Annotated in this window: 108 protein-coding genes and 2 pseudogenes (2 of these 110 only partly in view); 52 read left to right on the forward strand and 58 right to left on the reverse strand. The window is 65.7% G+C overall.

Annotated elements, in window-relative coordinates; all coding sequences use genetic code 11:
• On the forward strand, positions 1 to 168 hold the 3' end of the coding sequence (locus PQ455_RS04035; RefSeq protein ID WP_273689417.1) for an IclR family transcriptional regulator domain-containing protein. Its footprint begins 621 nt before the window's first position; the window shows 168 of its 789 coding nt (coding positions 622-789); its start codon lies off the left edge, out of view; it ends in the stop codon at positions 166 to 168.
• A 32-nt stretch (positions 169 to 200) separates the two neighbouring features.
• Here PQ455_RS04035 and PQ455_RS04040 read toward each other — a convergent pair whose 3' ends face one another.
• The gene (locus PQ455_RS04040) at positions 201 to 1,001 is read right to left on the reverse strand and encodes an alpha/beta fold hydrolase (protein ID WP_273689419.1); all 801 of its coding nucleotides are present in this window, start codon (positions 999 to 1,001) and stop codon (positions 201 to 203) included.
• A gap of 90 nt (positions 1,002 to 1,091) precedes the next feature.
• Between PQ455_RS04040 and PQ455_RS04045 the strand changes: the two genes are divergently transcribed.
• On the forward strand, positions 1,092 to 2,000 hold the full coding sequence (locus PQ455_RS04045) for a LysR family transcriptional regulator (protein WP_273689421.1): 909 nt from the start codon (positions 1,092 to 1,094) through the stop codon (positions 1,998 to 2,000).
• 6 nt (positions 2,001 to 2,006) lie between these two features.
• Here PQ455_RS04045 and PQ455_RS04050 read toward each other — a convergent pair whose 3' ends face one another.
• The 4 genes from PQ455_RS04050 to PQ455_RS04065 are packed head-to-tail and all read right to left on the reverse strand — an operon-like array spanning position 2,007 to position 6,443.
• Positions 2,007 to 3,509, reverse strand: a complete 1,503-nt coding sequence (locus tag PQ455_RS04050; protein ID WP_273689423.1) for a CRTAC1 family protein — start codon at positions 3,507 to 3,509, stop codon at positions 2,007 to 2,009.
• Between the two features lie 36 nt (positions 3,510 to 3,545).
• Positions 3,546 to 4,883 carry an MFS transporter gene (locus PQ455_RS04055; protein ID WP_273689426.1) on the reverse strand — a complete coding sequence of 446 codons (1,338 nt, stop codon included), beginning with the start codon at positions 4,881 to 4,883 and terminating at the stop codon, positions 3,546 to 3,548.
• Positions 4,884 to 4,915: 32 nt separating this feature from the next.
• Positions 4,916 to 5,923 carry a FecR family protein gene (locus PQ455_RS04060; RefSeq protein ID WP_273689428.1) on the reverse strand — a complete coding sequence of 336 codons (1,008 nt, stop codon included), beginning with the start codon at positions 5,921 to 5,923 and terminating at the stop codon, positions 4,916 to 4,918.
• Entirely contained in the window at positions 5,853 to 6,443 is a 591-nt protein-coding gene (locus PQ455_RS04065) for an RNA polymerase sigma factor (RefSeq protein WP_273689430.1), read from the reverse strand. The genes PQ455_RS04060 and PQ455_RS04065 overlap by 71 nt, the downstream gene beginning before the upstream one ends.
• Before the next feature lie 219 nt (positions 6,444 to 6,662).
• On the opposite strand from PQ455_RS04065, the gene PQ455_RS04070 reads away from it, so the two are divergent.
• A complete protein-coding gene (locus PQ455_RS04070; RefSeq protein WP_273689432.1) occupies positions 6,663 to 9,539 on the forward strand; it encodes a TonB-dependent receptor in 2,877 nt (958 codons plus the stop codon).
• 86 nt (positions 9,540 to 9,625) lie between these two features.
• Positions 9,626 to 11,701 carry a penicillin acylase family protein gene (locus PQ455_RS04075; protein WP_273689433.1) on the forward strand — a complete coding sequence of 692 codons (2,076 nt, stop codon included), beginning with the start codon at positions 9,626 to 9,628 and terminating at the stop codon, positions 11,699 to 11,701.
• A 58-nt stretch (positions 11,702 to 11,759) separates the two neighbouring features.
• Here the strand turns inward: PQ455_RS04075 and PQ455_RS04080 are convergent, their stop codons facing one another.
• On the reverse strand, positions 11,760 to 12,458 hold the full coding sequence (locus PQ455_RS04080; RefSeq protein WP_273689436.1) for a pirin family protein: 699 nt from the start codon (positions 12,456 to 12,458) through the stop codon (positions 11,760 to 11,762).
• Between the two features lie 124 nt (positions 12,459 to 12,582).
• On the opposite strand from PQ455_RS04080, the gene PQ455_RS04085 reads away from it, so the two are divergent.
• Together PQ455_RS04085 and PQ455_RS04090 are read left to right on the forward strand one after the other, a co-directional pair.
• Positions 12,583 to 13,512, forward strand: coding sequence for a LysR family transcriptional regulator (locus tag PQ455_RS04085; protein ID WP_273689437.1), 930 nt, complete (start codon positions 12,583 to 12,585; stop codon positions 13,510 to 13,512).
• Positions 13,513 to 13,842: 330 nt separating this feature from the next.
• Positions 13,843 to 14,791 (forward strand): IS630 family transposase gene (locus tag PQ455_RS04090; RefSeq protein WP_273685921.1). Its coding sequence is split into 2 segments (ribosomal slippage): positions 13,843 to 14,184 and positions 14,186 to 14,791, totalling 948 coding nucleotides; the frame shifts between segments, so codons are not numbered across the junction.
• A gap of 12 nt (positions 14,792 to 14,803) precedes the next feature.
• Here the strand turns inward: PQ455_RS04090 and PQ455_RS04095 are convergent.
• The 7 genes from PQ455_RS04095 to PQ455_RS04125 all read right to left on the reverse strand — a co-directional run bounded on the left by PQ455_RS04095 (position 14,804) and on the right by PQ455_RS04125 (position 21,036).
• Positions 14,804 to 15,496 carry a YoaK family protein gene (locus PQ455_RS04095; protein ID WP_273689438.1) on the reverse strand — a complete coding sequence of 231 codons (693 nt, stop codon included), beginning with the start codon at positions 15,494 to 15,496 and terminating at the stop codon, positions 14,804 to 14,806.
• Between the two features lie 12 nt (positions 15,497 to 15,508).
• Positions 15,509 to 16,852, reverse strand: coding sequence for an alginate export family protein (locus PQ455_RS04100; RefSeq protein ID WP_273689439.1), 1,344 nt, complete (start codon positions 16,850 to 16,852; stop codon positions 15,509 to 15,511).
• Positions 16,845 to 17,267 (reverse strand): DoxX family protein, encoded by a 423-nt coding sequence (locus PQ455_RS04105; protein ID WP_273689441.1) that lies wholly within the window; start codon positions 17,265 to 17,267, stop codon positions 16,845 to 16,847. The genes PQ455_RS04100 and PQ455_RS04105 overlap by 8 nt, the downstream gene beginning before the upstream one ends.
• Positions 17,268 to 17,290: 23 nt before the next feature.
• Positions 17,291 to 19,132, reverse strand: coding sequence for an amidohydrolase (locus PQ455_RS04110; protein ID WP_273691226.1), 1,842 nt, complete (start codon positions 19,130 to 19,132; stop codon positions 17,291 to 17,293).
• A gap of 83 nt (positions 19,133 to 19,215) precedes the next feature.
• Entirely contained in the window at positions 19,216 to 19,458 is a 243-nt protein-coding gene (locus PQ455_RS04115; RefSeq protein WP_273689442.1) for a DUF1427 family protein, read from the reverse strand.
• Between the two features lie 27 nt (positions 19,459 to 19,485).
• Positions 19,486 to 20,304: an alpha/beta fold hydrolase gene (locus tag PQ455_RS04120; RefSeq protein WP_273689443.1), complete on the reverse strand. Its 819-nt coding sequence runs from the start codon at positions 20,302 to 20,304 to the stop codon at positions 19,486 to 19,488.
• Between the two features lie 72 nt (positions 20,305 to 20,376).
• Entirely contained in the window at positions 20,377 to 21,036 is a 660-nt protein-coding gene (locus tag PQ455_RS04125) for a hydrolase (RefSeq protein ID WP_273689444.1), read from the reverse strand.
• A 311-nt stretch (positions 21,037 to 21,347) separates the two neighbouring features.
• Here PQ455_RS04125 and PQ455_RS04130 point away from each other — a divergent pair, with 311 nt between their 5' ends.
• Complete coding sequence (locus PQ455_RS04130) at positions 21,348 to 22,217, forward strand: TauD/TfdA dioxygenase family protein (RefSeq protein WP_273689446.1); 870 nt, start codon at positions 21,348 to 21,350, stop codon at positions 22,215 to 22,217.
• 59 nt (positions 22,218 to 22,276) lie between these two features.
• Here PQ455_RS04130 and PQ455_RS04135 read toward each other — a convergent pair whose 3' ends face one another.
• From PQ455_RS04135 to PQ455_RS04165, 7 genes are all read right to left on the reverse strand, one after another.
• Positions 22,277 to 22,825 carry a nuclear transport factor 2 family protein gene (locus tag PQ455_RS04135; RefSeq protein WP_273689448.1) on the reverse strand — a complete coding sequence of 183 codons (549 nt, stop codon included), beginning with the start codon at positions 22,823 to 22,825 and terminating at the stop codon, positions 22,277 to 22,279.
• 32 nt (positions 22,826 to 22,857) lie between these two features.
• Entirely contained in the window at positions 22,858 to 24,972 is a 2,115-nt protein-coding gene (locus PQ455_RS04140) for a PQQ-dependent dehydrogenase, methanol/ethanol family (RefSeq protein ID WP_273689450.1), read from the reverse strand.
• Positions 24,973 to 25,027: 55 nt separating this feature from the next.
• Positions 25,028 to 25,630 carry a TetR/AcrR family transcriptional regulator gene (locus PQ455_RS04145; protein WP_273689453.1) on the reverse strand — a complete coding sequence of 201 codons (603 nt, stop codon included), beginning with the start codon at positions 25,628 to 25,630 and terminating at the stop codon, positions 25,028 to 25,030.
• A gap of 95 nt (positions 25,631 to 25,725) precedes the next feature.
• A complete protein-coding gene (locus PQ455_RS04150) occupies positions 25,726 to 26,370 on the reverse strand; it encodes a carboxymuconolactone decarboxylase family protein (protein ID WP_273689454.1) in 645 nt (214 codons plus the stop codon).
• 29 nt (positions 26,371 to 26,399) lie between these two features.
• Entirely contained in the window at positions 26,400 to 28,844 is a 2,445-nt protein-coding gene (locus PQ455_RS04155) for a TonB-dependent receptor (protein WP_273689455.1), read from the reverse strand.
• 73 nt (positions 28,845 to 28,917) lie between these two features.
• Positions 28,918 to 29,481 carry a nuclear transport factor 2 family protein gene (locus PQ455_RS04160; protein WP_273689457.1) on the reverse strand — a complete coding sequence of 188 codons (564 nt, stop codon included), beginning with the start codon at positions 29,479 to 29,481 and terminating at the stop codon, positions 28,918 to 28,920.
• Positions 29,482 to 29,504: 23 nt separating this feature from the next.
• The gene (locus PQ455_RS04165; protein ID WP_273689459.1) at positions 29,505 to 30,368 is read right to left on the reverse strand and encodes an SDR family NAD(P)-dependent oxidoreductase; all 864 of its coding nucleotides are present in this window, start codon (positions 30,366 to 30,368) and stop codon (positions 29,505 to 29,507) included.
• Positions 30,369 to 30,918: 550 nt separating this feature from the next.
• Between PQ455_RS04165 and PQ455_RS04170 the strand changes: the two genes are divergently transcribed.
• Together PQ455_RS04170 and PQ455_RS04175 are read left to right on the forward strand one after the other, a co-directional pair.
• Positions 30,919 to 33,222: a TonB-dependent receptor gene (locus PQ455_RS04170; protein ID WP_273689460.1), complete on the forward strand. Its 2,304-nt coding sequence runs from the start codon at positions 30,919 to 30,921 to the stop codon at positions 33,220 to 33,222.
• Between the two features lie 88 nt (positions 33,223 to 33,310).
• On the forward strand, positions 33,311 to 33,931 hold the full coding sequence (locus PQ455_RS04175; RefSeq protein WP_273689461.1) for a TetR/AcrR family transcriptional regulator: 621 nt from the start codon (positions 33,311 to 33,313) through the stop codon (positions 33,929 to 33,931).
• Positions 33,932 to 33,973: 42 nt separating this feature from the next.
• Here PQ455_RS04175 and PQ455_RS04180 read toward each other — a convergent pair whose 3' ends face one another.
• On the reverse strand, positions 33,974 to 34,714 hold the full coding sequence (locus tag PQ455_RS04180) for an SDR family NAD(P)-dependent oxidoreductase (protein WP_273689462.1): 741 nt from the start codon (positions 34,712 to 34,714) through the stop codon (positions 33,974 to 33,976).
• 262 nt (positions 34,715 to 34,976) lie between these two features.
• Here PQ455_RS04180 and PQ455_RS04185 point away from each other — a divergent pair, with 262 nt between their 5' ends.
• Positions 34,977 to 35,663: a GntR family transcriptional regulator gene (locus PQ455_RS04185; protein WP_273689463.1), complete on the forward strand. Its 687-nt coding sequence runs from the start codon at positions 34,977 to 34,979 to the stop codon at positions 35,661 to 35,663.
• 22 nt (positions 35,664 to 35,685) lie between these two features.
• Here PQ455_RS04185 and PQ455_RS04190 read toward each other — a convergent pair whose 3' ends face one another.
• From PQ455_RS04190 to PQ455_RS04200, 3 genes are read right to left on the reverse strand one after another with little or no spacing between them, the layout of a single operon-like run.
• Positions 35,686 to 36,039 carry a c-type cytochrome gene (locus PQ455_RS04190; protein ID WP_273689465.1) on the reverse strand — a complete coding sequence of 118 codons (354 nt, stop codon included), beginning with the start codon at positions 36,037 to 36,039 and terminating at the stop codon, positions 35,686 to 35,688.
• 17 nt (positions 36,040 to 36,056) lie between these two features.
• Positions 36,057 to 38,324 (reverse strand): xanthine dehydrogenase family protein molybdopterin-binding subunit, encoded by a 2,268-nt coding sequence (locus PQ455_RS04195; RefSeq protein WP_273689466.1) that lies wholly within the window; start codon positions 38,322 to 38,324, stop codon positions 36,057 to 36,059.
• Between the two features lie 12 nt (positions 38,325 to 38,336).
• On the reverse strand, positions 38,337 to 38,795 hold the full coding sequence (locus PQ455_RS04200) for a (2Fe-2S)-binding protein (RefSeq protein ID WP_273689468.1): 459 nt from the start codon (positions 38,793 to 38,795) through the stop codon (positions 38,337 to 38,339).
• Between the two features lie 304 nt (positions 38,796 to 39,099).
• Between PQ455_RS04200 and PQ455_RS04205 the strand changes: the two genes are divergently transcribed.
• Positions 39,100 to 39,516: an MFS transporter gene (locus PQ455_RS04205; RefSeq protein WP_273689469.1), complete on the forward strand. Its 417-nt coding sequence runs from the start codon at positions 39,100 to 39,102 to the stop codon at positions 39,514 to 39,516.
• 13 nt (positions 39,517 to 39,529) lie between these two features.
• Here the strand turns inward: PQ455_RS04205 and PQ455_RS04210 are convergent, their stop codons facing one another.
• Both PQ455_RS04210 and PQ455_RS04215 read right to left on the reverse strand, forming a co-directional pair.
• Positions 39,530 to 39,832 (reverse strand): nuclear transport factor 2 family protein, encoded by a 303-nt coding sequence (locus PQ455_RS04210; RefSeq protein ID WP_273689470.1) that lies wholly within the window; start codon positions 39,830 to 39,832, stop codon positions 39,530 to 39,532.
• Positions 39,829 to 40,950 (reverse strand): alkene reductase, encoded by a 1,122-nt coding sequence (locus PQ455_RS04215; RefSeq protein ID WP_273689472.1) that lies wholly within the window; start codon positions 40,948 to 40,950, stop codon positions 39,829 to 39,831. Before PQ455_RS04215 ends, PQ455_RS04210 begins: the two co-directional genes overlap by 4 nt.
• Positions 40,951 to 41,060: 110 nt before the next feature.
• Here PQ455_RS04215 and PQ455_RS04220 point away from each other — a divergent pair, with 110 nt between their 5' ends.
• Together PQ455_RS04220 and PQ455_RS04225 are read left to right on the forward strand one after the other, a co-directional pair.
• Entirely contained in the window at positions 41,061 to 41,981 is a 921-nt protein-coding gene (locus PQ455_RS04220) for a LysR family transcriptional regulator (RefSeq protein WP_273689474.1), read from the forward strand.
• Positions 41,982 to 42,082: 101 nt separating this feature from the next.
• Positions 42,083 to 42,508: a hypothetical protein gene (locus PQ455_RS04225; RefSeq protein ID WP_273689476.1), complete on the forward strand. Its 426-nt coding sequence runs from the start codon at positions 42,083 to 42,085 to the stop codon at positions 42,506 to 42,508.
• An 88-nt stretch (positions 42,509 to 42,596) separates the two neighbouring features.
• Here the strand turns inward: PQ455_RS04225 and PQ455_RS04230 are convergent, their stop codons facing one another.
• The gene (locus PQ455_RS04230; protein WP_273689478.1) at positions 42,597 to 43,082 is read right to left on the reverse strand and encodes a hypothetical protein; all 486 of its coding nucleotides are present in this window, start codon (positions 43,080 to 43,082) and stop codon (positions 42,597 to 42,599) included.
• Positions 43,079 to 43,687, reverse strand: coding sequence for a HupE/UreJ family protein (locus PQ455_RS04235; RefSeq protein WP_273689480.1), 609 nt, complete (start codon positions 43,685 to 43,687; stop codon positions 43,079 to 43,081). The genes PQ455_RS04230 and PQ455_RS04235 overlap by 4 nt, the downstream gene beginning before the upstream one ends.
• Before the next feature lie 140 nt (positions 43,688 to 43,827).
• On the opposite strand from PQ455_RS04235, the gene PQ455_RS04240 reads away from it, so the two are divergent.
• The gene (locus PQ455_RS04240) at positions 43,828 to 44,658 is read left to right on the forward strand and encodes a DUF4198 domain-containing protein (protein ID WP_273689481.1); all 831 of its coding nucleotides are present in this window, start codon (positions 43,828 to 43,830) and stop codon (positions 44,656 to 44,658) included.
• 71 nt (positions 44,659 to 44,729) lie between these two features.
• Here the strand turns inward: PQ455_RS04240 and PQ455_RS04245 are convergent, their stop codons facing one another.
• The 4 genes from PQ455_RS04245 to PQ455_RS04260 form a co-directional block, all read right to left on the reverse strand.
• Entirely contained in the window at positions 44,730 to 44,987 is a 258-nt protein-coding gene (locus PQ455_RS04245; RefSeq protein WP_273689482.1) for a hypothetical protein, read from the reverse strand.
• Positions 44,988 to 44,998: 11 nt separating this feature from the next.
• Positions 44,999 to 46,615, reverse strand: a complete 1,617-nt coding sequence (locus tag PQ455_RS04250) for a DUF4331 domain-containing protein (RefSeq protein ID WP_273689483.1) — start codon at positions 46,613 to 46,615, stop codon at positions 44,999 to 45,001.
• An 83-nt stretch (positions 46,616 to 46,698) separates the two neighbouring features.
• Complete coding sequence (locus PQ455_RS04255) at positions 46,699 to 47,397, reverse strand: hypothetical protein (protein ID WP_273689485.1); 699 nt, start codon at positions 47,395 to 47,397, stop codon at positions 46,699 to 46,701.
• Positions 47,398 to 47,419: 22 nt separating this feature from the next.
• Complete coding sequence (locus tag PQ455_RS04260; RefSeq protein WP_273689486.1) at positions 47,420 to 49,384, reverse strand: DUF4394 domain-containing protein; 1,965 nt, start codon at positions 49,382 to 49,384, stop codon at positions 47,420 to 47,422.
• Between the two features lie 269 nt (positions 49,385 to 49,653).
• Between PQ455_RS04260 and PQ455_RS04265 the strand changes: the two genes are divergently transcribed.
• Positions 49,654 to 51,705: a TonB-dependent receptor gene (locus PQ455_RS04265; protein WP_273689487.1), complete on the forward strand. Its 2,052-nt coding sequence runs from the start codon at positions 49,654 to 49,656 to the stop codon at positions 51,703 to 51,705.
• A gap of 42 nt (positions 51,706 to 51,747) precedes the next feature.
• Positions 51,748 to 53,298 (forward strand): cryptochrome/photolyase family protein, encoded by a 1,551-nt coding sequence (locus tag PQ455_RS04270; RefSeq protein WP_273689488.1) that lies wholly within the window; start codon positions 51,748 to 51,750, stop codon positions 53,296 to 53,298.
• An 18-nt stretch (positions 53,299 to 53,316) separates the two neighbouring features.
• Here PQ455_RS04270 and PQ455_RS04275 read toward each other — a convergent pair whose 3' ends face one another.
• The 3 genes from PQ455_RS04275 to PQ455_RS04285 all read right to left on the reverse strand — a co-directional run bounded on the left by PQ455_RS04275 (position 53,317) and on the right by PQ455_RS04285 (position 56,949).
• On the reverse strand, positions 53,317 to 53,595 hold the full coding sequence (locus tag PQ455_RS04275) for a UvrB/UvrC motif-containing protein (RefSeq protein ID WP_273689490.1): 279 nt from the start codon (positions 53,593 to 53,595) through the stop codon (positions 53,317 to 53,319).
• Positions 53,595 to 55,679 carry a catalase gene (locus tag PQ455_RS04280; RefSeq protein WP_273689491.1) on the reverse strand — a complete coding sequence of 695 codons (2,085 nt, stop codon included), beginning with the start codon at positions 55,677 to 55,679 and terminating at the stop codon, positions 53,595 to 53,597. Before PQ455_RS04280 ends, PQ455_RS04275 begins: the two co-directional genes overlap by 1 nt.
• A gap of 184 nt (positions 55,680 to 55,863) precedes the next feature.
• Positions 55,864 to 56,949, reverse strand: coding sequence for a catalase family protein (locus PQ455_RS04285; RefSeq protein WP_273689492.1), 1,086 nt, complete (start codon positions 56,947 to 56,949; stop codon positions 55,864 to 55,866).
• A gap of 117 nt (positions 56,950 to 57,066) precedes the next feature.
• Here PQ455_RS04285 and PQ455_RS04290 point away from each other — a divergent pair, with 117 nt between their 5' ends.
• Genes PQ455_RS04290 through mobA form a run of 3 tightly spaced genes read left to right on the forward strand, consistent with a single transcriptional unit; the run spans position 57,067 to position 60,663 of the window.
• Positions 57,067 to 59,355: an FdhF/YdeP family oxidoreductase gene (locus PQ455_RS04290; RefSeq protein ID WP_273689494.1), complete on the forward strand. Its 2,289-nt coding sequence runs from the start codon at positions 57,067 to 57,069 to the stop codon at positions 59,353 to 59,355.
• A 10-nt stretch (positions 59,356 to 59,365) separates the two neighbouring features.
• Positions 59,366 to 60,145, forward strand: coding sequence for a formate dehydrogenase accessory sulfurtransferase FdhD (gene fdhD / locus PQ455_RS04295; protein ID WP_273689496.1), 780 nt, complete (start codon positions 59,366 to 59,368; stop codon positions 60,143 to 60,145).
• On the forward strand, positions 60,142 to 60,663 hold the full coding sequence (mobA, locus tag PQ455_RS04300; RefSeq protein ID WP_273689498.1) for a molybdenum cofactor guanylyltransferase: 522 nt from the start codon (positions 60,142 to 60,144) through the stop codon (positions 60,661 to 60,663). The genes fdhD and mobA overlap by 4 nt, the downstream gene beginning before the upstream one ends.
• A 144-nt stretch (positions 60,664 to 60,807) precedes the next feature.
• On the opposite strand, the gene PQ455_RS04305 is transcribed toward mobA, so the two are convergent.
• Entirely contained in the window at positions 60,808 to 61,491 is a 684-nt protein-coding gene (locus PQ455_RS04305; protein ID WP_420542857.1) for an IS6 family transposase, read from the reverse strand.
• Positions 61,492 to 61,874: 383 nt separating this feature from the next.
• Here PQ455_RS04305 and PQ455_RS04310 point away from each other — a divergent pair, with 383 nt between their 5' ends.
• The 11 genes from PQ455_RS04310 to PQ455_RS04360 all read left to right on the forward strand — a co-directional run bounded on the left by PQ455_RS04310 (position 61,875) and on the right by PQ455_RS04360 (position 74,320).
• On the forward strand, positions 61,875 to 64,094 hold the full coding sequence (locus tag PQ455_RS04310) for a TonB-dependent receptor (RefSeq protein ID WP_273689500.1): 2,220 nt from the start codon (positions 61,875 to 61,877) through the stop codon (positions 64,092 to 64,094).
• Between the two features lie 14 nt (positions 64,095 to 64,108).
• Positions 64,109 to 65,494: an MFS transporter gene (locus PQ455_RS04315; RefSeq protein WP_273689501.1), complete on the forward strand. Its 1,386-nt coding sequence runs from the start codon at positions 64,109 to 64,111 to the stop codon at positions 65,492 to 65,494.
• A gap of 5 nt (positions 65,495 to 65,499) precedes the next feature.
• Positions 65,500 to 66,285, forward strand: coding sequence for an SDR family NAD(P)-dependent oxidoreductase (locus tag PQ455_RS04320; RefSeq protein ID WP_273691230.1), 786 nt, complete (start codon positions 65,500 to 65,502; stop codon positions 66,283 to 66,285).
• 37 nt (positions 66,286 to 66,322) lie between these two features.
• Positions 66,323 to 67,747, forward strand: a complete 1,425-nt coding sequence (locus PQ455_RS04325) for a 3-isopropylmalate dehydratase large subunit (protein WP_273689503.1) — start codon at positions 66,323 to 66,325, stop codon at positions 67,745 to 67,747.
• Complete coding sequence (gene leuD, locus PQ455_RS04330; RefSeq protein WP_273689505.1) at positions 67,747 to 68,379, forward strand: 3-isopropylmalate dehydratase small subunit; 633 nt, start codon at positions 67,747 to 67,749, stop codon at positions 68,377 to 68,379. The genes PQ455_RS04325 and leuD overlap by 1 nt, the downstream gene beginning before the upstream one ends.
• Complete coding sequence (locus PQ455_RS04335) at positions 68,376 to 69,233, forward strand: isocitrate lyase/PEP mutase family protein (protein WP_273689506.1); 858 nt, start codon at positions 68,376 to 68,378, stop codon at positions 69,231 to 69,233. Before leuD ends, PQ455_RS04335 begins: the two co-directional genes overlap by 4 nt.
• Complete coding sequence (locus tag PQ455_RS04340; protein WP_273689507.1) at positions 69,226 to 69,978, forward strand: SDR family NAD(P)-dependent oxidoreductase; 753 nt, start codon at positions 69,226 to 69,228, stop codon at positions 69,976 to 69,978. Before PQ455_RS04335 ends, PQ455_RS04340 begins: the two co-directional genes overlap by 8 nt.
• Positions 69,975 to 70,907, forward strand: coding sequence for a 2-hydroxyacid dehydrogenase (locus tag PQ455_RS04345; protein WP_273689509.1), 933 nt, complete (start codon positions 69,975 to 69,977; stop codon positions 70,905 to 70,907). Before PQ455_RS04340 ends, PQ455_RS04345 begins: the two co-directional genes overlap by 4 nt.
• An 18-nt stretch (positions 70,908 to 70,925) precedes the next feature.
• Complete coding sequence (gene ilvD, locus PQ455_RS04350) at positions 70,926 to 72,632, forward strand: dihydroxy-acid dehydratase (RefSeq protein ID WP_273689510.1); 1,707 nt, start codon at positions 70,926 to 70,928, stop codon at positions 72,630 to 72,632.
• The gene (locus PQ455_RS04355; RefSeq protein WP_273689512.1) at positions 72,629 to 73,516 is read left to right on the forward strand and encodes an NAD(P)-dependent oxidoreductase; all 888 of its coding nucleotides are present in this window, start codon (positions 72,629 to 72,631) and stop codon (positions 73,514 to 73,516) included. The genes ilvD and PQ455_RS04355 overlap by 4 nt, the downstream gene beginning before the upstream one ends.
• A 75-nt stretch (positions 73,517 to 73,591) precedes the next feature.
• Complete coding sequence (locus PQ455_RS04360; RefSeq protein WP_273689514.1) at positions 73,592 to 74,320, forward strand: GntR family transcriptional regulator; 729 nt, start codon at positions 73,592 to 73,594, stop codon at positions 74,318 to 74,320.
• A 36-nt stretch (positions 74,321 to 74,356) separates the two neighbouring features.
• Here the strand turns inward: PQ455_RS04360 and PQ455_RS20990 are convergent.
• From PQ455_RS20990 to PQ455_RS04390, 7 genes and pseudogenes are all read right to left on the reverse strand, one after another.
• Positions 74,357 to 74,632: pseudogene (locus PQ455_RS20990) on the reverse strand (DDE-type integrase/transposase/recombinase); the annotation flags it as partial.
• Positions 74,633 to 74,710: 78 nt separating this feature from the next.
• Complete coding sequence (locus tag PQ455_RS04365) at positions 74,711 to 75,856, reverse strand: alpha-hydroxy acid oxidase (RefSeq protein ID WP_273689515.1); 1,146 nt, start codon at positions 75,854 to 75,856, stop codon at positions 74,711 to 74,713.
• Complete coding sequence (locus PQ455_RS04370) at positions 75,853 to 76,737, reverse strand: IclR family transcriptional regulator (RefSeq protein WP_273689517.1); 885 nt, start codon at positions 76,735 to 76,737, stop codon at positions 75,853 to 75,855. Before PQ455_RS04370 ends, PQ455_RS04365 begins: the two co-directional genes overlap by 4 nt.
• Positions 76,730 to 77,779, reverse strand: a complete 1,050-nt coding sequence (locus PQ455_RS04375) for an isopenicillin N synthase family dioxygenase (protein ID WP_273689519.1) — start codon at positions 77,777 to 77,779, stop codon at positions 76,730 to 76,732. Before PQ455_RS04375 ends, PQ455_RS04370 begins: the two co-directional genes overlap by 8 nt.
• A 124-nt stretch (positions 77,780 to 77,903) precedes the next feature.
• Positions 77,904 to 78,689 carry an alpha/beta fold hydrolase gene (locus tag PQ455_RS04380; protein WP_273689521.1) on the reverse strand — a complete coding sequence of 262 codons (786 nt, stop codon included), beginning with the start codon at positions 78,687 to 78,689 and terminating at the stop codon, positions 77,904 to 77,906.
• A complete protein-coding gene (locus tag PQ455_RS04385; protein ID WP_273689523.1) occupies positions 78,686 to 79,018 on the reverse strand; it encodes a DUF1330 domain-containing protein in 333 nt (110 codons plus the stop codon). The genes PQ455_RS04380 and PQ455_RS04385 overlap by 4 nt, the downstream gene beginning before the upstream one ends.
• 2 nt (positions 79,019 to 79,020) lie before the next feature.
• Positions 79,021 to 79,791 carry an alpha/beta fold hydrolase gene (locus PQ455_RS04390; RefSeq protein ID WP_273689525.1) on the reverse strand — a complete coding sequence of 257 codons (771 nt, stop codon included), beginning with the start codon at positions 79,789 to 79,791 and terminating at the stop codon, positions 79,021 to 79,023.
• Positions 79,792 to 79,977: 186 nt separating this feature from the next.
• Between PQ455_RS04390 and PQ455_RS04395 the strand changes: the two genes are divergently transcribed.
• A complete protein-coding gene (locus tag PQ455_RS04395; protein ID WP_273689526.1) occupies positions 79,978 to 80,442 on the forward strand; it encodes a flavin reductase family protein in 465 nt (154 codons plus the stop codon).
• 25 nt (positions 80,443 to 80,467) lie between these two features.
• Positions 80,468 to 81,256, forward strand: a complete 789-nt coding sequence (locus PQ455_RS04400) for a cupin domain-containing protein (RefSeq protein WP_273689527.1) — start codon at positions 80,468 to 80,470, stop codon at positions 81,254 to 81,256.
• A 46-nt stretch (positions 81,257 to 81,302) separates the two neighbouring features.
• On the opposite strand, the gene PQ455_RS04405 is transcribed toward PQ455_RS04400, so the two are convergent.
• Positions 81,303 to 82,337, reverse strand: coding sequence for an LLM class flavin-dependent oxidoreductase (locus tag PQ455_RS04405; protein WP_273689528.1), 1,035 nt, complete (start codon positions 82,335 to 82,337; stop codon positions 81,303 to 81,305).
• 102 nt (positions 82,338 to 82,439) lie between these two features.
• The gene (locus tag PQ455_RS04410) at positions 82,440 to 83,333 is read right to left on the reverse strand and encodes a helix-turn-helix transcriptional regulator (RefSeq protein ID WP_273689529.1); all 894 of its coding nucleotides are present in this window, start codon (positions 83,331 to 83,333) and stop codon (positions 82,440 to 82,442) included.
• Between the two features lie 290 nt (positions 83,334 to 83,623).
• On the opposite strand from PQ455_RS04410, the gene PQ455_RS04415 reads away from it, so the two are divergent.
• The 10 genes from PQ455_RS04415 (at position 83,624) to PQ455_RS04460 (ending at position 94,905) form a co-directional block, all read left to right on the forward strand.
• Positions 83,624 to 84,670 (forward strand): LLM class flavin-dependent oxidoreductase, encoded by a 1,047-nt coding sequence (locus PQ455_RS04415; RefSeq protein ID WP_273689531.1) that lies wholly within the window; start codon positions 83,624 to 83,626, stop codon positions 84,668 to 84,670.
• Positions 84,667 to 85,425 (forward strand): SDR family oxidoreductase, encoded by a 759-nt coding sequence (locus PQ455_RS04420; RefSeq protein ID WP_273689532.1) that lies wholly within the window; start codon positions 84,667 to 84,669, stop codon positions 85,423 to 85,425. The genes PQ455_RS04415 and PQ455_RS04420 overlap by 4 nt, the downstream gene beginning before the upstream one ends.
• Positions 85,422 to 87,110 (forward strand): GMC family oxidoreductase, encoded by a 1,689-nt coding sequence (locus tag PQ455_RS04425; protein WP_273689534.1) that lies wholly within the window; start codon positions 85,422 to 85,424, stop codon positions 87,108 to 87,110. The genes PQ455_RS04420 and PQ455_RS04425 overlap by 4 nt, the downstream gene beginning before the upstream one ends.
• Positions 87,107 to 88,111: a bile acid:sodium symporter family protein gene (locus tag PQ455_RS04430; protein WP_273689535.1), complete on the forward strand. Its 1,005-nt coding sequence runs from the start codon at positions 87,107 to 87,109 to the stop codon at positions 88,109 to 88,111. The genes PQ455_RS04425 and PQ455_RS04430 overlap by 4 nt, the downstream gene beginning before the upstream one ends.
• Before the next feature lie 73 nt (positions 88,112 to 88,184).
• Positions 88,185 to 89,552, forward strand: coding sequence for an MFS transporter (locus tag PQ455_RS04435; protein WP_273689537.1), 1,368 nt, complete (start codon positions 88,185 to 88,187; stop codon positions 89,550 to 89,552).
• Positions 89,536 to 90,291: an SDR family oxidoreductase gene (locus PQ455_RS04440; RefSeq protein WP_273689539.1), complete on the forward strand. Its 756-nt coding sequence runs from the start codon at positions 89,536 to 89,538 to the stop codon at positions 90,289 to 90,291. Before PQ455_RS04435 ends, PQ455_RS04440 begins: the two co-directional genes overlap by 17 nt.
• Before the next feature lie 17 nt (positions 90,292 to 90,308).
• Positions 90,309 to 91,082, forward strand: a complete 774-nt coding sequence (locus PQ455_RS04445) for an alpha/beta hydrolase family protein (protein WP_273689541.1) — start codon at positions 90,309 to 90,311, stop codon at positions 91,080 to 91,082.
• A 78-nt stretch (positions 91,083 to 91,160) separates the two neighbouring features.
• Positions 91,161 to 93,284 (forward strand): TonB-dependent receptor, encoded by a 2,124-nt coding sequence (locus PQ455_RS04450; RefSeq protein WP_273689543.1) that lies wholly within the window; start codon positions 91,161 to 91,163, stop codon positions 93,282 to 93,284.
• A gap of 6 nt (positions 93,285 to 93,290) precedes the next feature.
• A complete protein-coding gene (locus PQ455_RS04455) occupies positions 93,291 to 94,136 on the forward strand; it encodes an SDR family NAD(P)-dependent oxidoreductase (protein ID WP_273689544.1) in 846 nt (281 codons plus the stop codon).
• 10 nt (positions 94,137 to 94,146) lie between these two features.
• Positions 94,147 to 94,905: a class II aldolase/adducin family protein gene (locus PQ455_RS04460; protein WP_273689546.1), complete on the forward strand. Its 759-nt coding sequence runs from the start codon at positions 94,147 to 94,149 to the stop codon at positions 94,903 to 94,905.
• A gap of 23 nt (positions 94,906 to 94,928) precedes the next feature.
• On the opposite strand, the gene PQ455_RS04465 is transcribed toward PQ455_RS04460, so the two are convergent.
• Entirely contained in the window at positions 94,929 to 95,660 is a 732-nt protein-coding gene (locus PQ455_RS04465) for a GntR family transcriptional regulator (RefSeq protein ID WP_273689548.1), read from the reverse strand.
• A gap of 94 nt (positions 95,661 to 95,754) precedes the next feature.
• Here PQ455_RS04465 and PQ455_RS04470 point away from each other — a divergent pair, with 94 nt between their 5' ends.
• Entirely contained in the window at positions 95,755 to 96,651 is an 897-nt protein-coding gene (locus PQ455_RS04470; RefSeq protein ID WP_273689550.1) for a fumarylacetoacetate hydrolase family protein, read from the forward strand.
• Here the strand turns inward: PQ455_RS04470 and PQ455_RS04475 are convergent.
• From PQ455_RS04475 to PQ455_RS04520, 9 genes and pseudogenes are all read right to left on the reverse strand, one after another.
• Entirely contained in the window at positions 96,642 to 97,586 is a 945-nt protein-coding gene (locus PQ455_RS04475; protein ID WP_273689552.1) for a shikimate kinase, read from the reverse strand. The genes PQ455_RS04470 and PQ455_RS04475 overlap by 10 nt on opposite strands.
• A gap of 142 nt (positions 97,587 to 97,728) precedes the next feature.
• Complete coding sequence (locus tag PQ455_RS04480; protein ID WP_273689553.1) at positions 97,729 to 98,907, reverse strand: dihydrolipoamide acetyltransferase family protein; 1,179 nt, start codon at positions 98,905 to 98,907, stop codon at positions 97,729 to 97,731.
• Between the two features lie 91 nt (positions 98,908 to 98,998).
• A complete protein-coding gene (locus tag PQ455_RS04485) occupies positions 98,999 to 99,124 on the reverse strand; it encodes a hypothetical protein (protein WP_273691480.1) in 126 nt (41 codons plus the stop codon).
• Between the two features lie 6 nt (positions 99,125 to 99,130).
• A pseudogene (locus tag PQ455_RS21050) lies at positions 99,131 to 99,432 on the reverse strand (DDE-type integrase/transposase/recombinase); the annotation flags it as partial.
• Positions 99,423 to 99,995 carry an ATP-binding cassette domain-containing protein gene (locus tag PQ455_RS04500; protein WP_273689557.1) on the reverse strand — a complete coding sequence of 191 codons (573 nt, stop codon included), beginning with the start codon at positions 99,993 to 99,995 and terminating at the stop codon, positions 99,423 to 99,425. The pseudogene PQ455_RS21050 and the gene PQ455_RS04500, both read right to left, overlap by 10 nt.
• Entirely contained in the window at positions 99,988 to 100,938 is a 951-nt protein-coding gene (locus PQ455_RS04505; RefSeq protein WP_273689558.1) for a 3-oxoacyl-ACP synthase III family protein, read from the reverse strand. Before PQ455_RS04505 ends, PQ455_RS04500 begins: the two co-directional genes overlap by 8 nt.
• 92 nt (positions 100,939 to 101,030) lie before the next feature.
• Complete coding sequence (locus tag PQ455_RS04510; protein WP_273689559.1) at positions 101,031 to 101,513, reverse strand: 3-oxoacyl-ACP synthase; 483 nt, start codon at positions 101,511 to 101,513, stop codon at positions 101,031 to 101,033.
• Positions 101,514 to 101,690: 177 nt separating this feature from the next.
• Positions 101,691 to 102,146, reverse strand: a complete 456-nt coding sequence (locus PQ455_RS04515; RefSeq protein ID WP_273689561.1) for a DoxX family protein — start codon at positions 102,144 to 102,146, stop codon at positions 101,691 to 101,693.
• A 59-nt stretch (positions 102,147 to 102,205) separates the two neighbouring features.
• Entirely contained in the window at positions 102,206 to 102,484 is a 279-nt protein-coding gene (locus PQ455_RS04520) for a BufA1 family periplasmic bufferin-type metallophore (protein ID WP_273689562.1), read from the reverse strand.
• Positions 102,485 to 102,738: 254 nt separating this feature from the next.
• Here PQ455_RS04520 and PQ455_RS04525 point away from each other — a divergent pair, with 254 nt between their 5' ends.
• From PQ455_RS04525 to PQ455_RS04565, 9 genes are all read left to right on the forward strand, one after another.
• Positions 102,739 to 103,239: a sigma-70 family RNA polymerase sigma factor gene (locus PQ455_RS04525; RefSeq protein ID WP_420542829.1), complete on the forward strand. Its 501-nt coding sequence runs from the start codon at positions 102,739 to 102,741 to the stop codon at positions 103,237 to 103,239.
• Positions 103,236 to 103,877, forward strand: coding sequence for a DUF1109 domain-containing protein (locus tag PQ455_RS04530; RefSeq protein ID WP_273689565.1), 642 nt, complete (start codon positions 103,236 to 103,238; stop codon positions 103,875 to 103,877). The genes PQ455_RS04525 and PQ455_RS04530 overlap by 4 nt, the downstream gene beginning before the upstream one ends.
• Positions 103,878 to 103,960: 83 nt before the next feature.
• Entirely contained in the window at positions 103,961 to 104,218 is a 258-nt protein-coding gene (gene bufA2 / locus PQ455_RS04535) for a BufA2 family periplasmic bufferin-type metallophore (RefSeq protein ID WP_273689567.1), read from the forward strand.
• 99 nt (positions 104,219 to 104,317) lie between these two features.
• The gene (gene bufB, locus PQ455_RS04540) at positions 104,318 to 105,148 is read left to right on the forward strand and encodes an MNIO family bufferin maturase (RefSeq protein WP_273689568.1); all 831 of its coding nucleotides are present in this window, start codon (positions 104,318 to 104,320) and stop codon (positions 105,146 to 105,148) included.
• On the forward strand, positions 105,145 to 105,891 hold the full coding sequence (locus tag PQ455_RS04545) for an HvfC/BufC N-terminal domain-containing protein (RefSeq protein WP_273689569.1): 747 nt from the start codon (positions 105,145 to 105,147) through the stop codon (positions 105,889 to 105,891). The genes bufB and PQ455_RS04545 overlap by 4 nt, the downstream gene beginning before the upstream one ends.
• A gap of 10 nt (positions 105,892 to 105,901) precedes the next feature.
• Positions 105,902 to 106,330 (forward strand): cytochrome P460 family protein, encoded by a 429-nt coding sequence (locus tag PQ455_RS04550; RefSeq protein ID WP_273689570.1) that lies wholly within the window; start codon positions 105,902 to 105,904, stop codon positions 106,328 to 106,330.
• 34 nt (positions 106,331 to 106,364) lie between these two features.
• A protein-coding gene (locus PQ455_RS04555; protein ID WP_273685921.1) for an IS630 family transposase occupies positions 106,365 to 107,313 on the forward strand; the annotation gives its coding sequence in 2 pieces (ribosomal slippage) (positions 106,365 to 106,706 and positions 106,708 to 107,313; 948 coding nt in all).
• Between the two features lie 24 nt (positions 107,314 to 107,337).
• Positions 107,338 to 107,556 carry a hypothetical protein gene (locus PQ455_RS04560; protein WP_273689572.1) on the forward strand — a complete coding sequence of 73 codons (219 nt, stop codon included), beginning with the start codon at positions 107,338 to 107,340 and terminating at the stop codon, positions 107,554 to 107,556.
• Positions 107,557 to 107,709: 153 nt separating this feature from the next.
• Positions 107,710 to 108,830 (forward strand): IS3 family transposase gene (locus tag PQ455_RS04565; RefSeq protein WP_273686543.1). Its coding sequence is split into 2 segments (ribosomal slippage): positions 107,710 to 107,959 and positions 107,959 to 108,830, totalling 1,122 coding nucleotides; the frame shifts between segments, so codons are not numbered across the junction.
• Positions 108,831 to 108,851: 21 nt separating this feature from the next.
• On the opposite strand, the gene PQ455_RS04570 is transcribed toward PQ455_RS04565, so the two are convergent.
• The 3 genes in view from PQ455_RS04570 to PQ455_RS04580 are tightly spaced (each overlapping or abutting the next) and all read right to left on the reverse strand, a layout consistent with a single transcriptional unit that may run on beyond the window.
• The gene (locus PQ455_RS04570; RefSeq protein ID WP_273689575.1) at positions 108,852 to 110,258 is read right to left on the reverse strand and encodes a DUF2254 domain-containing protein; all 1,407 of its coding nucleotides are present in this window, start codon (positions 110,256 to 110,258) and stop codon (positions 108,852 to 108,854) included.
• The gene (locus PQ455_RS04575; RefSeq protein ID WP_273689576.1) at positions 110,255 to 111,526 is read right to left on the reverse strand and encodes a cation:proton antiporter; all 1,272 of its coding nucleotides are present in this window, start codon (positions 111,524 to 111,526) and stop codon (positions 110,255 to 110,257) included. Before PQ455_RS04575 ends, PQ455_RS04570 begins: the two co-directional genes overlap by 4 nt.
• Positions 111,523 to 112,858, reverse strand: the 3' portion of a protein-coding gene (locus PQ455_RS04580; protein ID WP_273689578.1) for a DUF389 domain-containing protein. Its footprint extends 227 nt past the window's final position; the window shows 1,336 of its 1,563 coding nt (coding positions 228-1,563); its start codon lies beyond the right edge, outside the window; the stop codon is at positions 111,523 to 111,525. Before PQ455_RS04580 ends, PQ455_RS04575 begins: the two co-directional genes overlap by 4 nt.

A 112,858-nucleotide genomic window follows, 5' to 3' on the forward strand; every position in this document is an offset into this window, starting at 1 on the left:
CTGCGATCGATTGCCGTGCCTGTTTTGGGGCGGGATGGCGTCATGGCGGCGGTGAATGTCGGCACGCAATCCGCCAGCGTCAGCCTGGCCGAGCTGCGATCGCGGTTCCTGCCGCCCCTTCGCCGGGTAGCACGCGAGCTGGCCGCAGGAGGATTGCACAACCCCTGATCAAAGCGCAGGCGTCTGTCAGGGCGCCTTCGTCATTCGGCGAGCCAGGACAGCAAAAGGGCGGCGGTCTCCTCCGGCAGTTCGACGGCCGGCATATGGCCGCAATCCCGGAAGATGTGCAGGCGGGCGTTGGGGATCGAAGCGGCCATTTCCTCGGCGTCGGCCGGGGGCGTAACGCGATCGCCGTCACCCACCGCCACCAGCGTCGGCACGCGGATCGCGCGGAGGTGGGGGCGGGAATCGATGCGGTTGAGGATGGCGGTCTGCTGGCGGACATAGGCGCGCTTGCCGACCCGCGCCGCCATCGCCCGCAGCGTGTCGGCGACGGGGCCGGTGGTCCGGTCGGGATGGACCAGCGTCTCGAGCAGCGCGCGGGTGATGCCGACGAACCGGCCGCGGGCGAGGGACGCGAGCCCCTGCCGCCGGGTGGCCGCGCGGGCCGCCGTATCGGGTCGCGCGCTCGTGTCGATCAGGGCCAGTCGCGTGACCCGCCCGGGTGCCTGCCGCATGATCTCCAGGGCGACATAGCCGCCCATCGAGAGCGCGACGAGCGCGAAGCGCGGCGGCGCCGAGGCGAGAACCCGCCGCGCCATGGCGGCGATGCTGTCGTCGAGCGTGAGATCGGCGACGAAGGGGGCGACATGATCGGCCAGCGCGTCGATCTGGTGCCGCCAGAGGGCACCGTCGCACAGCAGGCCGGGCAGGAACACCGTCGGCAGGAGGTCGGTGCGCTCGTCCGAGCCGGTCAACCCGCTATCGTAAGCGGTAAAACCGGCCTCGTCGGTCGGCTCCCCGATCTCCGGCCAACCAAAAGCATCAAGATCATCGAACATGGCAACGCCTCCGCCGTCCGTAGATGGTGGACGAAGCGGCATCTGTCTAATATCTGGAAAAGGCGATCTTGATAGCTTTTGGAGATATCTATGGAGTTGCGCCACATCCGCTATTTCCTCGCGGTGGCCGAGGCGCGCAACTTCACCCGCGCGGCGCAGCGGCTGGGGATCGGCCAGCCACCGCTCAGCCAGCAGATCCGCGATCTGGAGGATGAGATCGGCGTCCGGCTGTTCCACCGTATCCCGCAGGGCGCCGAACTGACCGAGGCGGGGCATGCCTTCCTGGCCGGCGTCCGCACGCTGCCCGATCAGGTGCAGGCGGCGGTGCATGGCGCGCAGCGGGCAGGGCGGGGGGAGACCGGGGCGTTGCGGGTCGGCTTCACCGGATCGGCGGCCTTCAATCCGGTCGTGCCCGGCATCATCCGGGCCTATCGCCGGGCCTATCCCGATGTCGAACTCTCGTTGCAGGAGGGCAATTCGCTCGATCTCGTCACGGCCCTGCGGGACGATCTGCTCGACGCGGCCTTCCTCCGCCCGGAATCGGTCGAGATCGAAGGGCTGCAACTGCGCGAGCTGGACGACGAAGCGATGGTCGTGGCGCTGCCCTCCGCGCATCGGCTGGCGGGCGCTGCTTCGGTGCGGCTGGCCGACCTCGCGACCGAGGCCTTCGTGCTCACCCCGCGAAACCTGGGGCCGACCTTGTTCGACGCCGCCGTCACCGCCTGTCGCGAAGTGGGGTTCGAGCCGCAGTTGGGGCAATCCGCCCCGCAGATTGCATCGGTCCTCGCGCTCGTCGCGGCCGAACTGGGCGTGTCTCTGGTGCCGGCCTCGATGCGGAAGGCGGCGATCCAGGGGGTGACCTATTGCGATCTGGCCGATGTCCGGCGGAGCGTGCGCATCGCGATCGCCTGCCGCCGGACCGACCTGTCGCCGGCCGTCCGCCATTTCTATGCCGAGGCGAGGGCGCAGGCACCCTCACCGGCAGTGCGGGCCGGCTGAGCCCTCTCATTTCTCCTTTACGGTCAGCACCTTGCCCCGGTAAGCCTTCGGATCGACCTTAGCGATCGTCTGCACCTTGCGGCCTTTCGCGCTCATGAAGGTCACCTCCACCTTGACCGGCGCCATGCTGGTCAGGCCGAAGACCAGCGGGCCGGTGCTCTGGCTGTTGTATCCCCCGCCCGTCGATACCTGCCGGGTGGCGACGATCTTGCCGGCCGTGTCGAACAGGCGGACTTCCGCGCCGAACCTGTTGATGATGCCCTTGGCGTCGGTCACCTGAATGGCGAGGCTGCGCTTGCCGGCGGCGGGCAGGGTGTTGCGGAACAGCGGGTGGCCGCCGGTCGGGCCGTAATTGTCGGTAACGGACAGGTCGAGCCCGCCATCCTTGTCGTAATCGACCCACTGGACGCCATGGTCGGCGACGTCGATCAGGGTTCCGGCGGCGACGTTCACGAAGCCCCTGGCCCCCTCATTGTGGAACAGGGCATCCTTCGGCACCTGCTGGTCGCGCGGGCCGACATAGGAGGTGACGAACAGGTCGAGCAGCCCGTCATTGTCATAATCGCCCCAGGCGGCGCCGACGGCGTGGTTTTCGGTATCGACGCCCAACTGTTTGGCGACATCGGTGAAGGTGCCGTCGCCATTGTTGTGCCACAGCTTGTTGCGGCCGTAATTGGGCTCGAAGATGTCGAGATTGCCGTCGTTGTCGTAATCGCCGACCGCGCAGCCGACGCCGCCCTCGTCCTTGGCGCGGCCGGGGCTGTCCATGCCGAGGGCGGGCGCCACATCGACGAAGGTGGCGCCGTCGTTGCGGAAGAAGGAATCGGTGGCGCCGGACTGGTTGGCGAGGAAGAGATCGAGGTCGCCATCCTTGTCATAATCCAGCCAGCAGGCGCCGACGGTGGATTTGAACACGTTGAGCGGGCTGCCCGCCATCACCTCGACGAAGCTGCCGCCGTCGTTGCGGAACAGGCGGTTCTTGCCGATACGGTCGGTGACGAACAGGTCGAGATCGCCGTCATTGTCGTAATCGAGCCAGCTCGACTGGCGCGACGAACGGCCCGAGAAGCTGAGGCCGATCTTCGCGGCGACTTCGGTGAAGCCCTTGCCCTTGTCGTTGTGATAGACGCGGGTCGGGTTCTTGGGGTCGTTCGGCCCGGCGAGCAGGTCCACCCAGCCGTCGCCGTCATAATCGCCCCAGCTCAGGCCGCGCACCTCGAAACCGCCCTTTTGCGGCAGGCCCATCGCCGTCCCGACACTGACGAACTTGCCCTTGTCGTTGCGATAGAGGCGGACCTCGCCGGTCTTGAGCGAGACGGCGAGGTCGAGATCGCCGTCGTTATCGAAATCGGCCCAGGCGTTCGATATGGAATTGCCGCCGGGAACCACGGCGAAATCGGCGGGCTGGATCGCCTCGAACGGCAGCGGCGCGGGCGTCTGGGCGAGGCCCGGCGTCGCCATGCAGGCGGACAGCAGCAGCGAAGCGAGAAGGCGACGGGTCGAATGCATGTCAGTCTCTCCTGAAGGCGAGGGGATCGAGGGCCGTCACGCGTCCGGCATCCGGTTGTGCGTGCGTGTGTCGGGCAGGCGCAGATAGACGATCAGCGAGAGGCCGATCATCGCGGTGACATACCAGTAGAAGCCGCGCTCCATGTCGGCCTGCTTCAGCCACAGCGCGCCATATTCGGCGGTGCCGCCGAACAGCGTGTTGGCGAGCGCGTACGGCAAAGCGACGCCGAGGGTGCGGATATGCGCCGGAAACAGCTCCGCCTTCACCACGGCGTTGATCGATGTGTAGCCAGTGACGATCACCAGCCCGCCCAGCACGAGCAGGAAGGCGGTGAAGGAGGAGGTGACCGTCTCCAGCCGGGTGAAGATCAGGGTTGTGAACAGCACGCCGCCGACGCCGAAAGCCACCAGCAGCGGCTTGCGGCCGATCCGATCGGACAAGGCCCCCGCGACCGGCTGGAGCAGCATGTAGATGAACAGCGCCGAGGCCATGATCGCGGTCGCGGTCTGGCGGCCGAAGCCCGCGCTGTTGACCAGGAATTTCTGCATGTAGGTGCTGTAGGCGTAGAAGGCGAGCGTGCCGCCAGCGGTGAGCGCCATCACGATCAGCACCTCGCGCGGATGATCGCGGAAGAGCGTCCAGCCGGCCGACTTGGGCTTGTCGCCCTCGGCCTGCACGTCCTGAAAGGCGTCGGTCTCGCGCAGGCCGCGCCGCAGGTAGAAAACGGTGATGGCCATCACGCCGCCGACCGCGAAGGGGATGCGCCAGCCCCATTGCTCCAGCTGCGGCTCGCTCAGGAAGCGTTGCAGGATCAGGAGGACGCACAGCGCCAGAAGCTGCCCGGCGATCAGCGTGACATATTGGAAGCTGGAGAAGAAACCCCGGCGCTTGTGATGCGCCATTTCCGACAGATAGGTGGCGCTGGCGCCATATTCGCCGCCGACGCTGAGCCCTTGCAGCAGGCGCGCGAACAGCAGCAGCAGCGGCGCCGCCACCCCGATCGTGGCATAGCCGGGGATGACCGCGACCATCATCGATCCGCCGCCCATCAGCATCACCGAAAGCGTGAGCCCCGCCTTGCGGCCCTTGCGATCGGCGTACATCCCCATCAGCCACGCGCCGAGCGGGCGCATGAGGAAGCCGACCGCGAAGATCGCGGCGGCGTTCAGCAGCTGCGCGGTGCTGTCGTCGCTGGGGAAGAAGACCGGCGCGAAATAGAGGGTGAAGGCCGAATAGACGTACCAGTCATACCATTCGACCAGGTTGCCGAGCGACCCGCCGAAGATCGACCATAATTTGCTCTTCTGGTGCGATGACGCCGGCTCCGCATGCTGATCGGGCAGGATGGATGCGGCGGCGAAAGGGCGGTTCATGGCTGTCAAAACGGACAGCGCGCCCCGCTCTGCTACTCGCGCGCGGTGGCCGGCACCAATATGATCGAATTATCATGGCCTTCGATCGCGCGGATGCCGAAGCCCACCTCCAGCGCATTGACGAAATCGGCGGATTTCTGCGCGCGGAAGGTGCCGCCGATGCGCAGCGACGCCAGTTGCGGATCGCCGATGACGAGCGGGCTCGCACGGTAGCGGTTGAACTCCTCGACCGCCTGGGCGAGCGTGTCGCCGTCGAATTCGATCAGCCCGTTCTGCCACGCCATGCGCTGCTTGACCGAGGCCGGCGCCAGAGGCGTGACCGCGACGGTGCCGCTGCGGATCGCCGCGCCCGTGCCCGCGCCGACGCGGCTGGAGCGCGAGGCGCCGTCCTGCACCGCGACCATGCCCTCGATCACGGTCAGTTCGGTCAGGTCGGATCGGAGACGCACGTTGAAGGCGGTGCCGACCGCGCGGACCGTGGCGCTGCCGGCGGTGACGAGGAAGGGGCGGGCCGTGTCATGCGCGACATCGAAGCGCGCCTCGCCCTTGAGCAGCTGGATGCGCCGCGCATCGTCGCGCAGCGCCACTTCGACCGACGTGTCGGTGTTGAGGTGGAGGATCGAGCCGTCGGCGAGCCGGACCTCGCGCTCCTCGCCCAGTGCGGTGCGATAGCGATCGACCGAGCCCTGCAACTGGATTGTCACGGTGGCGATCACGCCCACCATCGTGGCGGCGATCAGCCCGATCACGCCACGCCGGCCGATCCGCCCGCTGATCCAGCCGGCGGCGGTGCCGGTTTCAACCAGCGGAACCGCCATGGCCGGGCGTAGATCGGGATGGCCTTCGCGCAGCCGCTCGGTCAGTTCCCAGCTGGCCTCGGCCTTGGCGAAGGCGAAGCCGTGCGCGGGATCCTCGCCGGCCCAGGCCAGCGCTTCGTCCCAATCCTGCTCGCTGTCCGTCGAGCGCGCCTTAAGAAAGCGTCGAGCGGCCTCCAGCTCGAGCGCTTCCCGTTCCTCCGCGCTTCGGTAGCGACCAACCAAACCCGAAATCCTCATATTGGCCGATGGCCTGCATGATCTTTGCAGCAGCGCGCGTCAGATGCTTGTCGACCGTAGAAACGGACAAGCCCATCTCCTCTGCTATCTCGCCGATCGATCTATCGTACACGCGACGCAAAATGAAGGCGCGGCGGCATTGTTGCGGCAGCGTATCGACGATCGCCTGAAGGTGACGAAGCTCGTCGCGGGCCTGGAGCGTCGCCTCGGCCGAATGATCGGCGTGGAGAAGATCGAGATCGGACAGCACCTCGAAGGAGACGATCTTGTTGCGGCGGGCTTCGTCGATCAGCAGGTTGCGGGCGATCTGGAACAGATAGGCGCGGCCGGTGGTGGTCTTTCCGATCTCGCCGTTGGCGAAGGCCCGCGTCATCGTCTCGGCGACGACATCGTCGACATCGGCGCCTTGTGGAAGGATTCGGCGCAGGCGCGCCCGGAGCGCGCCCTCGTGGGGCAATATCGCCGCCTTGAACCAATCAAGCCGTTCTCTGACAGACTCTACCACAACGCCCCCGCTGATCGTCCCCGCCTCTCCCTCGATCCGATTATGACAGGGAGGTGACCACGAACGACGGCGTTGTGCAACGCAAAATAACGCAAAATGATGGGCTGGCCGTGAATCCCGCCATTATGAAACAAAATCGTCACGCCTGTTAGCAGATTGCGAAGCGCCCTCCGTTTCAGGTCAGCGAACGGGGATCAGGTCTCTCGGGGGGTTTTAGATATGATCAGGGCGACATCTCGCGCCATGCTGCGCGCCACCACCACCTTGGCGCTGGCCGCGCCGCTTGCGGCGATGGTCCATGCCGCGCCGGCCTTGGCGGCGGACGACAGCAGCGTCGATTTCCGTATTCCCGCGCAGTCGGTGCAGAGCGCGCTGTCGCTGTTCGCCAAGCAGTCGGGCATCCAGATACTGTTCCCCTACGAGCAGGTGGCGGGGCTGCGCACGCAGTCGGTCAACGGCCGGATGGCGCCGGAAGTCGCGCTGTCGCGGCTGATCGAGGGAACGGGGCTCCGCATCAACCGCACGGGCGGCGACGTGATCGCGCTCTCGCTGGCGGGGCGGGCGCCGAACGGTGCCAAGCCCATCCAGATGGCCAGCCTTTCGGTGAGCGTGCCGGCCGCGATGCAGATGGCGATGCAGTCCACCGCCGCGCTGGCGGCAACCGCCGATCAGCCGGTCGCCACCACCGATTCGGACGACGGCGACGCGATCGTCGTCACCGGATCGCGCGGCGTGCAGCGCACAGTCACCGACAGCCCCACGCCGATCGACGTGATCTCCGGCGCCGATCTGGAGCGCACCGGCAAGGCGGGCGTGTTCCAGGCGCTCAACACCCTGGTGCCGTCGTTCAATCTGCCGGTACGCGCCGGCGGCGCCACCTCGACGGTGATCGCCACGGGTGGCCTGCGCGGCCTCAACCCCGATCAGGCGCTGATCCTGGTCAACGGCAAGCGTCGCCACAAGACGTCGCTCATCAACGCCGTCTCGACGCTCTACAACGGCTCGGTGCCGTCCGATCTGGACATGATCCCCACCTCGGCGGTGGATCATATCGAGGTGCTGCGCGACGGCGCCGCCGCGCAATATGGCTCCGACGCGATCGCGGGCGTCATCAACATCATCCTGAAGAGCGCGTCGCACGGCGGCTCGATGAACTTCACCGCCGGCCAGAATTTCGATCGGTCGGATGGCGAACTGTACCAGGCCGACGCCAATTTCGGCACGAAGATCGGCGAGAGCGGCTTCGCGAACGTCTCGGTCAATCTCAAGAAGCAGGAGATGTCGAACCGCGCTCTGCCGCTGGCGCCCTGCACGATCACCGCGACGACGACGTGCCTCTATAATCTCGTCAACGGCGCGCTCGACCCGCGCGACGCGGCGCAGGTCGGCACCGATCGCATCGTCACGATCAGCTATGGCGTGATGCCGTCGCGCAGCATCAACACCGCGCTCAACGCCGGCTACGATCTGGGCAATGTCCAGCTCTACGCCTTCGGCACCTTCAGCCAGCGCCGGTCGGACCTTTGGTACAGCTACCGCTATCCCAAGGACATCAACAACGTCATCGGCATCTATCCGAACGGCTATCGCCCGCACGTGATGATCGACGAGCAGGATTTCGAGTTCGCCGGCGGCGCCAAGGGCGAGATCGTGGGCTGGAACTGGGATCTGTCGACCACCTACGGCAGCAACCGCGCCCGCCAGTCCTCCACCGGCACCGTCAACCCGACGCTCGGCATCACCAGCCCGACCGATTTCTACATCGGCACGCTCAAATCGACCGAGCTGATCACCTCGCTCGACATCACGCGCGGTTACGAGCTGGGCGGCGGCAACCTTCAGATATCGGCCGGCGCGCAGCATCGCCGCGAAACCTATCAGACGTTCGCGGGCGATCCTTCGAGCTATGCGGTCGGCAGCTTCATCGTCACCGGCCAGACCCCCGGCGCGCAAAGCTCGGCCGGCTTCCAGCCCAGCGACGCCAAGTTCATGGCCCGCCACAATTATTCGGTCTATGCCGATGTCGCTTGGGATCCGAGCAAGGATCTGACGATCGGCGGCGCGGCGCGGTTCGAACATTATGACGACGGCAGCGGCAACACGCTGATCGGCAAGCTCAACGCCCGCTATGCGCCCACCTCTTGGGTCGCGGTGCGCGGCGCGGTGAATACCGGCTTCCGCGCCCCGGCCGTCGCCCAGCAGATCTATACGCAGACGACCAACCAGTTCCGTACGGTCAACGGCGTGCCGAACGTGCTGCTCCAGATCAAGACCCTGGCGGTCAACGATCCGGCGGCGGTCGCTCTGGGTGCCACCCCGCTCAAGCCGGAAAAGTCGTTCAACATCTCGGGCGGCGTGGTGCTGACCCCGCTCCACAATTTCAACCTGACGATCGACGCCTATCAGATCAACGTGGATGATCGCATCACGATCACCAGCACGCTGACCGGCACGGTGATTTCCAACATCCTGATCGCAAACGGAATCCCGGCGGCGCAGGCGAACACGCTGACCGCGCAATATTACACCAACGCGATCGACACCCGCACGCGCGGCATCGACATTGTCGCCTCCTACAAGCATCGCCTGTTCGACACGGTCGCGATGCAGTGGAACCTGGGCTACAATTACAACAAGACCAAGATCACCAGCATCATCCCCAATCCGTCGCAGCTGTCGGCGATCAATTTCGAGCTGTTCGATCGCTCGCGCCGCAGCAACATGACGGACAATCTGCCCAAGACGAAGCTGTCGATCAGCAACTTCGCGACCCTGGGCGATTTCAGCCTGTCCTCGCGCGTCACGCGGTTCGGCACCTTCAAGTCGCTCGGCAACGGCGTCGTCGCCAACGGCGTGACGACCTACCCGAACGACCGCAGCTACGGCCCGAAGTGGATCACGGACCTGGAAGTCAGCTGGCAGATCTCGAAGATGATCAACATCGCGGTGGGCTCCAACAACATCTTCAACGTCTATCCCGCCAAGAACCGGCCGACCGACGTGAGCGCCACGCTGGGGCAGGGCCTGTACGCGGGCACCTCGCCGACGGGCTTCACCGGCGGCTTCTATTACGCGCGCGTCGGACTGGATTTCTAAGGCAGCTCGGAATGGGCGCGGCGCCGGGCGGCGCCGCGCCATCGTGGCATTAACAGGAGGCGAGTATGCGCCGGACGATGACAGCAATGGCGGCCCTGGTCGCATCGGGCGCGATGGCGATCGCGATCGCGGCCCCCGCCGCAAAATCGGGCGGCGGCGAGATTTTGTGGGACAGCTTCGGCGTGCCGCACATCTACGCCAAGACCGAGGACGGCGCCTTCCATGGCTTCGGCTACGCCCAGGCGCAAAGCCACGGCAACCTCCTGCTGCATCTCTATGGGGAATCGCGCGCGAAGGCGGCCGAATATTGGGGCGAGAAATTCGCCGATCAGGACAAGTGGCTGATCGCCAACGACGTGCCCGAGCGATCGAAGCTCTGGTTCCAGCAGCAGACGCCGCAGATGCGCAAGGATCTCGACGCCTTCGCCGCCGGCATCAACGCCTACGCCGCCGCGCATCGCGACACGCTCGATCCTTCCGTGTTGCAGGTGCTGCCGATCACCGGGCTCGACGTGATGGCCCACGCCCACCGGCTGATGAACTATGTCTACATCGCCTCCGACCGCAAGGTTCTGGCCGATCCCGCCGCCAACGAGGCCGGCGGATCGAACGCCTGGGCGGTGGCGCCGTCGCGCTCGGCCAGCGGCAAGGCAATGCTGCTCGCCAATCCGCACCTTCCCTGGGCGCCGAGCCAGCTGACCTATTACGAGGCGCAGGTCACGGCCCCCGGCATGAGCATCTATGGCGCGACGCAGGTCGGACTGCCGGTGCTACGCTTCGGCTTCAACAATGATCTGGGCTTCACCAACACGGTCAACACGATCGCGGGCTCGACGAGCTATGCGCTCACCCTGGTCGATGGCGGCTATCGCTACGACGGCAAGACGCTGCCGTTCAAGGTGACGACCAAGAGCTACAAGGTGAAGCAGGCCGACGGCTCGCTCAAGACCGTGACCTTCCAGCAGCGCTATGCGGTGCAGGGCCCGGTGTTCGACCTGCCGGGCGGCAAGACGACGATCGCGCTGAAGGTGGCCGGGCTCGATCGGCCGGGCGTGCTCCAGCAATATCTCGATATGGGCAAGGCCCATGACTGGAAAGGCTTCGAGGCGGCGCTGCGCAAGTTGCAGGTGCCGATGTTCAACATCGTCTACGCCGATCGCGCGGGCCACATCCTCTATCTCGACAACGGCATCCTGCCCAAGCACGCCGACGGCGATTTCGCGAGCTGGTCGAAGCCGGTCGCGGGCGATACGTCCGCCACGCTGTGGAAGGATGTCCACAGCTATGACGAGATGCCCAAGGTGTTCGATCCGGCCAGCGGCTTCGTCCAGAACGCCAACGATCCGCCGTGGGTCGCCGCCTGGCCGCGCGTGCTCGATCCCAAGGCCTATCCCGCCTATGTCGCGCCCGTCGGGCCGATGAGCCAGCGCGCGCAGATGTCGGTCAGGCTGCTCGATCGGACACCGAAGATCGGCTTCGACGACTTCGTCGCCCGCAAACTCACTACCAGCTCGCTGATGGCCGATCGGCTGCTGCCCGATCTGATCGCGGCGGCGAAGGACAATGCCGATCCGGAAATCCAGTCGGCGGTGGCGCTGCTGGAGGGCTGGAACCACGATTTCGAGGCGGACAGCCGCGGTGCCCTATTGTTCGAGACATGGGCGCTGCTGTTCGCACCCAACAATTTCCAGAGCCAGGCCAATTACGCCGTCAAATGGACCCTGGACGATCCGCTCCAGACGCCGCGTGGCCTGAAGGATCCGGCCGCCGCCGTCGCGATGCTCAAGGCCGCCGTCGCCAAGACCAAGGCGCTGTATGGCGCGGTCGATCGTCCGTTCGGCGACGTGTCGCGCTTCCACATCGGTGACGTGAACGTCCCCGGCAACGGCGGCTTCGGCAACACCGGCGTGTTCCGCACGATCACCTGGAGCCCCATGAAGAACGGCGAGCGCACGCCGGCGCATGGCGAAACCTGGGTGTCGATGGTGGAATTCGGCACGCCGATGAAGGCCGTCGGCATGATGAGCTACGGCAATTCCAGCCAGCCCGGATCGAAGCACAATTCCGACCAGCTCCGCTTCCTGACGAGCAAGACCTTTCGGACGCTGTGGATCACGCGCGGCGAGGTGGAGAAGAATCTGGAGGAGACCACGAAGTTCTAGCGCTGATCGGGCGGGCGTGTGCGCTTTATCGAAGCGCGCGCCCGCCCTTCGTGCAATATCAGGCCGCGTCGACGAGGACGATTTCGCTGTCCTCGATCGCGGTCACACGGATCACCTCCTGGTCGGAGATTGCCGCACCGTCGCGCGCGTTGATGCGGACGCCGTCGATCTCGACCGCGCCGGCGGCGGGAACGAGATAGGCGTGACGATCCCTGCCGATCGCATATTCCACCGTCTCGCCGGCTTTCAGCGAAGCGCCGACGACACGGGCATCGGTGCGGATCGGCAGGGCATCGTTATCGTTGGCGAACCCGCTCGCCAGCACCACGAAGCGGCCGCCGCGGTCGCCTTTGGGAAAGGGGCGTGCGCCCCAGCTCGGCGCTTCGCCGGTGCGGGTGGGCTGGATCCAGATCTGGAAGATCCGGGTCGTCACGTCCTCCCGATTATATTCCGAATGAGCGATACCCGTGCCGGCGCTCATCACCTGCACATCGCCGGCTTCGGTACGGCCACGATTGCCCAGATTGTCCTCGTGCGTGATGGCGCCTTCGCGCACATAGGTGATGATCTCCATGTCGCGATGCGGATGCGGCGGAAAGCCCGTCTGCGGTGCGATCGTATCGTCGTTCCACACGCGCAGATTGCCCCAATGGGTGCGCTTCGGATCATGATAGCCGCCGAACGAGAAATGGTGCTTGGCATCGAGCCAGCCATGGTTGGCACCGCCGAGTGACGTGTAAGGGCGAAGTTCGATCATCGGATATCTCCTGGCTTGGCGAGGGGCAGGGCCGCTGCCCGTTCACTCGATGATGACCAGATACGCCGGCTCGACATGACTGATGAGCCGGATAAGATGCAACGAAACATTCGAGAAAATTGAAATGGCAAATCCGGGCGTTCCGACCTTCGATCAGTTGCGCACGTTCCTCGCCGTGGTCGATTGCGGCAGTTTCGCCGCCGCCGGGCGACATCTCAATCGGGCGGTGTCGGTCATAAGTTACGGGATCGCCAATCTGGAAGCGCAACTGGGCGTTGTGCTGTTTGATCGCGCGGGAACCCGCAAGCCCAAGCTGACCGAAGCCGGGCGCGCCGTGCTGGCCGAAGCCCGCGGCGTGGCGCAAGGCATGGATGGCCTGCGCGCCAAGGTGAAGGGCCTGCTGGAAGGGTTGGAGGCGGAGGTCAATCTGGCGGTCGATGTCATGCTTCCGACACGGCGGCTGGGCAGCGTCCTGCGCGCCTTCGCATTCGAATTCCCGACCGTCACGTTGCGCCTGCATGTCGAGGCGCTGGGTGCCGTGGCCTCGCTGGTGCTGGAGGGCAAGGCGGTGCTGGGTATCTCCGGGCCGCTGGCGGCCGGCGTCGAGGGCATCGAGAATATCGCCGCTGGCGCGGTGCCCATGGTGCCGGTGGCGGCACCGGATCATCCGCTCGCACGAATGGCGCCGATCACGGCTGGCGCCGGTCGCGATCATGTCCAGCTGGTGCTGACCGATCGCTCGCCCTTGAGCGAAGGGCGTGACTATTCCGTACTCAGTCCGCGCACCTGGCGGCTGGCCGATCTCGGCGCGAAACATGCTCTGCTGCGGGAGGGGATCGGCTGGGGCAATATGCCGCTGCCGCTGATCGAGCCGGATCTCGCCGCGGGGACGCTGCAGCGGCTAGCCATGCCGGACGATCCGGGCGGCATGTACCGCTTCGGCGCGATCTGGCGGCGCGACAGGCCGCCCGGCCCGGCTGGCGCCTGGCTCCGCGACCAGTTCGTGGCGCGTGGCACCGAGGATCGCGCCATCCCGGGAATGACCGACGTATAGGGATCGACCGATGAAGCCCGCCGGATGGAAGCCTTCGCCGATGGCGTGATCGCCATCATCGTCGGGATCATGACGCTCGACTGAAGGTGCCGCGTGATCGCCGTTTCGCCGCGCTGTCGGCCAGCGGCCGATCCCGCTGGCCCCCGGGCCCATGCATGGCCCTGTATGTCGCCGTCATCCTGCTGTGATCAGTCCCGACCGTCGCGCCGCACCTCTTCGGCCCGCGCGCCTGTGATCTAGAGCGTGCTGCGGATAGATTGAATCGATTGGGGATTCCCGACGGTCGCTGGATGTGATTCAAGCTGCTGGCTGGCGAGGAGGTCAGTCAGAATGGCACGAGCCTATTCGCAAGATTTGAGGGACCGGGTGATCGATGCGGTGCTGCGTGGCGGAGAGAGCCGGCGGTCTGCGTCGCGGCGCTTCGGGGTAAGCGAGGCCTCGGCGATCAAATGGGTGCAGCGGGTCGAGCGGCTGGGTGACCGGCGGTGCGCCGGCACTGGCGGGCACCGTCCCTCGAAGGTGAAGCCGGAGCGCGACTGGTTGCTGGCGACGATCGCGGAGGAGCCCGACATCACACTGGCGGCCCTGTCGGCCCGGCTACTGGCCGAGCGCGGCGTACGGGCGGACACCGGCATGCTGTCGCGCTTCTTCACCGGCGAAGGCATCAGCTTCAAAAAAAACCGTGCTGCCCAGCGAGCAGGACCGGCGTGACGTTGCCCGCCGGCGGGCGAGCTGGAAACGGTATCAGGGCAAGCTCGATCCCCGGCGGCTGGTCTTTATCGACGAGACCTGGGCCAAGACCAACATGACGCGCACCCATGGGCGTTGTCGGCGCGGGGAGCGTCTCCATGCCAAGGTGCCGCATGGCCACTGGAAGACGCTGACTTTCCTGGCGGCGCTCCGCCACGACCGGATCGATGCACCTGCGGTGATCGATGGCCCGATCAACGGCAAAAGCTTCCTCGCCTACGTCGAGCAAATCCTCATCCCGACGCTTGGCCCCGGCGACATCGTCATCCTCGACAATCTCGGCAGCCACAAAGGTGAGGCTGTGCGCAGCGCCATCCGGGCCGCAGGTGCAAGGCTACTGTTCCTTCCGCCCTACAGCCCAGACCTCAACCCGATCGAGCAGGTCTTCGCCAAGCTCAAGACGCTCCTCCGCAAGGCCGCAGAGCGCACTGTCGAAACCACATGGCGACGCATCGGATCGCTCCTCGACGCCTTCTACCCGTCCGAATGCGCCAATTACCTCGTCAACTCCGGCTATGCTTCAATCTAATAACAGAATGCTCTAGCGCGGCAGAGGCATGGCGGCGCTCGGGTGGCGAGCGAAGACCAGCGTGCCGATCATCACCAGCGCGCCCGCCAGACATAAGGGCGCCACAAGGCCACCGTGCGAGACCAGCACCGCGCCGATGGCCGCCCCGGCGAAGATTGCCGCGACGCTGGCGATCCGCCGGCCCCGGTTCGGATTTGCACCGCCCGAAAGCGTGGAATCCGCGGCCAGCCCCGTTACCGTCAGGGTCAGGACGGTGGTCGTCAGGTCGGGTATCTTCAACTGGCGGATCGTGGCGTTGCGATAGCCCATCGCCAGAGCGGTGAGGGCTATGATCGCGTAAACATGGCTCTCCGGTGCCTGGGTCGGCACGTCGAAATCGATCGCCACGATCGCGGCGAGCCACAACAGCCCCGTTTCGATAAGCGCTGATACGGTCAGCCAGCGCCGCAGCGGGCGATCGACATGCAGGCGGCCCGTTCGGCCGGCCACGACAGCACCGACGAAGAAAGCGCCGATCGCGACAAGATAGGGCGCGATACGAAAGCCCGGCGTGCTGGCGGCGGCAAAGCCCAGGAACACGACATTGCCCGTCATATTGGCGGTGAACACTTTGCCCAGGCCCAATACGCTGATCGCATCGACCAGCCCGGTCACGACCGACAGCACAAGCAGGAGTTTGGGAAGCGGAGAGGGGGTATCGGGCATCAGCCAGACCTTTCAGAAACGGAAGTTGCTTTCGAGACAGAGCATCCCGATCGTGCGGGCGGCGCCGGTATCGCGCAGAAAGCGCCCCGCCGCGAAGGCGGAGAGCGAGGCGGAAAGTTCCAGTTCAGGCGTGGCCTGCCAGGCAACCGTCGCCTCCATCTCCTTCCCGATGAATCGCGCGCTCGATCCGCCGGCCGGGCGGATCAGATTGCCCGGAATGGCGTAGACGCCATCGGCCGCAGCGTACCGCCAGTAGACCATGGCGGAGAAGCCGGCGGAGAGCCCGTTGCCGAGCGAAAGGCCGACATGGGGATTGGCGCTCACGATATTGCTCGGGCCGATCGGTGACAGTTCACCGAAATATTTTCCCTTGGGAAACAAGGCGTTGAAGGCGCCGAGCGTGCGGTCGCCTGCGGTGCGGTCCCCGCTCACGACGTTCAAGCGCAGCGTCGCCTCGGGCGCCAATGGTGCGGCAGGCCAGCTCTTGCCGCCCTCGACGGCAATGGTCCACGCGCGGCTATGTTGGCCCCCGAAGCGACCGAATTGCGCAACCGCCTCGATATTCCAGCGCCAGTCGTGGCGGCTGCCGTGGAGGCGCGCGCCGAGGCTGTGGCGCCGCTCGCGCCCAATCTGCCCGGCATAGCGCGCGGCGTGATTGCGATAGTCGAGATGATAAAGGTCGATGCCGGGAAATGCGGCATAGATGCCCGTCAACGATCGGGTCTTGGCACGGCGGTCGTCGAAACTTGCGGGCCCCGGCGTCACCGGGCGCACGGCGATCAGGCTTACGCGCGCCGGGCCGATCGTCGCCAGCGCGCGAAAACCATCGAACGCCAGCGGCACGTTCGGTCCATACCGGGTGCCGATCAGCCGCTCGCTGCCGAGCGACAGCATCTGGCGGCCGGCGCGCAGGGTCACAGGCCCAAGCCGGACGTCCGCGAACGCCTGCATCATGTCGATCCGTGTCTGGTCGATCGGGCCGGCCGCGGGGGCGACCCCGATCGCATAAGCGGCGATCGGCTGGACGAAAGCGCGCATCGGTCCGGCGTGCAAATCGGCATAGGGCATGGTCCGCAGCCACAGATACCCGTCGTCCCGCTCCGCCCCCCAGGACGGCGATCGATAGCTTTCGCTGCGCGCCCGGATTTCGATACCGGTGGTCAAATAGACATTCGCATCAAGCGGGATATATTTGAACGGCTCGGTCCAGCGCGTCTCCCCGCCAGGTGCATTGGCGAGGTTCGACCAATCCTCGTCGTAGCGGGTCGTCGTCAGGGTCGGCGGCTGCCAGGCCTCGCGTGTCTGCGCCGCCGCCGGGGCAGCGATCACGGCGGCGGCGAGGATCAGCCTACGCACGGTCGCGGCGGGTGATCATGGCGACCAGCACGAAGCCGCCGATCAGGCCGGTGTGCTCGAAGAAGGCGTTGGTCGCCATGAAGCGCGCCACCCCACCCGGCATCGACCAGAAAGCGTTGGCGGTGATCGCGGCAAGCAGCGTGAACACGCCGAGCATACCCGCCCCGAGCCATACCAGCCGCCCCGACAGGATCAGGAGCGGGCCGATCAGTTCGATCGCGATCGTCAACGCCGCCCACATCGCAGGCGGGCTCATGCCGAAATGGGCCTGCTCCGCCACCGCCGCCGGCCAGTCGGACAGCTTGACGATGCCGCCGAGCAGATAGGCGCCGACCAGCGCCAGCCGGGCGACAAACCCCACCGGCGGCCAATCGAGGATGCGGCCCACGAAGCGGGGCGTTTGCGGATATGTCATCATGGTTTCTCCCATCCTCATCGTCAGACCGCCCAGCAGCCGCAACCGAACGCCCCCCAGAAGGTCTGCACGTCCGCCGCCGGCACGGTTCCGCCGAGGGCGGCGGCATGGTCGTGGCCGTGAACCTGGCAGGCGCTGGCGCAGCCGCAGGCCGATGCCATCTTTGTCGCCTCCGGCGAGCGGTGATATCCGCCGAAGATCGCGACGGGTGACCAGTCCGGCATCGGGCGCGGCAGCGCCGGGGCAAGCGGCGCATAATCGCCTTCGCCATGGACGACCTTGCCGCCAAGCATCGTCAGGATCGAGCGCAGGTGCGGAATGTCGCGTTCGGGCACCGTGAAATAATCACCCGAGAGGATGGCGAGATCGGCGAACTGGCCCGCCCTGATCTGCCCCTTCTTGCCGACTTCGCTCGAGAACCAGGTATTTTCGTGCGTCCACATGCGGAGCGCCTTTTCGCGGCTCACGCGGTTGGCGCTCGGATACAGCCCAAGCCCGCCCACCGTCTTGCCGGTAACCAGCCAGTTGAGCGACACCCACGGATTGTAGCTCGCCACGCGCGTAGCATCGGTGCCCGCTCCGACGGGAATGCCGGCGGCGATCATCTTCGCGATCGGCGGGGTCCGCTCGGCGGCTTTCGCGCCATAACGTTCGACGAAATATTCGCCCTGATAGGCCATCCGATGCTGCACGGCGATGCCGCCGCCCAGCGCCGCGATACGATCGATGTTGCGATCGCTGATCGTCTCGGCGTGATCGAAGAACCAGTTGATCCCGGTGAACGGGATGTCGCGCGCGACCTTCTCATACACGTCGAGCGCGCGGCCGATCGTCTGGTCGTAGGTGGCGTGCAGCCGCCACGGCCATTTATGTTCGGCGAGAAGCCGGATGACCGGTTCCAGATCGCCTTCCATGCTGGGCGGCATATCGGGTCGCTCGACCCGGAAATCCTCGAAATCGGCGGCGGAATAGACCAGCATCTCGCCGGCGCCATTATGACGGTAGCTGTCGTCGCCCTGTCCCGGCGAAACCTGGCCGACCCAGCCGCGAAAGTCCGCCAGTTCGTCCTTGGGCTTCTGCGTGAACAGATTGTAGCTGATGCGGAGCGTCAGCTGACCGTCACGATGCAGCTTTTCGATAATCCCGTAATCGTCAGGGTAGTTCTGGAAACCACCGCCCGCATCGATCACGCCGGTAACCCCCAGCGCGTTCATCTCGCGCATGAAATGCCGCGTCGAGTTCAACTGATATTCGGGCGGCAGCTTCGGTCCCTTGGCGAGGGTCGAGTATAGGATGGTCGCATTGGGCTGCGCCAGCAACAACCCGGTCGGGTTGCCCGCCGCGTCGCGCACGATCTCGCCGCCGGGCGGATTGGGCGTATCCTTCGTATACCCTACCACGCGCAGGGCAGCGGCATTCAGCAGGGCACGATCATAGAGATGGAGGATGAACACCGGCGTATCGGGTGCGGCGGCGTTCAGTTCGGCGATGGTCGGCAGCCGCTTCTCGGCGAATTGATGCTCGGTGAAACCGCCGACCACCCGCACCCATTGCGGGGCCGGTGTATTGTCGACCTGACGCTTCAGCATTGCCATCGCATCGGCCAGGGTGGGAACGCCATCCCAGCGCAGCTCCATATTGTAGTTCAGGCCGCCGCGAATGATGTGCATGTGGCTGTCGATCAGGCCGGGGATGATCCGGCGGCCCCCGGCATCGATCACGTCGGCCAGCGGCGCGGCGGCGCGCACGTCGGCTTCGGTGCCGACGGCGAGGAATTTGCCGTCGCGGATGGCGATGGCCTGCGCGTCGGGATTCTCGCGATCGAGCGTGGTCACCCTGGCGTTGACGATGATGCGATCGGACATGACGGGTTTCCTGGTGACGGCGGACAGGGGGGCGGCGATCGCGGCGGCAGCGGCCCCGATCAGCGTCTGGCGGCGGGTCGGAGTCATGCCCGTCGACCCCCCGTCAGCGTACCGAGCACAGGGCCGGCACCTTGGGTGCGGAGGTAGGCGATTGCGTCTGATCGACAGCCGAGCCGCTTCGCCAGCGGCACCAGTTGCTCGCCCAGCAGGATGCCGAGCAGGCCGATCAGCGCGATCGTCGGCGGCGCGGGCGATCGGACGCCGAGAAAGCTGTAGATGATCCCGACCAGCAGGCCGGACCCGAGCGAGAGAAAATAGGGTTTCATCGGATGATCCTTCCCGGCGTCGGCAGATCAGCTGCGGGCGAAGGCGAGCAGGTCGGCGTTGAGCCGATCCTGATGCGTGGCAGGAAAGCCGTGCGGCGCGCCTTCGTAGACGATGAGCGAGGCGTCGGGCACCAGCGTCGCGGCGACCTTGCCGGTGGTGGCGAAGGGCACGACCTGATCGGCATCGCCATGAATGACGAGCGTAGGTACGTCGATCGCCTTCAAGTCGGCCGTGAAGTCGCTTTCCGAGAACTGCCGCACGCACGCATACTGGCCGAACGCACCGCCCGACATGCCCTGCTGCCAGAAAGCCTGGCGGAGCCCTTCGCTGGCCGGCACGCCCCGGTTGAAGCCGAAGAAGGTCTCCGGGAAATCGAGATAGAATTGCGAGCGGTTGTCGGCCACCGCCTTGCGGACGCCATCGAACACCTCGATCGGCACGCCATCCGGGTTATCCGCGGTCTTCACCATGATGGGCGTGACGGCGCCCAGCAGCACCATCTTGGCGACCCGCGCCGTGCCGTGGCGGCCGACGTAGCGGGAAATCTCTCCGCCGCCGGTAGAATGGCCCACAAGGATGGCATCGGTGAGATCCAGCGCATCGATCACGGTCGCCAGATCATCGGCATAGGTGTCCATCTCGTTGCCGGTCGCCGGCTGGTCCGAACGGCCATGGCCGCGCCGGTCGTGGGCGATCACGCGAAAGCCGTTCTGGCTGAGGAACAACATCTGCCCGTCCCAGGCATCGGCGTTCAGCGGCCAGCCGTGCGAAAAGACGATCGGCTGGCCTTGGCCGAAATCACGGTAGAAGATGCGGGTGCCGTCGGCGGTGGTGACGTAGCTCATGGGGATTCTCCTGGGGTATGGGATCGCGGGGCAAGGAACACCCGGGCGGCACATCGCCCGGGTGTCGGCGGATCAGGCGTGGCCGCCTTCGGACGCACCGAACATCGTCTTGGCGTAGGTGACGCCCAGCCCGTAGGCGCCGCCCCACTTCTTCGCGATACCGGTAGTGGAATCGTAGGTTTCCGTGCGCGCCCAATCGCGTTGCAGCTCAAGCAGATACTGGAGCGAGGTCATCGGCTTCGCGCCGAGCTGGATCATCCGCTGCACAGCGCGCTCATGGGCTTCGGTGGAGATGTCGCCACAGGCATCGGCGATGAAATAGGCGTCGAACCCCTGATCGATGGCTGAAGCCACCGGCCCGACGATGCAGACGCTGGTCCACAGGCCGGCAAAGACGATGCGCGGCTTGCCGATGCGATTGATCTCATCGATCACCGCCGCATCCTCCCAGGTGTTCATCGAGGTGCGGTCGAGCATCGGCTGGCCGCCGAAGGCGTCCACGATCTCTTCGAACATCGGTCCGGAAAAGCTCTTCTCGGCGACGGTCGTCAGGATCGTCGGCACGCTGAACGACTTGGCCGCGCGGCTGATGAGCGCAGCGTTGTTGCGCAGCAGTTCGGCCGAGATCGATTTGGTCGCAAAGGCCATCTGCGACTGGAAATCGATCAGCACCAGCATGTGGTCGGTCGGCGAGATCAGCGACTTGCCGGGGTTGGCGGTGGCGGTGGGCATCGGCGTTTCCTTCGTGCGAGAGCAGTATGTCTTGGTCGGTAGACATTCACTACAGCCCGCTGGCTTCCAGGTTCAGCCGCATAAGTTTGGCGATTTTGTTCGATGAAATAGAAAGGTCGGATTGGGTCGGATCAGCCTGGTTTGCGCGCCGATCGTCTGCTTCAGGCATCGTTGGCGAGCGGCGGCGCCTTGTTCGAAGGGCACCGTGTCACGACCCGATCACCACTATTGATCTTTAGATTAATAATGGAATAGGTAGAGCGACTGCGCGCGGATGGTTGTCGGCAATCGTCGCGCCGAGGAGGCCAACGATGATGACGCAAACCTTGTCCCCGGTGATCCCGCTGACGATCGAACCGATCACGCCGGCGGTCGGCGCCTATGTCCGGCTCGATGCTCGCGATATTCTCGGTGACGGCGTACCGGACCGGATCATGGCGGCGCTGAACCGCTACAACGTGCTCGTCTTTCCCCGGCTTCATCTGCCGGACGAGGACTTTCTCGCGCTGACCGCCGTGCTCGGCGACATGCAGCAATCGAGCGTCACCGATGACGGATCGACCGCCGCCGAGAAGGGCATCTTCCGCATCGCGCTGGACAAGGATGACAAGACCCAGCTCGATTTCATCCGGGGCAACGATCATTGGCATATGGACGGCACCTCCTATTCGGTGCCCGGCAAGGCGACGCTCCTGAAGTGCGAGGTGGCGCCGGCCGAGGGGGGCGATACCGGTTTCGCCAATCTCTTCGCGGCCTATGCGGCGCTGCCGGAGGAACGGCGGGCGGCGCTGGAGGGGCTGCGGGTGGTCCATTGCCTCGCGGCGGTCGGCAAGAAGCTGTACGCCGATCCCACCGAGGACGATTTCCGGCGCTGGGAGGCGGTGTTCCCGCCGCGCGAACATCCCCTGGTGTGGAAGCAGAAGGACGGCCGGTCGTCGATGGTGATCGGATCGACCGCCGACGACATCGTCGGAATGGAGCATGAGGCCGGCATGGCGATCCTGCGCGACCTGATGGATTGGGCGACCGGGCCGGCCTTCACCTATCGCCACGCGTGGCAGGCGGGCGATCTGGTGATCTTCAACAATCCGGGGCTGCTCCACCGCTCCTACCCCTATGAGGCGAGTGCCGGCCGGGTGATGCACCGCACGACATTGAAGGGCGTTGAAGCCACCGCCTGACCGCGCGAGGGCGGGCGGACCGCGAGCCGCTCGCCCGCCCGCCCGCCCGCCGTATCGCCTTACCAGCGCACCCCTTCGCGGCTGGCGACGAACGGGCGCTGATAGGACGGGTCGTCCTTGCTCCACAGCGCCTTCAGGAAGCCCTTCACATTCTTGGAATGGACCCAGGTGCCGTCGGTGTCGGCGGACATCTCGATCGTGCAGCGGCGGACCAGCATCCGCCATTCGCCGTTCCGCCGCTCCATCTGGTCGAGATAGCGGCCGAAGGCGATCGTGGTCGTCTTGCCGTCCAGCCAGAACAGCCCGCCGACGACATAGGATTCGCAATAGGCCGTATCGCCGTCGATCTCGCAGATGTGGTTGGTGATGTTGTGGCTGGTCATGTGGAAGTTGGTGTAATGGCCCCTGTTGGCCCGCTCGGGATAATCCGGGGCGGTGGTGATGCTTGGGCCATGTTCGTCGACGCCCTCGCCCCACCAGCAGCCGGCGATCTGATCGATATCCTGCCGATCGCGGGCGCGACATTCGCGCTGGATGCAATCCAATATGTCCTGCCGATCCTTCAGCTCGCGGACGGTGGCGCGTAAGTCTTCGAGTTCGCTGGTCATGGGGCCTCGCGCTTGGGGTTCTCTGGGGCGGGTCAGTAGGTGACCGGCCCCTTCATCTTCTGCATGTCGGGCGCCTCGCCGGCCGCCGGGGCGGCGGGCTTGCGGCGCCCCAGCACCTCGCGCGATCGGGCGCGCAGATAGGCGTAGAGCTGGCGGGTCTGATCGGGCGAGAGCCAGTCGAAGCGCGGCATCCCGTTTTCCATCCGCCCTTCCTTCAGCACATGGCTGAAGGCGGCGAAGTCGAGCGCGAACGCGGATTCGCGCAGGTCCGGGCCGGGGGAGCCCGGCGAGGCGAAGCCGACGCCGTGGCACGAGGCGCAGGCGATCGAGAGCCCGCGCCCCGCCGCGACATCCGCCTCGTTCAGCACGATTGCCGGATCATCGACGGCATGGACGACCTTGTCGGCCGGGACGAGCGCGGGGAGGCGGGCGGCGCCGCCGATCCTGAAGGTGAGCAGGCGGCGCATCTGCGCGCCATATTTCCAGCCGACGTTCATGACGTCGCCCAGCGCGGCGGTCGTGCCGCCATAGCCGACCAGCACCGAGACATATTGCTCGCCCTTGAGGCTGAAGCTCATCGGCGCGGCGATGATGCCGAGGCCCGCGTTGAAGCGCCACAGCCGTTCGCCCGTCTTCGCCTGATAGGCGTTGAACCAGCCGCTGGCGTCGCCCTGGAAGACGAGGCCGCCGGCGGTCGCCAGCGCGCCGCCGTTCCACAGCGTGTCATATTGCACGCTCCACGCGGGGCGCTGCGCCACGGGATCCCAGGCGACCAGCTTGCCTTTGCCGTCGCCCGGCCGCTTGACCACCGGCTCGACCATCAGGCCCATGATGTTGAACGCGACGTCGCTCTGCGCCTTGGTGCGGTGGAAGCGCGCGCCGATCTGCTGGATCGGGATATAGACCAGCCCGGCGCGCGGGCTGTAGGCCATCGCCTGCCAGTTATGGCCGCCGATGGTGCCGGGCCAGATTTCGGTCGGGCCCTTTTCGTAGCGGATGTTCGGCGCCTCGATCGGCCGGCCGGTCTTCAGGTCGATGCCCCTGGCCCAGCTGATCTCGGTGGTCTTGCCGGCCGAGATCACCTTCCCGGTGGCGCGATCGAGAACGTAGAAGAAACCGTTGGTGGGCGCGTGGAGCAGCACCTTGCGGGGCTGGCCGTCCAGGGTGATCGTGGCCATCACGATGTTCGGCGTGGCCTTGTAATCCCAGCTGTCGCGCGGATTTTCCTGATAATGCCAGACATATTTGCCGGTATCGGCATCCAGCGCCACGATCGACGAATTGTAGAGATTGTCGCCGCCGCCGGGGCTGCGCTTCTCAGGGTCGTAGGGTCCGGCGTTGCCCACGCCGATATAGACCCGGTTGGCCTCCGCATCGAAGGTCATGCCGTTCCAGACGGTGCCGCCGCCCGCGCCGGTCTTCCACCATTCGCCGCGCCACGTCCTGGCGGCGGCCTCCATGGCGGGGTCGCCACGATTTTGCTCGGGCGATCCGGGGACGGTGTAGAACCGCCACAGGAACTTGCCGGTGGCGGAATCGAAGGCGGTGACGAAGCCACGCGCGCCCAGATCGGCGCCGCCATTGCCGATGATGACCTTGCCGTTCATCGTGCGCGGCGCGCCGGTGCTGTTGTTGCGGACGCCATCGGGGATGGAATCGGCGGTCCACAGCACCTTGCCGGTCCGCGCGTCGAGCGCGTCGATGCGGCCGTCCATCTCGACGGTGAAGATGCGGCCCTTCTCGTATGCGATGCCGCGATTGGCGCCGAAGTGGAATTTGTCCGGCCGGCGCTCCCATGTCCGGGGATCGAACTTCCACAGCTGCCGCCCGGTCGCGGCATCGACCGCATAGACCTCCGCATAACCGCCCGAGAAATAGAGGATCCCGTTCACGGCAAGCGGGGTGGATTCGAGCGTGACCTCGTCGGGCAGGTCCATCGACCAGGCGAGGCCGAGCTTGCCGATATTGTCTGGCGTGATGCCGGTGAGGCGGCTGTAGCCCGCCTCGTCGGCGCCGCCGCCCGGCGCCTCCCAATTGGTATCGGCGCCGATACCCGCTTCGGGTTGGGCCGGGCCCTTGGCGCAGCCGGCGGCCATCAGCGCGAGTGCCGTGAGGAGCGAGGGCCGCAGCAGGGTCGATCGGGTCATCCTGCGCGCCTCATGCGTGTCGGGCCCGCCGAAGGCCGGTGTCGTCCGGCGGCGATCAGTCCGTCGGTGGCGGCGGGGGCAGGTGGGCCATCGCCCATTCGACCATCGCGCGCACCTCGGCATGGCCGCTGGTGATGCCGATCGCTTCCTCGTTGGCCAGCGTGCGCGATATGGCCACCAGCAAGGTCGCCATGCCGAGCGGGGGGCAGGGGATCGGCCCGTCCCTCGCCAGGCTGCGGGCGAGGGCCTCGGCCTGCACCGCGCGCGCCTGTTCGGTGCGCTCGGCGATCTCGGCCCGGATGGCCTTGCGATGATTGGCCAGCGCGATGAATTCCACGCCGAGCGTGGTCTGCGCCCAATGGGTCTGAAACTGCCACAGGGCCCGCAGCGGATCCTCCGCCGTGGCCAGATCCGCCAGCTTCGCCGAATGGCGCTCGGTCATGCGCCGATGGAGCGCGATGAACAGATCGTCGGCCGTGGGGAAGTAATAATGGACCAGCGCCGAATTGATGCCGACCGCCTTGGCCACCCGCCGGCTGCTGACGGCGGCATAGCCCTCGTCGACCATCAACTGCTCGGTCGCGTCCAGGATGAGCTGCCGCGCGGTCTCGGGATCGCGGCGTACCCGCTTGCGGGGCGGTTCGATGTGCTTGGTCACGCGCGCGCTCCGGCCCCCCGTCGATGGACGGGCGGGAATAGCAGAGCGGCGTCGCGTGGACGACGGTGAAAGGACGGAGCGGGGGCTGGTTCATTTCAGCGTGCCTTCAGGCCGATGTTGCCGGCCGCGAGCGGCAGGCGGAGCGCGTTCTGGAAATAGGCGACCATGGTGAACTGGCCGATCAGCACAGGCAGCTCGAACAGCTGGTTGCCATCGAGATGGTCGGCCAGGACGGCCCAGGTCTCGTCGCCGATGCGGGATTGGCCGTGCAATTCCTCGACGGCGCTCAGCAGCGCGCGATCATAGGCGCTCCATCCGGGTTCGGCGGAGCCGCCGCGCGCCACCCACTCGATCTGTTCGGCCGTCACCCCGGCGGCCTTGGCCTGCCGGACATGCTCCCCCCAGGCAAAGGAGCCGCGACAGAGCCAGGTCGTGCGGAGGATGACCAGCTCGGTATCCCGCCGCGCCAGCGCGCCCGAACCGAGCAGGTGCATCGAGGTATCCGAGATCAGGTTCCACAGCGCCGGATAGCGAAGCAGGGTGAAGATGATCTCCGGGATATCCTCCAGCGGGATCGGCTGGGCGTCCGGGCCGAGCGCGCCCCGCCTGAGCCGCATCGACATCTCCTGCGCCGCCTCCGCCACCTCGTGGCGGGGCGGGACGGGCAGGCGGGGCGGCTGGCCCAGCACGGCCGCTTCATGGGCTTCGATCGCGGCGATGTCGGGGGCGGCTTGCGTCATGTCGTCTCCAGCGGGGTCGGCGCCACGGATCAGCGATTGGCGAGGGGGCGAAGGGTCAACCGGAGCCAGACCGAGCGGCCGCGATCGGTGAAGCAGCCTTTCTCGGACCGTCCCGCCGGCCCCGGACCGGTGCTGCCGGTGATCTGCCCGTTGAGATTGGTGCTGCCGCCGGCATAATCGGAGATGGAGCAATTGCCGGCGGTGATCCGGTCGGTCACGTTCTTGCCGACCAGCGCCACCTCCCATCGATCGTCCGCGCCGCCCAGCGCCAGGCTGAGGTCCGATTTGACGAAGCGGCCCTGATATTTGCCCTGCGCGGGGTCGCCGAAGGCCAGCAGGGTGGCGAAGCGCGACGAATATTGGTTGCTGTTGGCGAAGGTCAGGCGGAGGTTGCCGCCCACCGCCATCTCGTAATCGAAGCCGAAGGTCGCCTGCCAGCGCGGCGCCCGGATCAGCGGCGTGCCCGACAGATCCTGCGCGGTGAAGCGGCCGGTCGCCGGGTTGCGGAACTGGTTGCAGCCCTCCGCCACGGTCTGGCCGCCGTAGCAGGGCACGTTGTTGAGCGTCTTGTAGCGGCCGCGATTGAAGTTCACCGCGCCGTTCAGGCCGAGGCCGGGCACGTTGCGCGGCCGATAGGAGGCGTCGAAATCCACGCCATAGGCGCGGGCGGAACCGGCGTTGACGGTGCGGATGATCGGCAGGCCGCCCACCGCCGGCTGGGTCGTGCCGACCTGAAGGCCGGTATAGCGATAATCATAGGCCGCGACGTTGAGCAGCAGGCTGCGATCGAGCAGCCGCGCCTTCAGCCCGACCTCGCCCCCCTCGACCTTTTCGTCCCCGAAGGCATTGTCGGCGCCCGGCAGGGGCACGGTGGCGATGGTGAAGGAGCCCGACTTGAAGCCGCGCTTGTACGCGCCGAAGATCGTCAGATCGTCGGTCGGGGTGTAGGTCAGCGTCGCTTCGGGGGCGATGTTGTTCGCCTTGATGCGGGGATTGGCCACGGTGACGGGCAGGTTCGTCAGATAGTTGAACACATCCTCGCTGCGCGTCTCGTCCGTCCAGCGCGCGCCGCCGGCCAGTTCCAGCCGGGGCAGGATCTTCCAGCGCAGCTGCCCGAACAGCGAATAGGTCTTGATGTCGACGGCGGTCGAGCCCTGCGCGTTGATGAAGGGGATCGGCGCGGGGAGGGCGCGGTTGCCGCGAATGTTGACCCGGTCGAAGATGCTGGCGTCCTGATAGAAACCGCCGAGCGTGAAGTTCAGCGCGCCATCGAAATCGCTGTTGAGGCGCAGTTCCTCGGTGAAGTCGCGGCGCTTGAAGCGATTGTCGATGCCGAGCGTCGTGCTGGCGACCGCGCCGTGGCTGGCGCTGACCATGCTGCGCGAACTGAGATCATAATAAGCCGTCACCGACGTCAGCGCGAGTTGCGGCGACAGATCGTAGTTCAGCTCCAGCGTGCCGAACCGCTGGTCGTTCTTCAGGAAGGGCGTGCCGTTGTTGGGCACGCCGGGAAAGGCCGCCGGATCGAGATAGGTGACGCGGACATTGCGATCGAGTTTGCAATTGTCCCCGACGATGAAGGGGATGTTGTTGGGCGCCACCGTGCGGTTGAGCCCATCGGGGCACGACGACAGCTGAAACGCCTCGGCGTTGGTCGCGCGATCGTGGGCGACATTCACCTTCAGCCGGGCGGTGAAGGCGCTGGCCGGCTGCCACAGGACCGTGCCGCGCACGACATAGTTGCGCGGCCGCGTCTCGCGCCGATGATCCGGGTTGCGCGCGCCGAGGCCGGTGCCGGCGATCGCCTCGTTGCGGAAATAGCCGCGCCCGGTCGCGAACTGGCCGGCCACGCGGGCCTTCAGCGTGTCGCCGAGCGGGCCGGACAGGACCAGCTCGCCGCGCCCCTCGTCCCCCTCGAACTCATAGGCCGCACGACCGATCACCTCGACCTTGTCGGTCGGGTCGGCGGTGCGCAGCGAGATCACCCCGCCGGGGCTGCTCTTGCCAAAGAACAGCGCCTGCGGCCCTTTCAGCACCTCGATCTGTTGCAGGTCGAACAGGCCGCTCCAGAAGGCGAGGCCGTTGCCGAGCGCCAGACCGTCGATGTTGAGCGAAACCGACTGGTCGATACCGGGATCGTTGGAGCTGGTGCCGATGCCCCGGATCGTCGCGAGCGTGCCGATCGACAGCAGCGAATTGCCGAGCTGGAGGCCGGGGACGAGCTTGGGCAGATCGGCGATCTCGGTGGTCTGCAACCGCCCCAGCTGCGCCTCGCCGATCGCGGTGAGGACGACCGGCACCTCCAGGATCGATTCCTGCCGCTTGCGCGCGGTGACGAGGATCTCGCCATTCTCCGGCGGCGCCGGGCGTGCTTCCGCCGGGGCGGCGGCCTGCTGGGCGAAGGCCGGCGCGGTCCAGCCGGCGGCGGCGGCGATCGCGCATGTCGTGAGGAACAGATTTCTGTAGCAAGTCATCCCGTGTCTCCCTTGTCGCCCCCGTCATGCGCGGTGGTGCGATGTGCCTTGATGGTCTTGTGGCGGCCCCGGCCTACCAGCGGTCGCCGGGGGTTTCCTCCAGGGTCAGGGGGCGCTGATAGGATGCGTCGGTCTTGTCGCGCATGCCCTTCAGATAGCCCATGTCCTTGAAGAATTGTTCGTTGACGACCGAGGCGTCGCCCACCAGCAGCACGTCCACGGTCGAGCGCCGCAGCGCGATCTTCCACGCGCCGTCGCGCCGCTCCAGCCGATCGACATAGCGGCCCGCGATCAGTCGCCCGGTCAGGCCGTCGGGCGCGAGAAACAGGCCGATCACATAGCTTTCGGCATGCGCCTCATCCCCGTCGATCTCGCAGGAATGGGTGGTGATGTTGTGCAGATTCTGCTGGCAGCTCGCCGCGTGCACCATGTTGGCATAATCGGAATAGGTGTCGCCCGCACTGATGACCACGCCATGCTCGTCGGTGCCGTCGGCATGGTAGGAGCTGTTCAGCACGTCGCTGTCGTGGCGATCGCAGCCGCGCGCGTTGCGCGCGATGCAGTCGAGAATGTCGCTGCGGTCCATCAGATATTGCAGCTTGCGCTCCAGCTGCGCGAGACGGTCGGTATCGGCCATGGTCGGCTCCTGCTGCTGTCGGCTCAGCGGATGATCGCGGGATATTGGACGAGTGGCGCCACCTTGTGGGTCTCGCGGTAGGAGACCGGCTGGCGCCCGTCCTCGTCGGTCAGGCCATATTCGCGGGCGACGTCGGCGATGATGAGCGTCTGGCCGTTGCGATCATGGAGGGCGGGATCGGCGTAGAGCGCGCCCAGCACGCGGCCGGTGAATTCCGGCGTTTCGGCCATCTTGGCCACGTAATCGAACTTCACCGGATCGGATTCGATCACCATCTTCAGCCGCTCGGTGAGCAGCGCGCCCATCCAGACCGACAGAGCGGTGATCCCGAAGTCGCGGAATTCGACCCCCATGTCGTGGGCGAACTTGTCCATGCTCGCCTTGTGCGCGCCATAGGCCGGGCCGAAGACGTAATGCGCCGCGCCGGACCCCGAGGTGAAGACGACGAGGCCCTTCTTCCGCGCGGCCATCATCGGCGCGGCATAATAACTGGAGACATAGCTGCTGCGGACGCCGACCTCGATCATGTCGACCAGCCACAGGGGCTTCTCCCAGAAATTGCCGGGGGCGGTCAGCTCGTCGTGGACGGCGGCGGCATTGTTGACGAGGATGTCGATCCGGCCCTGCTCGGCCTCGACCTGGTCGAACAGCGCCTTCACCTGCGCGTCGTCCGCATGATCGACGCGCACCGGGATACCCTTGCCGCCCGCCGCCGTGACGGCCTCGGCGGTTTCGTAGATCGTGCCGGGCAGGCTGGCGTCGCCCTTCTTTTCGGAACGGCCGGTGACGTAGACCGTGTGCCCGTAACTGCCGAGGCCGATGGCGATGCCGCGCCCCGCGCCACGGCTGGCGCCGGTAACGACCGCGATTGGTATATTATCGGACACTCTCGCTCTCTCCCGTGATGGTTTTGCATTATGATTGGGCCGCAGGGCCGGTGTCGGTGACTTCGACGATGCCTGTTCCGGCTTCCGGCCAAGGCGAACGGATGATCGGCGGCGCAGCTGACAGACCGACAAGATATCCAATATCGATGCGAATTGGGCCGTGTCGGACAGAGTTTTGTCGATCTCCTTCGTGATCTGCTCTTCGATGCGCCAATTCGTATATATTGCTGATCCGCCCCGATGGAGGAGTCAATTCATATTGAGCGCATGATGAAAGATCGCGATTTGATCGTTCGGGCGATATGCAGCGGAGGCGGGCAAGCCGATTAACGCGATTTTCTGGGGGTTTGGCTAGGGTTTGGTGCGGTGTGCGTTTCCGGGCCGAGTTGACGGCTATTAGTTATTGGATACTTTACGCTGAGCAATCGCAAAATGGGTCGATGGATTTCGTTGGCCGGTGCGATGGCCGCAGTCGCCGTGTAGGGCGGCTCGCCAGCGTCATCACGAGAAGAGAATGGCCGGGATCCACCGGGCATCAGGGGAGAGGTCGATGAAGATAATGGCGTTCGCCGGGGGCATGCGCCCCGCATCCGTGAAATTGTCGCTGCTGGGGGCCGTGGTGATCGGCGCCGGCCTGTCGTCGCCGGTCATGGCGCAGACCGCCGCCAAGCCAGCCGCCGCGCCCACGCCGGAGCCGGGTGAGATCATCGTCACCGCGCAGCGCCGGGCGGAAAAGCTCGAGAACGTTCCGATGGCGATCTCGGTGGTGCAGGGCGACGCGCTGGCCAAAGCCGGCGTCACCTCCTTCCAGGATCTCGGCGCGGTCGTCGCCGGCGCGCAGGTGAACTTCGCGGGCGCCTTCACCCAGCCGACCGTGCGCGGCGTGACGACGCTTACCAACGGCAACAATATCGAGAACAACGTCGCGGTCTATGTCGACGGTTTCTACGAACCGAGCCCGCTGGTCATCAACGCCGACCTGCCCAACCTTTCCAGCATCGAGGTGCTGAAGGGGCCGCAGGGTACGCTCTACGGCCGCAACGCCACGGGTGGCGCGATCCTGATGAACACCCTGGCGCCCGCCAGCACCTGGACCGGTCGATCGGAGATCACCTACGCCCGCTTCCAGGACAAGCGCGCCAGCGCCTATGTGTCAGGCCCGCTCTCGGATAATATTCGTATCGGCGTCGCCGGCTATTATCGCCATACCGAAAGCTACATCCGTCTGGCGAGCGCGACGCAGATCGGCGAAAGCACCGGCGGCGCGACACCGATCCGGCAGGCGGCGGTGCGGGTGAAGCTCGAGGCGGACCTTTCGGCCGACATCAAGGCGACCGTCGGCTACAATTACGTCCATGTCGATGATCCGCGCAGCAACATCTTCACGCCGCGCGCGCATATCGCGTCGACCGTCGCGCCGCCGCCACTGCGCGCGATCGATGAGCGCGCCGCCTCCTTCAACGGCGACACCTATGCCAAGGCATCGAACGATCAGGGCACGCTGAAGCTCGAATGGAATGTCGGCATCGGCAAGCTGACGACCTATACCGGCTATTCCGAAAGCAGGCAGCGCCTGCGTTTCGACAATGACGGCACCTTCCGCGATCTCAGCGCGACGGCGATCCGCTTCCGCCAGAAGACCTTCCAGCACGCCGCCGACTTCACGATCGACGCGATCGACAATCTCGATCTGATCGTCGGCGGACTCTATTATCACGACAAGATCACCGACGATCCGTTCACCCAGTCGCTGGGGATCAACGGCACGGTCAATTTCAACATCAAGGGCCACCAGACCACCAGGGCCTGGGCCGTCTATGCAGACGCGACCTATCATCTGGGCGATTCGATCAGCATCAACGTGGGCGGGCGCTACAGCGACGATCGCAAGGATGTCGACAGCCTGACGGCGACCCCGGCGGGCGTCGCCGTCGTCGGCCCGCTCTCGCGCGGCGACGGCTGGTCGAAATTCACCCCGCGCGCCACGGTGCGCTACGAATTCGCGCCGCGCACCAACGTCTATGCCTCCTGGTCGCGCGGCTTCCGTAGCGGCGCCTTCAACTTCACGCCGCCGGCGGTGGCGTCGGCCTGGGCGGCCGTGCGGCCCGAAACGATCGAGGCCTATGAGCTGGGGCTCAAGACGGCCGGCCGGGGCTTCCGCTTCGACGTCGCGGGCTTCGTCTACAATTACAAGGATCTGCATGTGAACGTGGCGTCGCGCAACGCCGCCTGCGGGCCGGTGCCGGCGCCGCCGGCGGTCGATACCTGCCAATCCTTCTTCAGCCAGTTCCAGAATGCGCCGAAGGCCGAAATCTACGGCATGGACACGCAGATCACCGTGACCCCCGTGGCGAACCTCAACCTGCGGGCCGGCGGCGCCTATCTCCACGCCCGCTACAAGAATTTCATCAACGCGATCGGCACGGGGCTCAACCCGGTGACGGATACCAACGTCATCAACCAGCCGCAGAACTGGTCCGGCCAGCAGATGGCCCGCGCGCCGCGCTTCGCGGGCAACGCCGGCTTCGATTACAATATCCCGATGGGCGACGGCGGCGTGATGTTCACCGGCAACGTCAATTATACCGACAGCTATGTGGTCAACAACGCCTCGCTGTTCGGGCCGCTGGCCGGCGCGCTCGCCAACCAGCAGCGCTATCGCCAGAAGCATTACGCGCTGGTCAACGGCACGATCACCTGGACCGATCCGACCGGCACCTACCACATCGGCATCTTCGGGCGGAACCTGACCAACCGCCGCTATCGCATCACCTCGACCGGCAATTCCAACGGTGACTATGGCAGCCTCGCCGAGCCGATCACCTATGGCGTGCGGGCCGGGTTCAACTTCTAAAAGGGGGCGTCGGTCGCCTTTCGGGGCGGCCGGCGTTATATTCGTCCGGTGCGGCGATGGTCGGCGTACGGGATGAGAGGACAGGCCTATGGCCGCGACGCGGCGGGTTGGCGACGAAGGCTCGGCCACGCGGACGGCGCTGCTCGACGCGGCCCAGCAGCTGATGTGCGACAAGGGCTATGCCGCCGTCACCTCGCGGCAGCTGGCGGCCGTCGCCGGGCTGAAGCCGCAACTCGTCCATTATTATTTCCGCACGATGGACGATCTGTTCCTGGCGCTGTTCCATCGCGTGGCGGAGGATTTGGCCGACAGGCAGATGGCGGTGCTCGACGCGGACGATCCGCTGGAAGCGCTGTGGGAGATGAGCCGTACGGCCACCAGTTCGGCGCTCAGCATCGAATTCGTGGCCATGGCCAATCATCGCAAGGTGCTGAAGGCCGCCATCGCCGATTTCGGCGAAGCCTATCGCAAGCGGCAGAGCGTCTTGTTGTCGGGCATGCTGAAGGCGCGCGGCATCGACACGGCCCAATGGCCCGCGCCCGCCGTCGCCTTCATCATCGAAAGCCTGACGCGCTGCATGGGGTTCGAGGAGGCGCTCGGCATGTCGGGCGGGCACGCTCAGACGCTGGCGATCGTGCGCGACCTGATCGCGGGCCCCGCCAGGGCCGCCCGGCGTCGATCGAAGGCCAGCGCGCCGATCGACGCCTGATCCACGGACGGGCGGCGACCCGGCGGGCCGCCACCCCGCCCATCAGTTCAGATAGCGGCCGCCGTTGACGCTCAGCGTGTGGCCGGTGATGTAGTCGGCGTCCTCGGAGGCGAGGAAGGCGACGGCGGCGGCGATGTTTTCCGGCCGGCCGGGATGGCGCATCGGCGAGATCGACGAGACCATCGTCACGTCGACCGGCGATTCCCGCAGGCCTTCGGTATTCACGAAGCCCGGCGGCACGTTGTTCACGGTGATGCCGCGCTGGGCATATTCCAGCGCCAGCCCCTTGGTGAAGCCGATCACGCCGCCCTTCGACGCGGCGTAATGGGCGTGCCACGGCGATCCGCCCTGCGCCGACGAGGAGGAGATGTTGATGATCCGGCCCCAGCCGCCCGCCAGCATGTCCGGGATCATCGCCTTGCAGCAGAGGAATGGCCCCTTCATGTTGATCGCCATCAGATCGTCCCACACCTTCTCGGTGATGTCCTCAAACTTCACGAACGGGGAGAGGGCGGCGTTGTTGACGAGGATCGAGACCGGCCCGAGCGCGTCATGGGTGGTTTCCAGCGCGCGGGCGATCTCGTCGGCCTTGGCGGAGTTGCAGGCGGCGGCGACGGCCTGGCCGCCCGCGTCGCGGATCATGGCGGCGGTCTCTTCGGCGCCGGCACCGTTCAGATCCCATACGCCGACGGCGGCGCCATCCCTGGCGAGGTGAATGGCGATGGCCCGCCCCAGGCCCCGGGCAGCCCCGGTCACGACCGCGACCTTACCTTGCAGCGACATCTCTCTCTCCCTTGTCATATGAGGGGATCGGCGCTGGCTTCTTCGGTTGGATACATCGATCCGCGCCGCATCGGTGTCAGCCTTCGATCCGCGAGGCGGAATGTCACAGGGGCGAGGCGGTCAAGTCAAACGAGGCGACGTGATATCGTATATATGGCGACATATACCGCTGGGGTGATATCAGCGGAGCGCAAAGGTTACGGGCAATTGGCGTCCGTGACGAACCATGTGCCTGCTTTCAGGCGAACACGACGGAAACCGCATGAAACCCACCGATCATTCCCCCGTCGTCAGCCAGCGTGTCGCCGATCTGCTGGCCGAACGTATCCTCTCGGGCGAACTCAAGCCCGGCGAGCGGATCAAGCAGGACGTGCTGACCGAGGAACTCAACATCAGCCGCATCCCGGTGCGGGATGCGCTGCGGATTCTGGAATCGCGCGGCCTCGTCTCGCTGCGCGCCAACGCCGGCGCGCGGGTCACGAGCATGACCACGCACGACATGGAGGTCTCGTACAAGATCCGCGAGCGGCTCGAACCGATGCTGCTCGAGGAAAGCGTGCCGCACCTGACGGACGGCGACATCGAGGAGATGCGCGACATCCTCGACCGGCTGGACGCGGTGACCGACGTCGAGGCGTATCTCCCGCTCGACCGGCAATTCCATTTCGCCGCCTATCGCCGCCACAATGCGCCGCAGCTCGCGCAGATCGTCGAGCGGCTGTGGGATACGACCCAGCCCTATCGCCGCGCCTATACGAAGCTGTCGCTGAAGAACGGCGCCCGGATCATGCAGACCGAGCATAAATTGCTGTTCGGCGCGTTCGAGCGGCGCGAGGTGGAGACGGCGCAGGCGACCCTGGTCATGCACATCCGCCGCACCCGCATCGGCCTCGTCAACTACGGCTATCTGATCGGCGCGGCGCCCGTGGTGAGGACCAGCACCTTCTAGGCGTGAGCAGGCCGGGCGCCGATCATTTCAGGGTGGCGAGATAGTCGATCAACGCGGCGCGTTGCCTGGCGTCAGCGATGCTGATCATCATCCGCGTCCCCGGCACCAGCTTGGCCGGGCCGGCGAGATAGGCATCGAGCGTCTCGGCGGACCATGTGAGTTTCGCCGCCTTCAGCGCCGGCGAGTAAGCGAACGGGGTCGCGGCCGCCTTTCGGCCGACCACGCCGCGCAGGTTCGGCGCCAGGATCGCGGGCTTGGCCGGATCGGTCGCGTGGCAGGCCTGGCAGCGCTGGCGAAACAGTTGCTCGCCGCTCTGCTGGGCGATCGCCGGGGCGGCCGATGCCAGCGCCAGCGCCGCGACGATGCGAACGATCATGCCTGTCTCCCGCGTCATCACGACCAACTCATATCCTGCTTGGTGAAAGGGGTCCGGCGCAGGCGCCTGCCCGTGGCGGCGAAGATCGCGTTGCCGATCGCCGGCTGGATCGGGCCGGTCGGCGCCTCGCCGATGATCGCCATCCGCTCATGGCCGGAAAGCGCCCCGAAGTGGATGTCGATCGCCGGCGCCTCGTGGATGCGGGTCATGCGATATTCGTCGAAATTGCCTTCGACGATGGCGCCGTTCTTGACCGTCAGTTCCTCGAACAGCGCCGCGTTGAGGCCGAACATCGTGCCGCCCTCGATCTGGGCGCGCACCGCGTTGGGGTTGGCGATGCTGCCGCAATCGAAGGCGACATCCACCTTCGCGACGCGCAATTCACCTGCCTTGCTGACCGCGACCCGCGCCACCGTCGCCACGACCGATCCGTTGTCGGGGATGCTGGCGACGGGCCAGCAGGAAATGGCGATGCCGAGCCCCTCGCCGCGGGGCAGCTTGCCGCCCCAGCCCGCTTTCTCCGCCGCCAGTCGCAGCGCGTCGCTCCACGGTTTCCCCCAGTGGGCGAGCAGCTTGAGGCGATAGTCCAGCGGGTCGATCCCGGCGGCGACGGCACATTCGTCGATGAACGTCTCCAGCGTGAAGACATGGCTGTTGTAGCAGGGCGCGCGCCAGGCGCCGTTGAGGATATGGATCGGCAGGCTCGCGCCGGTCAGCCGGATGTTCGGAATGGCCCCGCCATGGAAGTAGGGCTGGTCCGAATAGCCCAGCGGCAGCTTGAACGTCTGGCGCGTGCCGACATAGGCCATGTCTCCCTCGACCGCATTGGGCAGGCCGGTCGCGTCGTCCAGCGTCGCGCGATAGCGGGCGAAGATCGGCGTGCGGTAGCGCCCCTGCCGGAAGGTCTCCTCGCGCGACCAGATCACCTTGATCGGCCGGCCGGGAAATTCCCTGGCGACGGCGACGGCCATGCGGACGTCGTCCGCCTGCGTCCGCCGGCCGAAACCGCCGCCCACGAAGGTCTGGTGGACCGTCACCTTTTCGGGCGGCAATCCGGTCTCGTCGATCACCACCCAATAGGCCTGCTGCTGGTCCTGCGTCGCCACCCAGGCCTCCGCGCGATCCGCCGTCACCAGCACGGTCGCGTTGAGCGGCTCCATCGCGGCATTCTCGCAATACGGCGTGCCGTAATCCGCCTCGACGACGCGCGTGCCGCTCGCCTTGGCCATCTCTCCGGCGGCTTTCAGTATCTCGCAGCCGGGTTTGCCGCGAAGGGCGCGGGCGGCGGTGTAGATCGCCTCCGCATCGGCCCATTGCGTCCCGCCGCCCAGATCCCATTCGACCGGCAGGGCCTCCAGCGCCTGCCGCGCCTGCCAATAATGATCGGCGATCACCGCGACGCCGCTCTGCGCGGTGGTATCGCCCATGCCGAAGGTGCTCTTGTCCTGCACGGGGCTGCCGCGCGATTTCGCCGGATCGATCACCACGATCGCGCGGACGCCCGGCATGGCGCGCACCGCTTCGGGCGTGTGGCGCTTCAGCCTGCCGCCGTGCACCGGGCATTGCAGCAGCGCGGCATGCAGCATGCCCGGCACGCGAACGTCGATGCCGTAGGCGGCCGTGCCGTGGACGATGGCGGGGACGTTGAGCTTGGGGAGCGATGCCTTGCCGATCAGCCGCCATTCGCCGCGCGGCTTGGGCGTCGGCTCGGCGGGCAGGCCGATCCTGGCGGCGTCGGCCGCCACTTCGCCGAAACGCAGGGTGCGCCCCGTCGCCGCATGGCTCAGCACGCTGTCCTTCACGGCAATGTCGGTGGCGGACACGCCCCATCGCGCCGCCGCCGCCGCTTTCAGCCGCTCCCGCGCGCTGGCGCCGAGCTGGAGCAAATGGGCCATCCGCTTGGCGGCGGTGCTGTGCCCGCCGAAGAACGGCTGGAAGCCGACCGCATAGACGCCGTTTTCGATATGGTTGCGCTGGATCGAGGCGAAGGCGACGCGCACCTTCCCCCAGTCGCACGCCAGCTCTTCCGTCACCGTCATCGCCGCCTGGGTCATGGCGCCGTTGCCGATCTCGGGCTGGGGCACGCGCACCGTCACGATATCGTCCGGGGCGATCTCGATCCAGGCGCCGAACTCGCTGCCATGGGGGCTGTCCGGTCCCCATGGGCCGCTCTGGACCGGATCGGCCTCGCGCGCGACGGCGCGGCCGATGCCGAGCGCGAAGCCCCCGCCGACGGCGGCGGAGACCAGGATGAAGCGGCGGCGATCGAGGGTGATGCTGTTCATGGCGATCGTCCGTCAGGCCGGTTCGAGCGCGGCGCGGTGGATCGCGGCGCGGACGCGGGGGTAGGTGCCGCAGCGGCAGATGTTCGAGACCGCCGCGTCGATGTCGGCGTCCGCCGGCCGGGGAATCTTCTTCAGCAGATCGGCCGCGGCCATGAGGATGCCGGCCTGGCAGTAACCGCATTGCGGCACGTTCAGCTCGTTCCACAGCGTCTGGAGGCGGGCGCCGCCGTGATGCGCCAGCCCCTCGATCGTCACGATCTCCGCGTTTGCCACGCTTTCCAACGGCACCTGGCAGGATCGGGTCGCCTCGCCGTTGAGATGGACCGTGCAGGCGCCGCATTGGGCGATCCCGCAGCCGAATTTGGTGCCCGTCATCCCGAGATGGTCGCGCAGCGCCCACAGCAGCGGCGTCGCCGGATCGATGTCCAGCGATTGCGCCACGCCGTTCACCCGCAAGCGGATCGCCGCCATCAGGGCCTCCGCTGAACGGGGCGGGGCATGAAATCGGGTGCCATCGGATCGTCTCTCCTTCAGCCGGATCGACGAGACTTTCCGTCGTCCGGTCTTGGGCGTGACGCCAGAGCCACGCTGATTGGCACATGAAATGCTGTGCATATGCTCAGCATGTCAAGCGCGTCACCGTTGGAATCATCTTACGAACCGCGTCCCGCCTTATACAATTGCGCATTCATCGCCGGGGCGGCTTCGGCGACCGGTGCGGTGACCCCGGGCGTGGCGTGCGGTAGCAATCGGGCAAAAGCTGGGAGAAGGACGGATGGCAAAGCTGGATCTGAGCGAGTTTCGACAGAATTGGCGGCCGCTCACGGCCTGCTTCCTGGGGGTCGGCTCGGCGCTGTCGCTGAACAATTTCGTCGCGAGCAATTTCGCCCCCTACCTCATCAAGGAATTCGCCTGGACCCGCGCGCAATGGGCGATGACGGGCACGGTGGTGCTGCTGATCTTCGTGTGCGTGCCGATCGCCGGGCGGCTGGCCGATCTCTATGGCGTGCGGCGGGTCGCGTCGGTCGGCGTCGTCAGCTTCCCGCTCAGCTATGTGGCGATCGCGCTGATGAACGGCGACATCCGGATATTCTACGCCATCTGCATCCTTCAGGTGGTCCTGCGAAACGGCGGGATCAGGATCAGCGCGGCGACACCGCAGACCGCCGAGAAGGTCGCGACGGCGGCATAGCCGGCGCGCCGCCTCATCGTCGCCCGTGAGCGTGATCCGGTGATTGGCGACGACGTGCGGAAAACGGGTAATGGCCCCGGCCGTCGCGATCGAACTGCCGATAGGCGTCGGCCAGGCCGGCCTCGATCGCCTCGGTCCCCTGCATCTCGCCCACGGTGACGATCACCCGTGCATCGGCGGCGAAGACGCTGTCGAAGGCGTCGAAGTCGCCGCTGTCCAGGCAGCGTGAATATCGAAGGCGCAGCTCGCGGATCTCTTCGCGATCGAGCAGCGCCGCGAGACGCGGGTCGAGGCCCCCGATCGCCGCGCCGCTCACGCCGCGGTCTCGGTCGCAGCCTGCTGCGGCCATGTCGGATAATCCGTATAGCCTTTCTCGCCCGACGGCCCGTACCAGGTGGCGCGATCGGGAACGGCGAGGGGGTGGCCGTTCCGCAGGCGGTCGACGAGATCGGGGTTGGCGATGAAGGGCCGCCCGAAGGCGACCAGATCGAGGTCGCCGGACTTCAGCGCCGCCTCGGCGCTGTCCCGATCGAACCCGCCGGCGGCGATCAGCGTGCCGCGATAGGCCTGGCGGAAGGCGTGGGCAAAGCCCTCGGGCATCCGCTCGGCGCCGATCGTCAGCTGGTCGCTGAGATGCACATACGCGAGCGGACGCGCGTTGAAGGCGGCGGCCGCCGCGACCCAGGTTTCGGCTTCGTCGGGATAGGCGTGCATGTCGAACAGGCGGCCGAACGGCGAGATGCGAACGCCGACCCGGTTCCCGCCGACCTCGGCGACGAGCGCGTCGATCGTCTCCAGCATGAAGCGCAGGCGGTTCTCGATCGAGCCGCCATATCGGTCGTCGCGCCGGTTGAGCGTGCCGTTGACGAACTGTTCGAACAGATAGCCGTTCGCCCCGTGCAGCTCGACCCCGTCGAAGCCGGCGTCGATCGCCATGCGCGCGGCGCGCACGAAATCCCGCGTGATGCGCGCCATCTCTCCGGTTTCGAGCGCGCGCGGTTCGCTCACGGGAACGAGGCCGGGCGTGCCGTCCTCCCCATAAGCGAAAGCGCAAGAGGCGGGGCCGCGCGTGGCGGCGGAGGAGACAGGCGCCCGACCATCGGGCTGGAGCGTCGCGTGCGAGACGCGGCCGACGTGCCAGAGCTGCGCGAAGATGCGGCCGCCTTCCGCATGGACGGCGTCGGTCACCCGCCGCCAGCCGGCGGCCTGCTCGGGCGTATAGAGCGCCGGGTTGAACAGATAGCCGCGCCCTTCGATCGAGACCGGCGCGCCTTCGCTGACGATCAGGCCGGCCGTCGCGCGCTGACGATAATATAGCACGGTCAGATCGTCCGGAATCGTGTCGATCGCGCGGGCGCGCGTCATCGGCGCCATGACGATACGGTTCGGTAATGCGAGACCGGCGAGGTCGAACGGGGAGAACAGCGTGCGCAAGGCGGGAATCCTTCGGGATACAGCGGTCGAGAGGTCACAGCCGATCTATCCCTTCACCGGCGCAAGATAATCCGCTTGTAAGGCAAGACACTTCATCCCACAGCTCTACAATGATCCATCAGGACCGCTTCACGGGCCTTGCCGAGTTCGTCACGACCGTACGCAACGGCAGCTTCACGTCCGCCGCGGCCCACCTGGGCGTCACCAGTTCCGCCGTCGGCAAGAGCCTGTCCCGTCTCGAGGCGAAGCTCGGCACCAAGCTGATGCACCGGACGACCCGGCGGCTGACCCTGACCAGCGAGGGCCAGGAATATTTCGAGGCCTGCGTCCGCATCCTCGAGGATCTCGACGGCGTGGAGAGCGGCATCACCACCGGCCGCGAAAGTCCGGTCGGAACGATCCGGCTCAACCTGCCCGCCGCCTTCGGGCGTCGGCATGTGATGCCGGTGCTGATGGGCCTCACGGCGCGCCATCCGCGCCTCGACCTGTCCGTGATGTTCACCGAGCGCACGACCGACATCGTCAACGAGGGCGTCGATCTCGCCGTCAGGATCGGATCGCTGGGCGACGATGCCGACCTGACGGCCCGGCGACTGGGCACGCAGCGGCTGCTGATCTGCGCGTCGCCCGCCTATATCGCCGCGCAGGGCGCGCCCGCGACGCCGCGGGACTTGCTGACGCGCGACTGCATCATCGGCTGGCGGCGCGTGCCGAGGCCCACCTGGCTGCTGAAGGACGAAACGGGCGCGGTCGCCCGCCACGAAATCCACGTACGCCTAGAATTCAGCGACGGTGACGCGATGGTGCAGGCGGCGCTCGCCGGCGGCGGACTGTGCCAGCTGCCGACCTGGCTGATTTCCGACGAACTGGCCGCCGGCCGCCTCGTGCCCGTGCTCGATGCATGCGCCGGCGCCGAAATGCCGATCCACGCGGTGTGGCCGGCGTCCCGCTATCTCCAGCCGAAGCTGCGCGTCGTCATCGATGCGCTCGCCGACGCCGCCAGCATGGCGGGATCGGGCTTCAACCCGTAACCGTCGCGGGTAGTCGCCGCCTCGATCACCTGTTCGCGGCCGTCATTCTCGGCACCGTCATCTGGGCGGTTTGGGAAATCGGCTTTGACTGGTGGCCGCTCGTGCCGCGCGGCGATCTCATCTTCCTGATGGGGGCGCTTCTCGCGACACCGTGGATTACGCGCCGCCTGCGGCCGGGGACTTCCTTGAGGGCCAAGGCCGGCCCCTTGATGTTCGCGCTCGGCGTCGCCACGGTCGTGGGTCTGGTATCGCTCGCACGGGACGTCCACGATCAGGATGGCACGCTCCCCGGACCCCGCGCGGCGGTGACGGCCAATTATGCCGGCGTGTCCGACGATGACTGGACAGCCTACGGTCGCAGCTGGTTCGGCGACAAATGGTCGCCGCTGACCCAGATCATGCCGCAGAACGTGAACAAGCTACAGGTGGCCTGGCACTATCACACGGGCGATCTGATGCGGGCGAGCGGCATTGCCCAGGTGGTTATCACAACGAGGCGGATCACCTCGGGCAATGAGTTGAAATAGCGAAACGGGCTGGGTGGCTTCTGATGGCGAGGCATATCGCCGCGCTACCTGGCGTTTCCCAACGGCAGATGCACCTGCTCTGACAGAGTCAATCCATGTGATCCGCGACATATCCCGGCGTCTTGGCCATCTGCGGCAGCAAGGCGGCGAGCAGGGCGACGGCGACGAGCCAACTGCTCACCACCTTGATCGCGATCTGCCAGCCTCGCGCCAGGATCAGGCGGGCGGGCAGGGTGAGGAGCAGGCAGGGGAGGGCGCGCCACAGATCGGTTCGGGCGCCTTCACCCGCGATGACGGCGCCGGCGGCCAGCCCGGCCATCGGGGCGAGGGCCAGCGCCAGCCACGTCGGCACGCCGCCGGGCAGGTGGATCAGCGCGCAGGCGAGGATCAGGATGGCCCAGCAGGCGAGGAAGGCGATCTCGATCGAGGGGCCACCGATGGGCAGGAAGCTGCCGGCCACGGCGGCGCCCGCCGTCAGCAGGATCGCGGGCAACACCACCCGGCGGGGCGCGAAGGCCAGCATCAGGGCGAAGGCGACGCACAGCAGCGCCGCCGGAAGCGCGCCGCCTCTCACGGGATTGCCCGGTACAGGAAATAGACGCCCGTCGCCGCGATCAGCCCGCCGACGACGCGCGTGGCGATCTCGCCGCCCGGCCTGTCGTTGAGCAGCCCGAGCAGGATGCCGGCGACGTGGAGCAGGCCGGTCGCCAGCACGAAGCCCAGGCTGAAGGCGATCGGGTCGGCGATCGAGGGCAGCTCGGCGCCATGGGCATAGCCATGGAAGATCGCGAATATCGCCACCAAGGTCACCGCGATCCACACCGGCGCGCGCCAGGCGAAGGCGATCGCCCCGCCCAGCAGCAGCACGGACAGCGCGATGCCGATCTCGACCGGCGGCATCGGCACGCCCGCCATCCCCAGCGCGCCGCCGAACGCCATCACCGTGGGGAAGATCACCGGCAGCAGCACCACCAGCGGCCGGCCGAGGAAAGCGCCCCAGATGCCCACCGCCACCATCGCCAGCAGATGATCCGGCCCGGACAAGGGATGGTGGAAACCCGCGAGGAAGCCGCCGGTCAGCGACTCGTCGAGATGCGCCGATGCCGGACCGGCGAGCAGGACCAGCGCCAGCGCCGCGATGATTTTCAGCAAGGGCGAGGGGCCGGAACGAAACGACATGCCAAATCCTTGCGTAGAGGGAATCGTTCGACGGGCCGCCCGTGTCACCGGCTTGGCGCAGCGATCGGGATCAAGTCAAACCTTCGTCGCCCGGTTGTGATACGAACGGCGGCAACGACAGGATGCAGGGAGCGGATCGCATGGCGAAATACGGGTTGCCGATCACTTTGACGGTGGGTGTCGGCGTGGCGATCGCGGCGCCGGCGCTGGCGCATGATTTCTGGCTCCAGCCCAAGGGCTTTCAGTTCCCGGCACCCGCCGCCGCGCCCTTTTCGGTGCTGGTGGGCCATGGCCCGGCGCGCGAACGCTGGTCGGGCGATCCGGCGCGGGTGAAGTTCCTGATCGCTGTCGGCCCCGACGGGCGGCAGGATCATCGCGCCGACCTGGGCAACAGCAGCGGCGGCAACGGCGTACTGCGCTTCGCCAGACCGGGCACCTATGTGTTGGCGATGCAGACCACGCCGGCGGCGAGCGACCTGCCGGCGCTGCGCTACAACAGCTTCGCGGCGGAAGAGGGGCTGACCCCCGCGCTCGCCCTGCGCCAGCGCACCGGCCAGACCAACGCCAACGGTCGCGAAACCTACAGCCGGCGGGTGAAGGCGCTGATCCAGGTCGGCCCGACCGATGCGCCGCAGCCGCAGGTCACCCGCCCGGTCGGCCTCACGCTGGAGATCGTGCCCGAGAAGGACCCCTATCGCCTCAAGGCCGACGAGCCCTTGCCGGTGCGCATCCTGTTCGAGGGGCGGCCGCTGGCGGGCGCGCTCGTCAAGCTGACCAACCTCGATTTCGACACCCGCCCACTGGAAACGCATCGCAGCGACAGGGCCGGCCGGGCGATCTTCACCGTGCCCGATCATGGCGCATGGCTGATCAACGTGATCTGGACCAAGCCGATCAGGGGCAATCCGACAGCGGATTTCGAGACGACCTTTTCCAGCCTCACCTTCGGCTACGGCCCCAAACGACGCTGAGACCGACCCGGACATGATGACACCCACGGCGTCGGGTACGCCGTGGGTGTCTATCCGCCAGGCAGGACGGATCAGTTGTCGATCGGTTCGGCCGTCAGGTTGACGGCCGGAACGTCGGTCGCGGCGGGCTTGTTGGCCGTGGCCGTGCTGGCCGCGTCGAACGCCGCGGCGAAAGGCGTGCTGATGCGCGACTGGATGCTGGCCGTCGCGGTCGGCGTTGGCGTGGGGGAGGGGGTGCTGGCGGTCCCGCCGGCACTCCCCCCGCCGCAGCCCGAGAGGATCAGTGGCCCGAGGGCCACCATGCCGAGGTTGCGGAGACTGCGCGTCATGATCGGGCCCTTCACTGGACGGCCGGCGCGGCGGCGGCCGCGTTGCGGGCGGTGCGCGGCGAGCCGGGGATCGGCGTGTTGAGGTAGGGGAAGCCCGTACCCAGATCCCGCGCGCTGATCGGCGCGCCATCGGTATAGGCGACCATGCCGGTCGGCGCGTTGGCGGGGGTGCACAGGCCGAGATCGGTGGCGACGCGGTTGATCGGCACCGGATGGCACAGGCGGCCCATCGCCACGCGCAGGGTGATGTCCACCGTATCGTCACCCGGACGGCGCCCGTTGGGGAAGCCGGCGAGATCGTCGCCCGCCACGCCGAAGGTGCTCTGGGTGGCGCGCGGGGTCGGCGCGATCGCGGTGTTGAGGCGGATCATCTCCGATGGCGTCACGCGCGACATCTGGTTGAGCGTACGGATACCGGTCAGGAAGGTCGCGACCAGATCGTTGCGCGGGAAGTTGTTGGGCGCCAGATTGGTGAAGCTGGTGCCCAGCGTCGCGTTCACCGGCGCGCGGAACAGGCGATCGAGGATCGCCGGGAGCGTCGGATTGGTGACGTAATCGCCCAGCGCCGCGTCGGCGGTGGGCTTCACGGCGTTGAACAGATCCTTCTGGTTCAGGCCGATCACCAGCTCGTTTACGAGCGGCATACCCAGGCGCGAGACCTGGACATAGGCGCCGCCCTGAAGCGCCGGCACCGCATAGGTCGGCGTCGGGTCGCGCAATTCGGCCTGCGGCAGGCTGGCGGTCGACCACACGCCGACGACGCCGTTGCCGCCGCCGGTGATGCAGGTGATCGGCAGCTCGATCGCGATCGAGGTGACGTTCTTCTTGCCGACGAGATCGTCGTTGTTGCGGCTCTGGCGGATGCCGCCGGGGAAGCCGCGGCCGTCATTGGCGCCCGGTGCGCTGTCGCCCTCGATCGGCACGAAATTCACCAGATCGAAGACTTCGCCCAGATTGACCGCGAACGCCTCGGCACGCTGGCCGACGAACACGCGGCCCGCCGTCGAGCAGCTCGGCAGCGCGACGTTGTAGACATATTGGTTGGCGTAGCCGGCGTAATCGGGGATAGTCTTGTTGCCGGTATTGTCGATCGGCTTGGTGAAGGTGGTCGATCCGCCCGTGGAGGCCGCGATGGCGGCGCGGGTGCCGGCGCGGCGATCGCCGGTGATCTGGGTGACGGTGTAGGTCTCCAGTTCGCCCACGTTCGACTGGTCCGTGGCGGTCGCCGGACCGGCGGCGCGCAGCGCGATCGGCAGGGTCTTGTCGCCGATCGGCAGGGTGATGCCGGTGCCGTTGCGCAGCGTGTTGGTGAACTTGAACTGGTAGGTCAGGTTTTCGATGGCGTCGCCGTCGTTATCGATGTGGATCTCGTAGATCGCATCGGGGTCCATCGTGAAGTAATTGGGGCCGCTGCCGGGGCTCTGGTCGGGCTGGAAATTGGCGATGATCGTCACGAAGCCCTCGCGGCCCGGCTCGTAGCTGCGGAAGGCGTAGACGTCGGTATTGTCCACCTTCGGCCGCTCGGTGATGCCGGGCGCTTCCCGGTGGCTGGAGGCGAATGCGGTGGCGTTGGCCAGGCAGAGCGATGCCATCGCCGTACCAAGCGCGAATTTCCCGAGCAGCTTCATTCCCGTCTCTCCCTGTTCATTCCGCCGCACGGCCGCGCCGTCCGGATATTCCCGATGGTCGATGGACCTAGCCCTCACCGAAGCTACGTGCCCGGCGAGGGCGAAGTTGCACCCGCGATGCGCGGGCCTCGAATTTCGTTGGCCACCGGCGGTCCGGCGGTGAGGAACAGATCGTCCCACCGCCATTGGCCGGAACCGAGGGCCAGCACCGTGTCCGGCGGGCCGGCCAAGGTCAGCAGGCTGGGGCCGGTCTGCGTTTCGGTGCGGCATATGCCGGGCGCCTGCGCGACCGTCGCCAGCACCGCCTGCCGCACGGTATCGAGCGCGCGATGGCTCGCCCGGTCGGCGCCGTCGATCCAGCGGCCGTCCCACAGCATCACCGCATTGGCGACCGATCGGGCGTCATGCGGCAGGCGGCCGAGGCTCGCCTGCACCGCCGCATCGCCCCGCAGCGCGTCGCGCACCCGTGCCGCCAGATCGCACGGCTCGCCGATCCCCGTCGAGGTATCGGTGATCGCCATCACCGGCGGCGCGATCGAAAGCGGGGTGGGAACCAGCGCGACCGGGATGATCGGTGCCGGCACCGGCTCCGCGTCGGGCGCCGCCTCGGTCACCGCCGGCATTTCGGCCGGGGCGGACGCGACATCGAACAACGCGATCGATCGCCCTGCGGCGGGCGCGTTTACGGGCGCGCCATGCGCCATGGCGATCAGCCCCAGCGCGGCCGCGTGCAGCGCCACGACCGGCACCACCATCCAGCGTCGACGGGTCGGCGCGGACATTGCTATCTCCGCGCCCCGCCGATCACAGCGCCAGCTTCATGCCGAGCGTCATGTTGTAGAATTCGCGATCCTTGTCGAACTGGACATCATAGCCCGCGAAGAAGGAGATCGGCCCGCCGCCGCCGATGTCGAGCGACCCGCCGGCGTTGTAGTAATTCCGGCGCAGCGCGGTTGTCGTGAAGGTGAAGGGCGTCGGCGTCGCCGTGTTGAGGAAGCTGGCGCTGATGAGGTGCTGGCGGTTCTGGAACTCGTGATACCAGCCGCCGTGGACACTGGGCTTCACCGTCGCGCCCATGATCTCGAACGACTTGGCCGCGCGCAGGGCGAGGTTCGATCGCAGCGATTCATCCCGCGCCCGCGAAATGGTCAGCGCGCTTACGCCGCCCAGCTCGATGAAACCGTCGATCTTGGTGTAGGCGTAGCGGACCGAGGCGGTCGGCTCCAACTCGAACCCGCCGAAGTCGTAGGCGAGGCCCAGAGTGCCGCCGCCGGCATAGACCGTGCCCTTGGTGCGCGCCGAATTGCTGTCTCTGAACGCGCCGATCGCAACGTTGCGGGTCACGGCCCAGGTCAGGTCGTTGTAACTGCCCCAGCCGGTCACATAGGCCGGGCCGACCGATGCGGTGGCATAGAGGCCGCCGAAACCATTCTCCAGCCGCCCGCGCGACGCGTTGGGGCCGAGGTGGGCGTTGGTGCTGCTGTAGCCGCCGAACGCGCCGACCGCGACCGTCGGCATGATCTGATAATCCGCGCCGCCGATGAAGTGATATTCGTCGGTATCGGCGCCGTAGCGATCAATCGCCGCCTTGTAGCGGCCATAGCGCGAGCCGCCCGAGATCCAGAGGTTGGCCTTGCCGTCGGCGTCCAGCGCCGCGCGCGAGCCGTCGCCCATCGCCGCGCCGGTGCGGCCGGCGCGGGTGACGCGGCCGATCGTCGTCTCCTGCGATTCCACAGCGTTCAGCGAGATATCGGGCAGATTGCTGTAGGCCGCCGGGCTCAGCGCCAGCAGCGCCGCCGATTGCGCGCCGGGCGTGGCGAAGGTGCCGTCGATCGCGTTGAACAGCGCCAGCGTGTTGCCGGAAGGCAGGCCGACGAAGCCGTCGAGCACGCCGCCCACCGCCGCCTGATTGGGCGTCGTGCCCATCGACGCGAAGGATGCCAGCTGCACCGCGAGGCCGTTATAGGTGGTGTTGCCGGAAAGCGCGCCGATCAGCGTCGCCGCGCCCGTCGTCAGGTTGATCGAATAGAGCGAGGTCACGCCCGTCGTCGGGTTGGTCAGCGTCGCATAGGCCGCGCCTTCACGCGAGATATCGAAACCGACCGACCCGGTGCTGGCCACGCCGGTCGAGCCGACCGTGAACAAGGTGCCGTTGTTGGGCGAGACCGTCGCATTGCCCTGCGTCGCGAGGCGGGCGGGCGCGAGGCCGCCGCGATTGTCGATCACATACAGCGTGGTCGTCGTCGCGCCGGCGACGCTGTTGGTATAAGCCGCGCCCGCCACCGTGGCGATCTGGCCGGCGCTCGCATCGGTCGTGGCGTAGGCGATAGGCCCGTCGATCGCGGCGAGCGCGCCATTATCGGGGTTGATCCGCACATCCTGACCGACCTGCGTGATGAGGCGGATACGATCGACCGTCGGATTGAAATCGAGCGCGATCGACGAGATCGTCGGGATGGCCGGGGTGCCGACCGCCGTCGCGGCGCCGGTGCGCGAGTTGATCGCATAGAGCTGGCCGACGTTGCTGACGCCGTAGAGGACGCGCGGGCTGGCCGGGCGATAGTCGATGCCGCCGATCGTGGTGCCGGCGGCCACGCCGGTGATCGCGACCGATCGTGTCACCGTTCCGGGCGCCGTCGCGCCGATCGAAACCAGCGTGTTGCCCGCGCCCACGGTCTGAAGGGTCTGCGCCGACGCGCCCCCGGCCATGCCCAGCGCCAGCGCGGTGGTCGAAGCCAGAACAAGCGGCCTGAAATACGTCACGCGCATGGAAATCCCCCCTTTTGTTGCGAGTAAAACTATTGCCCGGCGATTTCGTTCATCGGAGGGCAAGATTTATTTTCACGCAAAACATTGATTTCAATAGGAAACGCATAAATTCAAAATTGGCGCATTTTGGCTAGTTTTTGATACGGAGGCGCGGCGTACAAAGTTTCAGCGCCCGATAAATTATTTTTGAGATGCACCCGAGCGGCGTTTTGCTGCGTAGCGGTCGGGTATGGCGCCGCGTGCGAGCGCCATCGCAGAGGGGGAAGCGGATGCGGGCGGCGATCGTGATGGCGGCGGTTTGTCTGGTGGGCATTGCGGGGGATGCCGTCGCGCAGACAGGGCCGGCGATCCCAGTGATCGATCGGTCGCTTTCCAGCGAGGGCGAGATCGTCGTCTACGGCCGCTCGCTGCCGCAGATCGGCCTGGCGCTGTCCGGCTCGCAGGGCGTGGTCGGCTATCGCGATTTCGAGGACCGGCCGCTGTCGCGCGTTGGTGAACTGGTCGAGAACGTGCCGGGCGTGATCGCCACCCAGCACTCGGGCACCGGCAAGGCCAACCAATACTTCCTGCGCGGCTTCAATCTCGATCACGGCACCGATTTCGCGGGCTTTGTCGATGGCGCGCCGGTCAACATGCGTACCCACGGGCACGGCCAGGGCTATCTCGACCTCAATTTCCTGATCCCCGAGCTGGTCGAGCGGATCGATTATCGCAAAGGCCCGTATTTCGCCGACACCGGCGATTTCTCGGCGGCGGGTACGGTGAAATTCACCACTGTCGACCGGCTCCACGCGCCGCTGATCGAGGCGACGGTCGGCAGCTTCGGCTATTATCGCGCGCTGGCGGCCGGCAGCGCCAGCCTCGGCGACGGCCATCTGCTCGCCGCGATCGACGGCACTCTCTCCGATGGCCCGTGGGTGCTCGACGAACGGCTGCGCAAGGTGAACGGCCTCGTCAAATATACGGCCGGCGACTGGAGCCTCGGCCTCACCGGCTATCACGCCACCTGGGCCGCGACCGATCAGGTGCCGCAGCGCGCGGTCGATAGCGGCCTGATCGGCCGCTTCGGCAATATCGATCCCTACCTTGGCGGCACCACCACCCGCATCGGCCTCACCGCCACCGGCCGCGCCGCCGATACCGCGATCAATCTCTACACCATCGCCTACAGTTTTCGCCTCACCTCCAACTTCACCTACTTCCTCGACGATCCGGTTAATGGCGACGAATTCCAGCAGCGCGACCGGCGACTGATCTTCGGCGGATCGCTCGCCCGCGATTTCCCCACCACGATCGGCAGGTTGCCGGTCACCGTCACCCTCGGCAGCGAAGGTCGCTACGACGCGATCGGCAAGATCGGCCTTTACGACAGCATCGCCGGCATGCGCGGCGCGCCCGTCCGGCAGGACAAGGTGGATGAGGCGAGCGGCGCGCTCTACGGCCAGGCGACCGTGGCGCCCACCGATCGCCTCCGCCTGACCCTCGGTCTGCGCGGCGATCTCTACGGCTACAAGGTCCGCGCGCAGACGCTTGCCGCCAATTCGGGCAGGGGCACGGATTTCATTCTCGGCCCCAACGCGGCCCTCGCCTGGCGGGCCGCCGATCATCTCGAACTCTACGCCAATTACGGCGAGAGCTTCCATTCGAACGACGCGCGCGGCGCCACCATCCGCATCGATCCCGTCACCGGCGACCCGGCCGATCGGGTGCAATTGCTGGTCAAGGCGCGCGGATCGGAAGTGGGCGCCCGCTACGAACGATCGCGCTTCAGCGCCTCGCTGGTGGCCTATTATCTCACCCTCGGCTCGGAACTGGTGTTCTCCGGCGACGGCGGCACCACCGAACCCAACGACGCCACCCGCCGCTACGGCGGGGAGGCGACCCTCTTCTGGCGCCCGCTTGCCTGGCTGGCACTCGATGGCTCCGCCGCCCTCAGCCACGCCCGCTTCCGGGGCGTCGCCCCCGGCCGGACCCGCATCCCCAATTCGGCGAGCAACGTCCTGTCCCTCGGCGCCGCGATCGACCTGCCCAGCGGCCTCTCCGCCTCCGCCCGCCTCCGCCACTTCGGCGCCGCCCCCCTGATCGAGGACAACACCGCCCGCTCGCGCGCCACGACGCTGGTGAACCTCGGCACCTACTACCGCGTCGGTCGCTTCAAGCTGGGCGTGGACCTGCTCAACGCCTTCGGCTCGAAGGACAACGACATCACCTATTTCTACGCATCGCGGCTACAGGGCGAAGCGGCGGGCGGGGTCGAGGATTATCACGTCCATCCGGTTGAGCCGCGACAGGTGAGGGTATCGGTGCGAGCGTCGTTCTAGTTCGATGGCGCTGATCTGCGGCCCAAGCGTTTGCCTCGCGCCATGACGATCCTCATTCCCATCCTCGGCGATCAGCTCACCCACGATCTCGCGGCTCTCCGCGATGCTCCGCCAAGCGATGCCGTCGTCCTGATGATGGAGGTCGCCGACGAGACGACCTACGTCCGCCACCACAAGCGCAAGATCGCGCTGATCCTGTCGGCCATGCGCCATTTCGCCGACGAGCTTCGCGGACGGGGATGGACGGTCGATTACATCCGCCTCGACGATCCCGATAACAGCGGCAGCTTCACCGGCGAAGTGGCGCGCGCGGTCGAACGCCACCGTCCAAGCGCGATCCGCATCGTCGAGCCCGGCGAGTGGCGGGTAAAGATGATGATCGGCGGCTGGGCGAAGCGCTTCGGCATCCCCGTCGATATTCTGGTCGATGACCGCTTCCTGTGTGGCATCCTCGAATTCCAGACCTGGGCGCAGGCGCGCAACGATCTGGTGATGGAATATTTCTATCGCGAGATGCGCCGCAAGACTGGCCTGCTGATGACCGCCGACGGCCAGCCCGAAGGCGGGCAGTGGAACCTCGACAAGGACAATCGCGCGCCGCCGAAACACGGTCTCAACTATCCCGAACCGATGCACTTCGCGCCCGACGAGACGACGCGGGACGTCATCGCGCTGGTGGCGGAGCGTTTCGCCGGTCACTTCGGACGGCTGGAGAAGTTTGCCTTGCCCGTGACCGCCGGGCAGGCGCGCCGCGCGCTCGCCCATTTCGTGCGGACGGCGCTGCCCGATTTCGGCACCTATCAGGATGCGATGGTGACCGGACAGGACTGGCTCTACCACAGCTGGCTCAGCCCCGCGCTGAACCTGGGCCTGCTGACCCCGCTCGAGGTCGCCGGGGCCGCCGCCCGCGCCTATCATGCAGGGGATGTGCCGCTCAACGCGGCGGAGGGCTTCATCCGCCAGATCATCGGCTGGCGCGAATATGTTCGCGGCTATTATTGGATGGAGATGCCGGATGTCGCGGCCGCCAACGCGCTCGGCGCGACGCGGCCGCTGCCCGAATTCTACTGGACCGGCGAGACCGACATGCTGTGCCTCGCCGAAGCGATCCGCAACACCCGCGACCATGGCTATGCCCACCATATCCAGCGGCTGATGGTGCTGGGCAATTTCGCCATGCTGGCAGGCGTCCGGCCGCAGGATGTCGCCGACTGGTTCCTGGTGGTCTACGCCGATGCCTATGAATGGGTGGAACTGCCCAACGTGATCGGCATGAGCCAGCATGCCGATGCCGGCCGCCTCGCCACAAAGCCCTATGCCGGCGGCGGCGCCTATATCGATCGCATGTCAGACCATTGCGGCCGGTGCCGCTACGACGTGAAGCAGAAGGTCGGCCCCGATGCCTGCCCGTTCAACGCCCTCTACTGGGATTTCCTCGCCCGTCACGAACGCCGCTTCCGCCGCAACCGCCGCATGGTGCACATGTACTCGAACTGGGATCGCATGAAGCCGGAGGTTCGCGACGCCTATCGCGCGAACGCGTCTGCGTTTCTCGATACGCTCGAACCGGCGGCCGTGGGGTGGGCGAAGTAGCGGTGTTGGCGCCGGGAGCTACTTCGCCCGCCGATTGCGGCCGCGCGTCATCGGATCGGGCTTCTTCGGCGGGGTCCAGCCGGCGGGCGGCGTGACCCTCTGCTGGCTCGTGCCCAGGCCCATGGCGCCCGGCTGTTGCCGGCTTAGCCCCGACGTATCGGCCTGAGCCACCTCCTCCCGCGAGGTGCCGCCCCGCAGGAGGTTGAGCTGGTCACGCAGCCGTTTGGCTTCCTCGAAATCGAGCGCGGCGGCGGCGGCTTCCATCCGCCGCCGCAGGTCGTCCGCCTCGCCGCCCATCAGGCCAGCGTGCGGACCTTGGGCTCGCGCGCGTAGAAACGCTTCGCCGCCGCCTTCACGAAGGGTTTGCCAAGACCCACCATGCCCTCGTCCGGCTCGACGCCGGCCTTGTCGAGCAGCGGCCTGGCCGCCTCGCTGTGGCCGATCGCCTTGCAATGGCCGAAGGCGTCCATCACGAACTGGATCGCGGCGGCCTCCTTCAGCAGCGCCGCGCAGCCCTCTTCCGAAAGCACCAGCGCGATCGCGCCGACGAACACCGAGGGGAAGCCCGCCAGCTGGGCATCGGCCTTGAGCAGCGACCCGTCCGACATCTTCGTGCCGCCCACCTTGGGCGCGATCAGGATCGGCTTGCCGCCCGCGTCGCCGATCGCCGAGGTCAGCGCATCGACGGCGGCGGCGTCCGAGCCGTCGGCGATGAGGATGCCGATCGCCGCGCCCTCGATCGAGGTGGGCACCAGCGGCCCCTCGATGATGCGCAGCGCGGGCGACAGGTCGAGATCCTGCACCGGCACCGCCGTGGGCGAGGCGGCGGGCAGGTCCATGGCGAGGCCGTCGGCGACGCGCGCCGCCAGATCGGGATCGACGTTGACGAGGTTGGACAGCATCCGCGTGCGGACATGCTCCAGCCCGACCTTGGACAGCTCGAACACGATCGCCGAGGCCAGATGCGCCTGCTCAGGCACCGCCAGCGAGCGGAAGAACAGCCGCGCCTGGCTATAATGGTCGGCGAAGCTCTCGGGGCGGATGCGCAGCTTGTCGCCCTGCTCGTCGGCGCCGGTCGCGGTATTGGTCGTCTTGAAGCCCGACATGGGGCATTCGCGCGGGCCGGCGATCTCGCCGCTCTCGCTCAGGCTGTTGGGCTCGTAATTGGCGCGGCCCTTGGGCACCTGCATCTGCATGTGGCCGTCGCGCTGGAAGTTCATCACCGGGCATTTGGGCGCGTTGATCGGGATCTGGTGGAAGTTGGTCGATCCCAGCCGCTTCAGCTGCGTGTCGAGATAGGAGAAGAGCCGGCCCTGAAGCAGCGGATCGTTGGTGAAATCGATGCCGGGCACGATGTTGGCCGGGCAGAAGGCGACCTGCTCGGTCTCGGCGAAGAAATTGTCGGGATAGCGATCGAGCACCATCCGGCCAACCTTGCGGACCGGGCACAATTCCTCGGGGATCAGCTTGCTCGAATCGAGCACGTCGAACGGCAGGCTGTCGGCGAATGTCTGGTCGAACAGCTGGAGGCCCAGTTCCCATTCGGGGAAGTCGCCCCGGTCGATCCGTTCGAACAGGTCGCGGCGCTGATAGTCGGGATCCGCACCGGCGATCTTCACCGTCTCGTCCCAGATGGTCGATTCCAGCCCGGCCTTCGGCTTCCAGTGGAATTTCACGAAGGTCGCCTTGCCCTCGGCATTGACCAGCTTGAAGGTGTGGATGCCGAACCCCTCCATCGTCGCGAAGGAGCGGGGCAGGGTGCGATCGGACATGGCCCACATGATCATGTGGGTCGATTCCGGCATCAGCGAGATGAAATCCCAGAAGGTGTCGTGGGCGGTCGCGGCCTGCGGATAGCCCTTGTTCGCCTCCATCTTGGCGGCATGGATCAGATCGGGGAATTTGATCGCGTCCTGGATGAAGAACACCGGGATGTTGTTACCGACGAGATCCCAATTGCCCTTCTGCGTGTAGAATTTCACCGCGAAGCCGCGCACGTCGCGCGGCGTGTCGACGGAGCCCGCACCGCCGGCGACGGTGGAGAAACGGGTGAACACCGGCGTCCTCTCGCCGGCGCGCTGGAAGAGATCGGCTGCCGTGATGTCGGACAGGCTCTCGTACAGCTCGAAATAGCCATGCGCCGCAGAGCCACGCGCATGGACGATCCGCTCGGGAATGCGCTCATGATCGAAGTGGAAGATCTTCTCGCGGAGGACGAAATCCTCCAGCAGCACCGGGCCGCGCGCGCCGGACTTGAGCTGGTTCTGATTGTCCGAGATCGGGATGCCCTGATTGGTCGTCAGGATATCGTCGCCGGTTGCGATCTGGTGCGTTTCGCCCCCGTTGCCGCTGCTCGGGTCGAGGGTCTGCTGCTTCGCCATGAAATTCGCTCCTCCGCTGGAGCGACCTAAACCGGCGGAAAGGCTGATGGTTCAGCGATGTGCGAGAAAGAAAGACAGCGCTAACATAGGCTAACGGCGGGCCGCTCTTCAGGGCCGAACGGCGGATGATCCGGCCTTGGCAGGCCATCCGCCGTTCACTCCAGGAGCGTTCAGATGAGGACGCTTAGCCGCCCACCTCCGCCAGCGAGCGCGGCTCATGCATCGGGCAGCCGTTGAATTTGCCGCGATAGTCGGCCGACATTTTGTACGGATCCTTGCGGGCGCGGTTGACGCCGCCCAGCGGCTGGTGCGCCGCAAGGCCGTGCCAGGGGCTGAAGGACAGCGCGTCTTCCGTCGCCTCGCTGGCCGGATGCTCCCACGCGATCTGCGGCGGCACCGTGAGCGTCGCCACCGTCAGGAACGGGCTCAGCGCCTCGTCCCATGGCACCGAGGCGTCCTCGATCGGCATCTTCTCCAGATCACGGTTGAGCTGGACCCGCAGCTCCCACACGCCGCCCTGTTCGGGCAGCAACCGGTTCATCTCCTCACGGATGGCGTCGGGGCGGCCGGTGGCGTCGATCTGCTCCTCCGCGAAATCCTTGATCGCGGAGATGGGGACGAGCTGGAACTTGGCGATATGGGCGCCGTAACGGAACGGCGTCTGGCTGAAATAGGTCTGGCCCAGCGGGTGGAAAGGCTTGGCCCCGCCCAGCGTCTGGAACATCGACGATTGGCCGCCGACCGCCTCCAGCGCGCTTTCCGCCGTGCGCAGGAACGCCGACAGCACCTTCTTGGCGCCCTCCGCCTTGTCGGTGGTCTTGGCCAGCAGCTTCAGGTTGGTCAGGAATTTTTTCGGGTTGGGCGCCGCGAAGGCCGGGCCGTTGACCATCACGAAATCCTGCGTGTCACCTTCGGCACCGGGCAGCCGCTCGCCGGGTACGCCGATCACCTTCAGCGCCAGCCCGCGCGGCAGGGTGATCGAATCGTCGAGGATATCGCCGGCATTGGTCGAGAAGCGCAGGATTACCTCATAATCGCCGGACTGCGCGAACATCCCCTGCGCCAGTTCGGACGGCAGGCCCTCCTGCACGCGCAGCTTGCCCTTGGCCAAACCGTGGCCCTTGGCGTGCACCGATCGAACCGCATGGCCATAATCCTGCGAGGTCGTGTCGAGGATGATCTTGAATTGATCCTCCAGCCCGCGCACCGTCTCCGCCTCGTCCGGTTCGTGCTTTTCGACGTCGGGCGAGTAGGCCACGGGATGGGTCATGCGTGTTTCCTCCGAAATATTCGGACACTGAACCATTCGCTTGTCGTGTCGTTCCGCCCATGGGACAGTCGTTCGGCCAAAAAAGCCGATAAATTAATATGGGTTAGCGGGAACAGAATGACCGAGCAGAAATCGGACGAGCCCGAGATTAAGCCGTTCGCCGGGCCGGCGGGCGGCTGGGGATCGGTGCGGTCGCTGGCGGAGATCATGCCGCGCGAAAAGATAGCGCCCGGCACGCTCGTCGAACTCGGCCGGCAGAACAAGCCCGACGGTTTCGCCTGCGTCAGCTGCGCCTGGCCCAAGCCCGCCGACCATCATCCGTTCGAATTCTGCGAGGAAGGCGCCAAGGCGACCGCATGGGAACTGACCACCCTGCGCACCACGCCCGATTTCTTCGCCGCGCATACGCTCACGGAACTGCGCGGCTGGCGCGATTACGATCTGGAGCAGCACGGCCGCCTGACCCACCCGCTGCGCTACGATCCCGCGACCGACAAATATGTCGCCTGTAGCTGGGCCGAAGCCTTCGACGGCATTGGCGCCGCGCTGAAGCCGATCGATCCCAAGGCTGTGGTGTTCTATTCGTCAGGCCGCACCAGTCTCGAAGCCTCCTACATGTACGGGCTGATGGCGCGCATGTTCGGCAACCAGAACCTGCCCGACAGCTCCAACATGTGCCACGAATCCACCTCGGTCGGCCTGAAGGCGGCGATCGGCGTGCCGGTCGGCACGACGCAGCTCGAGGATTTCAAGCATTGCGACGCGATCCTGTTCTTCGGCCAGAATGTCGGGTCGAACGCGCCGCGTATGCTGCACGACCTGCGTGCCTGCCGGAAGCGCGGGGTGGAGATCATCACCTTCAATCCGCTCAAGGAACGGGGGCTGGAACGCTTCACCGATCCGCAGAACCCGATCGAGATGGCGACCCTGGCCGAGACGAACATCTCGACCCAATATCATCAGGTGCGCGCCGGCGGCGATATCGCGGCGATGACCGGGATCGCCAAATATCTGATCGAGTGGGACGATGCGGCGCGGGCGGCAGGCGAACCCGAGGTGCTGGATCACGCCTTCATCAAGGCCCACACCAACGGTTTCCCCGCCTTCGCCGCCACGGTCCGCGCCGCCGAATGGGACGCGATCGAGCGCGAATCCGGTCTGGCGAGGGCAGAACTGGAGGAAAGCGCCAAGGTCTATGCGAAGGCCAAAGCGGTCATGGCGATCTACGGCATGGGGCTGACCCAGCATGTGAAGGGCGTCGAGAATGTCCGCATGGTCGTCAACCTGCTGCTGATGCGCGGGAATATCGGCAAGCCGGGTGCGGGGCCGACGCCGGTGCGCGGCCATTCCAATGTGCAGGGCCAGCGCACCGTCGGCATCACGGAGAAGACCGATCTGGTCCCGGTCGACAGGCTCGAGGCGCGATATGGGTTCATCGCGCCGCGCGAGAAGGGGCTCGATACGGTCGAGAGTTGCCGGGGGGTGATCGACGGATCGGTGAAGGCGTTCGTGGCGCTGGGCGGCAATTTCCTGCGTGCCGTGCCGGAGACCGCGGCGATGGAGGCGGCCTGGCCGAACCTGGACCTCTCGGTGCAGATCGCGACCAAGCTCAACCGCAACCATCTGGTGCCGGGCAAGCTCACCTATCTGTTGCCCTGCCTGGGCCGGATCGAGGAGGACGTGCAGGCGAGCGGCCCGCAGGCGGTGTCGGTCGAGGATTCGACCAGCTGCATCCACGGCTCGCGCGGCAAGGTGGCGCCGGCCAGCCCGCACCTCCTGTCCGAACCGGCGATCGTCGCCGAGATCGCCAAGCGCATCTTGCCCGCCAATCCCAGGGCCGATTGGGACGGCTGGGTCGCCGATTACGCCACAATCCGCGCGTCGATCGCCGAAACCTATCCGGATGTGTTCAAGGATTATGAAGCCAACCTCTTCAAGCCGGGCGGCATGTGGAAGGGTAACAAGGCTTCCGAACGCATCTGGCTGACCGAGAGCGGCAAGGCCGAGTTCCACACGCCGGCCGGGCTTTCCGCCACCGGCTTCGCGGACGCGGCCGGGCGCTACCGGCTGATGACCTTGCGCTCCAACGACCAGTTCAACACCACCATCTACGGCTATCACGATCGCTTTCGCGGGGTGAAGGGCACGCGCGACGTGCTGTTCATCAACGCCGCCGACATGGCCGCCGCCGGGCTGACGGAGGGCCAGATCGTCGCGCTGGAAAGCGATGCGGGGGACGGCGTCGCCCGCCGCCGTGACGGCCTGATCGTCACGCCCTACGACATCCCAGCCGGATGCCTCGGCGCTTATTATCCCGAGTGCAACGGCCTGATCCCGGTGGAGCATCATGCCGAGCAGAGCCATGTCCCGGCCGCCAAATCGGTGCCGGTGAGGATCGTCGCCTGAGCGGCCGACGATGACCGCGAGCGTAAGCGCCGCTTTCACGCGCCTGTCGGCCGATAGCGCGGTGGAGCGGATGAAGCGCGCGCTGGCTGTCGAGGCGCCCGTCGCCATCGAGATCAACGGGCTGGGCTATGCGGTATTGATGGCCAGCCCAATCGACCTGATCGACCTGGCCTATGGCTTTCTGCTGACCGAGCGATTGATCGAATGGGCGGGCGAGATCGTCGATGTCGAACCGCACGAGACGGAAGCCGGCTACATCCTGCGGATCACCGCCGCGCGGCCCGTCAGCGATCGCCTCGCCCAGCGTGTCCGTCATCGCACGTCGGATGCCTCCTGCGGCTTGTGCGGGATCGAAAATCTGGAACAGGCGCTTCGCCCGCTGCCAGTGCTGGCGAACCGTTGGACGGGCTCGGACGCCGCCATCTTCGCCGCGCTGGATCGGCTGAAGGACGGGCAGCCCCTCAATCGCGAGACCGGCGCCGTCCATGCCGCCGCTCTATGCTCGGACGACGGGATGATCCTCGATGTGCGTGAGGATGTCGGCCGCCACAACGCCTTCGACAAATTGATCGGCGCGATGCTGCGCGCCGGCCAAGGATGGGGCGATGGTTTCGCCCTGCTCACCTCGCGCTGCTCCTACGAACTGGTCGAAAAGGCCGTCCTGTCCGGCTGCCCGATGCTCGCGACCATCTCCGCCCCCACCGACCTCGCTGTCCGCCGCGCGGCCGAAGCCGGCCTCGCCCTCCGCGTTCTCGCCCGGCCAGATTTCTGCCTGGCGACCACGCCATGATCCTTGGCGCCGTCCTCGCTGGAGGCCGGTCGAGCCGCTTCGGTTCCGACAAGGCGATGGCGCAACTGCACGGCAGACCGTTGATCGATCATGTGATCGACAGCCTTGCCACCGTCACGTCGCACATCGTGGTATGCGGCCGCCCCTATGGCGGCTGGACGAGCCTCGCCGACCGCCCCGCACCCGATCTGGGTCCGCTGGGCGGCCTTGCCGCCGCGCTGCACCATGCTGCCACCAACGGCTTCGATCGGGTCATCACCGCGCCCTGCGATACGCCCCTTCTGAGCGAAAGCCTGCTGATCCGGTTGCGCGACGCCGAGGGCGATGCCTGCCTTGCCGACCTGCCCGTCATCGGCATCTGGCGGAGCGGGGCCACGGCGCGACTGGAGGCCCATTTGCGCACCACACGCCGGCGATCGATGCGGCATTGGTCGGAAACGCTCCGGGCGGAATTGCTGCCCCACCCCGCGCCCGCCAACATCAATCGCCCGGCCGATCTGGATTTGCTTCATAGCTGACCGCCGTTTGAGCGTCGATGAGGGACTGGTTCGGGGCCGTCAGTCTAACGCGAACCGCTCTCCCCACGATGGTGTTCGGTCCATGAGGGCAGGGGACTAGCTTGCGAGCGATTGCCACTTCGCCAGGGCGGCGGAGCGACGTTCCTAGTAAGTCTGGCGATCGACGAGGTGGCGTTCGAGGTTGAAATGATTGTGGACGTTGGCGTGGACCGAGGCGAATTTCTGAAGGGTCTTCATTCGCCTGAATCTCAGTATCGCCCGCTCTCGTCGTCGAAAGGGGAGGTGGCTGTTCTCGACGCGGTTGTTAGCCCAGCGACCGACCTCTTGCTTCTCGGCATTGCCCAAGTCGTTCATCGCCGCGCAATAGGAGCGCAGACCATCGGTGGTAATGGCCTCCGGTGACCCGTGGCGCTTCAGCGCCTTCTTCATGAAGGTGAGAGCCGCATCCTTGTCGCGGGTCTTTGTAATGTAGCTCTCGAGCACCTCACCCTCGTGATCCACGGCTCGCCAGAGGTAGACCATCTCACCATTCAGCTTCACGTACATCTCGTCCAGGTGCCACCGCCAATGGCGAAACCCGCGCATTCGTGAAATACGCTGCCGACGAATATCGCCCGCGAACATCGGCCCGGAGCGGTTCCACCAGTGCCGCACCGTTTCATGGCAGATGTCGATCCCGCGTTCGAACAGCAGATCCTCGACGTTTCTCAAACTAAGCGGAAAGCGCGCATACATCATAACCACGAGGCGGATCGCCCCGGGTGACGAATTGAAATAGCGAAGACGTCTTGAAGGAAGTGCTCGTGATCTGCGGCTCGGTTTGGCCAGATATTGTCGATCGCATGTTCCTGCCACGTTGCCCTGACACCGCCCGCTACCCTCATGCCGAACCACTCCAACATAAACCGGCCCCGCGGTCGAATAATTTTTTGGGCTGATGGCGTCACGCCCAGACTGATCGCGAAATTTGGCTGAAATCTGGCAAAAACGTCTATCGTACTTGGTCGCCACGCCAACCCATAGCGCTTGACAGATCATTGTATACACGCATACAAACATGTGAGAATATAACGATGTTGGAGAGGGTCGTGACAATCATGAGAAAAAGGGGGGGCTACATTTGGTCGTCTTCGGTCGTCGCTTTGGGGCTGGCTGCGCCGCTTCAAGCGCAGGCGCCTATTCGAGCAACCGCAGCTCCTGATGAGATCGTCGTGACCGCGCAGCGGCGGGTCGAGCGGCTTCAGGACGTGCCGATTTCCGCTACCGTCGTGAGCGGAGCGGAACTTCAGAAGAAGAATCTTATCACCTTGGAGCAACTGACGGCGGAGACGCCGGCCGTGGTCGTCACCAAGGGCGGCGCCGCCAATCGCCTGTCGATTCGGGGCGTCGGCTCGGGTGATAATAACCCCTTGTTCGAGCAGTCGGTCGCGACATTTGTAGACAACGTCTATCAGGGACGGTCGCGATCGAACGGGGCTGCTTTTCTCGACCTTGCTCGGGTCGAAATTCTAAAGGGGCCGCAGAGCGTTTATTTCGGAAACAATGCGATTGCCGGTGTTCTCAATATCGTCACTCGCGATCCCGGTGACCGCCTCGAAGGCTATGTTCGCGGATCCTACAATTTCGATTTCAACGCTGGCACTGTGGAGGGCGCTGTGGGTGCCCCGCTTACCGAAACACTCGGAATTCGCGTGGCGGGGATCGTGACGCGAGGTAACGGCTATATTCGCGACCTTGGGCTGGGTGGGCTGCGCATTCCGCGCGTTCGATCCTACGCCGGCCGCGCCACCGTGCGCTGGCAGCCGATCGACGATCTGACTTGGACCATTAAAGCAAGTGGCGAACGGAGCCGCCAGACCGGCGCCATCGCTGACGAGATCGCTTATTGTCCGCCCGATCCCTTGTTCACGGCCGGTGCCACGGGAAGTTGTCTCATCGCGCTCAACAGGGGCGAGGATGTCCGGCTCAACCAGGTCCGCTCCCACAGCCCGGGTCAGGGCATCGACGTCAACACGCAAAGCTATGTGTCGTCGCTCAGCTACGACGCGGGGCCGCTCGAACTGTCGTCGATCACCGCCTACGGTCGGACTCGATACACCCAGCGGCTGGATACGGACGGTACGAGCGCAACACTTACGCATTTCACGACGCCGGAACGCTTCTCGCAGATGAGCCAGGAGTTCCGTGTCGCGACGCGCCGGGATAGCTGGATCGCGCTGGATGCTGGCGCTTATCTCAATCGCGAGTTTATCCGGGGCGGGGTGAACTACAACTTCACCTCGCTCAACTCTCGGCTCACCGGTCAGTTCGCCGCGCTCGCGCCTCTCGGGTCATTCGGGCAGTTCGATGATTACCGGCAATGGTCGAAGACCTACGCAACCTATGCTTTCGCTACTTTCCGCCCGACTGCCCAGCTGACCCTGGCGGTCGGCGGCCGGCAGAGCTGGGTCGATAAATCGATCAGCCTCAACCAGGGTTTCGGCATCTCGCTGGGCTCGTTCGGCAGCATCACGCCCTATCCGACTGCTACCTTGGAGGCGCTTGGCAGTCGCTTCGGTACCGCTGCGGGTCTTGGCGTCGCAGGCGTACGCCAGGCGCGGCGGTCGGACGCACACTTGAGTCCTTCGGCGGTCTTCACCTATCAACCCCGACCGACGCTCAACATATACGCCAAATATACCAACGGCTTCAAAGCCGGCGGTTTCAATGGCCTGGAGCATACCGGCGCGGCGGCGGCCTTGTCGTTCAATCCCGAATATGTCGATGGCTATGAAGCGGGCATCAAGAGCCAGTGGTTCGACCGCCGCCTCACGTTGAACCTCGCGGTATTCCGAAACGACTTCAAGGATTTGCAAGTCTCGGTTTCGCAGAATTTCGGTGTCGGCGTCATCAACGTGATCGGTAATGCCGGTGGCGCGCGGGCGCAGGGCGTCGAAGTGGAGGGGCGCTGGCGCGTGATCAGTGGGCTGACCACCGGTCTCAGCCTGACGTTGCTCGACTCCAAATTCACCGATTATCGCAACGCTGGCGGCAACGCGCTCGACGTGCAACAGGGGCGCCCGTTCGTCGACCTGACAGGGGTGCGCACACGCTATGCTCCGAAGTACAGCGGCAATTACACGCTCGATTATCTGGCGCCGATCACCAGCGGATTGAAGATGCGGCTCAATGGCAGCGCCTTCTTCACGGATCGATACAATTTCTCGAACAACAATGACCCATTCCTCACGCAGGGTAAATACGTCCGCCTGGGGGCCATTCTGGGAATTACCGACACCGATGAACGGTGGGAAGTGTCGCTCGTCGGCAAAAATCTGACCAACCGGCTCATCCGCGTCTTCGGGACCAACCTGGCTCAGTCGCGCGGCTCCTATTTGATCGGTACGGACGAACCGCGCAGCATCGCGCTGCAAGCCAATCTGCGTTTCTGAAGGATCAGCCGATCATGACCGGACCGATAGGCCATTTGCAGACGATCGAGGCTCCGGCTGGCGAGGCATCACCCCGGAACCCCGACGCACGACCATGGACAACGGTCTGGATTCTTACGCTCCTCTACGCGATCGCCTATTTCGACAAACGGCTTATCACACTCCTGATCGATCCGATCCGCGAGACGATCGGCGCCACGGACCTCCAGATGAGTCTGCTGTCCGGAGCGGCTTTCGTTTCATTCTACGTAATCTTCTCCTTTCCGATCGGCTGGGCGGTCGATCGGATGCAACGGCGCAACATCATCTTCTGGGGTGTGGCGAGTTGGTCGGTGTTCGCCGCACTGGGCGGCCTCGCCCGCAGTTTCTGGCAATTGCTCGGCTCCCGCTTCGGGGTCGGGGCAGGAGAGGCTGCGCTTATGCCGGCCGCGCATTCGATGATCGCGGACCTCTTTCCGCGCGACAAACTATCGCGCGCCCTAGGTATTTTTACGCTGGGCGCTTTCATCGGCTCCGCTTTGTCGTTCGCGATCGGCGGGACGATGCTGAGTCACTTCAAGCGGGGGGACGGCATCGATCTCCCTCTGATCGGCTCGATGCTGCCGTGGCAGGCGGTGCTGCTGCTGGCAAGCCTCCCCGGCATTCCCCTGGCGCTGCTTATTTTCGCGGTGCGCGAGCCGCGGCGTGGCCACGCTAACATGCAGCACCGGAGCAGCGCGGGCGCCGCCACCTACCTGAGGCGGCACGCGGGCTTCTACGCGCTTCACTTCATCGGGTTCAGCACACTCGCGATCATGACGGCCGGCGTTTCTTCCTGGCTGCCGACACACATCATGCGAACCTACGGCGAGCCCGTCGGGCGCGTCGGCATGTTGCTGGCGACCTTCCAACTGACGGTGGGGCCGCTCGGCATGCTGCTGGTTGCCCGAACGGTCGATCGCATGTTCAGAGCTGGCCAACGGGACATTCACATGATGTTTTACGTCTGGGGCGTGCTCGTGCTGGCCGCCGCCGGCATACTCATCGGTCTCGCGCCGAATGCGATCATCGCCTACGTCGGGATCGTCATCTACGATTCCCTGCACGGCGGTTTTCTTCCGGTCGCGGGCGCGATTCTGCAACTGACCACGCCCAGCCAGTATCGCGGCCAGGCGACCGCCATTTTCTTCGTATTCTATAATGTCATGGGGCAAGCATTGGGGCCGATCGCGGTCGCCATGTCGACCGACCTTCTTTTCGGTAGCGATCGGATGATCGGCTCCGCCATCGCACTGACATGCGCGGTGGTTGGCCCGATCACCGCGCTGCTCCTTCTTCGCAGCCGCCGACCACTTCGCGCGGTACTGGCCGATGCTGAGAGCGTCGCCGCCGTGGTCGCTTCACCAAGGGACAATCATTGATGCACATGTGGGACGATTGGGCGCGCACGGCGCAGCCCCTCAAGGGCAAGGTCGCCATCGTAACGGGAGCGGGGCGCGGTTGTGGCCGGGCCATCGCACAGGGCCTCGCGGCGGCGGGCGCGAGCGTTTGCTGCGCGGCGCGGTCCAAAAGCGAGATCGCCGAGACGGTAGCGTTGATCGAGGAGGAGGGCGGCGTCGCTATGGCCTTCGCCGCCGACGTGACCGATCTGCAGAGCGTGACCGCCATGACTCACGCGACAATCGCGGCTTACAGTGGGCTCGATCTGATGGTGCTCAGTCATGGCGTCGCGCTGGCTGTCGGTCCAGTCGAGACGACCGATCCGGTGGACTGGCAGCGGACGATCGACGTTAATCTGATCGGTTCCTATTACTGCATTCGCACCGCCGTTGCGCCAATGAAGGCGCGGGGCGCCGGCAAAATCATCGTCGTCGGATCGGGGCAGGGGCATAATGGCACGGCTTCGACTTCGGCCTATGCCGCGTCGAAAGCCGGCACCTGGGCATTGACCCGCTCGGTCGCGGCCGAATTGATTGGCTACAATATCAGCGTCAACGAATTGCTGCCCGGCAATGTCCGCACCCAGCTCTACGAAGACACGTTCGGCCAGGTTATTTCGGCCACCCCGGCTGGCGGGGAGCCGATTTCCTCCAAGCGATCGCACGAATGGCTGAAGGCGCCCGAGGACATCGTACCGCTCGCGCTGTTCATGGCTTGCCAGCCCGACATCGGCCCGACCGCGCAGAGCTTCAGCCTGATGCGTCGCGTCTGACGCCGATCGTCTTCATCCCTCACGACGGACATTCCTCATGGGCAGAACATTTTTCGAGAAGATCTGGGACGATCATGTCGTCGCCGATCTGGGCGATGGCGCCTTCCTGATCCACATCGATCGCCATTTCCTGCATGAAGTGAGCGGCGCTGTATCGCTGAAGGAAATCGATGCACGTCATCGCACGGTGCGTAATCCCGAACTGACCTTTGGCACGGTCGATCATGTGCTGGAGACCGTACCGGGGCGCGGCATGACGACACGGATGCCGGGCGGCGACGATTTCCTGCGCGAGTTTACCGAACGGATCGGCCCACACGGTATCCGCTTCTTCGGTCTGGAGGATCGGCGCCAAGGTATCGTGCATGTGATCGCGCCCGAACTGGGCGCGGCGCTGCCCGGCATGACCTTCATCTGCGGTGACAGCCATACCTGTACGGTGGGCGCGGTCGGTGCCTTCGCTTGGGGTGTGGGGTCGAGCGACAGCGAACATGCGCTGGCGACGCAGACCGTGATCCTGACCAAACCGAAGACGTTGCGGGTGAATTTCACCGGACAATTGCAGCCCGGCGTCCACGCCAAGGACATGATCCTGGCCCTGATCGCGAAATATACCGCCGATGGCGGCACGGGTTACGCTGTCGAGTTTGGCGGCGAGGCTGTCCGTTCGCTGCCGATGGATGGGCGGCTCACCCTGTGCAACATGGCGGTCGAATTCGGCGGGCGAACGGGCACGGTTGCGCCCGACGACGTCACCTTCGATTATTTGAAGGATCGCGAATTCTCGCCGAAGGGCGAGGATTGGGAACGCGCGGTCGCTTATTGGCGCACGCTCGCGAGCGACGCCGATGCCGTTTACGATCGCGAATATGAGTTGGACTGCTCCAATCTGGAGCCTCAGGTCACCTGGGGCACCAGTCCTGAGCATAGCGCAGCGCTCGGCGACGTCATGCCTGATCCGCTGGCGACCGATGATGCGGTCTCGCGGACATCGCGGGAGCGGGCTGCCGGCTATGCCGAGATCGCGCCCGGCACGCCGCTGGTGGGTCTGCCGATCACGGGTGCTTTCATTGGGTCATGCACCAACAGCCGTATCGATGATCTGCGTGCGGCGGCAGCGATCTTGAAGGGGCGCAAGGTGGCCGAGGGGGTGACGGCAATCTGCGTGCCCGGATCGACCGCTACCAAGCTGCTGGCCGAGGCCGAGGGGCTCGACAAGATATTCGAGGACGCGGGTTTCGAATGGCGCGAGGCGGGCTGCTCGCTCTGCATGAGCGGCGCCACGGGCGGCGAGAGTTTCGAGCGTGACGCCCGCGTTGTCGCCTCCACCAATCGGAATTTCGAGGATCGACAGGGCCCTCATGTCCGCTCGCACCTCGCCAGCCCCGTCACCGTCGCCGCATCGGCCATCGCCGGTCGCATCGCCGACGCCCGCGCCTTCGCCAGCCAGGAAGATCGTTGATGAGCATGAAGCCGTTTGTATCCGAAACCGGCGTCGCCGCCGCGATCATGCGCAATAATATCGATACCGACCAAATCACCCCCGGCCACACTGGGATGAAGGTCCAGAAGACGGGCTTCGGCAAAGGGCTGTTCTTCAACTGGCGCTATCTGGCGGATGGCTCGGACGATCCCGATTTCATTCTTAATCAGGGTGCTTTTCGGGAATCGAAATTCCTGCTTGCGGGGCCGAACTTCGGCTGCGGGAGTTCGCGGGAGTTCGCGGTCTGGGCGCTGCGTGATTTTGGTATCCGGGCGGTGATCGCCCCCAGTTTCGGCGCGATCTTCACCAGCAACTGCTACATGAACGGCGTTGCGCCAATCGCGATCGAGGAGGCTGCCGTTCAATCGATCGCCGACGAGATCACTCCGGACAATTGCGTGATGACGGTCGATTTGGCGGGCCAGGTCATCCATTCGCCCGATGGGCGCAAGCATCTTTTTCATCTCCCCGACCTTCAGCGCGAGCGGCTGGTTGAGGGGCTCGACGCGATCGATGCGACGCGCAAGCGGGACGATCAGATCGCAGCCTATCAGGCCGCAGACAGGCTGCGCCGGCCTTGGGTCTATGATATCGTGGGAGAGGCCGCATGACGGATTTTGTTGGCCTCGCGGACCTGCTCAAGCGGGAAAATCCACTGCTGCTGCCGGTGGCGCACGATGCGCTGTCGGCCCGCATGATCGAGCGTGCGGGTTTCGCCGCCGCCGCGATCGGCGGCTTCGGCGTGATCGGGTGCCGTACCGGCCTGCCCGATCTCGGCCTCGCCAGTTTTGGCGAGATCAGTGCGGCCGTACGCGACATCGCTGGCGCGACACGCTTGCCGCTGATCGTCGATGCCGACGATGGCTATGGCGACGTCAAGAACGTCGTCCGCACGGTCCGGGTCTATGAGGATATGGGGGTCAGCGCGATCGTGCTGGAGGATCAGGTCAGCCCCAAGAAGTGCGGCCACGCGGCGGTGACCCGTGAGGTCGTGCCGGTGGCGACCGCCGAAGCGAAACTCGCCGCCGCGATCGAAGCCCGGCGCAACCCCGATTTCGCGATCGTTGCAAGGACGGACGCACGGCTCGTGGAGGGGCTGGACGCGGCGATCGAACGCGGCCGCCGCTACATCGATAAGGGTGCCGATGCCTTGTTCGTAGAGGCGCCGACGTCGATCGGGGAACTGGAGACGATCGGCGCCGCATTCGATGTACCGCTGATCGTCAACGCCGCCGAACGCGGCAAGACGCCGGTGCTGTCCCCCGAAACCTATCGCGACATGGGCTTCTCCATCATCCTCTATCCCGCGACGCTTCTCCTCCGCATGATTGGCACGTTCGAGCGTACCCTCGCGGCTCTCCGCACCGGAAAATTCGCCGAGGAGGGCGAATTGCCGACCTTTGCCACGCTCACCAACATCATGGGCATGGATGAATGGATGGAGATCGACCGTCGCCATGGCTGATGCCGGGACTCGTCGCGCGCTTATCATGGCGGGCGCGGGGGGGATCGGCGCGGTGCTTGCCGAATGTTCGATCGCTGCCGGCTATGACGTGACGGTGACCGATCGCGACTCCGCTGTCGGCGAGGCACTCGCGGCGCGGATCGGCTGTTGTTTTCTGCTCTGCGATCTTGCCGATGAGGCCGCGATCGATCGGGTGGTGGCGACGACGGGCGCGGTGAACCTGCTCGTCAACAATGGCGGCATTTCCGGGCCGACCGCGCCCGTCCAAGCCCTGGATCCGCAGATGTGGCGGGCCTTGCTCGACGTGAACCTGACCGCGCCATTCTTGGCTTGTCGCGCGATGATACCGCTGATGCTGGCGGCGGGGCAGGGGGGCTCCGTCGTCAACATGTCTTCGGTCGCGGCGCGTATCGGCTATCGCAACCGAGCCGCTTACGCCGCCTCCAAGGCCGGCGTGCTGGGGCTGACGGCGGCGCTGGCGCGCGAAGTCGGGCGGCACGGCATCCGCGTGAACGCGATCCTGCCCGCAACAACGCGCGGTAAGCGGATCGATCAGGTTCTGCGCGATTATGCGGCCGCCACCGCTCTTTCTCCAGAGGAGGCGCGCGACCGGTTCCTCGGTCGCCATGCGACCGGTGCGCTGGTCGAACCCGAAGATATCGCCGACATGATCCTGTTCCTCGCGGGACCCGCCGGTCGATCGATCACCGGCCAGTTCATCGGCATCGATGGCGGCTTCGAATGACGATTTTGCAGACGACCCCGCTCCCGTCGCCGCAGCAGCCAAGTGATCTGCTCGGCGACGCGGTTCCGATCCTCGATCAGCTCGACGATCCCTGCGTTTGGCTTCGCGCGCAAGGCGGCGACGTGGAGTGCCTAATCACCCATTCGATGCGTGGGGCGCCGGCGGCGCTACTGAACTCTCTGCCAAACTTGAAGCTGATCGCCAATTTCGGCGCCGGGATCGACCTGATCGACGTTGAAGCCGCACGGCGAGGGCAGGTCGCGATCACCGCTTCGGGCGATGTCCTCACCCACGATGTCGCGGATATGGCGCTCTGGCAGATACTGACTCTTCTCAGGGGCAATGCCCACGCCGATGCCTTCGTCCGCGCCGGCGACTGGACCGGCGGACCGCTCCCGCTCGGCCGATCGGCGCGAGGGCGCCGGATCGGCATTCTGGGCTTCGGGCGGATCGGACAGGCGATCGCGCTGCGGGCGGAGGCGATCGGCATGATCGTCGGTTACCACAGCCGCAGCGCAGTCCTATGGTCGGAATTACGGCACGAAGCCGATCCCTTGGCGCTCGCGCGCTGGGCCGACGTCGTGGTTGTCGCGCTTCCCGGTGGGGCGAAAACGGAGGCGTTCGTCGATGCCGCCTTCCTTGACGCGCTCGGGCCGGAGGGGATGCTCGTCAACATCGCGCGGGGCAGCGTGATCGATGAGCGGGCGCTGATTGCCGCCTTACGTGACCGCCGATTAGGCGCGGCGGCGCTCGATGTGTTTCGCGGCGAGCCGGCGCTCGACCCCGACCTGCTCGAAGCGCCCAATCTCTTGTTAACGCCCCATATCGGTTCGGCAACGCGCGATGCCCGTGTCGCGATGTTGGAACATGTCGTCGCGAACGTCCGCGCCTTTCGCTCCGGCATGCCACTAGCCGGCCGCATCCTTTAGCCCCTCGAAGGAACACCGATGACGCGGCCCCCTTATCGTTCGGCAACCATCACCGACGGCATCATACGCACCACGACCCGCAGCTTCCTCTACGGTCTCGGCCAGGACGATGAGGACATCGCTCGCCCGCATATTGGCGTGATCCATACCGGCGGAGAGATGAGTCCGTGCAATCTCACGCTTCAGGCGCAGGCGCAGCATGCCAAGACCGGGGTCTACGCTCATGGCGGCACGCCGCACGAATGTCCCGTAGTCTCGGTTTCGGACGGCCTGTCGGTGGCGCATTCGGGCATGCGCTTCTCGCTGATTTCCCGCGAACTGATCGCCGACAGCGTGGAAGCGACCGTGCGTGGCCACCAATGGGACGGCATTTTTGGCATCGGCGGTTGCGACAAGAATATTCCCGGCATCCTCATGGGCATGGCGCGCTGCAACGTGCCTTCGGTGTTTCTCTATGGCGGATCGGCGCTGCCCGGCCGACGCCATGGCCGCGACGTCAACATCGTCGATACCTATGAGATGATCGGCAAGGTTCTGGCCGGCGCGGAGCCGGTCGAGGAATTGGAGGCGGTGGCGCGAGCCTGCCTGCCGACCGCCGGCTCCTGCGCCGGCCAATATACCGCCAACACCATGGGTATGGTCTCGGAGGCGCTCGGCATGGCGCTCCTCGGCTCCTCGATGGTTCCGGCGGTCTTTTCCGAACGGGCGCCTCTCGCGCGCCGCAGTGCGCGTGTCCTGATGGCGGCGGTGACAGGGGATGGGCCGCTACCGCGCGACATCATCACGCGGCGCTCCATCGAAAACGCATGCGCACTGGTTGCGGCCACCGGGGGATCGACCAATGCAGCCCTGCATCTTCCGGCGATCGCCCATGAATGCGGCTTCATCTTCACGATGGACGACGTTGCCGCGGTATTCGCGCGCACGCCGCTGATCGCCGATCTCAAGCCGGGCGGGCGGTTCCTGGCGAGAGATGTCTTCTACGTGGGCGGCGCTCCAGTGATCCTGCGCTCCTTGCTTGACGGCGGCCACCTCCATGGCGACTGCCTGACGGTGACGGGGCGCTCGATTGGGGAAGAACTGACACAGGCGCCGCTGCCTGATGGCGAAGTGGTGCGGGCCGTGGCCGATGCGATCGCGCCGACCGGAGGCGTCGTCGTCCTGAAGGGCAGCCTTGCTCCTGATGGCGCACTATTGAAGGTCGCCGGCTTGCGCAAACTGGAGCATCGTGGCCCGGCGCGCGTGTTCGAATCGGAAGAGCATTGCCTGGAGGCGATCAAGGCCATGGCTTACGATCCCGGCGACGTGATCGTGATCCGCAACGAGGGGCCGCGTGGTGGGCCGGGCATGCGCGAGATGCTGGGCATCACGGCCCTGATCTACGGGCAGGGACGGGGCGAGACCGTCGCCCTCGTCACCGACGGCCGTTTCTCGGGTGCCACGCGCGGCCTGTGTATCGGCTATGTCTGCCCCGAAGCGGCGGACAGTGGCCCCATCGCACTGGTGCGTGACGGGGACATGATCGCGATCGATGCGCGTGCCGGCGAACTCGTCCTGGATGTCGATCTTTCGGCCCAGGAGATGGCGGCACGCCGGGCAGCGCTACCGTCGGCTCACCTTGAACGGCTGGGCGGACTACTCGAGAAATACCGTGGCTCTGTCGGGCCGGCGCATCTAGGCGCGGTTACCCATTCGGGTGGGGTGGTCTGGTCACGCGATCAATGAATCGGCTCGGCTTCGTCGGGCTGGGCGATATGGGCGCCGCGATGGCCGGCCGATTACTGGAACTGCATCCGCTCCGCGTCTGGGACCGCACGAAGACGCGGAGCAACGCCCTCGCCGCGCACGGAGCGGTCACCTGCGATACTCCCGCTCGGTTGGCAGCCGCCTGCGACTTGGTTGGCCTCTGCCTGACCAGTGACGATGCGGTCGATGCGGTGCTGTTCGGCGATGACGGATTGCTCGCGGATCGATCCAGTCATGGCCTTACCATCGTCAATCTGTCGACCGGATCGTCCGAATACGCTCGCGAGGTCGCATCGCGAACGGCGGGGCTCGGTGTTGCATGGGTCGAGGCGCCGGTATCCGGTGGCCCCGAGGCGGCGCGCGACCGCCAGTTGACGATGTTCATCGGCGATACGATCGATGCGGTATCGAGCGCTGAGCCTCTCCTGGCGGCATTGTCCGCGAACCGAACCCGTCTCGGTGGTGCCGGTTCCAGTCAGGCCGCCAAGCTCTGCAACCAGATCATCGTCGCCGCTAGCTTGAAGGCGATTGCCAAGACGATAGCGATCGCACGAGCGGCCGGCGTCGATGTCGCGTGTCTGCCTGCGGCGTTGCGTGGCGGTTTTGCCGATTCCCGGCCGCTGCAATTGTTCGGGCCAAGGATGGCAGCGCATCGATTTTATCCCCGGTCGGGCTCAATCGCGCTGATGGCGAAAGATGCGGCGTTTGCGGCGGGCATGGCGGCGGCCATCGGCGTGGAGGCGCCGATGCTCCGGGAAACAAGGCATTCGCTCGATCGGGCGGTCGCACATCCCGAAGTGTCGCCGGACGACGATCTGTCAGCGCTGCTCCGGCTGTTCGACCGCACCGACCGTGACGATTGAGGTGGGGGTCTGATGGCGCCTATAGAGGAGGTTTGACGGATCATATGCGGCGCAGCCTGGCCGTTTGAGGACAAGATGATAGAGCCCGATACGGGGACGCGGGGAGAAGCGGTCGCAGCATGGATCCGTGAGCGGATCGTGAATGGTGCGTTGTTGCCGGGTGCCCATTTGCAGGAGCAGGCGATCGGTAATCTCACCGGTACATCACGGACTCCGGTGCGCGAGGCGCTTAAACTCCTCCAGCGGGAGCAACTGGTCATTTACTCGCCCAATCGCGGGTATGTGGTCCGTCGTTTCAGCCTGAAGGATATCTTGGACGCCTTCGACGTTCGCGCTACACTGGAGGGAATGGTTTGCCGTCTCGTCGCCGAGAAGGGGCTGAGCGCCGAAGCAGATGCGCGTCTGACCGAAATCATGAGCGAGATGCATGCTGTGGCTTTTGGTACGATCTGGGGCGAGCGCGAAAGCTTCCGCTGGTTTGATCTTAACTTCTTGTTCCACAGACTCCTGATCGAGCAGGCCGACAATCCAATGTTGGGTGGTGTCATCATTCAGACCCAGCGCCTACCGCTGATCTTCGACACCAATCAACGCCTCCAGAGCGCATCTCAAGTCAGCCGCTTGTTCGGCGAGGCCGATACCCAGCGATCCTATCGCGACCATCTGGCGATCGTCGCCGCTATCCGCGCGCGGGATGTGGACGGCTCCGAACAACTGATGCGAAAGCACATTCTTTCGAGCCGCGAGACCATGCAGCGCAATTTTAGCAAGGCTTATCCTGGTGGCCAGACCTATGATCCGTAAATGATCGATGGGGTATTGCGGTGGAGCCCCCTCGGTCGTGACGTAACTCTCGAGCATCTCGCCCTCGTGATCGACGGCGCGCCAGAGGTGGACCATCTCGCCGTTGAGCTTCACGTACATCTCATCCAGATGCCATCGCCAATGACGAAACCCGCGCATGCGAGACACGCGCTGCCGGCGGATGTCGCCAGCGAACATCGGGCCGAAGCGGTTCCACCAGTGCCGCACCGTTTCGTGGCAGATGTCGATCCGGCGCTCGAACAGCAGATCCTCAACATTCCGCAAGCTCAGCGGAAAGCGCACATACATCATCACCCCGGGCGATGAGTTGGATTAGCGAAACGGGCAGGGCGGCAGCGCCCTGGACTTACGGCTCATTCCAACTTGATATCATCCGTCAGTCGGCGTTGCCATGTGGGTCTGACAAACCCCTGCCAGCCGCCAATATCCGATACATTCGTTTTGACAGCACAAGCTCTTACGGTGTGCAATCGTTGATCGATCGATTGCATTCGGTGTTTGTGCGCCAATCATACCCATGATCGATTCAAACTCCCCACGGAGCAATGCTAGCACGCGCTGAACCCCTGCGCTGCCGCTTACCGCCAAACCCCAGAGCGCCGGCCGTCCGATCAATGTCGCTCTCGCGCCCAGTGCCAGCGCCTTGGCGATGTCCGCGCCCGTTCGGATGCCGCCGTCGACGAGAATTTCGATCCGCCCGTCCAGACTACCGGCGATCGCCGGTAGCACCTCCGCCGTGGCGAACCCCTCTTCCAGCAGCCGCCCGCCGTGGTTGGAGACGATGATCGCATCGGCGCCATGATCGGCAGCCAGCACGGCATCCTCTGGCGTCATGATGCCCTTGATGACGAGAGGCAGCGCACTTTGCGCCCGTAGCCATTCGATGTCGCGCCATGTCAGTCGCGCATCATGATCCCACCGATCGCCGGGCGCGAGATGTCCGCTGCGGGGATGGCCATGTGCCGGATGGATATGCCCAACCGCCGCCAGCGCCGCGCGCATCGGGCCGAGAACCCAGGGGCGCACGGGCATGTCTACCGTCAGGCAGAATGCCTTGCACCCGGCCGCCGCGGCGCGCGCCATAACATCCGCGACGAAGGCCCGTTCCTGTCCGCAGTACAGCTGGAACCAGAGGTCGGCGCCGGCCTTGCCGACATCTTCCACCGGCAGGCTGCTGTTCATGCTCAGCACCATCACCGTGCCGGCGGCTGCGGCGGCGCGCGCGGTCGCCAATTCCGCGTCGGGATGGACGAGGCCGTGCAGGCCGGACGGTGCGATCATCGCCGGGAATGAGAGTTTCGTCTGCATAACCGTCGTCGATGGATCGCATCGGCTGACATCACGCAGCACGCGCGACCGCAGTCCCCATTCATGCCACGCCCGGCGATTGGCGCGCACACCGGCTCCTTGGCCCGCGCCCTCATTGGCCATGTCACGCGCCGCGGTGGACATCAGCCTCTTGGCCTGTGCTTCGAATTCGTCGAGGTGGAACAGATCGTCCGCAGCGACAGTCATCGCGAAGCTCCGGTCATATCGGCATCGGCGCGTTCATGCGGGGCATTCCACCACTTCGCGCCGCTCTCCGCATGGTATCGGGCTTCATAAGCGCGGCTGATCGTCCAGGCTTCGTCGGTCAGGATGCGCGCCAGCGGCGTGACCTCTGCGCCGGAGAGCCGCGCGCCGCTGATCGTGGTGATGCCGATCGACGCGAGCAGGCGACGCGCACTGTCCAAGATCGGTACCGCCAGGCCAAACATCCGGGGAGCGTGGCCGAGCGTGGCCGTCGCATAACCTTGCCGACGGATCGAGGCGAGCGCCGCCTTCAGGCAGTCCGGCGCGAACGTCGGGTGCGCCTGAAGTCGATCGCGATTGTGGGCCATCACTTCTTCGATCTCGTGCGAATTGAGGAAGGCGAGGAGCGCCAGTCCCGCCGCGCCGACGCCCAACGGCGCGCGCGAGCCGACATGGCCGATCGTCGGGGCATGGCCATCCGGCACACGCTGATCGATGCACAGCCCATCATAGCCCGAGCGCACGAGCAAATGGGCACCGTGCCCGAGTTGGTCGCAGATCCGCACCAGCGAGCCCTTGGCCAAACTGCGCAGGTCATGGTTGGGGCCAGCGGCGGCGCCCAGCGCCACGATTTCCATTCCGAGCCGATAGCGGCGCGATCCTCGCGCGCGCTCCGCAAGCCGCTCGTCGACCAAGGCGACCAGCAATCGGTGTGTCGTCGATGCCGCCAGTCCGGTCGCGGCGGCGACGTCGGCGATGCTTGCGCCTTGGCTGCCATGCACCGCCAGCACGCGCAGTACCGCTGCCGCGCGATTGATGGACTGCGCGCCGGGAGAGGCCGCCTTCCAAGCGATGAACCCATCGGACGTGCCGGGGCTAAGCATGTTGAGCGGATTGTTCCCGCGCGGCGGCGCGAGCCTGATGCGCGTAGACCGAGGCGAGATAGCCGGCGATATAGTCCTCATAGCGGATTGGTGCGAAACCCGCCGAACCATCAGCCCGTGCGCAGGTCGGCACCGGCGCGACCACCGCATCGAACGCGGGATTGTAGAACAGCGGTATCGAATAGCGATCGCGCGGGAGGCCACCGACGACCCTGTGCGGCGTGGCGAGGAAACGTCCGTTGGTGAAACGCACGAGGCAATTCCCGCCGTTCACCAGTATATCGCCGGGCCGTACCGGCGCGGGAATCCACCGTTTCGATCGGGTGAAGATCTCGAGGCCCGCCTCTTTGGCCTGCGGGAGAAGGGTCATGAAGCCGGCGTCGGTATGTGGCGCGGCGCCAAAGTGATCCGGACCACCGAGGTGCGCGGGATAATGGCCGAAGCGGCAGGGAATGTCGGCTCGGACGAAGAACGGAGCGAAATAATCGGCCGGCAAATCGAGCGCCAAGGCATATAGCGGCAGCATCCGCCTACCCAATTGCTCCATGGCCACCATATACTCGCCGACGGTGTCCCGAAATCCGGGGAGTCCTTCCGGCCACTTGTTGCGCCGGAAACGGCGGCCCGCGAGCAGTTCGGGATCGTCATCGGGGATGTCCCGTCGTAGCCACAGCGCCTCGCTGAGATCGGGCTTATGGCGACCATCGACGACCGCATCGCCATATTTGATCTCGCTGCTCTGCATCGGCGCATAGCCGGTTTGCTGCTCATCGATCTTTATGCTCGTTTTGCGATCAAGCGGCTGCGCGTGGAAACGAGACGTCTCCGCGAACATGCGGTCGATCAGATCTTGCGGCACGCCGTGGTTGTGAATGTAAAAGAAACCGATCCGCTCCTGGGCATCGCGCAGACCCGCGCCAAGCTGCTCCGCAGCGCCGGCCTTGCCGGCAAGATAATCGCCGAGATCGAGTACCGGAATTTCTTCCAGTCCGGCTCTCGGCCAGTGATGCTGCGCGGTATCAATCGTCGGCTCGCTCGCCATTCCTGCTTTCCTCTTCCCGACTTGTTTTTCTGTTTCTTCAGATTACCCGGTGGCGAGGGAGGGTCGAGGTTGGGGCTTTCTATTCCATATTATGGAAGAACGACCTGTGACGCCCGGTTGGACGTCAGTCGGTTGCGCCTTCGCCATCGGCCGCGCCCCGCAACACTGCCTCGACGAAGGCGGCCGGATCGTCGAGCATGGGGAAATGGCCGCACCCGGGCAGTACGATCAGAGCGGCGTCCGGGCGAAGTGCCTCGAATTTCGCCCTGTCGGCCAGGGTAGGCCCGTTGCCGCCGATGACCACGGTGGCCGGAACCGAGCCTGCCGCATAGGTGCCGGCGGCATCGAAATCGCGCACCGCCCAGCCGAGATCGACCAGCGTCCAGCTTCCGCATTTGTTACGATCGATGTTCCAGCGACGATGCAGATCCGGGGTGAGCGCGCGGATGCGTTTGGCCAGCGCGTCAAACGGCGTGTCGGGGATGGCGCACATCGCCTCGAACATCGGCCAGTTGGCGTCATACCAGGCGGAATCGCGCAGCGGCGCTTCCGCCAGGACGACGCGCGACAGGCCGGCCGGTCGGGTGACCGCGTGATGCATGGCGATGTAGCCACCGATCGAGACGCCGGCCAGGATCACGTCGGCGAGACCGAGGGCGGCGATCAGACCCGCAAGGGCTTCGTCGTGACCGGCGATCGTCATATGGCGCAGCAGCGGATCGGAATCACCGTGACCCGGCATGTCCCATGCAATCACCCGGTGATGCTCGCTCAGTGGTGCGATCACATGTTCGAACTCGTAGGCCGATCCGCCGCCGCTGTGCAGCAGGACCAACGGCTGACCTTCACCGGCTTCAAGGTAGTGGATGCGACGCCCTTCGACCTGGACGAAACCGTCACGCGCGATCATTCGGATACACTCCCGCTCATGTCGTCCGGTCCTTCGACAACGACCAGTTCGTTGATCCCCGCGCCGCCAAGGCGATAGGCCGCCGCGGCGCGATATTCGGGCGATTGATGGAAGCGCACGGCGGTCGCCACATCGGGAAACTCGACGAGGACATGTCGTTCGAAGGTGGAACCGCCTTCCAGCACGATCTGCCGTCCGCCGCGCGCGAGAAAACGGGCGCCCATCGTCGGAAACAGCAGGGCGCTCGCCTCGCCGGCGCGGCGGGCATATTCGGCGTAGCCATCGGGGTCCACGACATGGGACCGGCCGATCCAATAGGCTTTAGCCATCGTCAGCCTCCGAAATGCCGCAGGATCGCCGCCGCCGTGGCGGTGGGATCATCGGTCTGGGGGAAGTGGCCACTGTCGCCGATGATCTCGAGTTGCACGCGCGGATTGAGTGTCGGCAGCAGCAACGCGGCATCGGGCGCCACGCCCCGAATGCCGTTGAGGAACAGCGTCGGCACCCGGAGCGAGCGGATCCGATCAAGGGTTGCGTCCGCATCGTCGCGGCCGGCCCACAGCACGTCGATCATCGTCCAGCCGCCCGCCTTGTGCCGATCCATGCGAAGCCGGAGCGCGAGGTCCGCGGGGACGGCGCGAAAACGGCCCGCAACCTGTTCGGGGGTCTCGTCCGGAACAGCGAACATCCGTTCGACCATGGGCCAGTGATCGGCCCACCAGCCGCCGTCGCGTGTCATCGGCAGTTCGATCGGGATGCAGCCGGCGAAGCGGTCGGGATGCTCCGCCGCCGCCGCCAGCGCGAAGACCGCGCCGATCGAGGAACCGGCGATGATCGGTGGCGCGGAGCAGAGCGCATCCACCACCTCGAGCAATATGGCGACGTAATCGGCGACTTGAAAATGCCGGGTCAGCCGATCGGAGTCGCCCTGGCCGGGCATGTCCCAGGACATGATCGTGAAGCGATCGGCCAGCGCGGTTGCGAGCGGATCGAATTCATGAGCGGACCGCCCATTGCTGTGCATCAGGAAGAGCGGGGGGCCATCGCCGGTGGCCCGGCAATGTATCCGTCCTGCGCTGGTCGCTGCGAAAAGATCCCTCAAGCTCCGCTCCCGTCGTTTTCCTGATGGTGGGCTCGGGGCAGCGCGCGCGGCATCACAACGACGTGCGACATGGGGCCTTGTCGCTGCGCCGGGTCACACGATCGCGGAATGTCTCGGGCAATCGAGCCCCGGGATAAGGGGGCGGCAGAACAAGGAAATAGCATGGTCGAGGATGTGGCGGGGACGATGAAGCTGGCGCTCCGGCGCTTTGCCAAATCGGTGACGGTAGTGACGACGCGCTGGCAGGGCGAGCGTCTGGCGATGTCGGCGACGGCGGTCGTGGAACTAAGCCTGGACCCGCCGTCGTTGGTCCTGTGCATCAATCGCACCGCGAGCCTCGCCGTGCCGATCGTGCAGGGCGCGGTCTTCGCAATCAACGTGCTGGGCGACGCGCACGACGAACTGCCTTTGCGCTGTATCGCGCCATTCAGGGGCGAGGAGCGGTTCGCGCTGGGTGAATGGCGAGAGGAGCGGGGTGTGCCGGTTCTGGCCGATGCCCAGGCCTGGTTTGTCTGTCACGCCGATCGCGTGATCGATCATGGCACCCATCATGTCGTGATCGCTGCCGTGGACGGGGTCGCTTCGTCCGGCGCGGTGCGGCCGATGGTCTATGTCGATGGCGGCATGTTCCGCACCGTCGCCTTTGCCTGAACAATCATTTCAACGGAGAGCGAGCATGAGCGCGCAGTTACACACGTCGAGCGGTGCCGGCGTCTATGCCTATGATATGCCCAATTTGCCCTGGCAGGAGACTGGTCGCCCCGGCATTCGACAGAAGGCGATCCGGGCCGATCGCGCATCCGGCCACTTCCTTGGGCTCGTCGCGTTCGAGCCGATGATTTCGTCCGGGGTTCATCAGCACCATGGCCCGGCGACGAGCTTGATGCTCGGGGGCTCGCTGAGCGACTATCAGGACAATTACGGCCGCGACACCATAACCATCAACCTCGACGGCACGACGCACGATGCGATCACCTGGGAAGGCTGCTCCTTCGTGTCGCGGCTGGAGGGGGCAACCAGTTATCTGCCGGCCAACGCGGGGCAGGGGGCGGGGCATGTCGGGGCGGGCGAAGCGATCTTCGCCAATCCCCGACCCGAAGAAATGCCCGCGCTCGACTTTCCCCTGCGATCGGCGCGGCAATATGCGACCTCGATCGCGCGGCTCTCGCGGCGCATGCTGTTCGATTACAGTATCGCCAAGGAAAACCACCGCTTCGTCGAGCTGACGTTGTGGCCCGACATGCGCATTCCCGCGCATCGAGTGACGGCGCTCACCGAATGGATGGTGCTGGCTGGTGGGGCCACGATCAACAATGTGCCGGTGCCGATCGGGGCGGTGGTGGTGATCGAGGCCGGCACGGAGGTTTCGATCGAAAGCCAGTTCGGCTGCCGCCTGCTGGCATGGGCGGACGGGCCGATCACCTGGTCCGAGGGGCAATCCCTGCCGGATATCTACGGCTTCTGATTTGCCGCGACCTGCCGGGCCCCACGCCCGGCCGGTCGCGGGCGTTTCAGGCGGCGCGGGCCTTGGCGGGCGCCGCGTCGGCGAAACGTGGCATGATCTGTTCGGCGAAGATGCGCAGCGAATCCTGCGATCCGGTGATGTCGGCCAGCAGCACATAATCGACGCCGGCGTCGCGAAGTACGGCGATCTTGTCGGCCACCTCATGCGGATAGCCGATCAGCGCGGCCTCATCGATAGTCAGCGACGAATCCGAAAAGGTCTTGAGCTTGTCCGTCGCGAAGGAGGAGGAACCGCTTCCCGCCTGCGCACGCAATTGCTCGCGCAGCTTGGCCCGCAATTCGTGTGCCGCACGCCATTCCTGATCGTTGGCGACGAGGTGGAGGGCGCGAGTGACGCCGACCGACGCCGGCTGAAAGGTTCGGCCGCTCTGCTCCACCGCCTGGCGGTAGATGCGGATGCGTTCCGCCACCACATCCGGCGTACCGATCTGGTCGAGGAGCAGGTTGAGCCCCTCGCGCCCGGCACGCGCGATCGATGCCTCGCTCGCCGCGCCGACCCACATCGGCGGATGCGGCCGCTGCACCACGGGCGGATCGATGACGACATCGTCGAAGGACCAGAATTCGCCGCGATGATTGAAACGCTGGTCGCTCATCCAGGCGCGGCGCAGGAAGGCGTAGGTCTCCTCGTAACGGCGATGGGCTTCCTCCATCGAGACGCGGAAACAGGCGAACTCGTTAGGCCGATAGCCACGGCCGATGCCAAAATCGAAGCGGCCCTTGGACAATTGATCGATGGTCGCGACCTGCTCGGCGACCAGGACGGGATTGTGCCACGGCAGCACGACGACGCCGGTGCCCAGGCGAATATTTTTGGTGCGGCCGGCCAGATAGGCCAGCAGCGAAAGGGCCGATGAAATCTGCCCGGTGCCCATGAAATGATGCTCGACCAGGAAGAGGCCGTAATACCCCAGCCGATCCGCTTCCTCGACATAGGCCGTAAAGCCGTCGAGCCCCTGCATACTATCGCTGGCATCCTGGGTGGTCGAAGCGGAGGCACCGCCGAACAGGCCGAATTTCATGTCACTCTCCCAAGCGGCGACCTTGCGCCGCCCCAGCTTGTTTAGCGGTCGGCGGCGTTGTTCGAAGTAACAGCGGCGTGCGACGCGCCGCTGGGCCGTTTCCTAAAATAGCAGGCCTTCGGCCATCAGCGCTTCCTCCTTCATCGCATCGCGGGCGGGCGTCGCATTGTCCTCGCGATGCAGCGGGGTGAGGCCCTGGCCGGTGCGCGTATCGTTCCGGCTGAGCGCGAGCATCGCGTTGATGAATGTCACGAACAGCTCGTTCTGCGAACTGATCGACAGTTTCTCGTACAGCCGCTTGCGATAGGTAAGGACGCTGTTGATCGATATCCCCAGGTTGATGCCCATGCTTTCCGAGGTATGGCCGGTAAGGATGCCGGTGCACACGGCAGCCTCGCGGGGCGTCAGCGTGGCGAAGACCGGCGATTCCTTCATCACCCGCCCGACCAGGAATTGCTCGCGTCCCGCGACCGCGTGGAGATGCGAGAAATGCTTGCGGATGTGGGCCGAGATCATCTCGCCCACCTCCTTCAACAGCCAACGTTGGGAACCGGCGAAGCGAAAGCCCCCGGTGCGCAGGAATAGCACGTAGTAGATCACCCCATCCTGGCCGACCGCAAAACTGGTGAGATCGCTGATGTGGCAGGGCGCGAAGAAAGCATTGCGGAATTCCTCGCAATAGAGTTCGGGGCGCTCGCAATCGAACCAAGCCGCCGGGTCATCCGGCCGCAAGCGAAGCTCGGAGTAATTGGGGTCGAGCAGATACAGATAATCGCAGAAACGATCCGCCGCCGTCCGCGCGGTTTCCCCGTCGATCCGCCCGCAATTCACGACATTTCTGGGCGTTTGGCGGGGCGAGTAAGCAAAGACCATGACGTGATCGACGTCACCCACCGCCTTCACCACGTCCGCCAGTACATCGCCGAAACTGTCTTCCGCGATCGCCAGGGTGAGATGATCGATCCGCGCCATCGACGCGAGGTTGCCGAGCCCCATAAATCTCTCCTGTTGCCATTCATTGATCGAACGGTCGGTCTTGAAATTCTGACCCATGAACGGGGTACGGGTCAAGGGTGCGGCGTTGCCTGCGTCACAATTTCTTGTGAGGCCGACCGAGGCCGTGGCGGCGTTCGGCCCGCGAATCGATTTGCGGGGTTAGCAGTTTCGGGGGCGGCGCGGCGGCCCTGCTCCGCAGATCGTCGCACGTCAGTGTGATGCCTGTCAGCGGCGGCCGAGCCTAGCTTTGCGGCATTGGATACGAGATCGATTGGGGAGTGGCGCCTGCCATGAGCAGCCTGGAATTTTGCGTTTTCGACCATCTCGACGCGCGCGGCGAGCCGATCGCGAAGCTCTATGCTGATCGGCTGGCGTTCGCGGCGGCGGCCGAGCAGGCCGGTTTTGCGGGCTATTATATCGCCGAGCATCATTCCACGCCGCTGGGGCATGCTCCGTCCCCCAGCGTCTTTCTGGCGGCCCTGTCGCAACGAACCGAGCGGATGCGCATCGGATCGATGGTCCATGTCCTGCCGGCCTATCAGCCACTCCGGCTGGCCGAAGAGATCTGCATGCTGGATCATCTCAGCAACGGCCGGCTCGATATCGGGGTGGGGCGGGGTGCTTCGCCCTACGAGATCGGGCTGTACGGAGTCGCGCCGCAGGAGGCGCGGGACATTTTCGAGGAAGCGCTGGCGGTGCTGAAGCAGGCGCTGACCGCGCCGGTGCTGTCTCATCGCGGCACCTTCTTCCGCTATTACGATGTGCCGATGACGATGCGCCCGCTTCAGGCGGGTGGGCCGCCGATGTGGTACGGCGCCTTCACCGAGCGCAACCTCGATTTCGCGGCCGAACACGGCCTCAACATCACCTTGAACGGGCCGCCGCCGCGTCTGCGGCAATTGTCGCACCGCTATCGCGAGCTTTGGGCCGAGCGGCGCCCGGAGGCGCGCCCACCGCAGATCGCCAGCATGTACCAGTTGTTCGTGGCCGAAACCGACGCGGAAGCCGAGCGTATCGCCGCCAACGCTTATGCGATGTGGTATGACAACATGACGCATCTATGGCGCGCCAACAACGCGATGCCACGGGACACGTTGCCGAACAGCCTCGAGGCTGCCCGCAAGGTGGGGTCGTTCGTCGTCGGCAGCGCCGATACCGTTCGTGAGAAACTCCAGGCGATCCTGGAGGCGAGCGGCCTCACCAGACTCCTGCTCCAATGCAACATCGGCGACATGCCGCAGGCGGCAGTGCTGGAATCGATCGGCCGTTTCTCCGCCGAAGTCATGCCGGCATTGGCCCCCGCCGTCGGCCCCGCCATGGCCCGCGCCGCAGCTTGAGCCTGACGCTTCCCCTGGATGGCAAGCGCGCGCTCGTGACCGGCGCCGCGACCGGCATCGGTCGCGCGACGGCCGTTGCGCTGGCCGCTCAAGGGGCTGCGGTCATCATCAATTGTCGCGATGAGGCGCAATGCCCGCAGGCGGAGGCAGTGGTGGCGCAGATCGAGGCGGCCGGGGGATGGGCGAAGATGGTCGTCGCCGATGTCGAGCAGGTGGCCGCGATCCGATCCCTGTTCGCGATGGCGCTCGAAACATGCGGTGGGCTCGATCTGGTCGTGAGCAACGCGGCCGGCAATGCCGCCATCAAGCCGGTCGCCGATACCAGCGAGGCGGAGTATGACCGCGTGACGGCGCTTAACGCGCGCAGTCAATTCTTCGTGATGCAGGAGGCGGCGCGTGCCTTGACGAACGGAGGAAGGATCATCGTGCTGTCGAGCAGCAGCGTCGCCGGACCCTATGCCGGCACGGCCGGCTATGGCGGCGCGAAGCGTGCGGCCGAAATCCACGCCAGGGTTCTGGCTTACGAAGTCGCGGCGCGCGGCATTACCGTGAACATCGTGGCACCGGGGCCGACCGACACCGAAACGATGCAGGCGCAGACCAGCCCGGCCCGCAAGGCCGAGGTGGCCAAGATGATCCCGCTGGGCCGGCTTGGAAAGCCCGACGACATTGCTGACGTCATCACTTTCCTGGCCAGTGATGGCGGCCGATGGATGACCGGACAGATCGTTCAGGTCGGTGGCGGCATCCAATGACGCTGCCTCCATCCCATGCGGATTATGTGATCGTGGGCGGTGGCTCCGCCGGCTGTGTCCTCGCCAGCCGCCTCTCCGAAGATCCGGCCAGCACCGTTATCCTGATCGAAGCGGGTGGCGACCATGCGCCCGGCGAGGAGCCGGCCGACATCGCCGACAGCTTCCCGCGAGCGGCGACGCCCGCCTACATGTGGCCGGGTCTGGTGGCCACTCGCGACGACGGTATCGCTCCACGCCCGTTCGAACAGGCCCGCGTGATCGGCGGCGGATCGAGCATCATGGGCATGCTGGCGCTGCGCGGGCTACCCGGCGATTATGAGGCCTGGGCCGATGCCGGTGCAGCCGGCTGGGGCTGGGCCGACGTGTTGCCTTGGTTCCGCAAGCTGGAACGCGATCAGGATTTCGGCGGCCCGCTACATGGATCGGGCGGACCGGTGCTGATCCGTCGGCATAGGCCCGCTGACTGGCCGCCTTTCTGTCGTGCAATGGAGGCGGTCCTCAACCAGGACGGTCTGCCGACCATCGCCGATCTCAACGGTGAGACGCACGATGGGGTTGGCTCGGTGCCGATGACCAACAGCCCTGCGCGACGGGTGTCCGCCGCATCCGCCTATCTCACGCCGCAGGTTCGCGCCCGGCCTAACCTTCACATACTGGCGGATCAGGCGGTGACGCAGGTTCGGTTCGATGGTCGTCGGGCGGTGGGCGTCCGTATCGGCCGGGGCGATGCTGCCCGCACCATCGATGCGGGCGAGACGATCGTCAGTGCCGGGGCGATCCACTCGCCCGCCTTGCTGATGGCTTCGGGGGTCGGCCCGGCTGGTTTCGTCGTCGAACGGCGAGGGGTCGGCCAGAATCTCCAGAACCACCCGGCCTTGGCAGTCTCCGTCGTTCTGTCGTCCGCTGCCCGGCAGGAAGCGGCGATCCGTCCGGCGTTTCAGAATTGCGTCCGGTACAGCTCGGGCCGTGACGATTGCGCGCCGGGCGATCTTTTCATGACGATCCTCAACAAGACCGGCCTGCATCCCGTCGGGGCGCGGATCGGCGCGCTGATGCTCTCGGTTTATAAGAGTTACAGCCGAGGCTGGGTACGGCCGAACCCGGCCGATCCGCTCGGGCCACCCCAATTCTCCTTCAACCTTCTTTCCGATCCGCGTGACTTCGCGCGGCAGGTGGCCGCGCTGCGGCAGGCCCTGTCGTGGCTGGATCAGCCAGCCGTGAAGCGTGTCGCGAGCGATCCTTTCATCCCGAGCAACATGGCCCTGATCCGCCGTCTCGCTCGAGACGATGCGATGAGCCGGACGATGGGCCACGCCGCATCCGCGCTCTTTTCGCTGCCCGGCCCCATGCGCCGCGCCCTCGTCCGACGGGGCGGTGTGTCTTTGGCTGGATTGGCGGGCGATGAGGCGGCGCTGGGCGATATCGTTCGCCGACACAGCGTGCCCACGGGGCATGTCGTGGGAACCTGCCGTATCGGTCGGGAGGATGATGCCGACGCGGTCGTCGATATCGAATGCCGTGTGATCGGCGTGGACGGCCTTCGGGTCGTCGACGCTTCCGTGATGCCCTCCATCGTGCGGGCAAACACCAATATCCCCGTCATCATGATCGCCGAGCGCATGGCGGACCGCATCCGCGCCGATCGGCGCGCCCGGCCGCAACCCGCGATGGAGACCGCACAGTGAAAATCGATGGTTTCCTGATCGCGATGGCATCGGCCATCGTGTTGGCGTTGCTGTTCCCTTGGGTCGGCATGGACGATGGTCCTGTCCATCTGGGCATCCTCACGACGATCGGCATTGCGGGGGTGTTCTTCCTGCATGGCGCCAATCTGGCGCCCAAGGCGCTGCGTGACGGGGCTCTGCACTGGCGGCTGCACCTGCTGGTGCAGGGGACGACCTTCCTCTTTTTCCCGCTGATCGGCGCAGCGCTCTATTTCGCCAGCGAAGGCTGGTTGCCGGACGGCCTGCGCCTCGGCTTCTTCTATCTGGGGGCTCTGTCATCGACGATCTCTTCGTCCGTCGCGATGACGGCCATGGCGCGCGGTAACGTGGCGGTGGCGGTATTCAACGCGACGTTGTCCGGCTTGATCGGAATGGTCGCCACGCCGCTGCTGGTGAGACTGGTCAGTACGGTCGGCGCGGGCGGCCCGGCTGTGGGGGAGGCGATCCTCGATATCCTCAAGACGCTTCTGCTGCCCTTCGCGCTGGGGCAGGCGTGCCGACCGCTGATCGGCGCCTTCCTCCATCGCCACAAGAAGGTCGTATCGACCCTGGATCGTGGCGTGATCGTGCTAATCGTCTTCGGCTCCTTCGCAGAATCGACCGCCTCGGGCCTCTGGCGCCAGTTCTCTCCCCAGAGTTTTCTGATCGTCACCGGGCTTGCAGCCGGAATGCTGGCGCTCGCGCTGTTCTTTACGATTAGCATCAGCCGTCTGTTGAAGCTCGACACGGCGGACGAGGCGGCGGCGGTTTTCTGCGGATCGAAGAAGAGCCTGGCGAACGGCGCGCCCATCGCCAAAATCCTGTTCGCGGGCAATCCGGCGATCGGCATGATCGTGCTTCCGGTGCTGCTCTATCACCAGATCCAGCTGATCGTGTGCGCCAGCCTGGCGCGCCGTTACGCGTTACACATCCAGCGCTTGGCGCCGCTGTCGGAGCCCTCGGAAAGCGCATTTCAATCGTAATTATGATAGCAAAATATATTGCATCATAGTGCATGTAAGCGTAATTACAGAATCAGACGCCGGAGAGCGACCCGTGGAGAGCGACATGCCTCAAGGCCATTCCGTGGCAGATATCATCGATGAAGCGCCGGTAGGTTGGCTACAGATCCGCACTTTCATCTTCTGCATCCTGGTGTCGCTCCTGGACGGGTTCGACACCCAGTCGATCGCTTTCGTCGCTCCCTCCATCTCGACCGAATGGGGCTTGTCGAAACTGAGCTTCGGGTTCGTATTCTCCGCTACCTTGCTAGGTACGGTGATCGGCGCGGCGGTCTTCGGCGTGCTGGCCGATCGGGTGGGTCGCAAGCGGCTGGTACTGCTGAACACGGTGATCTTCGGCCTGTTCACCGGTGCCTGCGCGTTCGCCCGCAATGTGGAGATGCTGCTGCTGTTCCGGCTGCTCGGCGGCATTGGGATGGGGGGCGTGATCCCCAACATGATGGCGCTGGCATCGGAATATGCTCCTCGACGCAAGCGGGCCACCATCGTGACCTTCACATTGTGGGGGTTCCCCGCCGGGGCGGCCCTGGGTGGCCTGGCGGCGACCCCGCTGATCGCGCGGTTCGGTTGGGAGTCGGTGTTCGTCGCCGGCGCGATCGCGCCGTTGGTGCTGGCGGCCTTCCTGCTTCCGTACCTGCCGGAATCGCTACGCTTCCTGGAGCAGCGCGCCACCAATCGGCCAATGATCGTGCAGCTGCTTCGTCGCATCGATCCCGTTCGTGCCAGTGGGGCCGTGCTGGTCCCTGCGTCTGCGGAAGAGGCGCGCCAAGCCGGCGTCGGCATATTGTTCACCAAGGGGCTCGCGCTACCGACGGCCGTGATTTCGGCCGCCATGTTCCTCAGCCTGTTTCTCACCTACCTGCTGCTCAACTGGATCCCGCTACTGCTTGAGGCGGCCGGCATGTCGTTGGCCCAGGCCATCCTCGGCACCGTGGCCGTCAATCTCGGCGGCATCGCCGGCAGCTATCTGCTGGCCCGCGTGATCGATAATGTCGCGCAGCCGCTCTGGTATCTGATCGTGGGCTATCTCGCGGCGGGCTGCGTGATTGCGTTGACCGGTCGGATGGTCGGATCGCCGGCCCTGGTGCTGATGACGCTGGCAGGCTGTGGCGTGTTCCTCATCGGCACGCAGATGTCTCTCAGCGCCTATGCCGCGACGCGCTTCCCACCAGCGGTCCGTGGCCGCGCTGTCGGCTTCATACAGGCGGTTGGCCGGACCGGCTCGCTGATCGGTCCCGTGGTGGGCGGGGCGCTCCTCGGCTTCGGCGTGTCGCCAAAGGGCCTGTTCGCCCTGGGCTTCCTGCCTGCCGCGCTCGCGGCGTTGCTCCTCGTCATTCTGGCGGGCTCGGTCCGCCGCCACCTCATGTTCGGACAAGGAAGACCTCATGTCGCATACCCTTGATGGCAAGGGCGCCATCGTAACCGGCGCGTCGCGCGGGATCGGTCGCGAGATCGCTATCAAACTCGCCGCGCAGGGGGCTCAGGTCGCCGTGAACTATCCCTTCGATCGCGAGGCAGCGGCGGCGGAGGAGGTTGTGAACGAGATCCGCGCAGCCGGCGGCATTGCCCAGGCGGTGAAGGCCGACGTGCGCGACATAGCACAGATCGAGGCGATGTTCGCCGAAGCCGCCGAAGCCTTTGGCGGGATCGATATCGTCGTGAGTAACGCCGGCGGCGATGCCGTGGTGAAGCCGGTCGTCGACGTAACCGAGGCCGAATATGATGCCGCGATGGCGCTTAACGCCCGCGCCAACTTCTTCGTGCTGCGGCAGGCGGCGCGGACCGTGAGGGACGGCGGGCGGATCGTGGTCATCGCCAGCAGCATGACGGCACTCTGCTATCCGGGGTCCGCCATCTACGGCGGCGCCAAGGCGGCGGCCGAACATTATGCCCGCGTGCTTGCCAAGGAACTGGGACCGCGCGGCGTGACGGTCAACGCCGTGTCGCCGGGCTTCGTCGACACCGAAGCCACGCGGGCGGCCGGAAATGTCGAGGAACGCTACGAAATGGCGCTCAGGCAGACGCCGCTCGGCCGGATCGGCGAGGCGGACGACATCGCAGACGTCGTCGCTTTCGTTGCTGGCAGCGGCGCACGCTGGATAACCGGGCAGAATCTGCGGGTCGGCGGCGGCATCGTCTGAACAGAAGGGGGCGGAAAATGACGCGAGTGGGTATCGGCGGCATCGAACTGACCGGTGCGGACGAAACGATCGTCGCGGGCGGTCTGTCGCTTCCCGTGCATGTCTACCGGCCTGAGCCGGGCGCGGAGCGGCCGTCGGCGGCGCTGATCCTGTGCCCCGGCGGGATCGGCACGGGGATGTTCGAGATCATGGAATGGATCGCGGGGGCCGCGCGCGATGCCGGCATCTTCACGGTCACGACGAGCTGGCGCGCGCCTTCGCCGGAACATGACCCGGACGACGTCTCAATGGTGGTCGACTGGCTTCAGCAGCAGCCCGATGTGGATGGCGAGCGGATCGCGATCATGGGTATGTCGCGCGGTGGGAACGCCACCCTGCGGGCGGCGGCGCTCGATACGCGGCTCAAGCTCGTCGTCACGTTCGGCCCGGCCACGAATTTCGTGCAGCAGGCTGAGGGGACGGCGGTCTACGCGCCCGGCCGCCACCGGATGCTCGTCGATTGGCTCGGTGATCCGGTTGAGAAGCGGTCTTTCTACGAGAAGGTCCAGGCCATCGGATATGCGGACCGCATCAAACAACCCGTACTGATGGTCCATGGCCAGCACGACATGCATTCGCCGCCGGAGCAGTCGATCTGGATGAAGGAGGCGATCGAGGCCGCCGGCAACAGTGACGTCGATCTGCGGATCGTGCCGATGATGGGCCATTATGGCGATGTCATCCCGAACAGTTACGGCTTCGATCAGCTTCGAGCGATCATCATCCCGTATCTTCAGCAAAGACTGAAGTAATCGCGGCCCGAGCGGGCGCAACACTCAGTATCAAAGATGCCGCAGCCAAGAATGCGGCGCAATCAAGGGGAGAGATGTATGACTAACAAGGCCATGATGATGCTCGGCGCAACCGCGCTGGCGACGATGGTGTGCGCCGCACCGGCGCTGGCGCAGTCTCAACCTGCGGCGCCAGCGGTGCCCGTCGCCAGCGAGCAGGCGACCGATGGCGACATCGTCGTCACCGCGTTGCGCCGTGACCAGCGTCTTCAGGAAGCGCCGGCCGCCGTTTCGGTCGTCACGTCCGAGACCATCCAGAACGCGGGCGTGCAATCGCTCAACGACGTCGGCAAACTGGTGCCCAGCCTGCGTTTCGAGGCGGGATTGCGCCCGGGCGTACCCAGCATTGCGCTGCGGGGCATCGCGGCGGTCCAAGGGGGCGATGCGCCCTTCTCGCTCATCGTCGATGGCGTGCAGGTGCCGTTCCTGGAGCTGGTCAATCAGGATCTGCTCGATATCGCGAGCGTCGAGCTGCTGAAGGGGCCGCAGGGCGCGCTATACGGACGCGGCGCCATCGCGGGTGCGCTCATCATCAACACGCAGGCACCCGGTGACGAATTTCGCGGATCGCTCAAGCTGTCGGCTGAGGGCGGCGGGGATTATCGCGGAGCGGCCACGGTCTCCGGCCCGCTGATCGACGGCGTGCTCTCCGCCAAGGTGACCGGGTCCTATCGCAAGCGCGACGGCATGATCTACATCCGCACGCTCGATCGGGACGGCGATTATGCCGATGACGGCACGTTGCGCGGGCAACTCCACTTCACGCCGGGCGCCGACACGGCGATCGACCTGATTGGATCCTATACCAAGGCCAAGGACGGCTGGGCCTTGTTCGCGCAGATCCCGGTCGGCGTGCCCGGCGCCATCAAGGATTTCGACACCTACAAGCCCAACCAGAACGTGAAGCCCGTGACGCGGCGGACGCTGTGGAACACGGCACTGAAGATCAACCAGAAGGTCGGCATCGGCACCATCACGTCGGTGACGCAATATGCCTATGCCCTGGCACGCAATTTCAACGACTTCGACTATTCGCCCGTACCCGGTCGGGTGAATACCAATCCGATCAAGGATACGGCCTTCAACCAGGATCTGCGCTTCAGTTCGACGCTGGATGGCGCCTTCAACTTCATCGTCGGCGCTTTCTATCAGAAGCGCATCGGCCATAACGACGTCAATATCCGGCCCGATCCGGCGGCGGTGCCGCCGCTGCTGCCGAGCCAGACGACCCTCCAGCACCTGACCAGCGAGGCGTGGGCCGGTTATGGTCAGGCCAACCTAGAGCTGGGCGCGTGGAGCCTGACGGCGGCTGTCCGCTACGATGAAGACAAGCGGTTCGACGAGCTAACGAACGTGCCCGGCAGCGGCGTGAGTAATACCTTTAGTGCCTGGCAGCCGTCCGCGACCGTCAAGTATCAATTCTCTCCCGACTTCATGGCTTATGGCACTGTCGGGCGCGGTTTCCGCAGTGGAGGCTTCAACGCGCAGAACCTTGTGATCCCGGCAATTGGGGCGCAGCGCATCTATCCCAAGGAAATGTCCACCAGTTACGAAGCCGGCTTCAAGTCGCAGGCGTTCAACCGGCGGCTAACGTTCAACGTCGCGGCCTTCCTCACCAATTTCGAGAATTCGCAGTTCCAGCAAACGCTCGTCGTTCCGGTGCCCGCGCGTTTCATCACGTCGATTCCGAAGGTTCGGGTGAAAGGGCTGGAGGCCGATATTGTGCTGCGCCCCGTCGCGGACGTAACGATCACCGGGGCGGTCTCGATCACCCATGCCAGAATTCGCGATTTCAACGGCACCGCGCTCTACGTCGGCAATCAGCCCCCGAACGTCTATTCGGACAATGAGCAGCTCAGCATCCAGTATAATCCCGAGGTGATGGACGGATATCGGGCGCTGTTCCGCCTCGATGGCAACCGGCGAGGCAAGATCTCGTACGATCTGACCGAACAATTCACCTTCCAGCCGGCGGCCTTCCTTGATGCCCGCGTCGGCGTGGAGGCGGATCGCTGGACGCTCGCGGTGTATGGCAAGAACCTGACCAGCAAGCGCGCACCCGATTTCTTCTCGCCGCTCGCCTTCCGCGTTGCGAGCGCGCGACTGGAAAATCTGTCGTTCCGCGCCGGCGTCGAGCTGAGCGTGAAGTTCGGGGCGCGTTGATCCGGCATGGCGATCACCGATCTCCTGAAAGGGCAGACCGCCATCGTCACCGGGGCAGCGCGCGGCATCGGGCGAGGGATAGCGACGCTGTTCCTCGCCCAGGGGGCTTGTGTGGTGACGGCGGACATCGACGCTATCGCCGATTTCGACGGCGCGGACGGCCGTGTCCTGAAGGTCGCGGCGGATGTGTCGCGTGACGGCGACGTCGCGGCGACGGTTCGGGCGGCGGTCGATCATTTCGGCGGGCTCGACTGTATCGTGAACAATGCGGCGCGGCCGGGACCGATCGAGGGTATCGCCGATCTGGCGGCAGAGGCGTTCGAGGCGACCATCGCGCTCGTGCTAGGCAGCGTCTACTCGGGAATCCGCCATGCCGTGCCGGTGATGCGCGCGCAGGGCAGGGGCGGCTCGATCGTCAATATCGGGTCGACGTCGGCGCTCGTCGCTTCATCCGTGCTCCAGCCCTATGGCGCGGCCAAGGCGGGGGTATCGATGCTGACCCGATCGACTGCGGTCGAGCTGGCGGCGGATCGCATCCGGGTCAATTGCCTCTGCCCCGGCGGAATCGCGACCGCGCTCTACGGCCTGTCGGCGGGCCTCGATCCCGAGGCGGCCGCATCGCGGATCGATGTCGTGGCCGGTAATCTGGCCGCGCAACTTCCTCTGGGGCGCGCCGGTACGCCCGAGGACGTTGCCCATGCCGCGCTGTTTCTGGCGAGCAGCCTGTCCACATTCGTGACCGGTCAGATCATCGCTGTCGATGGCGGCATGACCGCCGGTCGGCCGATGCCGCCGGGCGTCACCCCCGATCGCTTCTTCGGCCGCGTCGCCGGCATCGATCCTCAATCCTGACGTGGATATCATGACAACAGCTGTACTCCCGCCGCTGCCGCCCATCGTCGATGAGGCAAGCGCACGCCTCCATCTGGCTGCACTGTACCGCCTGATCGATCGGCATTTCCCGTCGACCGACGGTGTTTACAATCATCTGAGCCTGAGGGTGCCGGGCCATCCGGATTTGTTCCTGATGAAACGTCATGAGCTTCTGTACGAAGAGGTGACCGCGTCGAACCTTGCGGTCGCCGATATGACGAAGCCCTTCGATCCGAATTGGCAGGTCAACGGGCCGGGCTTCGTGCTGCACGGGGCGATCCTGCTCGCCCGGCCGGACGTGAATTGCGTGGTTCATATCCATAGCTCGGTGGGTCTGGCGATGGCGGCCCATGGATCCGGCTTGCGCATGCTGTCGCAGAACGCCCTGCGCTTTCACAACCGCATCGGCTATCACGATTACGAGGGCATCACGGAGGACGCCGGTGAGGGCCCACGGATCGCAACGGCGCTCGGCGCCGATGGGATCGCGGTCGTGCTGCGCAATCATGGCTTGGCGATCGTCGGCAACACGCCGCGCGACGGCTTTGAACGGACGAGAGACCTGCTGATCGCGTGCGAGACGCAGCTCATGCTGGAGGCAACCGGGGCCCCGATGATCGAAGTGCCGGAAATGGTGCGGGAGAAGGTCGCGCGTCAGTATGTTGCGCATGATGCGGGGCGGGGCGGGGCCGACTGGCCGGCCTGGGTCCGCCACATCGACCGGCTCGATCCCGGTTATCGCGACTGACGTGCGGCGCCGGGCACCATCACCTAGCGATAATCGTCCCATAATCGGGTGCCGCCACGCAGCATGGTCAGCGTCTCGCGTTCGACATTGTGCTGATGCAGTTCGATCGCCGCGACGGCAGCCTGCCTGTCGCGCGCCATCAACTGTTCCAGCAGGGCTTCATGCTCGTCGATAAAATGGTCGCCGACATGGGCCTGATCCATGCCTTGGAACCGCGCGCGGCGGAGATGCGCGACGAGGGAGCGATGGATGTCGATCAGCGACTGGTTGCCGGTGCTTTCGACCAGGGCGCAATGAAACCGCTCGTTGGCGTTGAAATATTCGACGGGTTTGGCCGATCGCTGGGCGTCGAGGAGCCGCTCGTGCAGCGCGCGCAGCGTGGCCACGGCCGCGTCCGGCGCATGATCGCAGATCCAGCCCACCGAATAGCCTTCGATCATGCGCACGATATCGAACTTGTCGGCGACGTCGGCGGCGCGGATTTCCGACACCATCGGGCCGCGACGAGGCCGGAGATCGACAAGACCTTCGGCGGCCAAGACCTTGAGCGACTCGCGGATCGGCGTGCGCGAGATACCGAAGTGAACGCACAGATCCTTTTCGGAGATCGGATCGCCCGCCGGCAGTTCGCCGGACACGATCATGTCGCGCAGACGATCGGCGATACGGTCATGCAGCGGCTGATCGGCGACCGGCGTGAGCGAAGCCGTATCGCCGCGCTCCTCTTCCTGCCGTTCGGTCGATCTGGCACCCATCGCTTATGCTTTGCGCATCGCGGCATACAGGGTCAAGTGGCCGGCCGCAGAGCCTTTTTCCTGGAACCACGTATCGAAGGGACAGTGAATCGCGATGAAACTGGTGACGTTTCGCCACGAGGGGCGGGTATCGTTTGGCGTGGTGGAGGGCGGCGCCATCGTCGATCTCGCCCCCAAGTTTCCGGGGGTGCTGCATTTGCGGGCTTTGCTGGCTGCCTTGGGCAGCGATCTGGTGCGGCGAGTGAAGGCGGCGCTGCCCGCCGCGCCACGGATCGACGCGTCGTCGGTTACGCTTCTCGCCCCGATCCCGAACCCATCCAAATATCTCGCTTTGGGCGGTAATTATCGGGCGCATCGCGCCGAAAGCGCGTCCGCCGCACAGGCCGACAAGTTCGGGCAGATCTGGTTCAACAAGCAGGTGACCTGCGTCGTGGGGCCGAACAGCGCGATCCTGCACCCGGCGATCACTAGCCAGCTGGATTATGAAGGCGAGTTGGGGATCGTCATCGGCGTTCGATGCCGCAACGTATCCGCCGCGAACGCGCGGTCGGTTATCGCCGGCTATCTGGTTTGCAACGACGTCTCCATGCGGGACTGGCAGGCGAAGGCGCCGACCCATACGCTGGGTAAATCCCACGACACGCATGGGCCGATCGGTCCGTGGCTGGTCACGGCGGATGAAATTGGCGATCCTCACGCGCTCTCGCTGGAGACGCGCGTCAATGGTGAGATCCGACAGAATGCCAGCACGGCCGATATGGTGGCGCGGGTGGAGGACATAATCGCGGAACTCTCCGCGGCCTGCACGCTCGAGCCCGGCGATATTCTTGCCACCGGTACGCCCGCGGGTGTCGGCAAAGGCTTCGATCCGCCCCGCTTTCTGCGCGTGGGGGATGTCGTGAGCGTGACGATCGAGCGGCTGGGAACGCTTGAAAATCGGGTCGCGGACGATACCAGCCCGACCGTTTCGCCGTTACCCGTCTATTCCTGACCGCTTCGGAGTGGTGGCTGGGGCCGGGGATCGGCCATCACCTTATCGACCTGCTCGGCCAAACGGGTCAGGCTCATGTCGAACGCCAGCCCCGATGTATCGAAATGAAGCTGCGTCCGCGCGTAATCGGGCGAGCGGGCGTCGAGCACCGACTCCAGATCGTCTCTCGCGATGCGAGCGGCGGCACCGGCACGCACGCCACCCTCCGCGATGACCCGCGCCATATGATCGTCGGCCGACGCCTTCAGCCAGACGCTGTAGGCTGTCGTCAGCATCTCGTCATACAGATCGGGATCGGCGACGATCCCGCCCGGCACCGCGATGACGGCAGCGCGATGCGTCCGGCATATGTCCTGCCACGCCGCACGCTCGTAGCGGTGTAGCGCGGCATAGCCGTTGCGCTCGATCAACTGGCCGATATCGTCGCCATAGGCGTCTTCGACGAGGCTGGTCATTTCCACGAAAGGAACGCCGCGCAGATCGGCCAGGCGTTTGCCCAGACTGGACTTTCCGGCACCACGAAGCCCGATGAGAATGACGCGCCGGTCTCTTGTCGTTGCCGGCGTCGTCGCCCGCTCCTCGCGGAGCCATGCCTCCAGCGCACCCTGTCGGTCGAAGGAAAGATGACGCACGAGGCCGACAAGTGTGGCGGTGGGCGCATCGCGCTCGCCACCCAGTGGCAACAGTTCGGCGAGCGAAAGATCCAGTGCCTGGCTCAACGCGATCAGCACGCTCAGGGTGGGATTGCCCTCCCCGGACTCGAGTAGCGCCAGATAGCGTTCCGAGGTGCCCGATGTCTGGGCCAACTGCTTGCGGGCCATCCCCGACTTCAACCGCGCGGCGCGCAATATCGCGCCCACCTCGCCCTCGCTGACGGGGCAGGTAGTGGGGCGTGCATCGGGCTTTTTCATGCGAATCTCGAGGGCATGATGCATTATAGTACATGTTATGCCCGCCCGGTATCGGCCGGTTTGAGTTCGTCGGCTATGGCTCGACGTAGGCATAGCCTTACCTCCGACAGGGCACGCGCTTTATAACTTCAGGCGCAGCCGAATGATCACCGATCGCCTCTCTCTGTCAGCTTTCCAGCGGCCAATTGTCGATGACATCGACGAAGCGGGATAGCCAGGCGTTGGTCTGGTGTCCGTCGACGACGCGGTGGTCGATCGTCAGCGACACATAGGCCATCGGCCGGATCTGGATGGTATCGACGCCGCCCACCTCGCGCACGACCACGCGCTTCTCCAGCTTGCCGACGCCCAGGATGGCGGATTGCGGCTGGCTGATGATGATCGGGATCGCGACGAGCGAACCCGACACGCCATGGTTGGAGATGGTGAAGGTGCCGCCGCGCATGTCGGCGGGCTGGAGGCGATCGCCCCGGGCCTTGGCGGTCAGCTCTCCCAGCCGCGCGGCGATGCCGCGGAGCGAGAGTTCCTGCGCCTTGTGGACGACGGGCACGACGAGACCCTTGTCGCCGAGGGCGGTGCCGATCCCGATATTGACGTCGCCGAAGATGTCGAGCCGGTCGTCGTACCAGCGGGAGTTGATCGCCGGCGCGGCGCGCATCGCCTCGACACAGGCGGCGATGAAATACGCGGTGAAGGTGAGACCGATGCCGTCCTTCTCGAACGTCGCCTTGTGCTTGCGGCGATGCGCCATGATCGCGGAGAAATCGGCCTCGAACACGGCGGTGACGTGCGGGGCGACCGTCACCGAGTTCAACATGTTCTCGGCGATGGCGAGCCGCATCCGGTTGTGCGGGATCGACTGGACAGCGCCGGAGACCGGGGCGGGGGAGGGCGGCGCCGCGATCCGCTGGGGGACAGGCGTGGGGACGGGCTCCGCCGGCGCCTGATCGCGCGTCGCGACGGCGCGATCGACGTCGGCACGGGTGATGCGGCCGTTGCGACCGGTGCCCTCGATGCGCGCCGGGTCGATCGCCGCTTCCTTGACCGCGCGGCGGACGGCCGGCGACAGAGCGGTGTTGCGCTCGCCGGTCGGCTGCGGGGGCACGGGCGCCGGGCGGGGCGCTTCGACCGGCGCCGCCACGGGCGCCGGCTGGGCCGCCTGCGCGACGCCGAGCCGACCCAGCAAGGCGCCCGGAAGCGCCTCGGCGTCCGTATCGAGCAGGATTTCGGTCAGCACGCCCGCCGCCGGAGACGGCACCTCCTGCGTGACCTTGTCGGTCTCGAGTTCGACCAGCGGGTCGTTGATCGCGACCGTGTCGCCGATCTTCTTCAGCCACGACCGCACGATCGCCTCGATGGTGCTGTCAGTCTAACGCGAACCGCTCTCCCCACGATGGTGTTCGGTCTATGAGGGCAGGGGACTAGCTTGCGAGGGATTACCACTCCGCCAGGGCGGCGGAGCGACGGTCCTTGTAGGTCTGACGATCGACGAGGTGGCGTTCGAGGTTGAAGTGGTTGTGGACGTTGGCGTGAACCGAGGCGAACTTCTGAAGTGTCTTCATTCGCCTGAATCTCAGTATCGCCCGCTCTCGTCGTCGAAAGGGGAGGTGGCTGTTCTCGACGCGGTTGTTAGCCCAGCGACCGACCTCTTGCTTCTCGGCATTGCCCAGGTCGTTCATCGCCGCGCGATAGGAGCGCAGACCATCGGTGGTGATGGCCTCCGGTGACCCGTGCGCTTCAGCGCCTTCTTCATGAAGGTGAGAGCCGCATCCTTGTCGCGGGTCTTTGTAATGTAGCTCTCGAGCACCTCACCCTCGTGATCCACGGCTCGCCAGAGGTAGACCATCTCACCATTCAGCTTCACGTACATCTCGTCCAGGTGCCACCGCCAATGGTGAAACCCGCGCGGCGAGATCGGTCAGCCAGCGCCACAGATCGTTGCGCGTGACGATGTCGAGCCCCGCGGTCGGCTCGTCGAGCAGCAGCAGCGGGCGCCGGCAGCATCGTCGCGGCGAATTGCACGCGCCGCGCCCAGCCGCCGGACAGGCGATCGAAGCGTGTCGCGAGCATTGTGGTGATGCCAAGCCGTTCGACGAGTTCGTCGATCCGGTGCCTGGGTATGTCATGAAGTTCGGCACGGAAGCGCAAATTCTCGCGCACGGTAAGTTCGGGGTAGAGCGACAGGCGCTGCGGCATGTAGCCGATGCCGCAGCCTTGTCCTCGGCGAATGTCCCGGCCGAGAACCGTGCCGCAGCCATCGTCTGCCAGGATCAGTCCGGCGAACATCCGCAGCGTCGTCGTCTTGCCACCGCCGTTGGCGCCGACCAGCCCGACGATTTCGCCACGCGCGAGCGTTAGCGTCACGCCCTGCACGACGCGGAGGCCGCCGTAGCTCTTCCCGAGCCCAGTCACGTCGATCAGCGGTTCAGCCATGCTCATAGACGAACCCGCCGTGCATGAACTTGGTCGCTTCGGCGCCGAGTATGAGTGTGCGGCTCCCCCGCGCCGGGCCGGCGCGTCGTAGCTCCGCGAGCGCCAACCAGATCGCCGCCGAACCGGTATTGCCGAGCCGATCCGCGTTGACGGAGAAGCGCTCCGCCGGGAGGCCGAAATGCGCTGCTGCCTGGCGCCCGATCCGCCCGCTCACCTGATGCGGAATGATCGTGTCGACGCCGTCGAGTTCTACCCCATGCTGTGCAGCGGCGCCTTTGCCAGCCTCGAATAGCTGCGCTCCCGATGCCAGGATCGTCGCGAAATCATGCCCGAACGTGCGCGGCGTCTCGGCGCTGGCCTGCAAACCGGTAGCACGGTTCAGCCCGATCGCGCCGAACCAGGCAGCCTCGATGCTTGCGCGCCCTCCGCCGGGCCCGAGGACAATCGCGCCGGCTCCGTCACCCATCTGTACGAGATTGACGCATTGACCGGGACAGCGATCGGCATCGTTTGGGTCGAAAAAGAGCGAACCCGTTTCTGATCCCACGATCGCCACCGGTTGCGCGCCTGGCATCGCCAGCAGTCCGAAAGCGATCATGAGCGCATTGGCGAATCCCGTGCACGCCTGCCGCAACTCGAGATGCGGCCCGCCATAGCCCAGCCGGTCGGCCACGAAGGCGATGTTGCCGGGGAGTGGCTGCAGCGGCGTCGTCGTATGGCCGATCAGATAGCCGATATCGCCGACCGCCAGTCCGGCTTCGCGTAGGGCGGCGGCGACTGCCGCAGCGGCAAAATCGGGATTGGATTGGCCCGCGCGCGCCACTTCGTGCGCCACCTCGAAGGGCCGGCATAGATAGCGTGTCTCGATCGCCAGCCGCCGTCCGATCGCGGCCGCCTCTCGATGTCGTGAGAGCGTGAAATGCGTTGCGATATGGTCAATCAACGCGTCCGTAGGGACTGGCGGCCCCGAAAACGCCGCGCCCGTGCCAAGCACTGAAACGCGACCATGGGACAGCCAGGGCTGATTTGGCTGGCTCACGGCCTCAGCAATCCCTCAGGCAGCCGTCGCAGGCGACGGTCCAGCACTCTTGGGTCAACCGCCAACACCTCCAGCGCATCGCTTAGCGGCATGATGATCTGAGCGAGCATCTCACGCGTCGCCGCTGCGGCGTCTCGCACCGACACACCTGCGCCGCGCCGCGCGACGATCGCGCGCGCGATCCTCACATGGCGGACCTCGTTACGCCGGATCCGGTGCAGGACGGGCGCAGCGTGGCGATGAGTGGACAGCGGTGCGCCCGCGCACAGCAAGGCGCCGAGGATCGTGCAGACCGCGGCATCGAGCGCGGCGATGCGCGCGAGGTGCAAGGTCGTGCCGCCCGAACCGAGGCTCGCATGGAAACTTTGCGTAGTTTTCAGCAGACCGGGCGGCGGGCCTGTAGCGGGGAGTTGACGGGCCAGAGCATCGTGAAGGCGCTCTTCCGCCGCGATCATGTTGAGCGCTTTGGCCTCGTCCACGCTTTCCCGACGCGCAAGATCGTCAAACGCGACGGCCGCAGCCTCCTCGCCACAACCGAGTACGGGAAGTAATCGCGCAAGCGCTTCGGCGGCATGATCGTCGCAGCGGGTTTCGGCATGATCCGTTTCAGGGACGCTGATCCGCCCCGGGGGCGATGAAGCAATGCCGTCGCACCGCTATCGCACCGTGCCGACCGCCCGCCGCGCCATGGCATCGAGAGACCAGGTGCCGCCGCCGCGCACGATCAGCGGTAGCAATATCGCGGCCCAACTAAGATGCGTCGGCCACGCATCGGGATAGACGAAGATCTCGATCGTCAGCGTCATCCCGAGCAGGGCGAGCGCCGAGAAGCGCGTCGCCAGCCCGAGCACGAGCAGGATGGAAAACAGATGCTCGGAATAGGTCGCCGCCACCGCCGCGATCTCGGGCGGCACGAGCGGCAGCGCATATTCGGTGCGGAACAGCTCGTAGGTGCCATCGGTGATGTGCAGCACGCCGTCGACCTTGGTGCGGCCCGACATGAAGAACACGGCGGCAATGCCAAGCCGGCCGATCAAAAGCAGCAGCGCATCGGGCACGCGCCTGCACAGGCTGCGGATCACGCAATCATAGCGCGCGACGAGCGAATTCATCCGAATTCTCCACTTGGAAGGGTTTGGGGCGGCGATCGTGTTGCCGCCCCGGCAGGGCGTCAGGCCTTGGGGGTTAGCGAACCGTTGCCCTTCGGGGTCTTGGTCGTCACGCACGAACCGGCCTTGACCAGCTTCCAGGCATTGCCCTGATAATTGACTTTAGACGTGCCCGCGCAACTCGTGCCCGCGCCTGCCTTGCAGTCGTTCTTGCCGGCGAGCGCGACGCCGTAGCATTTCTCCATACCGGGCTTTGTCTGGGCGGAAGCAGAGGTCGCGATGGCGGCGCTGGCGACGGCAATAGCAAGAATCGCGGCGAGCGAAGCATGAGTCGGACGCATAGATAGGCTCCTCGGATGTCAGCCTCCTGGCGCGCGGCCCGACACAGAGTCGATCGGGCCGCGCGGCGATCCGGCCAGGAGGCGGGAAGCCGGATCACACCAGCTATTCGGGCACCCCGCCGGGTTGGTTACATACGTCGCCGGGTGACATTTTTCGGGCATTCTTCTGCGGATACTGTAACCATTGTTTCTTGTGAGCCGAATGCCTCGCGGGAGCGCGAATGCGAGCGAGCGAGGACACATTGCGGGCTTTGATGATCAGCGGGCTCGACGGCGATGCCGGCGACCATGCCGCGCTGCTGCGCGCGCTCGTCCCGCTGCTGCAGGGCTTTTACCGACGACGCATGGGCGATGGAGAGATCGACGATCTTGTTCAGGAAACATTGATCGCGGTGCACACTCGCCGCGGCACCTACGATCGCGACCGCCCCTTTACGGCATGGTTGTTCTCAATCGCACGTTACAAGATGGTCGACCATTTCCGGCGTGGACGTAGGCTCGTGCCCATTGAGAGCCTTGAGGGGATTCTCGTTGCCGAAGGCTTCGAGGAGTCATGCCTCGCGCAAATGGACGTGGATCAGTTGTTGGAAATCCTGCCGCCCAAACAGGCGCGCATGATCCGAGCGACGCGCATCGACGGTCTCAGCACCGTCGAAGCCGCCGAGCGCGACGGCATCAGTGAATCTGACGTGAAAGTCTCCGTACATCGCGGCTTGAAATCGCTGATTACGCGCATCCAGGGAGGGCGTCGATGAATACCGACGACCTAATCAGCCGCCTCGCGGCCGATGTCCCGCCCGTGCCCCGGCACGCCATCGGGCGACGCCTTACGATCGGCGTCGTGATGGGTATGCTCGTGTCGCTCTTCTATGTTGTCACGATGATGGGCGTTCGGCCCGATCTGCAGATCGCCGTGCACGGTTTCGCGTTCTGGATGAAATGGGCGTACACGATCTCGCTGTCGTTCGCCGCCGTCGTGGTGACTTCGCAGCTGGCGCGGCCTGACAGCGACAGGATGCGCTGGGTGTGGCTGGTGGCAATCCCCGTGCTGCTATTGGCGAGCGTCGGTGTGTGGGAACTGGTGCGGACGCCACGTGCCGACTGGCTCGCCATGTGGCTTGGCGCGAGCTGGATGGTGTGTCCGTGGCGGGTGCTGGCGCTGGCGATGCCGATATTCGTTGGACTGTTGTGGTCGTTCCGCAAGCTCGCGCCGACGCGGCTGCGTGCGGCCGGTGCTGCGGCGGGACTGGCGGCCGGGGCGTTCGCCGCGACCGTCTACTGCGTCCACTGTCCGGAGGTCTCGGCGATCTTCGTGCTGACCTGGTACTCGCTCGGCATACTGCTCGCGACCACGCTCGGTGCGCTGCTCGGCCCGCGCCTGTTGCGGTGGTAATTTTTCCGGCGGGTGTAACCACCGTCCCATCGACAGCGAAGGAATAGAGCCAATCTGGCCGTACGTCTTTCTGGAGAACCATCATGACCATTCTTCGTAACAGCGTGAGTTTCGCCGCCGCCGCCGCCGTGGTCGCTATTGCAGCCGCCGCCCCGACCGCTGCGTTCGCCAAAGGCGCCGCCAAGATTCATTGCTACGGCATCAACTCGTGCAAGGGCACGTCGGACTGCAAGTCGGGTACGCACGAATGCAAGGGCCAGAACGACTGCAAGGGCCAAGGCTTCAAGGAAATCTCGGCGAAGGCCTGCACGGCGCAGCACGGCAGCACCTCGCCGAAGTGATCGGCCAGCATCGTACTGATCGACGAGCTTCGTCGATCTAACTCACGACCCGGGCGTCCAAAGACGTCCGGGCCGACTTTTCGCCGAGAGATTGCGTGCATGACCATTCCCTTTGCCGGTTACGGCCTCGGCCTGCGCAAACCGCACTATGCCGATTTCCTCGATGGCTACGTCGATGTCGATTTCGTCGAGGTGATCTCCGAGAATTTCATGGTACCCGGCGGCCGTCCGCGCCAGATCCTGCGCGGCGTCCGCGCGCGCCACCCGGTCGCGCTGCACGGCGTATCGATGTCCATCGGCTCGGCCGACGGTCTCGACGGCGCCTATCTGACGCGACTGCGCGCGCTGGTTGACGAGATCGAACCACTGTTCGTCTCTGATCATCTCAGCTGGTCGCGGATCGAGGGCTTCAATTCGCACGACCTGCTGCCGCTGCCTTATACTGAGGAAGCGCTCGACCTCGTATGCGCGAACGTCGATCGCGCGCAGGATGCGCTCGGTCGAACCATGCTGATCGAGAACCCGTCCAGCTACATCGACTTTGCACCAGCCGACATGACAGAATGGCAATTCCTCGATCGGGTTTGCGGGCGGACCGATTGTGGTCTGTTGCTCGACGTCAACAATGTATTCGTCAGCGCGACCAATCACGGCTTTGATCCGATCGCCTATCTGGACGGTGTCCCGCACGATCGTGTCCGCCAGATCCATCTCGCCGGGCACAGCCAGGGCAAAGAATTGCTGATCGACACGCACGACAAGCCGGTGCCGACGTCGGTTTGGGATCTGTACGCGCACGTGATCCCACGCCTCGGTGCGGTCGCGACGATGATCGAGCGCGACGACGACATTCCGCCGCTTGCTGATCTGTTGAGCGAACTTGGTACCGCACGCCAGATCGGCGGCAAGATGCTGGCGCGCGCGGCGTGAGCCTCCTTGCCCTCCAGCGCGATTTCAGGGCGTGGCTCGTCGATGAGGACGCGGGTGCGGCCCGGCGCCTCGGCGTGTCGGCCGTACCGGGTCTCGGGGTCTACCAGAACAATTACCGCGCGCAGCTTGTCGCCTGCCTTGAGGAGACTTTCGCACGCACGCGCGATTGGATCGGCGGCGGCGCATTTCACGAAGCGGTCATCACGCATATCGCCCGCGTGCCGCCGAACAACTGGACACTTGACGCCTATCCGCGCGATTTCCCGGCAACGCTGGCGATGCTCTATCCGGACGATGCCGAGGTCGCGGAACTTGCCTGGATCGATCTTGCGCTCGGCGAGGCTTTTGTCGGCCCCGATGCGGTCGCGCTGACGACGGAGGAGCTGCCAGGCGTCGATTGGGACACGGCGATCCTGCGCTTGACCCCGACGCTCGATCTTGCCGATCTCACCACCAACGCGACGGCGATCTGGTCGGCGCTTGCCGAGGGAGAAGTGCCCCCCGCGGTCGAGGCACTTCCGCAGACCGGTGCCATCCTGGTATGGCGACAAGGGCTGTCCGCGCAGTTCCGCGCGATCGATCACTACGAGCGCCAGGCGCTTTTGTCGGCACGTGACGGCCTGTCGTTCGCGGAATTGTGCGACGTGATGGTGGCCTCCCGGGGCGAGACCGAGGGCATCGCCCGTGCTGGCGCATTGCTAGGACGATGGGTCGCCGACGGGCTGATCGTCGCGACGCAATGATGGGGTCATCATGCGATTAAAGGTTCTGCTAACCGGTGCAGTAGCGATAAGCGGGGCGCTCGCGTTTCGCGCTGCTCAGGGCAATGCTCGCGCTGCTGCCGCGACTGGCGGAACGCCCGCTTACACGAAGGGTGGCCGATTGATTGTTCCGGCCGATTACCGCGAATGGGTGTTCCTCTCGTCGGGTATCGACACGAGCTATACCGAGCGCCCGGTGCACCAGTTCGACAATGTGTTTGCGCCGCGCGATGCCTATCGCGCTTTTCTCAAGACCGGCGTCTGGCCCGACAAGACGGTGCTGATCGTCGAAAATCGCGCGGTGGAGACCAAGGGTTCGATCACCAGATCCGGCCAGTTCCAGACCAGTGGCGTGATTGGACTAGAGCGTGCTGCGGATAGATTGAATCGATTGGGGATTCCCGACGGTCGCTGGATGTGATTCAAGCTGCTGGCTGGCGAGGAGGTCAGTCAGAATGGCACGAGCCTATTCGCAAGATTTGAGGGACCGGGTGATCGATGCGGTGCTGCGTGGCGGAGAGAGCCGGCGGTCTGCGTCGCGGCGCTTCGGGGTAAGCGAGGCCTCGGCGATCAAATGGGTGCAGCGGGTCGAGCGGCTGGGTGACCGGCGGTGCGCCGGCACTGGCGGGCACCGTCCCTCGAAGGTGAAGCCGGAGCGCGACTGGTTGCTGGCGACGATCGCGGAGGAGCCCGACATCACACTGGCGGCCCTGTCGGCCCGGCTACTGGCCGAGCGCGGCGTACGGGCGGACACCGGCATGCTGTCGCGCTTCTTCACCGGCGAAGGCATCAGCTTCAAAAAAAACCGTGCTGCCCAGCGAGCAGGACCGGCGTGACGTTGCCCGCCGGCGGGCGAGCTGGAAACGGTATCAGGGCAAGCTCGATCCCCGGCGGCTGGTCTTTATCGACGAGACCTGGGCCAAGACCAACATGACGCGCACCCATGGGCGTTGTCGGCGCGGGGAGCGTCTCCATGCCAAGGTGCCGCATGGCCACTGGAAGACGCTGACTTTCCTGGCGGCGCTCCGCCACGACCGGATCGATGCACCTGCGGTGATCGATGGCCCGATCAACGGCAAAAGCTTCCTCGCCTACGTCGAGCAAATCCTCATCCCGACGCTTGGCCCCGGCGACATCGTCATCCTCGACAATCTCGGCAGCCACAAAGGTGAGGCTGTGCGCAGCGCCATCCGGGCCGCAGGTGCAAGGCTACTGTTCCTTCCGCCCTACAGCCCAGACCTCAACCCGATCGAGCAGGTCTTCGCCAAGCTCAAGACGCTCCTCCGCAAGGCCGCAGAGCGCACTGTCGAAACCACATGGCGACGCATCGGATCGCTCCTCGACGCCTTCTACCCGTCCGAATGCGCCAATTACCTCGTCAACTCCGGCTATGCTTCAATCTAATAACAGAATGCTCTAGAGGCGCATGTGAAGGACAAGGCGCGGTTCAAAGGTGGCTGGGGATTCTTCGGCGCAAAAGGCGAAATGTTTCCATACACCGCCAATTGCTATGCCTGCCATCAGCAGCATGCCGCCGCCAACACCACCTTCGTGCAATTCTACCCGACGCTCCTTCCGGCGGCGACGCGTCTCAAAACGCTTAGCCCAGCCTACCTGGCGGACCTTGCACGGCTCGCCAAAAAGTGATGTGAAACTAGCCGAATTTTGCCGAAATTCGGGGTGTCCGGATCGATGGGTCGCGGATACTGCGAGGAGTGACACACCAGCACATGGTACGATCTGACCTGCTCCCCGGAAATCATGCCATTGGTAGGTTAGCTCGTCAGATGGAGACGAGCGATGCGTCGAGGCCGTTTTACCGAGGACCAGATTATTGGCGTGCTGCGTGAGCACGAGGCGGGCGTGAAGACCGCCGAGCTATGCCGGAAGCATGGCATCAGCGATGCGACGTTCTACAACTGGAAGGCGAAGTACGGCGGCATGACCGTGTCGGAGGCGGCGCGGTTGCGCACGCTCGAGGATGAGAACCGTCGGCTGAAGAAGCTGCTGGCGGAGTCGATGCTGGACGTGTCGGCGCTGAAGGATCTGCTGGGAAAAAACTGACCCGGTCTGTGGATCGCTACGCTGCGGTGGAGAAGCTGATGGCCGACCACGGCTTCTCCGAGCGTCGCGCTTGCAGACTGATCGGGGTCAACCGGTCGGCATGGCAATATGAGCCGCTTCGCGGGAAGGACGACGCTGTGCGCGAACGGATGCGCGAGATCGCCAACGAGCGTCGTCGGTTCGGTTATCGCCGGCTGGCGGTCCTGCTCCGGCGTGAAGGCAAGGGCATGAACCTGAAGAAGATGTACCGGCTGTATCGCGAGGAGCGGCTGACGGTGCGAAAGCGCGGCGGCCGAAAACGAGCGTTGGGCACGCGGGCGCCGATGGCGATTCCGCAGGAACCCAACCAGCGCTGGTCGCTCGACTTCGTGTCGGATGCATTGGCCTGCGGCCGGCGGTTCCGCCTGCTCAATGTCATCGACGACTACAGCCGGGAGTGCCTGGCCTGCATCGTCGATACCTCGCTGTCAGGGCGGCGTGTCGTGCGGGAGCTGACGGCCATCGCCGAGCGTCGTGGGCTGCCATGCATGGTGGTCAGCGACAACGGGACCGAACTGACCAGTCACGCCGTCCTCGCCTGGTGCCAGGACACGGGCGTGGAGTGGCATTACATCGCGCCGGGCAAGCCGCAGCAGAACGGCTTTGTCGAGAGCTTCAATGGTCGCTTGCGCGACGAGTGCCTGAACGAGCACCTGTTCTCCTCGCTGGCTGCGGCGAGACGGATCATCGAGGCATGGCGGACAGACTATAACACCGTGCGTCCGCACAGCAGCCTCGGCGGCATGGCGCCCGCCGAGTTTACCAACCGCCCCCGCCAGGGGCATGAGGACACCGAAGCTAACTTATCAGCGGCATGAAAACGGGGAGCAGGTCAGATCTTAAGCAGTGCCGCCAAGCCACGCATTGCGGTCGCGCAGGCGGCGCTTGTAATCGGGTTCGGCAAGCGCATGCAGCAATTGGTCCGCGCGCGCCAGCACCGCGCGGCGATTGGCGCCCGACAGCGCATCCTCGGCGAGTTCACGGAACGCGGTCGCCTGCCGCGCCAGCACGGCGACCCGGTCGGGCGCGTCGCAACTGAGCGCGACGTCGCCAAGTGCCGCGAGGCAGCGATTGCCGGTGATCATGTCGGCAGAGGCATATTGCGCGAGCGCCCCGAACGCGCGGTCGATGAAGCCGGCAAACGTCATTGGGTGCGCGATAACGCGAAGCGCGCCGTCATCGTCCGCGCGCAGTCGCGACGGCAGGTCACGCCGCGCCAGATCGGACAGCGCCGCGCCGAGCCAGTCGAGGCAGGAATTCGCGGTGAACGGATCGTTGACACCGGGCGACAGCGCGCGCGCCGCGATCTCGACCAGTTCGTCGATCGGGAAGCGCAGATCCTGTAACGCCGTCCGCCGTGATCCGATCGCGAAGGCGGCGCGCAGGGCCTTTGCGGCATCGTCGTCCAGATCCTCGGCAGGCCAGGCCTCGACCAGAACGCTGCCGCGATGGGTGAAGTCGCCGGGCTGATATTGCAGGCGCAGGATCAGGCCATGATCGCGCGCGGTATCGATCAGCGCGGCCTCGTCGATCAACTGGATATAGCCGGTGTCCTTCGCGCGGACGGCGGCAAGGCGCTCGATCGCGGCGACATCGGCGTCGGGGCGGAAGGCGGCGGGGATGCGTGGGTCGTCGGCACGCTCGTCAAGCGGCTGGCCGACAAAGACCGGGAAGCGATTGTCGATCTCCGCGATCAGCCGGTCGCCGATCCGCTCGATCACGCTGTTGATATGGATGCGGCTGGGAACGTGGTGGATGAAGAAGATCAGCACCGCGATCGAGCAAAGCACCAGCAGTACACCGACCAGCACGGCCAGTTGCGGCACGAACGCGGTCTCGCCCGCGATCTCACCGGGCGAGCGGATCGTGCGGACCACGATCAGCGAGTAGAGGAAGGTCGCGATGAAGGTGCCCAGCGTCACCTGGTTGCCGCGATCGGACATGAAGTTGCTGAGCAGGCGCGGGCCGTACTGGCCCGAGGCATAGACGACCGCCGCGATCGTGACCGAGAAGGTGGTGCCGGCGACGCCGATCATCGAACCACCGATCGACGACAACAGGCTGCGCGCACCATCGGGTCGCGCGGCCTGGAGCCAGGGCATGCGGTCCATCCAGGTCGTCGCATGATGGCTGTCGAGCCAGACCAGTCCCGCCGCCAACAGCATCGCGCCGACCGCCATAATTGACGGCAGGAACCAGTAACTCTCGCGCAGATGATCGGCAATGCGCAGCAGACGGGCTCTCACGATGTGCTGTCCTTCGCCGTCAGATGTTCGAGAACGCGCTTGATAGTGCCGCCCTGCACGATCACGGAGAACAGGACGACGACATAGGTTGCGGCCAGGATCACCGAACGCTGCGGCCCCTCGGGCAACCCCAGCGCGAGCGCGATCGAGATGCCGCCGCGCAGTCCTCCCCAGATCAACGTCACGGGTGCGACGGGGCCGTAATGATAACGCGGACGGATGGCGCGCAGCGGCAGGACGACCGAAATCGCACGAGCCAGCAGCGCGAGCGGGATCGCCGCCACACCCAGCACCAACAGTCGCAGGTCGCCCGGGATCGTGACCACCTCCAGCCCGATCAGCAGGAACAGGACCGTATTGAGGATGTCGTCGATCAGATCCCAGAATTTGTGCAGATAGTCGCGTGTCGTGTCGCTCATCGCATGCGCGACCCCGGCATTGCCGATGATGAGCCCCGCGACCGCCATCGCGACCGGGCCGCTGGCATGGAGCGGGCGGGCGATCGCGTATCCACCCATGACGACCGCCAGGCTGATCAGCACCTCGACCTTGTAGTCGTCGATCGACCGCATCGCGCGAAACGCGATCCAGCCTATCACGAGGCCCAGCAGGATGCCGCCGCCCGCCTCGACCGCGAAAAGTTCGGCGCCGTGGGCAACGGAGAAGGGTTCCCCCGACAGCGCGGAGACGAGAAGGATGGTGAAGATCACGACACCGACGCCGTCGTTGAACAGGCTTTCGCCGGCAACCGTGGCCTCGAGCGCGGGCGAGACATTGGCGCGTTTCAGAACGCCCATCACCGAGACGGGGTCGGTCGGGCTGATCAGCGCACCGAACACGAAGCACCAGATCGCGGGGACTTCGAAGCCGATGAGCCGCGCGAGCAGGAGGAAGCCACCGCCGACCAAGGCCGTCGAGAGCACCACGCCGATCGTACTGAGCACGAGGATCGGCCAGCGGCCGCGCGCCATCTCGGTCCAGTCGACATGCAGCGCGCCCGCGAACAGCAGGAAGGAGAGCATGCCTTCCATCAATGTCGTGTGGAAATCGATCCCCGCGATGAAGCGCATGACATCGTGGCCAAGCCCGGCGCGGGGGAACAGCCGGTCGAGCACCACGACGATCAGCGACGCGACGGCGCCCATGATGGTCAACCCGATCGACGACGGCAATTGCAGGAACCGGAAGTTGAGATAGCCGAGCGCCGCCGCCAGCACGATCAGGATGGCGGCGGCATCGAACGGCGTCAGCGTCAGGCCGCCGATCATGGCGCGATGACGCCAGTGACGAGCGCAAAACGCTGCCCGGAGGCTGGCGCGGCGACCGGGATCACGCCTTGCGCGCGCAGCGTGTTCGCGATGGCGAGTGCGCGGCGCTGCGAGAGGTTCGGGCTTTTGGGAACGGGACCGACGGGCAGGCCGGGAACGCCGAGCGCGGCCATGTTCCAGCGCCGCGCGGCCCAGATCGATGTCGCCAGCGCGCCGCGTGCCGCATCGTCCAGCGTGTCGACGCTGTCGGCGAACTCGATCTCGGGCAGCGGTCCCTGCGGCGGGACGATCGCTACCGACCAGCCGTCGGTTTCCGCCGCCGCGCGAGCTTCCAGCGCGCGGTATGTCGCGACCGTCGCGCCGGGCAGTGGCGCGGCGGCGGCGGTCGCGCGGCGGTGATCGCGGTCAATCGTCACGTCATCCGCCGGGATGCCGGTGACGAGCGCGATCATCCGGGCGAGCGCGGTCATGCGCTGCGCTTCCGGGTTGGGCGTGTCGGCCGCCTGACGCAGTTCCTCGCGCTGTGCCTCCAAGGCATCGGCGCCGGCCTCCAGGACGATCTGGTCGAGGTCGAGGCGGATCGGGCGGCCGAGCGTCTCCTCAAGCGCCGATTGCACCGCCGGCGTCTTCTTCACGGCTGATCGCGGCGTGATGACGACCGCGCGGACGACCAGGGGCTCGGCGGAGAAAATGAGATCGAGCTGGGTCACGCGGGCTTCGTCGCCGAACGTGCCGGTCAGCAGCGAGCGCGTCTGCGATACCGCCAGCGCCTCGCGCCCGATCCGATTGAGCGAAATGCCGAGCGGGATCGCCATCGCGACGAAGACCAGCGCGAGCACGATCGTCTGCGTCCAGCTCTGCCGTCGCGACAGATGATGCCCGAAGCCATAATAGCGCGCCATCGCGGTGGCCGACAGCGCGATCGTGATGAAATTGGTCGCGAACAGCGCGAAGGCGCCGCCGGCGACCGGCATGTTGCGCGTGGCGAGGCCATAGCCGACCACCGCAAGCGGCGGCATCAGCGCGGTGGCGATGGCGACGCCCACGATGGTCTCGCCGCGCCCGCGGATGATCGCGAAGGTGCCGGCCAGCGCCGCGAATAGAGCGACCGCGAGATCGAACAGATTGGGCCGCGTCCGTGCGACGATCTCCGACGTCGGGGCTTGCAGTGGCGAGACCGTGACGATCAGCGCGGTGAACGCCACCGCCGCGACCGCGCCGATCGCCAGCGCCTTCAGCGACCGGCGCAGTTCGGCGAAATCGAACAGCGCCAGACTGAATCCGAAGCCGAGGATCGGGCTCATCAAGGGCGAGATCAGCATCGCGCCGATC

This window comes from Sphingomonas naphthae, assembly GCF_028607085.1.
Lineage (GTDB): Bacteria > Pseudomonadota > Alphaproteobacteria > Sphingomonadales > Sphingomonadaceae > Sphingomonas_Q > Sphingomonas_Q naphthae.

Excerpts from the sequence above, each read along its gene's own strand:
- PQ455_RS04040 (WP_273689419.1), bottom strand. The coding sequence starts at position 1,001 with ATGTTCGATGATCTTGATGCTTTTGGTTGGCCGGAGATCGGGGAGCCG.
- PQ455_RS04045 (WP_273689421.1), top strand. The coding sequence starts at position 1,092 with ATGGAGTTGCGCCACATCCGCTATTTCCTCGCGGTGGCCGAGGCGCGC.
- PQ455_RS04050 (WP_273689423.1), bottom strand. The coding sequence starts at position 3,509 with ATGCATTCGACCCGTCGCCTTCTCGCTTCGCTGCTGCTGTCCGCCTGC.
- PQ455_RS04055 (WP_273689426.1), bottom strand. The coding sequence starts at position 4,883 with ATGAACCGCCCTTTCGCCGCCGCATCCATCCTGCCCGATCAGCATGCG.
- PQ455_RS04070 (WP_273689432.1), top strand. The coding sequence starts at position 6,663 with ATGATCAGGGCGACATCTCGCGCCATGCTGCGCGCCACCACCACCTTG.
- PQ455_RS04075 (WP_273689433.1), top strand. The coding sequence starts at position 9,626 with ATGGCGGCCCTGGTCGCATCGGGCGCGATGGCGATCGCGATCGCGGCC.
- PQ455_RS04080 (WP_273689436.1), bottom strand. The coding sequence starts at position 12,458 with ATGATCGAACTTCGCCCTTACACGTCACTCGGCGGTGCCAACCATGGC.
- PQ455_RS04085 (WP_273689437.1), top strand. The coding sequence starts at position 12,583 with ATGGCAAATCCGGGCGTTCCGACCTTCGATCAGTTGCGCACGTTCCTC.
- PQ455_RS04095 (WP_273689438.1), bottom strand. The coding sequence starts at position 15,496 with ATGCCCGATACCCCCTCTCCGCTTCCCAAACTCCTGCTTGTGCTGTCG.
- PQ455_RS04105 (WP_273689441.1), bottom strand. The coding sequence starts at position 17,267 with ATGACATATCCGCAAACGCCCCGCTTCGTGGGCCGCATCCTCGATTGG.
- PQ455_RS04110 (WP_273691226.1), bottom strand. The coding sequence starts at position 19,132 with ATGTCCGATCGCATCATCGTCAACGCCAGGGTGACCACGCTCGATCGC.
- PQ455_RS04115 (WP_273689442.1), bottom strand. The coding sequence starts at position 19,458 with ATGAAACCCTATTTTCTCTCGCTCGGGTCCGGCCTGCTGGTCGGGATC.
- PQ455_RS04120 (WP_273689443.1), bottom strand. The coding sequence starts at position 20,304 with ATGAGCTACGTCACCACCGCCGACGGCACCCGCATCTTCTACCGTGAT.
- PQ455_RS04125 (WP_273689444.1), bottom strand. The coding sequence starts at position 21,036 with ATGCCCACCGCCACCGCCAACCCCGGCAAGTCGCTGATCTCGCCGACC.
- PQ455_RS04130 (WP_273689446.1), top strand. The coding sequence starts at position 21,348 with ATGATGACGCAAACCTTGTCCCCGGTGATCCCGCTGACGATCGAACCG.
- PQ455_RS04135 (WP_273689448.1), bottom strand. The coding sequence starts at position 22,825 with ATGACCAGCGAACTCGAAGACTTACGCGCCACCGTCCGCGAGCTGAAG.
- PQ455_RS04140 (WP_273689450.1), bottom strand. The coding sequence starts at position 24,972 with ATGACCCGATCGACCCTGCTGCGGCCCTCGCTCCTCACGGCACTCGCG.
- PQ455_RS04150 (WP_273689454.1), bottom strand. The coding sequence starts at position 26,370 with ATGACGCAAGCCGCCCCCGACATCGCCGCGATCGAAGCCCATGAAGCG.
- PQ455_RS04155 (WP_273689455.1), bottom strand. The coding sequence starts at position 28,844 with ATGACTTGCTACAGAAATCTGTTCCTCACGACATGCGCGATCGCCGCC.
- PQ455_RS04160 (WP_273689457.1), bottom strand. The coding sequence starts at position 29,481 with ATGGCCGATACCGACCGTCTCGCGCAGCTGGAGCGCAAGCTGCAATAT.
- PQ455_RS04170 (WP_273689460.1), top strand. The coding sequence starts at position 30,919 with ATGAAGATAATGGCGTTCGCCGGGGGCATGCGCCCCGCATCCGTGAAA.
- PQ455_RS04175 (WP_273689461.1), top strand. The coding sequence starts at position 33,311 with ATGGCCGCGACGCGGCGGGTTGGCGACGAAGGCTCGGCCACGCGGACG.
- PQ455_RS04180 (WP_273689462.1), bottom strand. The coding sequence starts at position 34,714 with ATGTCGCTGCAAGGTAAGGTCGCGGTCGTGACCGGGGCTGCCCGGGGC.
- PQ455_RS04185 (WP_273689463.1), top strand. The coding sequence starts at position 34,977 with ATGAAACCCACCGATCATTCCCCCGTCGTCAGCCAGCGTGTCGCCGAT.
- PQ455_RS04190 (WP_273689465.1), bottom strand. The coding sequence starts at position 36,039 with ATGATCGTTCGCATCGTCGCGGCGCTGGCGCTGGCATCGGCCGCCCCG.
- PQ455_RS04195 (WP_273689466.1), bottom strand. The coding sequence starts at position 38,324 with ATGAACAGCATCACCCTCGATCGCCGCCGCTTCATCCTGGTCTCCGCC.
- PQ455_RS04200 (WP_273689468.1), bottom strand. The coding sequence starts at position 38,795 with ATGGCGGCGATCCGCTTGCGGGTGAACGGCGTGGCGCAATCGCTGGAC.
- PQ455_RS04205 (WP_273689469.1), top strand. The coding sequence starts at position 39,100 with ATGGCAAAGCTGGATCTGAGCGAGTTTCGACAGAATTGGCGGCCGCTC.
- PQ455_RS04220 (WP_273689474.1), top strand. The coding sequence starts at position 41,061 with ATGATCCATCAGGACCGCTTCACGGGCCTTGCCGAGTTCGTCACGACC.
- PQ455_RS04235 (WP_273689480.1), bottom strand. The coding sequence starts at position 43,687 with ATGTCGTTTCGTTCCGGCCCCTCGCCCTTGCTGAAAATCATCGCGGCG.
- PQ455_RS04240 (WP_273689481.1), top strand. The coding sequence starts at position 43,828 with ATGGCGAAATACGGGTTGCCGATCACTTTGACGGTGGGTGTCGGCGTG.
- PQ455_RS04245 (WP_273689482.1), bottom strand. The coding sequence starts at position 44,987 with ATGACGCGCAGTCTCCGCAACCTCGGCATGGTGGCCCTCGGGCCACTG.
- PQ455_RS04250 (WP_273689483.1), bottom strand. The coding sequence starts at position 46,615 with ATGAAGCTGCTCGGGAAATTCGCGCTTGGTACGGCGATGGCATCGCTC.
- PQ455_RS04255 (WP_273689485.1), bottom strand. The coding sequence starts at position 47,397 with ATGTCCGCGCCGACCCGTCGACGCTGGATGGTGGTGCCGGTCGTGGCG.
- PQ455_RS04260 (WP_273689486.1), bottom strand. The coding sequence starts at position 49,384 with ATGCGCGTGACGTATTTCAGGCCGCTTGTTCTGGCTTCGACCACCGCG.
- PQ455_RS04265 (WP_273689487.1), top strand. The coding sequence starts at position 49,654 with ATGCGGGCGGCGATCGTGATGGCGGCGGTTTGTCTGGTGGGCATTGCG.
- PQ455_RS04270 (WP_273689488.1), top strand. The coding sequence starts at position 51,748 with ATGACGATCCTCATTCCCATCCTCGGCGATCAGCTCACCCACGATCTC.
- PQ455_RS04275 (WP_273689490.1), bottom strand. The coding sequence starts at position 53,595 with ATGGGCGGCGAGGCGGACGACCTGCGGCGGCGGATGGAAGCCGCCGCC.
- PQ455_RS04280 (WP_273689491.1), bottom strand. The coding sequence starts at position 55,679 with ATGGCGAAGCAGCAGACCCTCGACCCGAGCAGCGGCAACGGGGGCGAA.
- PQ455_RS04285 (WP_273689492.1), bottom strand. The coding sequence starts at position 56,949 with ATGACCCATCCCGTGGCCTACTCGCCCGACGTCGAAAAGCACGAACCG.
- PQ455_RS04290 (WP_273689494.1), top strand. The coding sequence starts at position 57,067 with ATGACCGAGCAGAAATCGGACGAGCCCGAGATTAAGCCGTTCGCCGGG.
- fdhD (WP_273689496.1), top strand. The coding sequence starts at position 59,366 with ATGACCGCGAGCGTAAGCGCCGCTTTCACGCGCCTGTCGGCCGATAGC.
- mobA (WP_273689498.1), top strand. The coding sequence starts at position 60,142 with ATGATCCTTGGCGCCGTCCTCGCTGGAGGCCGGTCGAGCCGCTTCGGT.
- PQ455_RS04315 (WP_273689501.1), top strand. The coding sequence starts at position 64,109 with ATGACCGGACCGATAGGCCATTTGCAGACGATCGAGGCTCCGGCTGGC.
- PQ455_RS04320 (WP_273691230.1), top strand. The coding sequence starts at position 65,500 with ATGTGGGACGATTGGGCGCGCACGGCGCAGCCCCTCAAGGGCAAGGTC.
- PQ455_RS04325 (WP_273689503.1), top strand. The coding sequence starts at position 66,323 with ATGGGCAGAACATTTTTCGAGAAGATCTGGGACGATCATGTCGTCGCC.
- leuD (WP_273689505.1), top strand. The coding sequence starts at position 67,747 with ATGAGCATGAAGCCGTTTGTATCCGAAACCGGCGTCGCCGCCGCGATC.
- PQ455_RS04335 (WP_273689506.1), top strand. The coding sequence starts at position 68,376 with ATGACGGATTTTGTTGGCCTCGCGGACCTGCTCAAGCGGGAAAATCCA.
- PQ455_RS04340 (WP_273689507.1), top strand. The coding sequence starts at position 69,226 with ATGGCTGATGCCGGGACTCGTCGCGCGCTTATCATGGCGGGCGCGGGG.
- PQ455_RS04345 (WP_273689509.1), top strand. The coding sequence starts at position 69,975 with ATGACGATTTTGCAGACGACCCCGCTCCCGTCGCCGCAGCAGCCAAGT.
- ilvD (WP_273689510.1), top strand. The coding sequence starts at position 70,926 with ATGACGCGGCCCCCTTATCGTTCGGCAACCATCACCGACGGCATCATA.
- PQ455_RS04355 (WP_273689512.1), top strand. The coding sequence starts at position 72,629 with ATGAATCGGCTCGGCTTCGTCGGGCTGGGCGATATGGGCGCCGCGATG.
- PQ455_RS04360 (WP_273689514.1), top strand. The coding sequence starts at position 73,592 with ATGATAGAGCCCGATACGGGGACGCGGGGAGAAGCGGTCGCAGCATGG.
- PQ455_RS04365 (WP_273689515.1), bottom strand. The coding sequence starts at position 75,856 with ATGACTGTCGCTGCGGACGATCTGTTCCACCTCGACGAATTCGAAGCA.
- PQ455_RS04370 (WP_273689517.1), bottom strand. The coding sequence starts at position 76,737 with ATGCTTAGCCCCGGCACGTCCGATGGGTTCATCGCTTGGAAGGCGGCC.
- PQ455_RS04375 (WP_273689519.1), bottom strand. The coding sequence starts at position 77,779 with ATGGCGAGCGAGCCGACGATTGATACCGCGCAGCATCACTGGCCGAGA.
- PQ455_RS04380 (WP_273689521.1), bottom strand. The coding sequence starts at position 78,689 with ATGATCGCGCGTGACGGTTTCGTCCAGGTCGAAGGGCGTCGCATCCAC.
- PQ455_RS04385 (WP_273689523.1), bottom strand. The coding sequence starts at position 79,018 with ATGGCTAAAGCCTATTGGATCGGCCGGTCCCATGTCGTGGACCCCGAT.
- PQ455_RS04395 (WP_273689526.1), top strand. The coding sequence starts at position 79,978 with ATGAAGCTGGCGCTCCGGCGCTTTGCCAAATCGGTGACGGTAGTGACG.
- PQ455_RS04400 (WP_273689527.1), top strand. The coding sequence starts at position 80,468 with ATGAGCGCGCAGTTACACACGTCGAGCGGTGCCGGCGTCTATGCCTAT.
- PQ455_RS04405 (WP_273689528.1), bottom strand. The coding sequence starts at position 82,337 with ATGAAATTCGGCCTGTTCGGCGGTGCCTCCGCTTCGACCACCCAGGAT.
- PQ455_RS04410 (WP_273689529.1), bottom strand. The coding sequence starts at position 83,333 with ATGGGGCTCGGCAACCTCGCGTCGATGGCGCGGATCGATCATCTCACC.
- PQ455_RS04415 (WP_273689531.1), top strand. The coding sequence starts at position 83,624 with ATGAGCAGCCTGGAATTTTGCGTTTTCGACCATCTCGACGCGCGCGGC.
- PQ455_RS04425 (WP_273689534.1), top strand. The coding sequence starts at position 85,422 with ATGACGCTGCCTCCATCCCATGCGGATTATGTGATCGTGGGCGGTGGC.
- PQ455_RS04440 (WP_273689539.1), top strand. The coding sequence starts at position 89,536 with ATGTCGCATACCCTTGATGGCAAGGGCGCCATCGTAACCGGCGCGTCG.
- PQ455_RS04445 (WP_273689541.1), top strand. The coding sequence starts at position 90,309 with ATGACGCGAGTGGGTATCGGCGGCATCGAACTGACCGGTGCGGACGAA.
- PQ455_RS04450 (WP_273689543.1), top strand. The coding sequence starts at position 91,161 with ATGACTAACAAGGCCATGATGATGCTCGGCGCAACCGCGCTGGCGACG.
- PQ455_RS04455 (WP_273689544.1), top strand. The coding sequence starts at position 93,291 with ATGGCGATCACCGATCTCCTGAAAGGGCAGACCGCCATCGTCACCGGG.
- PQ455_RS04460 (WP_273689546.1), top strand. The coding sequence starts at position 94,147 with ATGACAACAGCTGTACTCCCGCCGCTGCCGCCCATCGTCGATGAGGCA.
- PQ455_RS04465 (WP_273689548.1), bottom strand. The coding sequence starts at position 95,660 with ATGGGTGCCAGATCGACCGAACGGCAGGAAGAGGAGCGCGGCGATACG.
- PQ455_RS04470 (WP_273689550.1), top strand. The coding sequence starts at position 95,755 with ATGAAACTGGTGACGTTTCGCCACGAGGGGCGGGTATCGTTTGGCGTG.
- PQ455_RS04475 (WP_273689552.1), bottom strand. The coding sequence starts at position 97,586 with ATGCATCATGCCCTCGAGATTCGCATGAAAAAGCCCGATGCACGCCCC.
- PQ455_RS04485 (WP_273691480.1), bottom strand. The coding sequence starts at position 99,124 with ATGAAGACACTTCAGAAGTTCGCCTCGGTTCACGCCAACGTCCACAAC.
- PQ455_RS04500 (WP_273689557.1), bottom strand. The coding sequence starts at position 99,995 with ATGGCTGAACCGCTGATCGACGTGACTGGGCTCGGGAAGAGCTACGGC.
- PQ455_RS04515 (WP_273689561.1), bottom strand. The coding sequence starts at position 102,146 with ATGAATTCGCTCGTCGCGCGCTATGATTGCGTGATCCGCAGCCTGTGC.
- PQ455_RS04520 (WP_273689562.1), bottom strand. The coding sequence starts at position 102,484 with ATGCGTCCGACTCATGCTTCGCTCGCCGCGATTCTTGCTATTGCCGTC.
- PQ455_RS04525 (WP_420542829.1), top strand. The coding sequence starts at position 102,739 with ATGATCAGCGGGCTCGACGGCGATGCCGGCGACCATGCCGCGCTGCTG.
- PQ455_RS04530 (WP_273689565.1), top strand. The coding sequence starts at position 103,236 with ATGAATACCGACGACCTAATCAGCCGCCTCGCGGCCGATGTCCCGCCC.
- bufA2 (WP_273689567.1), top strand. The coding sequence starts at position 103,961 with ATGACCATTCTTCGTAACAGCGTGAGTTTCGCCGCCGCCGCCGCCGTG.
- bufB (WP_273689568.1), top strand. The coding sequence starts at position 104,318 with ATGACCATTCCCTTTGCCGGTTACGGCCTCGGCCTGCGCAAACCGCAC.
- PQ455_RS04550 (WP_273689570.1), top strand. The coding sequence starts at position 105,902 with ATGCGATTAAAGGTTCTGCTAACCGGTGCAGTAGCGATAAGCGGGGCG.
- PQ455_RS04575 (WP_273689576.1), bottom strand. The coding sequence starts at position 111,526 with ATGATCGGCGGCCTGACGCTGACGCCGTTCGATGCCGCCGCCATCCTG.